Source organism: Curtobacterium sp. PhB115 (genome assembly GCF_003752025.1).
Lineage (GTDB): Bacteria > Actinomycetota > Actinomycetes > Actinomycetales > Microbacteriaceae > Curtobacterium.
The window spans coordinates 111,863-204,606 of the sequence record NZ_RJKR01000013.1; the positions used below are offsets into that span (position 1 = coordinate 111,863).

The window sequence follows — 92,744 nt, forward strand, 5'->3', positions numbered from 1 at the left end:
CCGCCCGCGTGCGACCGCAAGCGCGACGCTGGTTTGCCGCCCGAACTCGTCTGCCATCTCGACCTCCAATCCGGAGAACGGCCGAGCTTCAGGTGCGCGGGAGATCAGAAGCGCTCCAAGCGGTGCGCTCCCATCACGAAGCGGGACAGCGAGTGTGGGGCCGAGCGGCGGCGCCCACTCGTAGCTGGGCAGGTTTGCGCCCGTCGGATCGGTGATCACCGACCCTGTCGCCATCGCTCGGGCGGCCAGCGAACCGGCTGCAGGGTACTGGCGGCCTTGCACGCCGGTCGCACCGGTCCCGACTGCCACGGCGACGTGAATCATTTCGGGATCGCTTCGACGTTCGACGACGCAGACAAGGACCGCGTCGACGAACGCGATAACACGGTCGGCGATGAGGGTGAGGACGTCTTCCAGTGTTTCGTCTCCGACGAGTGCGGCTGACACTTCGGCGGCGGCTGTGGTCCACCGTTCCCGTTGTCGCACCTCGTCGAACAGTCGCGCGTTATCGATCGCGACGCCGGCGGTGGCGGCAAGGGCCTCAACGAGCTCTTCATCCTCGTTGGTGAACCGGCCACGGGACGGGTTTGTCAGGTACAGGTTCCCGTAGACGGTGTCGCGAACGCGCACGGGAACGCCGAGGAACCCCTCCATTGGAGGATGCCCTTCGGGGAAACCCGCAGATCGGGGATCGGCTGCGATCGAGTCGATTTGGATCGCGGTGTGTTCGCGGACAACCGCGCCGAGGAGACCCTGGCCTTGCGGTGGGAGGCCCATGCGCGCAACCACCGCCGGATCCATGCCGACGTGAATGAACCGTTCCAGCGTCGTTCCTTCGGGCGCAATGACGCCGAGCGCGCCGTACTGCGCGCCGACAAGTTCAACGCTTGCGCGCACGACCGCTTGCAAGGTGTCTTCGAGGTCGAGGTGTTCAACGATGCGGCGGTTCGCGGTGAGCAGATGCCGAAGCCGGCCCTGCGTGCGGAGCACCGTCTGGGCACGATCGACAAGTTCCTCAATGGTCTGCTCCAAGGCGGATCGTGGAGCATCGGGAAAGACGAGATCGTCGGGCATCGGCGAGCACCCCTCCTCTGCCAAGTTTCCGCCGAATCTACTCCTCTCGGCACATGCCGCTCCCGCCACGTTCGGGTTCGCAGCGAGAGCGGCGCTGCTCCGAGCGGATGTGAACGTATGGCGAAACAGCGGCGCACGGGAAGGGTCGAAGGTCCTACCGCCGATGATCACCGCGTCGCTCCGAAACGGGCCGCCGCGCGACGAACATGGTGCGCTGAACGGTGAGCGGTCGACGGCGGACGGAAGACGTACCGGAACAGGAGCGCTTTCAGCACCTCAGCCAGCGCCAGGTAGGAGGCGGCGATCGCCCCGATGGTGAGCAGCAGCGGCCAGGGCAGTGGTGCGAATGCGACCACCGCGCCGAGAGGGCTCAGGGGCAGCGCAATGGCGATCGCCGCGGAGCCGAGCGCCCCAATCGTGAGCCAGAGGCCGGGACGGCTCCGCCACGATGGCACCCGGTTCGTTCGAATGACGAACACGACGAGCGACTGCGTAAGGAGCGACTCGACGAACCACACCGTACGGAACTCGGCGGGGCTGGCGTGGACGACACCGATGAGGACGGCGAAGGTGATGAAGTCGAATAGGGAACTTACCGGGCCGAACGTGAGCATGAAACGACGTACCGCCCCGAGGTCCCAGCGGGACGGAGCGACAAGCCGTTCGGCGTCGACTCGGTCGGTCGGGATTGTCAGCTGTCCGAGGTCGTAGATGAGGTTGTTCAGCAAGACTTGCGCGGGCAGCATCGGCAGGAACGGTAGGAAGCTTGCGGCGACAGCGGCGCTGAGCATGTTCCCGATGTTCGACGACGTTCCCATCATCACGTATTTGAGCGTGTTGGCGAAGACACGACGGCCTGTTCGAATCGCCGTTGCGACGGCGGCGAGACTCTTATCAAGCAGGACAACGTCGGCGGCATCGCGGGCGACGTCGGTTGCGGAGAGCACCGAGATGCCGACGTCTGCTGCGTGTAGGGCGAGTGCGTCGTTGACGCCGTCGCCGAGGAATGCCACTGTGTTGCCGGCTGCCCGCAACGCTCGGACGATGTCGGCTTTGTCCGCTGGACGGACGCGTGCGACCACCCCGGCGGCGAGCACTTGCTCCGCCAGCGCCGAGGGTGAGCCGGCAGCGGCGTGGAGATCGGAGCCGAGCAGCGGTCGGTTGACGGGAATCCCGACTGACCGTGCCAGTTCACCGGCAACGATTGGGTCGTCGCCGGTGACGACAATGACCCGTACGCCGAGGCCGCGCAGCTCCGCGATGGCATCGGCCACCCCAGGCCGTGGCGGGTCTTCAAAGACGACGAATCCTAGGAGTACGAACGGAGCGTTGACACTGTCCGGATCGGCGGTGGTGACCGTGTCATCAACCGCTGCGGCTCCCACCGCCAGCACCCGGTGGCCGGCCTCGAGCAGTTCCCGGAGGTATGCGGTCGCGCCGTCGGAAACGTTGCGGCAGCGGGGAACCACCACGTCTGGCGCTCCCTTCATGATGAGCGTGTGCGACCCGTCGGGCTGTTCGACGAGCGCCGAGGAATACATTCGCTCGTGGTCGAACGGCCGGGTCGCGAGCGCGGTGCCGGTCTGAAGCTTGACTCGTTCTGCGGTGTCGAACACTGCACGGTCAAGGACGTCGGCGATAGAACTCGCTGCGCCCTCCCCGGCCAGGTCTTCCGGAACTGTCGCCACCGCGGCTGCGAGGACCCGGTCATCCGGAAGCCCGTCCTGCCCGACCGCGGAACGGAAGCGCAGGCCGCCCGAGGTGAGGGTTCCCGTCTTGTCGGTGACGAGAACATCGACGCCGCCGAGGTCTTCGACGCACACCAGCCGTTTGACGAGCACGTCGGAGCGTTTGAGGACGCGCGCTCCGGCGGCGAGTGCTGTGCTCACCACCGCGGGGAGGAGCTGTGGTGTGACGCCGACGGCGATGGCGAGGGCGAAGAGGATCGTTGTGAGGAGCGGCCTGGAGAAGGCGAGACCGCTGACGACGATGAGGATCATGAGGGCAACGGCGATCCAGACGAGCAGGACGGAGAAGCGTGCCAGGCCAGCCTGGAACGTCGTCTCGGGCTGCCGGCTTCTGATACCCGTGGCGATCCCACCGAACTCGGTATGCGTTCCGGTGGCGCGCACCTCGGCCTCCGCCGCCCCGGCGACAACGACGGCGCCTTGCAGCGCGGTCTCCCCAACATGCCGTGGGACCGACCGTGATTCGCCGGTCAGGACGCTTTCGTCGCATTCCAGTTCCTCGGCGGTGAGGAGAACACAGTCGCCGGGGACGACGGTACCGACGCCGAGCCGGACGACGTCGCCGACGACCACGTCCCGGACATCGACGGTCGCCCATTGTTCATCGCGAAGGACACGAGCGGAATGCCGGAGCCGGTCGCCCATCGCTGAGGAGACACGTGCTGACCGGTATTCGCTTACCGCGCCGAGACCGACGCTGATGACGAGGATGACGAGGATGACGACGGCATCCTGCAGCTGGCCAAGAACGCCGGAGAGAAGCGCGGTGCTCAGCAGCAGCACGAGGACGACGTTGCGGAACTGTGTCCCGACGATTCGCCACAAGCTCGGTGTTGACGACCCGACGACGTTCGGTCCGCCGGCCTTGAGCCGCGCCGTCGCATCGGCGGTGCTCAGACCGCGGATGCTGACCGGAGCTGCTGGCCGATTCGGCGCCGTCGCCGTCATCGACCGTCAGGGGAGGGCGATCGCAGCGGTGCGATGCACACCGGCGTGCGTGAGTGGCTGATGAGATCGTGTGCGGTGGATCCGAAGAACAGACCGCCGAGGGTGGAGCGGTGCCGACGGCCGAGCACGATGATCGACGCGTCAGCGGCGTGGCGTTCGAGGACGTCGGCCGGGTCGCCTTCGTCGAGCACAGGACGGTGCTGCAAGCCGGGGAAGCGGATGTGGAGCAGACGTTCGGCGTCGAGCAGGACGGACCGAGCATGCTCCTCGATCAGCTTCGGGTCCTCGAGGAGGCTGAGGCCGCCGACCCGAGCTGCGACGGGTGCCTTCCACGCCCGGACCAGGCTCAGACGTCGGTGTTCGCGAACTGCCTGAGCCCCGGCGAATCGGAGTGCCGAGTCGCCGCTCTCATCGTCGACGCCGAGCAACACATCCCCGTTCGCAGGACGCCAGTCTTCGGGAACGACGACCGTCGGCACGCTGGTGAGGGTGGGCACGCGTTCCGGCATCCACCCGTCGAGCGCGGTGCGGATGCGGTGCTGCCGTCGTGAGCCGATGACGAGCAAGTCGGCAGTCGCGGCGGTCTCCACAAGGGTCCGGTCCGGCGCGCCGAACAGTGTGGCGGTGGTCACGGTGACGTGAGGGTGCGCTGTCGTGATCTGCTCCGCGGCCCGCTGCACCCGACGGTCGAGCGCTTCTACGTCATCGCCCCAGCCGTTTGCCACTGTGATGATCTCGACGCGGCTGCCGGGGATCATCCTGCGGACCGCGAGCCAGTCGACGGCGCGCTCACTGGCTGCGTGTTCGTCGACACCGACGATGACGTGCTCGGTGGTCACGACGTTCCCGTCGGGCATCAGCGGGCCTCAGCGTGCTCGCGGTTACCGGTTTGCTCATCGCTTGCCGGAGCGCGTCGGGGTTGCGGGACGACGCACACTGGAGCGTGCCCCTGGTGCATCAGCTTCTCGCCGACGGATCCGGCCAGGAACCCCCCGAGCGCAGTCCGGTGTCGCCGACCCACGACGACCAGGGAAGCGCCGCGCGATGACTGGAGCATCACGTCCCGTGGCTGACCTTCGACAGTGTCCCCGGTGACTTTCAGTTCGGGGTGGGCTCCGCCGACCGCGCGCAGCGCTGCCCGCAGTTCAATGTCGGCCTCGTTCGACCAGAGGACTCGGTCCTCTTCGAGGTAGATGTTCGCGTACGGTGCCATCGCCGTCGGAACAGCCCAAGCACGAACCAGGTTCAGTTCCTTTCCGAGTCGTTGCGCAGTGTCGGCCGCCCATGCGAGTGCGGTCGCAGCGGAACGGCCATCGATGCCGACGACGACCGGTCCATCGGTGCGTTCCCACTCTTCGGGGACCACCACGACCGGCACTGTCGCGTGAGCGACGACCCGTTCCGTGACACGGCCGGTGAGCGCAGCGGTCAGAGTGTGCACCTGCTGCGCTCCGATGACCAGGACATCGCCGAGCTTGGCGTCGGCGACCAGCCGGTCCGCGGTCGGTCCACCCGTGACGTCGTGCGTGACTGCCAACGCGGGGTGTGCGGCGCGGAGCCGCTGTTCCGCTGCTTCAAGACGGTGCTCCGAACGGGTGAGCGCTTCACCGTAGAACTCGCTCACCGTCAGCAGTCGGACCTGGTCGGTTGCCGGGTCGACGTTGTCCGCAGCCCAGTCCACAGTCCGCCAGCCGGCGACCGTGTCGTCGATGGCAACGGTGTACGCGGTCATGATGACTCCCTTTCGCAGCAGACGCCCCGTGCGTCGCCAGCGGCTCGCACCGCATTAGATGGTGGGACGGTACGGTGCGAGCTGGCCACCCCGGCAGGGCCCAAGGTCCCGCTGCCCCGAGACGGGACCAACGCCACTGTGTCGGTGCGCCGGATCGGTGCAGGGTGCGTTCCAGAGCGCCGCGACGGTGCCCGAGAGGCGGCTCACCATGACCACGAGGATCGTTCTGGGATGGGATGGATCGACAGCGTCCCGTGCGGCGTTGCGGTGGGCGACGGGACGGGTCGCTGGCGGCGTCAACCGCCTCGTCATCGTGCACGCGGTCCCCGCCGATGATCGAGCGCCGGCGCTCAGCGCGGCCGCTGTGAGCGTCACCGCGAGCATCACAGCAGACGCGGCCGTCCCGGGCGTGGACCTCGACGTTGAAGTGCACCGCGGTGGGCCTGTCGCTGTCCTGCTTGGTGCGGTTGATGCGGACTGCATCCTCGTCGTCGGCCACGATGTGGTCCCATCCGCTCGCGGCTCCCGCCCCTCCATTGCTGCTCGTCTGGTCGACGCTGCACCGTGCACAGTCGTCGCTGTGCCAGCGGACGCGCCGTCTGGCCATGGTGTCGTGGTCGGTGTCGACGTCCGCTCCGGCTCAGCCGCCGCGCTCCACTTCGCCGGGCATGAGGCTCGGCGCGCCGGGACGGCCCTTCGCGCGGTTACCGTCTGGTCACGGCCGGGCGGACGGTTCGATGCCGGCGCCCGTCGTGAGGTACTCCAGACGCTGGAAGAGCATGTCGAGGAAGCACTCCGGGATCTGCCCGACCTCGACATCCACCGAGAACTGGTCGAAGGTCCTGTGGCGCGCCGTCTCGCCGACGCCGCCGACGGTGCCGCACTCTTGGTTGTCGGCGCGGGCACGCGCCGCCGACGGACCGGTCCCGTGGTGGAACAGGTGCTCCGTGCCTCACGGACGGCCGTCGCCGTGGTGCGCTGACCGGCGATCAGGGAGACCAGCGCCAATCCGCCACGGCCGGGATGTCCTCACCGTAGCTGCGAGTCCACGCGCGAGCGTCGAGTCGGGCGTCCTGCATCCGCTGCCGCAACCCGGCGTATCGGACGGCGAGACCGGGGACACGGTCAAGGACGTCGAGGACGAGGTGGTACCGGTCGAGGTCGTTGAGCATGAGCATGTCGAACGGCGTCGTGGTGGTGCCCTGCTCCGTGTACCCGCGGACGTGCATGTCCGCGTTCGCGGCGCGACGGTACGTCAGGCGGTGAATCAGCCACGGGTAGCCGTGGAAGGCGAACACGATCGGTCGATCCCGGGTGAACACTGCATCAAACGCCTCATCGGGCATGCCATGCGGATGCTGCTCCGGGGAAGTGAGCCGCATCAGGTCAACCACGTTGACGACGCGGACCCGCAACGCAGGCACCTCAGCACGGAGAATCGACGCAGCGGCGAGAACCTCAAGCGTCGGCACGTCCCCTGCGCAGGCGAGCACAACGTCCGGCTGCTCCCCTTCCACCTCCGTGCCGGCCCAGGGCAGGATCCCGAGCCCACGGGTGCAGTGCGATACGGCTTCATCCGCGGTGAGAAGATCGGGTGTGAGCTGCTTGCCTGCAACCACCACGTTGACGTAGTCAACCGATCGAAGACAGTGGTCGAAGGTGGACAGCAGCGTGTTCGTGTCGAACGGCAGATACACCCTGACCACTTCCGGACGCTTGTTCATCACATGGTCGATGAACCCCGGGTCCTGATGGGAAAGGCCGTTGTGGTCCTGCCGCCACACGTGTGAGGACAGCAGGTAGTTCAGCGACGATACGGGTCGCCGCCACGGGATCTTCCGGCTCTCCGCGAGCCACTTCGCGTGCTGGTTCAGCATCGAATCGACGACGTGCGCGAACGCTTCGTAGGTGCCGAACACGCCGTGCCGTCCGGTGAGAAGGTACCCCTCGAGCCATCCCTGGCATTGGTGCTCGCTGAGCATCTCCATCACACGGCCGTGCGGCGCGAGGTGCTCGTCCGTGGGTACGACCTCGGCATCCCACTGCTTATCGGTCACCTGATACAAGGCGTCCAAACGGTTCGACGCGGTCTCATCCGGACCGAACACACGAAACGTTTGCGGGTTCCCACGAACCACGTCGGCGAGCCACCGACCGAGGACGCGGGTCGGTTCGCTCGATGTGGCACCTGGCGTTTCGACTGTGACCGCATGATCTCGAAAGGCCGGCAACTGCAGGTCGGTCCGGACGAGACCGCCGTTCGCGACGGGGATCGCGCTCATCCGCAAGTCACCGCCCGGCGCGTGGGCGCGAATGTCAGCCGCCGGGGACCCGTCTCGCTCGAACAGCTCCTCCGGACGGTACGAGCGCATCCATGTGTCGAGGACCGCAAGGTGTCCGGATGAGTGCCGTGGGTCGGACAGTGGCACCTGGTGAGATCGCCAGTTGTCCTCCGCCGGCTGTCCGTCGATCACCGGCGGGCAGGTCCATCCTTTCGGTGTCCGAAGGATGATCATTGGCCACCGTGGCCGCCCGTGCAGGGTGCCCGCTCTGGCTTCCCGGCGGATCCGTTCGATTTCGTCGAGGACAACGTCGAGCGTTTCAGCCATGCGCCGGTGCACCAGGTGCGGGTCCTCACCGTCGAACCCGCCGGAAACGATGAACGGCTGGTGACCGTACCCGCGCATCAGGTCGATGAGCTCATCCTGGGGAATCCGGGCAAGCACGGTCGGGTTCGCGATCTTGTACCCGTTGAGGTGCAGAATCGGCAGGACCACGCCGTCACGGAGCGGGTCGACGAACTTGTTCGAATGCCAACTCGTCGCAAGCGGGCCGGTTTCGGCCTCACCGTCTCCGACGACCGCCGCGACCAGGAGGGACGGGTCGTCGAACGCAGCCCCATACGCATGGGACAGCGCGTAGCCAAGTTCACCGCCTTCATGCATCGACCCCGGCGTCTGCGGTGCGGCATGGCTCGGGATACCGCCGGGGAAAGAGAACTGGCGGAACAGGCGCCGCATGCCCGCCTCGTCAGCGGACACCGCCGGGTACAGCTCGCTGTACGTGCCGTCGAGCCACGCGTTCGCGACGACGGCCGGCCCACCGTGTCCCGGACCGCACACGAACAGGGTGCGCATCGTTCGCTCACGGATGACCCGGTTGAGGTGTGCGTAGAAGAAATTCAGCCCCGGGGTTGTTCCCCAATGACCAAGGAGGCGAGGTTTCACATCCCCTGGAACGAGAGCACGTCGGAGCAGCGGATCATCAAGGAGGTAGATCTGACCGACCGCGAGGTAGTTCGCTGCCCGCCACCACCGGTGGATCTGCTCGATCGTCGTGTCGTCCATGCAAACGTCTCCTCACCGTCGTCGGGCGGCGCTCCCACCCTGGCCGCTGCGACGGTCTCCCGACCAGGGTCTTCCGACTCCGGACCGGTATTGCAGGACTAAAGCCCTGCCGAGCTAGCCCATCCGTCCAGCAAGGTCATCTCGTACCGACGAGAGGACTCGACATGCCGGAGCCGACGTGCTGGACGGTCGCAATCGACGAAACCGCAGCGGCGTGGAACCTGCTTGATTGGATCGGCGGGGAAATGTCCGCGGGGGACCGGGTTGAACTCCTGACCGTGCACGAACACCTCGGCCAGACGACCGAGCGCATCACTAGCCGACTCGCGATCGCCGCACGGCGTCTTCGCCACCATCACCCCGACGTGCAGGTTGAACAGTCTGTCGTCGATGGAGCAACCGTTGCACGAGTGCTCGCCGACGCGGCCGCCTCCGACATCTTGGTCATCGGCGGACGCCGGTCGGGTCAGTTCTGGGCAGCGATCACCGGCCGCATCGCGGAACGCCTCGTCGCGCATGTCACCGTGCCCGTTGTCGTCGTCCCGGAACATTGGACGCCCGGTGAACAAGCACCAGTGGTGATGGGCGTGGACGGTCGCACAGCGACTGCGGCGCTGACCTTCGCAGCAGATCGCGCAGAACGACGCGGCGCTGACCTGGTTCTGATTCGTGCGTGGGAGCCGCCGACGAGCATCTCCCCGTTCGGCCGCGTCTACCTCGCCCGGGACAGCGGCCATTGGGAACACGAAAGCCAACTGGAACTCGACGCCGCCATTCGCGCGGTCAGCGCCGCACATCCTGACCTTCGCATGCGTGGGGAACTCCACCAGGGCACGCCCGCCGATGTGCTTCTCCGCGGCGAGGGGACCGCGTCGATGCTCGTCATCGGCAGACGGCACCGAACCGCCCTTGGGGCGTTCCTGACGGGGTCAGTGGGCGAAAAACTTCTGCACCGTGGACGATCCCCCGTATGCGTTGTCCCGCCCGTCGATCATGGTTGACCAAGGACACGGCGATCGCCGTATGGACAGGTGCTCACGCGGCGAGGACCTCGAGCGTATGGAACACGGCGTACGCCGGCCAGACAAACGCTTGGAGCAGGCCCAGGACGACCCCACCGAAGCTGCCATCAGAGGCTGAGACGAAATACACCGCGGCACCCACGTAAGCGCACAAGAATACGAACCCCCAGGGCCCATCTCGGACAACGCCGGGTCGAGATCGATCTGCAGTCATCAGCTTTCGTCCTCATCTGCTCGGTTCGGCAACCCCCGCTCTAACGGTCGTTTCCGCCGGAGCTATTCGTCGCCTGCATAACACGCAGCGCGTGGTCTGCGATCCGGTCGTTGATCTCCGCAGCTTCATCATCACTGGTTGCGACTGCGTGGTTGAGCAGTGACCGCATGAGCCACAACACGCCGGAATCAACATCAGCAGCGATGCGAGCTTCACGAGCACACGACTCCGCGTCGAGCCGTGCGGCAGTTGCGGTTCCGCGTCGCCGTCGCGCTTCGGCCCGGCTCACCGAGGCGATGCTTTCCCAATCCACGCGCCACCTACACAACGGTGATCCCAGCTTCGTTCTCTACGGAGGCGACGCAGACAGTGGTCAAACCCGGTGTTCCGATGAGAACCGTCCCCGTGGTATTTGCCTCTTCAAGAAGAGACCCGTTCCACGCCATGAACCCGAGGGTTCTGGTGGCCGCTGTCTGCGCCTACCAAGAAGCATGTGCGGTGTCGGACGTGACGAAGAGGACGAACGTCCTACGACATCACACGGGTCGGAAGACCCTGTCCGCAGCTGTAGGCGACGCCGTACGGTCGCCGCACCGGCGAACCGTCCGGTATCGGGCAACACAACGACAGGAACGAGACATCATGGTTCTCTACTTCGACCCCTTCCGGGAACTAGACCGGCTGACTGCGACGATGTTCGATGGTCGCAGTGGGCCGCGCTTCGTCCCGATGGACCTCAGTCGTGACGGCGACCACTACATCCTCAACGCGGACATGCCGGGGGTCGACCCCGGCAGCATCGACATCGACGTTGAAGGCAGCCTGCTGACCATCCGCGCCCACCGCACCCTCTCCACGTCGGAGAGCGCGAAGTGGTTGTCGCAGGAACGCCCGAGCGGTGCGTTCGTGCGGCAGCTGAACCTTGGCGAGGGCATCGACGCGGAGAAGATCTCTGCGAACTATGAAAACGGTGTCCTCAGCGTGGTGCTGCCGGTGTCCGAGCGTGCCAAGCCACGAAGGATCCCGATCACCGGGTCGGCAGCGCCGGAGCCCGTCGCGGTCACCGCGGGTGCGGCACCCGCCGAGACCAGCACCGGCACGGACGGCCCCTGACCCCGCGGATGGGCCGGTCCGGGATGTGCGACGGGTCCGCCGCGCACCGCCAGGAGCCACACCTGCCACTCGGGCGGCTGCCACTCCGGCAGCCGCCCGAGCCGGACCCTGCCGTCAGCGCACGGTATGCCGTCAGCACCGCTTCGACCGGACTCCGAAAGATCGCGTGATGACAACCTTGAGGGCAACCCCAGCTCTGACCTTTGACCGTGGAGGCACTTCAAGCTTCTCCCGCTCGACCTGCGACGATTGGGACCTGCTGCCCGTCGCGATCCGTGCGCTCGTCCTCGCGAGGGCAAGCGCCGCCGCGCTCGAATTGACACGGTTCGATGACGGGGACACACATGCGGCCGCCATCGCAGGCGTGTTCGCGATGACTTTCGCCCGGGCTCCCGATGCGATCCGGGACGCACCTGCGACGGTGCACGTCACAGCTGACACCGTAGTGATCGACGGCGCGGCACCGCTTGGACGAGTCCATCTCGATGTTGATAACGACTTCCCGCCGGTTGCCGCAGCTGCGCACCTCGCCGCCGCGATCCTTGCCGGTAACACTGTCACGTTCAACATTCCGACAGCAGCACCGCCTCCGGTACTGACGTACTTGGGGTTCCTCAGCGCGATGCTGCCCGATCATGTTCTCACCGTGACACTCGTCGTGCCCGGTCAACGCACCGTTGACGGCTATAGCACCCTCATCCATCTCGCCGTGCCGGGCGGATGCCCGCAACTGGTTCCGTGCAATGCCGCACTCGCGCTGTACCAGCAGCAGACACATACCCGCGTCCCGTTTGCCACGTCGGGAAATCAACGATGGGGCAGCTCAACGGATAACGGTCGCGGCGGTTAGCCGGCCCTCGGCGGCCCGATCGAAGCGTGCGGCCTCCGCGACGCGCTGGTAGAGCTGTGTCCGCCACATCCCGGGGGTCCGCTTCAGCGTCCGGGCCCGTGACGTAGCGTTCCCAAGACCCCGGAACGGGAACGTTATCGGGAGCGGGATGGAGTGTCCGCGCGATGACGACCCACATCGGCGTAGGCAGCCGTCAGTATTCGTAGGCCCCAACATGCATCATCTCGGCGACCCTTCCGCAGGGTCGATGACCCGGCGACTCGTCCGTTGGGTGCAAGGAGAGCACAGACGGGGAATCCTGCCTCGACGCGGAGCCACAGCTTCCCGACAGGCGGTCCGGAGCGTCGGAGACAACGCGAATCGTCCGCGGCTTCCAATCAACAGCGTCGCTGGTGCCTAACCTGCCAGCGCGGCCGCCGCGCGCTGTCTCACGGCTCGAGCTGCCGTTGCCTCGGCGGCGTCCGTGGATTTGAGAACCCCATCTGACGTCAGCTGGGCTCCCCAAGTTCGATGTCATCCTTCGAGAGCAGCCGTATGGTGATCGACGTTTGGTCACCGTGGCGTACGGTCAGAACGGTGACGTCCGCTCCTCCGTACCGGGTGTGCTGAATCGCCGTCAGCTCGTTGTTGTCCTCGTCGACGCCGGAGCCGAGCTGCGGTGAACCGAGAAGACCTGCGGTGTACGTGTTTCGGATCATTGGATGCTCCCGCCCTGAAAGTGTGCATCGGTTGAAGACTCCTCCCCAGGTTCCCAGTTGGCAAGGTGGAAGAAGCTGTCCACTGCTCCGGTGATGCGGTTCCGCCTCCGAGCCGGACCGTTCGGGTCAGTTGGGCGGGACCTTCGGCTCTACGCGGGCTGATGGTGGTGAGGCGAGACTGCGGCCTGCAGGCGGACCCGAAGCGTCTGCGTGGAGGCCGCACTCAGCCGCAACGGCGCGTCTGAGGGCGGCCTCCACTCCATCAATTCGCGTGCCTGATCCAGTTCCAAGGCAACGGTGAACGGTGCGCGGAATCTTCTGCTCCGGGCGCGAGATAGCTTCCGAGGCTGGCCCAGATCCGTGCTTCACGGTGCTGGCCAATGCGCCAGATCAGTGGCGCCAGGGGGCGAAGCGATCTCGGCAGTTGCAGCGTCCATCGCCAGGACAGTTCCGTCCCGAGCGGGTGCGATCGGAATGAGACGGTTCCGTCGATGTGCATGCCGCCGATGCGGCTTGAGGAGCTGATGCGGCGCCCGGGAACGGACTCGGAGATAAGCAGCTCGACGGTACGAGTTCCCACTGGTGCCGCCGTGGTGATCCGCCACCGCGTCCCACTGCCGATGGGCCCAGGGGTGAGCTTCTGCACGGACTGCACCTGTCTGTTGTAACGAAGTTCGTTGCGTTCGTCGGCGACGAACGCGAAGACCTCCATCACTGGCGCGGCGATGAGCACAGAACCATGCAGGGCTCTCTCAGCACGCATGGTTTCGCCGAGAGGGGCCGACGAAGTGGCAGCAGTCGTTGTAACTGGCTGCTGTGGGACGGGCGGAACAGGTCCCGTGGCGGTGCCGGGGAGCAGCCGGAGGAGCATCACTCCGGCGAGTCCGAACCACAACCAAAGCAGCGGGCCGTAGACGGTGTAGACCCACGGCGCCGCGAACCGGAGCGGTTCCGCGGCTAACCCCATTCCGCCGGCAGCGACGCCGACCGAACTGACCCAGCGGTGCGACCCGACGCGGAGCATTGCGGCGGAGATCAGCAGTGTTCCAACCGGGGTGAGGGCTCCCGCGAGGGTGACGGTGCTGTTCTCTGCGAGGAGGGCCTCGGCAGCGGAAAGGATGACGGCACGGTCACCGGCGACGCCGTGGCGAAGCGGTCACTCAGCGGTACCAGGGCGAGGGTGCCGACGCTCGTCGTTGGAACGGCCAGCAACGCAGTCCAAGCTGCGACGCCGAGCGAGCCGCCGAGGAGAGTCAAGACGGGGCTACGTGGCAGGAACGCCACGGTCAACGCCACGAAGACGAGTACCGCGAAGACGGACGGGATGAGCCACAACAGTTGCTGCGCAATGTAAGACAGGCGCTGATCCGCGATAAAGCGCAGCGTCGCCGCTGCACCTGATTCGGGTGGCGGTGCGAGGACGTACAGCACGAGCGCGGTCAATCCGGAAGCGACGAACAGCAAAGCCGCTGCGCCGGCGATGCGGAACAGCGGCCGCCATGCGTACCGGTCGAAATCGGTCACGGTGATGGTGCCGAGCCGGGCGGGCGTTGCGCTCCGGCAGTCACGTGCACCGATTCGCGTTCCGCGAGCCGAGCTGTTGGTGGGACGACCAGGACCGGGCAGAGGGCGTGTTCGGTGCAGCGTGCGCTGACCGAACCGAGTCGCATCCCGGCAAAGCTGGAGTGTGTCCGGCTGCCGACGACGAGCATGCGGGCGTTGGAACTCTGCTCGATGAGCACGTCCGCGGGGGACCCAAGCAGCAACTCGCAGTGCACCCACGACGGTACGCCGCCGCGGAACTCCGCTTCCGCGGCGCGGCGAAGGATACGTTCGGCGTCGTCCGCTGCGGTATCGGCGGGAAGTTCACCAAGGCCTGTGGCGAGGTCGTCGAACAGTGCCGGTTCCCGCCACACCATGATGATGCGCAGTTCCGCGTCGAGGTAGCGGGCAAGTGACGCCGCCTGGTGGAGTGCAGCACGGCCACCGAGGGACTCGTCGTAGCCGGCGACGATGACCCCGCCGTGTCGTCGGACGGTCATGGCTGCACGATGAGGAGGTTCTGCACGTCGGTGACGTGGGGGGAGCGCCATGCGGCGAGTTCCGCCTCACGCTTCTCCGCCGCGGACGCGACCCGGCCGGTGAGGGTGACGACGGAGTCCTGCACCGAGACCTCGAGCCGGTCGGCGTCCAGTTGTGCGTGCCGGACAAACGCCTGCTTGATGCGGTTCTCGGTGTCGTGAGCTGTGGGGCGCGGGGTCAAACCGATGTGGTTCAGCACGTACTTCACCCCGGCGACGCGTTCAGCATCACGAATCGCGGCGAGCCGTTGGAAGTGCCACGGGACGTCGCCGTGCAAGGTGACGGTGTGGTCGGCAACTTCAACCTGGACGTGGCCCTCCGGAACGGTGGCGTCCGCATCGAGAGCTTGCCGGATCGTGTGGGCGATCTCCGCATCGGTGTGCAGGGCGCGCGCTGCGGCGCTGATCATGATGTCATCGGCGAGGGCATGCACACCTTGGACGCGGAGCGCAGCACGGCTGGCTTGAATCCGCTCGGTGAAGCTGTCGACGGTGCCGCTGAGGGTTACAACGCCGTCGTCGACGGCGACACCGATGGCGGTGGCGTCGATGCCGGGCGTCCATTCGAGTTCCTGCTGCACGTCATGCTTGATGGTTGAATCGGAACGATGTTCAGTGTGGGTGATGGTTGTCATACGGCAACCCTCGACGGCATCGACGGCGCTTCGTAGGGTCCAAGGTCCGCCCTTTACTGTTGCAAGGCTCGGCCCTTCAACACCTCGAACTCGGCCGGGGTGATGGTCCCCTCGTCCAGGAGCGCCTTCGCCGTGCGGATCTCCTCCGCCGGGTGCGCATTGCCCACGAAAGGTCGAGGTGGCTCGGCCGACCCGAGGAAACGTTCCGCTTGATGTGCCGCCCGTTCCTGCATGCCTCGGCCACGAGCGACGAGGTAGACCAGGACGGTGAGGAACGGCACGAAAACCAGGAACGCGATCCACACCGCCTTCCACCAACCGTTCAGGGTGTGATCACGAAACAAATCGCTGATGACGGCGAACAGGGCGAAGAGGTAAGCGACAAACGCAACAATCCAGAAGAAGGACCAGAGCACGGCTCCGACACCGTCCCACGGCCCGCCCCACGGGCCGGTCCAAGTGAACATCATGGCCTGTCTCCAATCCGCTCACCTCAAGGCTGCGTGATGGCCGCGCACCTGCAAGTCCGGATGCAGCGTGCGCGCTGATGAGTGACATCGACAGTGCCGAAGGTCCCTAGACTGCCCCGCCGGACAGGGGACGACCTACAGACATTCCGCCTGCTGGGACGTTCGACCTCATCAAACGGCGCCGGCCGGGCCGACGCTGGGTCGATGCGACGCAAGCTTGTGCACTTCGACATCCCCCTCGTCGACGTAACCCTCGCCGTCGTCGGGTACGAGGACGTGTTCGGACTCGAGCGCCGAGACTGGGTTGCCGCACCGTACTGGGACGTGACCGACGCCGACGTCGCGGAGCTCCACGCTTCGCTCGCGGTTCCGCGCGGCATCTCCGCTGACACGTTGACGGTGCTCATCGACCCGGCAGGGCTTGCATCGGCGGTTGAACGCGTCACGCGCGCCGGCCGACACAGCCCGGTCCGGTCGACGGCGCTGCTACCAGATGCCGGACAGATCTCCTACCTGGTGGGTCCGCTAAGCACCATCACAGGAGTGTTGCAACGATGAGTGAAGCTTCCGGCGCCACGATGCGGGAAACGCCAGAGACCAAGATGGCTGGCGTTCCCGAGACGATGCGTGCCTGGGTCACGGAGGACGAGCCGGGATCACTTCGGCTCCGGACCGATGAACCAACGCCGCGCCCCCTCGGCGACGAGGTGCTCGTCCGTGTGGACGCGTGCGGGCTGTGCCGTACAGACCTCCACGTCATCGACCGCGAGCTTCCCCAGCATCTTGAGCACGTCGTCCCAGGCCACCAAATCGTCGGCACGGTTCTGCAGCGCGGCGCCGACGCGCACCGGTTCGCGGTCGGTGACCGCATCGGTGTCGCTTGGCTTCGGCGAACCTGCGGTCGTTGTGGTCCCTGCCGATCCGGCGCTGAGAACCTCTGTCAGCGAAGTCAGTACACCGGCTGGGACGCCAACGGCGGCTTCGCCGAGTACGCGGTGGTCTCCCAAGCGTTCGCGTACCGGCTCCGATCCGCCATCGACCCGGTCAGGACGGCGCCGCTGTTATGCGCCGGCATCATCGGCTATCGGGCCCTGAACAGGGCAGCGCTACCCGATGGAGGGCTTCTCGGGATCTTCGGCTACGGCTCCAGCGCCGGCATCACCGCGCAGATCGCACACGCTCGCGGTGCCCGCGTCGCCGTGTCGACGCGCGGCACTGGGAACCGGGACCGCGCGCGTGATGCCGGTGCGGTGTTCGTCGGTGATGCGACGGCAGCCATGCCCGAACCGCTGGACAGTGCGATCGTGTTCGCTCCGGCCGGAGACCTGGTTCCCCTCGCGCTGCGAGCAACACGGCCGGGCGGTACCGTCGTCCTCGCCGGCATCCACATGACTGACCTGCCGTCAATACGGTACGAGTTCCTGTTCGGTGAGCGGGACCTCCGCACCGTGACAGCCAACACACGAGCCGACGGGGAAGCACTGTTCCGTCTCGCCGCCACACTTGAGCTCCGACCGGCTGTAACCGAGATGACGTTCAACCGCATCGCGGAAGCCGCCAACGGGCTGCGTTCCGGCGCGTTGAGCGGGTCAGTCGTGTTCGCCGGCTGGGATTGAGATGCAGCTCCGCTGCTGGCACCAGCAGTGTCGGCAGGGCGCCCTGACCGAGTAGACGTTCGGATCCCGGTCAGCTCCTCCGCTTCGTCGGGCAACAACCGGTGCGTTCCGAAGCGGAGTTACCGCTGTGCTGTCCAATTCTCGCAGCATGGGGCACCTGCTCGGAAGGCGCTCGATATCGTGTCGACCGTAGAAACCAGTTGTTCTGGTCGTCGGCCTACGAATGCTCAATCGATGAAGAACCTCAAGTACGGAACGTTCGCGATCCTCATCAGCGACGCCGCGGCGAACGCCGTTCTGCACTATGCCGCTATCCTCGCCCAGGCAGGCGATAGTGACGTCGTGGACATTCCCACGTGTGACACTGCTGGGTGCCGTACCTGGGCGAACGTTGTCCTTGGCCCCGGTGTTCCTCTGATGGCAGTCGCTGCCCCCGATGACGCGATGGAGCAAGAGGACGCCGATTTCGTCGAACAGCTCACCATCCGTGTTCAGTCCATCCTGTCCGATACCGCCCGACATCGCTGACCACCCCGCCGAACCGACGCACATTGCGATGTGGAGCGAGGTGACGCAGGTGGTCGCTGCCTGGTTCGCGCCCGCCTACCGCACCCCATCGTTGTCATCCGTCGCGGAGAAGCGCGATCATGTCGATCGGCTGTGTCAGTTCAAGGTCCGGCTCCGCGCTGGTTTCCTCCGCGCCTCCGGTCGTCACTGCATGTTCCATGGAATGCCTTTCCTCAATTTTCGTAGCGGCCGGTGTTCGCCCGCGAGAACCGGACGCGTCGGGCCCGCGGAGGGTGCGGGTCTGTGGCGATCCGCCACGCTTCGGCCGTCACGGGGTCCCGAGCCAAGTACGCCACCGCATCATGCGTGCTGAGGATTCCGGGAACGGCGACCGCTAGGGTCCTACCGGCTGCAGCGGTGACGATGAGCCGCAGCCGGCGAACCGCTTCCCGCTCCCGTGCTTCGTCGGACGGATGGTGGCCGGGCAGGAACCAGACCCAGCGGTCATGACCGCGCTGCTGGAACTCGAGCACTGTAGCTAACCGTCGCGCCGACTCACTCAACGGGCACCACGCGTACGGTTCACGATGCAGGTCAGACATCGCAGCCGCCCGCCCCGGCGTCCGAGGCATCGAAGCTGCGATGTAACCGGCCGCTGATGCCGGCATCGTCATACAGGACAAGGTCGTTGTGGACCGTCCGCACACCGGCGGTGTTCCACGCGACCTCGCCGATACGGCTGCGCTCCGACCACGACCGGATATGCCCACGCAACAGGATCTCATCGCCGCTGACCATCACCAGCACGTTGCGTGCATCCGACGCGGCGTCGTCAGAGAGCGCCCGTTCGATTGTGCGCATGACCGTGTCAGAACGCTCCGCGTCGGGCTGCACGGCACCGCCGACATCCGGTGACTTGGCGTCGGGGGACCAGATTGGGGGGCGTTGCGTGCGTCGCAGCCCGGTCATCGCCGTGTCCCGCTGGAGAGAAGGCCAAGCCCCACCATGACCAGCCCGATTTCGACGAGGCCGGCGGCGAAGTACACCGCCTGCAGCATGCTCCACGGGATCATCGCTGTTTCGACGAAGATCCACACCAGGAGGGCGATTGCTGCGACGGTGACGGCGAGGATGGTCCACCGAGACCGGACGATCGCGAGGACAGCGGCGAGCAGCTGCAAGCCGCCGACGACGACGGCAAGCAGTAGTCCCGGGATCACGAATGAGGTGAAGACGGAACCGGCGAGAACGCTGGGGGTGGGGATGAGGGACTCGTTCTCGAAGCCGGACGCTATCGCGACGCCGCCGGCGACCGCGGTCAGACCGATCAGTCCCGTGAGGACGATAGTGGTCCAGCGAAACGTCGCCGAATCAGGCAGCAGGAGTGTCTGGTGACGTGGGTCGCTGCGTCCTGCCTGTCCGGTGGGTGAGATGTGTGTTGCCATGACTGACCCTTCCTGCGAGTGGGTGAAGCACCATTCCCGCTCGTGTCACGGCGAGTTCACAGAGCCGAACGTCCCGCAGCGGGACCGCCCTGCATTACAGCGCGCTGTCACCGGCGGGTTGTCCTGGGCCGGGGCGAACCGGATGAACGCCACGCGTTGCGCTGTGCTGTGCGGGGCAGCCGCTGCCGCAGCGCTGTGTCTCCATAGGTCGATGGGCCCTGTGCGCGGTGCGGTCGAGCGGTTTCAGTTGGACGAGCCGGAATGCCCGGCAACCCAGATCGGAGCACCATGAGCATGCACGCCGCGGACGGGCCTCGACGGTTCGAAGGCCGAACGCTGATTGTCACAGGGGCCGGATCCGGTATCGGACGGGCAACCACGCAGCGGCTGCTCGCCGAAGGCGCCCGAGTGGTCGCGGCGGACGTGATCCAGCAACGGCTGGACGAGCTCACCGAAGCGATGCACTCAGACCGGCTCGTCACCATTGCGGGCGACCTTACCGAGGGGACGGTCATCGATCAGGTTCTCGACGCGGCAGGCGGCACCGTGGACGGGCTGGCGAACGTGGCAGGCATCATGGACGGATTCCTGCCAACGGCGGAGATCGACGACGACACGTGGGACCGAGTGCTCGCAGTCAACCTCACGGCCGTGATGCGTCTGACGAGGGCAGTGCTACCCGGAATGATCGATGCCGGCGCAGGCAGCATCGTCAACGTTTCATCCGAAGCGGCCCTGCGCGGTTCGGCGGCAGGCACCGCGTACACAACCTCCAAGCATGCCGTCGACGGGTTGACCAAGAGCACTGCGTTCTTCTACGCCGCGACCGGTGTGCGCTGCAACGCCGTTGCCCCTGGCGCCGTCGCCACGAACATCGAAGCACCGTTCCGGTCCGAGTTCGCCGGCGCCCGCCTTGGCCCGTACCTGCAGACGAACGTGCCACCGATTGCGGCAGCTGAACAGATCGCGGCGGCGATCACCTGGCTGCTCAGCGACGACTCCGCCAACATCACCGGCGTCATCCTGCCAAGCGACGGCGGCTGGTCGGCAATCTGATGCCTCCCACCCAGACCGCCGCCGACCCACCGGACAGCGCCCCACGACAGATCGGGACGCAGGTGCCACCGCTTGACGCTGCCGTCCTGACTGAAAACGTCTGCTGGGCTCTGCTCAGCGGCCAGCATCAGGGCCGGTTCCTCTTCGCCGAAAAGGGGCACCTGACAGTAACTCCGGTGACCTACGACGTGTCAGAGCGGACCGTTCACTTCCTGGAGCCATCGGGAAGGCCGTGGCCACCGATCGACGGCGCTGAACCAATCACGTTCGAAAGCGACGGCAACGACGGCGTGATGGTGTGGAGTGTGACGGTGGAGGGTCTGCCGTTGCTGCGGCAGCACACCGCTTCCGCGTCAGCCGAAGGGTTGCATGTTCGTCACGTGCAGTTCTTCCCGACCAAGATCAGAGGCATCGCCTACGGACAACGAGCCGCAGGCTGAGCTCGTGCACTGAGCATTGCGGTTGGCATTGTTAGGAAGCACGCACGCTTCTCGTGGCGCGCTCGGCGTGGCGTCTTCTTTGCTGCGAAGCAGCTCCCTCGTTATTGGGACGTTGGGCCCTGCCTTCGGCCGCGACGAGTCCGTACCGTCCGCCACAGAGATGAGCTGCAAGCGCTCAGCCGACGAATAGCTGAGCTTGTTCGATTCATTTCGCTGAGGAGACATGATGACCGCGTACACCGTCGCTATCGATGACAGCGCCGCCGGATGGCAGACCCTCGACTGGGTCGGTGGTGAACTCGACCCGGACCATGATCGGGTGCGGCTGCTCACCGTCAACGCCTTCCGGGGCGAGGAGCCGGCCTCATCCGCGAGCCGGCTCGAAGCCGCCGCGGAGCGGCTTCGCCGCGGTCGTCCGTATCTCGCCGTCACCTACGACCTCGTTGGCGGTCCCACTGTGGAGGCTATCCTCGCGAATTCAGAACACGGTGATGTTCTTGTCATCGGTGGGCAGCAGCTGCATCGCTTTCTCGCTGCAATCGCTGGACGCATCGCCGAGCGAGTCGTCGCACGCGCAAACATTCCGGTGGTTATTGTGCCGGAGCGGTGGGCGCCGGCCGACGGGCCGATCGTGGTCGGCGTGGACAGCAGAACAGCGGCGTCGGCGCTCGGATTCGCTGCATCCATCGCGGTACGGAAGAGTCGGGAGCTTCTCCTCGTGCGGGCTTGGGAAGTGCCGAGCACGACGTCTCCGTACGGCGTGATCTACCTCGAGCAGGACCGCGACATCTGGGAACACGAAGCGGACCTCGAACTGGACGCAGCGCTGCGAGCCGTTGGCGTTGCACACCCAGACCTGTCCGTGCGGAGGATCCACCATCGGGGACAGCCGCTTCGTCAACTACTCGCCGCGTCCGACAACTCATCCCTCATCGTCATCGGCCGGCGACACCGCACGGCACTTGGCGGGCTCCTGACCGGATCCGTTGGAGAGGCGCTCATGCACTTCTCACATGTCCCGGTGTGTGTCGTTCCACCGCACGCAACCACCACCGCGGATGCGGGTATGCCATCCGATGCGTCCGCGGACGCCGGCTAAGCGGACCCAGGATCTGCCGCTCATGAGTTCAACCGTCAAGGAGGACACCGTCTCCCGCGACCTTGCTCGGCTCGCGAAGCGCATCGGCCTTGACTGGAACTACAGCGTCTCCTGGGCGCTGGTGGCCCTGCTCGGGATTCCGGCGCTGTTCTGGCTCGTCCCGGCCGGGCTATGGCCGATGTTCGTTGTGATTGCCGCGACCCCCGGTCCGCTGTGGCGGGCAATCGTGCACCTCCGGGTTCGGCGGCTGCTGCGCACCGCCGCACCGGCACGAAGGGGACGGCTGGCGCGGCAAAGCCGCAGCTGAAAGCAACAGGCCGGGACGATGCGGGCGTCGCAAATGCTCCTTGTTCTGCCCGCCTGGCGACGGGTGCGAGCGGCGATGGTGTTGGGGGGGGGGGGGGCTGAGTGGAGCTGGCAGGCGAGTGGTGGGCCGTGGGGAGGCTACGGGACGACCTGCTGGCGATCACTCCTGACACCAGTGCCTCCCCACGGCGGCTCGTGGACGCCGCTCGAAACACATCTCGGGTGGCGCGGTGCGCGCAGTTACGGGCTCGGGGTGAAAGGTTCTTGCGCGGCGCGGATGACGGCGCTCGCGCTGCTGCTGGGTGCCCATCCGTTGGTGGTGGCACGAGGCGTCTCAATGGTGATGTCGAAGTGCACGGTCGGGTCCTTCCAGACGGGTCAGAGGTGGGTGCCGAGGAGGATGCCGGCGGTCGCGGCGGCGACGGAGACGATGAGCATCCCGAGCCCGTTGACCGCGGCGGCGTTGATGCGGCCGCCGCGGGCGAGGCGGACGGTTTCGAAGCTGGCGGTGCTGAACGTGGTGTAGCCGCCCATCACCCCGGTGCCGAGGATCGCGACGGGGAGCGCACCGAGGTGGGTGGCGGCGCCGGTGACCAGCCCGAGGATGAAGGAGCCGGTGATGTTGATGGTGAGGGTGCCGACGGGGATTCGGAACTGCCGGCCGGCGTTGATGGTGCCATCGAGCAGGAACCGCAACGACGCGCCGACGCCACCGCCGGCGGCGACCAGGAGGATCGTAAGAGCGCTCATACGGTCTGCTCCGTCCGGTCCGGGCGGGGCCGGATCCAGCCGGCGACGGTCAATCCGATTGCGGTGGCGACCGCCCCGGCCAGCACTGTCAGGAGGGCGTACCCGGTGCCGGCGAGGGCGCGGCCGTCGAGGAACAGTCCCGCGGTGGAGACCGCGAGGGTGCTGTAGGTGGTGAACCCGCCGAGAACCCCGGTCCCGACCAGCAGCCGGAGGGTCCGTCGTCGGCCAGCGTCGGGGCCGCAGTGGGCGAGGGCTTCCAAGAGCACCCCGAGGAGGAGCGCGCCGGTGATGTTGACCCAGAAGATCGACCAGCTCACCCCGTGGTGTGCGGGGAACGCGGTGCTGATCAGGTCGCGGAGCGTGGTGCCGACCGCGCCGCCGAGCGCGACGAGGCCGAGGTAGCGCCACTGCAGGTGTACCGGCCGCATGGTGCGGGCCGGGTCGCCGACCTGCACGTCCGGATCTGCTGGGAGCTGGTTCTCGGACATTGTGGTGTCTGTTCGGGAAGTCATCTTCCGCCTCCTGCCGCGATCAGCGGTTGCCGATGCGCCCAATCGCGGCGCATCACCTGGACTGCCACGGCAAAGGGGCATCGAAACCGACTGGGTTCGTCGGAACGACGAGTACCGGACGGTGTTGCTGATGCGTCAAACGGGCTGCGACGGACCCGTTGAAGAACTCCGCCATACGGTGCCGACCGGTGCGCGTGCCGACGACGATGAGCTCCGCTTGACGCTCCTCCGCGATGGCTGCCAGCATGCGAGCCGGATCCCCGACCCGTGTCAGGTTTTCCACTGGGACCTGGTATCGCGCGGCAACACCTTGGATGACAGCTATGTCATCGTCAGGCAACCCGCGTGGTGTGCTCTCGCTCGAGTCGGGATCGATCGCCTCAATCATCTCCGACCCATCGGGACGGGTCCCGATGGACAGCAACGACGGGTCGATAGTCACGCAGACCAGCGCCGCGTTGAAGCGGTGCGCTATCTGAGCCGCAACCGTGGCCACTGCCTCGACGTCGCCGACCTGCAGCCCGGCGACAATTACCGGCCTAGCTTCTTCGGCCATCTCATCTCCCTACCTCAGGCGCACGTAAGCGCGACCACTTGAGATAGGGACTGTTGTCGACGGATGTCGAGGTTGGGTCCGGCAAGCCCCACTGCCGGGTCTGACGACACCATCAGTATGCACCTGCAGGGAGCCTTGCGCCCACCAGGCGTCCAATCGGATCAGGCCTGTACAGCATCCCGACTCGATGAGTGGGGAGAAACGTTCGTCGGCGCAGTGATGAGGCTGGCGAGGGTGTCAAGGGCGCCGGGGACGAGGGAGAAATACGCCCAAATGCCGCGCTTCTCGCGGTGCAGGATCCCGGCGTCGACGAGGACCTTGAGGTGGTGCGACACAGTCGGCTGAGACAGGCCGAGGGGCTCCTGCAGGTCACACACGCATGCCTCGGCACCGTCGTGCGCAGCGACCATCGAAATGAGCCGGAGGCGTGCCGGGTCCGCGATCGCCTTGAAGGACTTCGCCAGCACCTCAGCGGATGCCTGGTCCATCGCCTCGGTCGTGACGGGTGAGCAGCACACGGTGACGTCCTGGATGGGCAGCAGTTCGACGGTCGGCATCCCGTGATCCTCGCAGGCATATCGACCGGTGTCTATAGTTGCGTTCATCGATATAGACGTGCTTCGATGTGCGCATCTGCTCTCGCCCTCATCGGCTGAACACCCGAACCGAAAGCATCTTCATGAGCGACAAAGCCAGAATCCTGTTCGTCTGCGTCCACAACGCCGGTCGCTCCCAAATGGCCGCCGGGTATGCCCAAGCTCTCGGCGGGGACCACGTCGAGGTCTTCTCCGCGGGCAGCGAGCCGAAGGACCAGATCAACCCGATCGCGATTCAGGCGATGGCCGAAGATGGTATCGACATTGCCGGCAACCAGCCGCAGATCCTCACCGCCGACGCCGTCCGTCGCTCCGACGCCGTCATCACCATGGGGTGCGGCGACGCCTGCCCGATCTTCCCCGGCAAGCGGTACGAGGACTGGAAACTTACCGACCCCGCCGGCCGCGGCATCGAGGAAGTCCGTCCGATCCGCGACGACATCAAGCACCGTGTCACGGCGCTCTTAGACGAGCTGCTCCCGGCCGGAGCAACTGCCGAACCGAAGGGTGAGGGCCATGTGTCTCGGGCGGACCGTCCCATTACGGAGTGACGCGAACCGCCGAGCCGGGCTGCCCGTCGCCAGCGCCGATGTCGGTCCCGTCGGCGCCGCCGCCTCGGTATTTGCACGAGCGCGGTTTCGAGTTCGTCAGTAGGAAGCCGGCGCCCGCCGGGCGGAGCATCCCGACCGTTACAGATCCCAGTTCGATGAGGAAGTAGCTTGCCGATCCTGGCCAGCAAAGCCGAACAGTTGTTCCCGCACCGGGCGCGGTGGGTGCGCGGGCGGAGTGACCTTCGACTCTCTGCTTCAATCCTGCTCTCCGTCAGGCTGCGAGTGACAGCGAAGGAGACTGCTGATGACCGATCGCAACCGCCCGTCTCGACTGCGCAAGGTCCCTGTGTGGACTGTTGTGCTGCTCACCATCGGGGCCGTGCTCACCATCATCGGAAGTGTGCTGCTCATCAGCGGGGTCGCTGCAGCCGGCGGCGCGACCGCTCAACGAGATGGTAGGTACCTGTCGACTCCCGCAGCACTGTTCGCAACGCACACCGCAGCAATCACAACCCCAGAGGTGGATGGCTTCGCCGACACGTCAGCCTCGCGTAATGCCTCGTTCGATGTCGGCCAGATTCGCGTCACCGCGGACGGGGCTCGACCGCTGTTCATCGGCATCGCTCCGCGAGAGGATGTTGACCGGTATCTCGCGAGCGTGCGGCACGACGAAGTCGTCCACGTTCGGTACGACCCGACCAGCGTCCAGTACCGCACCGTCCCGGGGGCCGGCGCGGCAGCTGAGGACCCTGGCGCGCAGCAGTTCTGGGCTGAGTCCTCCTCCGGTGATGGCCGGCAGGCAGTGTCCTGGCGGGTGGAACCCGGCGACTGGGCTGTGGTTGTTATGAATGCCGACGGCACCCCAGGGGTCACCGCGACGATGACCGTCGGAGCCCGCACCGACCTGCTCGCGCCGCTCGCTGCCGGATTCATCGTCGGCGGTCTGGTGCTCCTCGTGATCGGAATTCCGCTGACACTGTTCGGCGCGATCGGCATCGGACGAGCTCTCCCAGATGCCACCTCACCCGGCAGCAAGCGTTGGCCGGATCGAGCCGCCGTTGCCCCTGTCCGGATCACTGGACGGGTGGAGGGCCCGCCGTCGCGTTGGCTGTGGCTGGTCAAGTGGATCCTGATTGTGCCGCACGCCGCGGTACTCGCTGTCTTGTGGGTCGGGTTCGTACTCGCAACGGTCGCCGCAGGATTCGCCATTCTCTTCACCGGGAAGTACCCGCGGCCGCTGTTCCAGTACAGCGTCAGCGTCCTCCGGTGGAGCTGGCGAGTCTCCTTCTACGCGTACTCCGCCCTCGGCACGGACCGCTACCCACCCTTCACGTTCGGTACGGCCGACTACCCGGCAGACCTGCAGATCGATCGGCCGGAACGGCTCTCTCGTGGGCTCGTCCTCGTCAAATGGTGGCTGCTTGCCTTCCCGCACTACCTACTGCTCGCTGCGTTCACCGGCGGCTTCAGCGTCGGCACCAGCATCTCGACGACCGGAGGGTGGAACACCAACTCCGCCCCCGTCTCAGTCCTCGGCGTCCTCGTCCTCGTGGCCGCAGTCGTGCTGCTCTTCACCGCGCAGTACCCGAGAGGCGTGTTCGACTTCGTGCTCGGAGCGAACCGTTGGACGTACCGTGTCGCGGCCTACGGTGCACTGATGCGCGACGAGTACCCGCCCTTCCGGCTCGACCAAGGCCCCGACGAGCCGCAACCACCCGCAGCGCACGTCGACCAGGAGCGTGGCTCCGCAACGAAGCGATGACCCGACCCCTGCGCCGGGGCTGTGGCGTGCTCCCTGCGGATCGCTCGGTTTAGCACCGATCTCGCCGGAACGAAACGCTCAGCGACTCAGCTCAGCATTGGGATCCTCGAAATCGGCTCTGTTGCCGCCGTTCCAGACTTCGGAAAATACGCGTGCGCCCGCACGCAGCACGCGCACTGCCGTTCGACCGCAGCTTTGTCCTTCGGCAGGTTTGCGCGCAGCCCTTCCTCAGAGCCACTGTCGTCTCCGTCCATGTCTGGAGAAGGATCGCCGTGAGACAGTGCGCAACGCATACCGGATCGCTTCGTCATGACCCTTTTGTCTCGTAGGGGGATGGGTACGCCTCTACGGCGAGCGAGAGCTTTCCGGCGACGACGGCGGGGAACTCCGTCTTGCACCGAACGGGGGCTGCTCATCGAAGCTGTCGCCATACGGCTCGCGCGACAAGTTCTGTGAGCAGGCGACGGTTTCCGTGAACAGTCACACGTACGCCCGTCAAGCACTGTCCTGACGCACGTCGAGGTGGTTGACGCGGTTGTCGTCGATGAGTGACAATGGGTTGACGCGGTTGACAGGAGGCCCACCATGGCGACCACCGAACGAGCTCGGACCGAGCACCGCAGCGCTCCGGATCGCACCGATCTCAGTCCCACCGAACAAGCGCTGATCGCGGCACTGCGGGGCCGGATCCTCGGGGGTCGTGCCGACGGCGCGCTCGAGCCCGGCGTCGACGTCGAACTGCTCGCCGACCGGATGCTGCACGCGCTGCCCACGGTGAAGCACGAGGCCGACGAACTGCTCGGCCCGTTCTACGACACCCCGACGCTCGCGGCCTGGCGCGGCGTGACCCGTCAGGCGCTCAGCAAGGCGACGGCGAAGCGCGACCTCGTGGGCTTGAAGATCGGCGACGGAAGCCTGGTGTTCCCGTCGTTCCAGTTCGGCGCGTCCGGTACGCCGCTCCCGCACCTCCGGCAGGTCCTGGCGCTCGTCGACCCGGACCGCATCGACCCGTGGGGCAGCGCCATGTGGCTGAACACCCCCGCCGACGAGTTCGGCGGCACCACCGCGGCCGAGGCCCTGCGCGACGGCCGCACCGAGCAGGTCCTCGCCGCCGCACGTCGCGCCGCGCACGCCTGGGCAGCCGACGCGTGACCCCGAGCCGGAACGAGGTCGCCCAGCGCCCACCGCACGACGACCTCGACCTGTCGGACTTCCCTGCCGAGGAGAGCCGGGGCACGACGTTCTACCGCGCGAAGCGGCACGACCGCGGCGCGTGGTGGTTCGCGAGCACCGAGGCGGATGCCGACGGCGTCGACGGCGGGCGCTTCGACCTCGCCGTCCCACGGGGTACCTGCTACTGGGCCGACGCGGTCGAGGTCGCGGTGCGCGAGCGGTTGGCGCACCACGTCCTGACGACGAACACGGTGTTCGCCTCCCGTGCGCGCGAGATGGTCGTCGTCGCCGCCCGGGCATCGCGGGGGCGGCGGTTCGCCGACGTCACGCACCCGTCGGCCGTACGGTCCGGGGTCGGCGCCGAGCTCCAGACGATGGGGGACTACCGCGTGCCGCAGTCATGGGCGCGGGCGTTCGACGCCGCCGGGTTCGCCGGTGTCCGGTACAGCACGCGGTTCACGAGCGACGCCGCCGCCAACGCGTGGGCGGTGTTCGGAGCGGCCGGCGTGCCGAAGCGTCCGCGTCCGGAGCGCGTCCACCGCGACGGGGTGACGGCGTGCCGCGAGTCCGGCATCCGGGTGCTCGACGACGGGTCGGACGCCGGGCCCGAGCGCTTCACGTTCACGACGCCGCCTGTCGACTGAACCAGGGCGGCACCGTGCGCTGCGCGGCAGTGCGCTCCGCCGCCGTGCGCTCCGCCGCCGTGCGGCCCCGCCACCGTGCGGCCCCGCCGCGCTGTCGGTGGTCCTCCGTAGCGTGTCGGTGTGGCCGAACCCGTCGACGCGTGGTGGCGCCGCCGGCAGTGGTCGCGCGGCGTGGCGGTGCCGTACGCCGTCGGACAGTTCCGCGCGGACTGGGCGTCGTACCCGGTGCTCATCCGGCAGTACCACCCGGACTGGAACCACGGCGTCGTCCTGACCCAGGTGCCCCCGGCGGCCGAGGTCCTGCTCACCTGGGAGTGCGACGTCGGCCACGTCTTCGTCGCCACCCCGGCCGAGCAGCGTTCCCGCCCCGGCCACGAGCGGCGTCGATCGGTCTGGTGCCCGGAGTGCGCCGTGCAGGCACAACCCCAGCGCTGGCCGGTGGTGCCGTCGGACTGGCCCGCCACGGTCCCCGTCCCACAGCGTGTCGTCCGGGTCGCCGGCCGGCAGACACTCCCGGCGGCGCCCTCGCGTGGGCTGCCCACCGGTGCGGTGGCCTCGTCGCGTGCTCGTGCACGACGCCCGGAGCCGGGCGCACCACGGCGTCCGAAGCAGCCGGTCGAACGGACCATCTGCCCGAAGACCCCGCGGTTGCCGTCGGGGGAGTCCTTCACGAGCGTGTGTGCCCCGGCCACCGCCTCAGCGGTCGAGGCCGAGCTGCGGGCCGCACTGTCCGAGCGGTTCGACTTCACGTTCGACCACTCCGCGATCCGACTCGACCGGCCGTTCTTCGACCACGTCGAGGTCTGGCCGGACATCATCCTGCCGGAGCTCCGCGTGGCGATCGAGTACGACTCCACCGGACGCCACGGGCTCGAGCACGTCGGTCCGCGGCAGGAGACCGACCGCCGGAAGGACCGTGCCGTGCGTGCCGTCGGCTGGGAGGTCGTGCGCATCCGGACCGGACGGCTGCAGGCCCTCGGACCGTGGGACCTCGAGGTGTCCGGGGTCTCCGGACGGACCGTCTCACGGTTGGCGGACACCCTCCGCGAGATCCGGGGCGCGCTCTTCGTCGACGCCTACGCCCGCTGACCGACGGGGTACACGGACCTGGGACCGCTGGTCCGCGGAGCGTAGTCATGGTGGGTGCCCACCGCCTTCTGTCTCCACGCCCTCGGCGCGAGCTCCGAGGAGTTCGCACTCCTGCGGATCGAGCTCGTCGACGACCTCGACGTCGTCGCCATCGACCTGCCCGGGTTCGGCCGCACCCCGGCATCGGCCGGCACCACGGTCGAGGAGATGGCCGTCCACGTCGAGCGTGCGATCGGGTCGAGCGGCGTCACCGACTGGCTGCTCGTCGGGCACTCGATGGGCGGCAAGATCGCCACCGTCGTCGCCGACCGGACGATGTCCGGGGCGAACGGACTGTTCGGCCTCCGCGGCGTCGTCCTGCTCGCCGCCTCGCCGCTCGCGCCGGAACCGATGGACGAGGACCGCCGTCAGGTGATGCTCGGCTGGGCGGCGGACGGGCCGATCGCCGCCGAGGACGCCGCCGCGTTCGTGGCCGCGAACACCGCGTCGCCGCTGCCCGCCGAACTGCACGCCGTCGCCGTGCGGGACGTCGAGCGTGCCGACCCCGCCGCCTGGACCGCGTGGCTCACCCGCGGCAGCCGCGAGGACTGGTCCGCCGTCCCCGTGAACCCGGTTCCGGCACTGGTGCTCGCCGGTGCCGAGGACGGTGACCTCGACGCCGACGCGCAACGACGCCTGACGCTGCCGCACTGGTCGGACGCCGAGCTCCACGTGGTGGACGGCGCCGCGCACCTGCTGCCGTGGGAGCACCCCGCCCCGGTCGCCGAGCGCATCCGCGCCTTCGTCCGGGGTCGGCTGACGAACGGTCCGGTCGTCCCCGCGGAACACGCACGCCTGATCGCCTCGCCTCGGGTGAGTGCCCGGACCCGGGGGATCCTCGCCGTACGCGCGCTGCCCGACGACCCCACCGCCGCACCCGAGGCGCTGACCCCCGAGCAGCTCGACACGCTCCGGCAGGTAGCACGCATCGTGGTGCCGCAACCCGGCGACCACCGGGTGGACCTCGCGCTGCGGGTGGACGCACAGCTCGCGGCCGGACTCGGTGACGGCTGGCGGCCGGACGGGCTGCCCGTCGACGTCGACGCCTACCGCGCGGCGCTCGACCTGCTCGCCGTGCCGGCACGGGACGGCGACCTCGACCGTGCGCTCGACGACGTCGCCGCCGGCCGGTTCCGCACGGACGTGACGAGCGACGCCGCTGCACGCGACGCCGCTGCACGCGACGCGACCTCACGCGACGCTTCCGCGCCGGAGGTGCTCACCCCGGCGCAGCTCCGCTCGTGGTTCGAGGACGCGAGCGTCGACCTCGTGAAGCAGTGGCTCGCGCACCCGGCGACGATGGCCGCGATCGACTTCGACGGCTACGCGAACGGCGGCGACGGCGTCCGCCTGCAGGGCTTCCAGCTGCTCGGCGCCGGCACGCGCGAGGCGTGGGAACCGACCACGACGACCGAGGGCCGCACCACGACGACCGAGGGCCGCACCACGCGGACGACAGGAGCAGCACGATGAGACTCGACGGACAGCGCACGCACGGCACCGACGAGGTCGTCGACGTGGTCGTCGTCGGCACCGGCGCCGGTGGGGCTCCACTCCTGGCCTCACTCGCGCGGCGCGGCCTCACGGTCGTCGCCCTCGAGGCCGGCCGGAACACCGAGCCGTCCGACCACGTCCCCGACGAGGTCGCGGCCCCCGCCGACATCAACTGGATGGACGAGCGGCTGAGCGGTGGTGGCGCGCCGACGGCCTTCGGGCCGAACAACAGCGGCACCGGCGTCGGCGGGTCGACCCTGCACTGGGGCGCGTTCACGCCGCGGCCGAGCGCGCACGACCTGACACTGCGGACCGCGACCGGCGTCGGCGAGGACTGGCCGATCGGGCACGCCGAACTGACGGGCTGGATCGAGCAGGTCGAGCACGACGTCGGGGTCGCCGGTCCCGAGCACTACCCGTGGGACCCGTCCCGGCGGTACCGGATGCGGCCCCCGGCGCGGAACGCCTCCTCCGACATGATGATGCGCGGTGCTGCCGCCGCGGGGATCACCGCCACCGACGCCCCGGTCGGGCTGACCACCGAGGACCGCCACCAGGAGCACCACGGCCTGCGACAGGCGTGCGTGTCCTGCGGGTCGTGCCACCAGGGCTGCCGCAACGGGTCGAAGGTCTCGATGGACACGACGTACCTGCCGGCTGCCGTCGCGTTCGGTGCGGAGATCCGGCCGGACTCCTTCGTGCACGGCATCGAGCTCGACGCCGCCGGCCGGGTGTCCGCGGTCGTCTACACCCGCGACGGTCGTGAGCACCGGCAGCGCTGCCGCTCCCTGGTGCTCGCCGCCGGGGGCATCGAGACGCCGCGGCTGCTGCTGCACACCGGCATCGCGAACGGCAGCGGGCAGGTCGGCCGGAACTTCACCGCGCACGGGGCCACCCAGGTCTGGGCACGGTTCGACGAGTCGATGCGCTCCTACCGCGGGTACCCGTCGTCGATCATCACCGAGGACTTCGTCCGTCCCGCCGACGCCGACTTCGCCGGCGGGTACCTGATCCAGAGCCTCGGCGTCCAACCGCAGACGTTCGCCACCTCGCTCGTGCGCGGCGGCGGGCTCCGCGGTGCCGAGCTGGTGCGGGCGCTGCAGGACTACCCGTTCTCGGCGGGCGTCGGGATCAACGCCGAGTGCCTGCCCGACGAGGACAACCGCCTGGAGCTGTCCGACGAGGTCGACGCGCACGGTGTGCCGCGGGCCCGGGTGTCGTTCACGCCGGGCTCGAACGAGGAGGCGATCCGGCGGCACGCCGTCCGCACCATGACGACGATCGTCGAGGCTGCCGGTGGCCGTGACGTCCGCGTGCTCGAACGCACGGCGCACACCATCGGCACGGCGCGGATGGGTGCCGACCGGGAGACGTCCGTCGTCGATCCGGACGGCCGCTCGTGGGACGTGCCGAACCTCTGGATCGCGGACAACTCGGTGTTCCCGAGCGCCGTCATCGCGAACCCGGCGCTGACGATCATGGCGCTCTCGCTCCGGACCGCGGATCGGATGCTCCAGGCCGCCTGACCCGGAGCGGTCACTCGCGTGCCGGTCACCCGTGTGCCGGTCAACCCCGCAGCGAAAGTGCCTCGCTCGTCCACCGTGCGTGCAGGTCCCACGGGTCGCTCACCCCGGCGGCCACCACGTCCACGTGCGCGAGCAGCTCGGGCGTGACCCGGAACCACTCGGTGCCGGGGTAGCGCGTCGCGGCGAACCGGGCGTGCCGGCGCCGCTCGAGCGTCCGGTCGCCGCGCTCGAACGCCAGGAGGTCCTGGTGCGGGATCGCCGCGAGCCGCTGCCGCGGGTTCGTCGTCGTGCCGATCTTGATCCGGTCGCCGAAGTCGTCGCGCATCCGCAGGTAGTAGACGACGTCGACACGCGGGGGAGCGAGGTCGCCGTCGGGCACGTCACCCCACCGCCACTCGCACGTCGCGCACACCATGCCCGACGGCCAGCGCACGCCGGTGCGGGAGCCGCAGACGGAGCACGGGCCGGGCAGGGCGTCCTCGACGCCGACGTGCTCGGCGGCGAAGTCGGCGACCAGCGCGACGTGCGTCGCGCACAGGGGCACGCCCGCGAGCGCGTCCGCAGGGCGGCCTGCGCAACCCGGCACGCAGCACGACGAGGTGACCATGTCGGGAACGCTAGCGGGACCCACCGACGCGAGCCGCGCCTTCAGGCCGACCGCCGACGCGGCGAACCGCCGATGCGCCGAACCGACGTCAGTCGGTGAAGATGACGCCCACCGGCTCGCGCTTCTCCTCCTGGAACCGGTCCTCGGCGCGGCCGAGCGCCCAGTACGCGGACAGCGACATCTCGGACTTCTCGAGCCCCCAGTCGTCCTGCAGCAGCCGACGGATCGCCTTCATCGCGGTCCGCTCGCCGTGCGCGAAGACCTGGACCGGCCGGGAGGCGCGGGGCAGTCCGCGCGCAGCCTCCAGCAGGAGCGTGCCCGGCTGGGCGCCGGTGGCGTCGCGGTGCAGCCAGCGCAGGTCGACCCCGGCCGGGTGTGCGATGTCCTGCTCGTCGGCAGGGCCGGCCACCTCGACCAGCGCGACGCCGGTGGCGGTGTCGGCCATCGACTCGAGTGCGGCCCCGATCGCCGGCAGCGCGCTGTCGTCGCCGAGCAGCACGTGCGTGACGTCGGGGTCTGCGGTGGGTGCGTAGCCGCCGCCGGGGCCGGACAGCGCGAGCTCGTCGCCGGGCTGCGCGGCCGCGGCCCAGGGACCGGCGAGGCCGTCGTCGCCGTGCACGACGAAGTCGACGGCGATCGTCCGTGTCTCGTGGTCGACCGCGCGGACCGTGTACGTGCGGCGGGCCGGTCGGTCCTGCTTCGGCAGGGTCTCGCGCAGTGCTTCGAGGTCGTACGGCGGCCGCAGCCCGAGCGAGGGCTTGGCGAGCAGGAGCTTGACGTACTTGTCGGTCGCGGCGAGGCGGTCTGGATCGGCGGACCCGACGAACTCGTCGAAGGCCGGACCGCCGAGGTGGACGCGGACCATGTGCGGCGAGAGCCGCTCCGTCCGGTCGACGACGAACACGTGCTGGGGGCGCTTGGGTTTGGAGCTCATCGGTGCGAGCTTCCTCTCTGATGCTTGACGTTTCTGTCAGTAAGGTTAGCCTTACCTCATGGACACGACCGTCATCCCGTTCTCCGAGCTGCTGCGCAAGCGCACCCGGCGTTCGCACGGATCCTCGGCCGGGAACGGCTTCATGCACGACCTGCTCGGCGGCGGGTGCGACGTCGCCGACTACGCGGCCCTGCTCGGACAGTACTCGTTCGTCTACGACGCCCTGGAGCGCGCGGCGGAACAGATGGCCGACCACCCCGTCGCCGCGCCGTTCGTCACCTCGCAGCTCACCCGCATGCCGGCGATCCGCGCGGACCTCGAGTACCTGATCGGACCGGACTGGTCGGAACTCGTCTGCCCGCTGCCGGCGACGACCGCGTACGTCCGCCGCCTCAACGAGGTCGCCGCCGAGTGGCCCGGTGGGTTCGTCGCACACCACTACACGCGGTACCTCGGTGACCTGTCCGGCGGGCAGATGATCGGCAGGATGCTCGCCGACCAGTTCGGCTTCGAGACGAACGGCATCCTCTTCTACATCTTCGACCAGGTCGCCGACCCGAGCGCCTTCAAGGACACCTACCGTGCGCAGCTCGACGCGGCGCCGTGGTCCGCCGAGGAGCAGGAACGCGTCATCGCCGAGGTCGAGCTGGCCTACACGCTGAACAACGGCCTGCTCGAGGGACTCGACGCCCGCCGACGCCCGGTCACCGACGGTGCGGGCCCCGGCGACGTGGCGGTGATCGCATGAGCGACGCGTTCGACGACGATGCACGCCGCGCGATCCTCCGCCACATGAACGGGGACCACGCGACCGACAACCTCGTGATCGTGCGCGCGAACGGTGCCGCGACCGCGGTGGCGGCGACGATGACCGAGATCGACGCGATCGCCGGGGTGTGGCTCGCCCAGCTCGACGACGGCGACGAGGAGCACGTCATCGTGCCCTGGACCACGCCGCTGACCGATCGCCGGTCCGCCCGCGTGCAGATCGTGGAGGTCCACTCCGCCGCCCAGGCGCAGCTCGCCGAGCCGAGCTGACCGGGGCCCACCGACCCGCCGGGGTCGCGGAGCGCGTCGCAACTGCAGGGGTGCTCCCGCGACGCGCCGCGACCCCGGCGTTCCTGTTCCTGCGGCGCCGCCGCGCCGTGCACGTGCACGCGCACTCGCGCTTGCACGCGCGCTTGCACTTGGTGAGCAGAAGATGTCGGGTCGCCCGATCCCAGGCGACCTTTTCTGCTCACCGTGTGGGGGCGTCCGCGCCGCGGCCAGCGCGCGCTTCGCGATCCGGGAGGCGCGTGGCGGCGTGGCCCCGCGCCTCCCGGCCAGCGGGATGACGTCCACCCCACTCGGTGAGCAGAAGATGTCGGGTCGCCTGAGCGCAGGCGACCTCTTCTGCTCACCGAGTGCGGGGCGTCAGCGGCGCATCCGCCGCGCGAGCTTCGCGATGGGGCCGGTGCGGGGCGCGCGCTCGGCCGGGTCGACGACCTCTTCCTGGTAGAACTCGGCGAGGTCCACCACCAGCGCGCGGCGTTCCGCCCGCAGGTACGCGCGGCGCTCCCGGGTGAAGGCGATCACCGTCGACCAGCACATCAGGATCATCACGACGCTGAACGGCAGCGCGGTCGTGATGGCGGCCGTCTTCAGCGCGTTCAGCCCGCCTGCGAGGAGCAGCGCGACCGCGACGAGCGCCGTGACGCAGGCGAAGAACACCCGGATCCAGTTCTTCGGCTCGATCTGCCCGCCGGTCGCGATCATGCCCATCACGAGCGCCCCCGAGTCCGCCGAGGTCACGAAGAAGACGCCGATCAGCACGATCGCGCCGACGACCAGGACCGAGCCGGCGGGCATGCTCCCGAGCAGTTGGAACAGCACCTGCTCGACGTGCACGCCGCCGTCCGCCGCGACCAGGTCGCCGGTGCCGTGCAGCTGGGCGTACAGGGCCGTGCCGCCCATGATCGCGAACCAGAGGAAGGTCAGGAGCGCCGGCACGAACAGGACACCGAGCACGAACTGCCGCACGGTCCGGCCGCGGGAGATCCGGGCGATGAAGATGCCGACGAAGGGCGCCCACGACATCCACCAGCCCCAGTAGAACGTGGTCCAGGCGCCCTGCCACTCCTGTCCGGCCTTCCCGGCGAACGCACTCGTGTCGAACGCGAGCCCGACGAACCCCTGGACGTACTGCCCGAGCGACTGCACGAACTCGCCCAGCAGGAACTGCGTCGGACCGAACGCCAGCACGAACAGCAGCAGGGCCGCGGCGAGGAGCAGGTTGATGTTCGACAGGATCTTCATGCCGCGGCCGACACCGCTCAGCAACGACCCGATCGCGATCACGCTGACGACGACGATCAGTCCGATCTGCAGGCCCCTGGTGTCGTCCGCGATGCCGGTGTACTCGAGCCCCGAGCCGATCTGCAGGACGCCGAGGCCGAGCGACGTCGCGACGCCGAACAGCGTTCCGATCAGGGCGAGCACGTCGATGAGGTTGCCCCAGCCGCCGGTCACCCGCTTGCCGAGGAGCGGTTCGAGCGCCCACCGGATCGACACCGGTCGCGAGCGTCGGTGGATCGCGTACGCGAGCGCCAGGCCCACGACGACGTAGATCGCCCAGGCGTGCAGGCCCCAGTGCAGGAAGGTCTGCGTCATCGCCTGCTGCGCGAGCGCGTCGTCGTCGCCGGTGACCCCGGGCCGCGGGGAGGCGAAGTGGCTGAGCGGTTCGGCCACCCCGTAGAACACCAGCCCGATGCCCATGCCGGCCGCGAACAGCAGCGACAACCACGACATCGTGGAGAACTCGGGCTTCTCGTCGTCCTTGCCGAGGACGATGTCGCCGTACCGGCTGAACCCGATCCAGATCGCGAACACCACGAAGCCCGCGGTCACGAGGACGTAGTACCAGCCGAAGTCGCGGACGATCGCGCCCTGCACCGTGACGAAGGCCCGTTCGGTCGCGTCCGGCGCCGCGAGTGCGACCCCGACGAACGCGAGCACGAGGATCGCCGCCGGCCAGAACACCCAGCGTTGCACCGGCGGCGGCGTCGCCCTGCCCGGTCCGGTCGTCTCACCCATGGGTCACTCCGCCCCGGGTCGCGTGCGCGTCCCTGCCGTGGAGTGTACGAACGCGGACCGTTCTCCGTCCGGTTGTGATGCGTACCGTTCCGTCCGGTTGTGATGCGTACCGTTCCGTCCGGCCGTGATGCGGACCGGACCCGATCCCTGGTGGTCCGTCCGGACGGTCGTCGTCACCCGTCCCCGCGGGCCGATACGCTGCTCGGAGCCGGGACGAGCCTCCCGGACGACCCGGAAAGGACTCCATGACGGCGATCGACGGATCTGCGCGCCACGAGCGCGCACGGGACGACGTCAGCGGTGCGGTCGACAGTGACCTGCGCGCCGACGTGCGGTACCTCGGCAACCTGCTCGGGCGGGTGCTGCGCGAGAACGGCGGCGACGACCTGCTGCGTGACGTCGAGTCGCTGCGCGCGGCCGTCATCGACGCGTTCGAGGGTGACGACGCCGAAGGAGCTGCCCGGGCGGAGACGATCGTGTCCGGCATGTCGGCGGAGCGTGCCGAAGCCGTCGCCCAGGCGTTCACGACCTACTTCCACCTCACCAACCTGGCCGAGGAGCACCACCGTGTGCGTGTCCTGCGGCAGCGCGGCGACGACGGCGGGCTCGCGGGGGACTCCTTCCCGGCGACCTACGCCGAACTCGTCGCCGAGGTGGGCGAGGCGCAGGCAGCCGAGCGGCTCCGGTCGCTCCGCTTCCACCCGGTGCTCACGGCGCACCCGACCGAGGCCCGCCGCCGGGCGGTGACCACGGGCGTCCGCCGCATCACCGACCTCATCGACGAGCGCGACCGCTCGAAGAACGCGATGGCCCGCGCCGAGAACGAGCGCCGCCTGCTCGAGGAGATCACGACGCTCCTCCGCACGTCGCCGCTCCGCACCACGCGCCCGACCCCGCTCGACGAGGTCCGCACGGCGATGAGCGTGTTCGACCAGACGCTGTTCGAGATCGTCCCGCAGGTGTACCGCCTGCTCGACGACCGGCTGCAGGGCGACGACGCCGGTCGTGCCCCGGTCACCGCACCGGCCTTCGTGCGCTTCGGCACCTGGATCGGTGGCGACCGCGACGGCAACCCGCACGTGACCGCGGACGTCACCCGTCAGGCCGCGGAGGTCGCGGCCGAGCACATCCTGCTCGGTCTCGCCCGTGCCACCACCCGCATCGGCAGCGCGCTGACGCTCGACGCGAGCGAGACCCCGGCCGACGCCGGGCTCACCGCCCTGGTGGCGTCGCAGGAGTCGCTGGACGCCGGGATCGCCGAGCGCATCGGCGTCCGCGCACCGAACGAGACGCACCGGCGTGCGCTGCTGTTCGTCGCGGCGCGGATCGACGCCACCCGCCATGGCGACACCCGCCTCGGGTACGCCGACCCCGAGGCGCTGCTCGTCGACCTGCGGACCGTCCAGACCTCGCTCGTCGCGGCCGGGGCACTCCGTCCGGCGAACGGCGAGCTGCAGAACCTCATCTGGCAGGTCGAGACCTTCGGGTTCCACCTCGCCGAGCTCGAGGTCCGCCAGCACTCGCAGGTGCACCGCACCGCCCTCGCCGAGATCCGTGCAGGCGGTGCTCTGAGCGAGACGACCGAAGAGGTCCTGTCGGTCTTCCGCACGATCGCCGAGCTGCAGTCGCGGTACGGCGTCCGTGCCGCGAGCCGGTACATCGTCTCGTTCACGCAGTCCGCCGCGGACCTCGCGAACGTGCACGAGCTCGCCGTGGCCGCCCTCGGGTCGCCGGAGGCCGCGCCGGTCCTCGACGTCATCCCGCTGTTCGAGACCTTCGCCGACCTGCACGCCAGCGTCGAGATCCTCGACGAGGCCGTCCGCACCGAGACGTTCCAGCGTCGCCTCGCCGCGACCGGTCGCCGCCTCGAGGTCATGCTCGGCTACTCGGACTCCTCGAAGGACGTCGGCCCCGTCTCGGCCAACCTCGCGCTGTACGACGCACAGGCCCGCATCGCTGACTGGGCGCGGGACAACGACGTCGAGCTCACGCTGTTCCACGGTCGTGGTGGCTCGCTCGGCCGCGGCGGGGGACCGGCCAACGAGGCCGTCCTCGCGCAGCCGCCGGGGTCCATCGACGGCCGGCTGAAGCTCACCGAGCAGGGCGAGGTCATCTTCGCCCAGTACGGCGACCAGGACATCGCGGCACGGCACCTCGAGCAGATGGCCTCGGCGACGCTGTTCGCCTCGTCGCCGTCGAACGAGGCCCGCACGGCAGCAGCCGCCGCCCGGTTCGCCGAGCTCGCGCAGCAGCTCGACGACGTCTCCCGCGACGCGTTCTACGACCTCGTCAAGGCCGACGGCTTCGCGCCGTGGTTCGCGCGCGTCACCCCGATGGAGGAGATCGGTCTCCTGCCGCTCGGTTCTCGTCCGGCCCGCCGTGGCCTGTCCGTCGAGTCGCTGGAGGACCTCCGGGCGATCCCGTGGGTGTTCTCGTGGACGCAGGCGCGCATCAACCTGGCCGGTTGGTACGGCCTGGGCTCCGCGCTCGAGGCCGTCGGCGACCTCGACGTCCTCCGTGCCGCGTACGCCGACTGGCCGCTGTTCAGCGCGATGATCAAGAACGTCGAGATGTCGCTCGCGAAGACCGACGAGCACATCGCCCGCCGGTACCTCGAGCTGGCCGACCGTGACGACCTCGCTGCGAAGGTGCTCGACGAGATGGTGCGCACCCGCGACTGGGTGCTCCGCGTCTCCGGGGGCACCGACGTGCTCGAGGACCGTCCGGTGCTCGCCCGCGCCGTGCGCCTCCGCAGCCCCTACGTCGATGCGCTGTCGCACCTGCAGCTCCGCGCGCTCCGGGCGATCCGGAACTCCGGCAGCACCGACCCGACGGACGGCGACCACCGTCTGCTGCTCCTGACCGTGAACGGGATCGCCGCCGGCCTGCAGAACACGGGCTGACGCCCCCACCCCACGGACAGGAGGCCCGGTGCCAGCTGGCACCGGGCCTCCTGTCCGTCTCCGCGCACGTCCCGAGCCGCGCCCCCGTGCGGCCACGAAGCGTCGGCTGCGCGGTCGCCGCGCGACGGTTCCTGACCACTCGGCGGACGTGAGCGGGGTGTCGTGACCGCCTCGGTTCCTCTGTCGAATCGATTCGGGGGCGCGTAGCGTGTCCGGGGTGACGACGGAGCGCATGCGGGACACGACGACGACCACCCTTCCGCCGATCGTGCCGCTCGCGCTCATCGTCGGGGTGTCACCCTTCGCGACCGACATGTACATCCCCGCCCTGCCGGCCATCGCGCGCGACCTCGGCACCACGCCCGGAGCAGTGCAGCTGTCACTCACGGCGTTCCTCGTGGCGTTCGCCGTCGGGCAGCTCCTGGTCGGGCCGGTCAGCGACGGGATCGGGCGGCGTCCGATGCTCGTCGTCGGTACCGCGCTGTTCGCCGTCGCCTCGGTCGGCTGTGCGCTCGCGCCGGACGTCGTGACGCTCGTCGTCGCCCGGGTGGTGCAGGGCCTCGCCGGTGCCGCGGGGGCGGTGGCCGGTCGGGCCATGGTCTCCGACGTGTCGAGCGGGACGCGGATGGCGAAGGTGTTCGGCACGTTGGCCGCGATCAACGCCATCGGCCCCGTCGTGGCACCGCTCGCCGGGGGAGCGGTCCTGACGTTCGGGACGTGGCGGATCATGTTCGTGGTGCTCGCCGTGCTGGGAGCGGTGTTCTTCGCGCTCGTGCTCCTGCGGTTCCGCGAGACCCTGCCACCCGAGCGTCGCGGCGGGGTCGGCTTCGCCGCGAACCGGCAGCGGATCCGCGAGCTGCTCGCGATCCCACGGTTTCGCGCGTACGTCCTCAGCGGTGTGCTGTCCACGGTCGGGTTCTTCGCCTACATCGCCACGAGTTCGTTCGTGTTCCAGACGCAGTTCGGGTTCTCGGAGGGGCTGTACACACTCGTCTTCGCCACGAACGCGTCGATGATGATCGTGACGACGCTCGTCTTCGGGCGGCTCGTCGGCCGGTTCTCCGAGGACGCCCTGCTCACCTTCGGACTGCTGGTCGGGACGACCGGGGCCACCGCGGTGCTCGTGTCGGCGCTGCTCGGGCTCGGAGCGGTGCCGGTGTGGTGCTCGCTCGCGGTGGTGACGGGCGCGTGGGGCTTCGTGCTGCCCGCGGCGATGACGCGGACGCAGCACGTCGGCGCGGCACACCCGGGGACGGCCGCGGCGCTCCAGGGTGGCCTGACGTTCGGGATCGGGGGACTCGGCACGCCGCTCGCGGGGGCCCTCGGTGGGACGGCCCTGGCGATGGGCGGGGTGATGGCCGCCCTCATGGCCGCCGCGGTCGTCGTGCAGGTGGTCGCGACCCGGCGCAGCCGCTGACGGCCAGCACGCGAGCCGACGGCGCTGCTGACGTGCCCGCGTGCGAGCCGACGGCGCTGCTGTCGGGACCTGTCGGCGTGGAGCCGGTAGGTTGCTGGTTGCACGTCGCACCGACCTGAGGAGGCCACCCGGCATGGACATCGTCGTACACGAGGCGCAGACCGACACCGCCGTCCTGGAGTGCAGTGGACGCCTGAACATGGTGTCGGCCCCGACCTTCCGAGAGACGGTCGCCCAGATCGTCGACAAGGGACGTTCCCGCGTCGTCGTCGAGCTCTCCGGGGTCGAGTTCATGGACTCCTCCGGTCTCGGCGCCCTGGTCGGCAGCCTCAAGACCGCGCGGCAGGCCGGCGGGGACCTCCGGATCGCCGCCCCCTCTGAGCAGGTGCAGATGGTGCTCAAGCTCTCCAACATCGACAAGATCCTCCGCACGTACCCTGACGGGGACGCTGCGGTGACCGACTGGTCATGACGGTCTCCTCGGGCGAGCACCTGCTCGCGCTGGCGTGCCCGCCGGACGACGTGTCCGCGGTGCACGAGTTCCTGGCCGGGGTGTGGCAGGACGAGCCGTCGGTGTCCGTCGAGGACCGGATGGCGCTGGAACTGGCGCTGGTCGAGTTGACCTCCAACGTGATCGAACACGGAGGTGGCGCCGGCGGGGTCTCCTGCGAGCTCCGGCTCGAGGTCGGCGCGGACCGGTTCTCGGCCCTGCTGTCCGACGACGGAACGGCCGCGGCGGTCGACACCGATGCCGCTCGTCTGCCGGAGGACCTCGCCGAGAGCGGTCGCGGGCTCGCCCTGGTCAAGATGGTGGTCGACGACCTGCACTACGAGCGCGTCGCCGACCGCAACCGGTGGACGGTGCGGCGCACCCGCCACTGAGCCCCGCACGGCCGTCCATCATCCTCCTCGCGCAGTCCACGGGCCGTTATCCGCAAGGTGCCGAGCGGGATTGCGGGACTTGCTGAGCACCGTGTCACGATTCGCGCGATGACAATCGAGACCGATCCCCGGATCAGCTTCGAGACGTCGGGGGCCGATCTCGAGGCTGCCGTGCAGATGTACGAGGACGCATACGAGGGCAGCGGCTTCTCGGCGTCCCGCACGGAGCGTTCCTTCGCCTACCGTTTCCGGGTGGTGGGCGACGACACCATGTCGTTCCGCTCCACACGGTTCGACGCGCGCATGCAGGGCGAGCTCGACGTGCGCGACGAGTACGTCGTGATGTGGAGCACCGAGGGCGGCGGCCGCGTCGACATCGGACGCCAGGAGGTCGACTTCGTGCCCGGGCGGCCGATGATGTTCCCCACCGGGCGCCCGTTCCGCTTCGACCTGCAGGACATCCGTCAGAGCCTGGTGCAGTTCGAGCGCACCTACCTCGAGGGTGTGGCAGCCGAGGTGCACGGCGCCCAGGCCGGTCCGCTCGTCTTCGACCACACGAGCGCCCCGCGCCCCGAGGACCTGCGTCGCTGGAACCAGCAGGTGCAGGACGCGGCGGCGACGGTGCTCGGCGCCACGCAGGTCAGCGCCCTGGCCCTGGCCGAGACGTCCAGGCGGACGGCGCGATCGCTCCTCCGCACCTTCCCGCACAAGCTCGTCGCACCGGACGTGCCACTGCCGCAGGGCGCCACCGGCCGGGTGCGCGCAGCGGTCGAGTACATGCACGCCTTCGCCCACACGCCGGTGACCACGACCGACGTCGCCGAGCAGGTCGGGCTCAGCGTCCGCGGCCTGCAGCAGGCGTTCCAGCGGCAGGTCGGGACCGCGCCGAACGCGATGCTCCGTGGGATCCGGCTCGACCGTGTCCGCGACGAACTCCGGCGTGCCGCACCCGGGGACCTCACGGTGGCGAGCGTCGCGATGCGGTGGGGTTTCGCGCACCTGGGGCGGTTCTCGGCGGCGTACGCGGCACGGTTCGGCGAGTACCCGCGCGACACCCTGCAGGCCTGAGCCGCCCGACCCGCCCGGTACGCTTCCCGGGTGAGCAGACCTCGACCGTGGGTGATCGTGCCCGGGATCTGGAACTCCGATCAGGAGCACTGGCAGTCCGTCTGGGAGCGGGAGCGCGGTGACGCGGCCGTCCGCATCGAACCTGCGTCGTGGGCGGAGCCGGACCCGGCCGACTGGCGGGATGCGATCACCCGTGCCGTCGCCGCGTGCCCCGCACCACCCGTCCTGGTCGCCCACAGCCTGGGCGTCCTCGCCGTGGCCGACTGGCTGGCGGCCGGAGCGGCCCACGCGACCCGAGCGGCCCACGCGGCCGGAGCGGCCCACGCGACCGGAGCGGCCGGCACCGACGGAACGAACCGGACCACGAGACCTGCCGTCGCCGGCGCCTTCCTCGTCGCCCCGCCGGACCCCGACGCGCCGGGCTTCCCCCGCGCAGCCTCCGGGTTCGCCGCACCGCGTCCGCTCCCCGCCGGAGGCCGCGTCCCGACCCGCCTCGTCGTGAGCGACGACGACCCGTACTGCACCCCGGAACGCGCGATCGCGTTCGCCGAGGCGATCGGGGCGACGACCCTCCGGGTGGGTGCGCTCGGGCACGTCAACGTCGCCAGCGGCATCGGTTCGTGGCCGACGGGCCGATCACTCCTCGACGACTTCGAGGCCACGTTGTAGACGGGCGACACGCCGTTCACGTTCGACGCGATATGGCAGGCAACGCAGCGACACACCGCCGATGTCCCCGGATTTCCGCTCCGCGATATTTATCCTTCGACACATGGAAACCCAGTCCGGTGCACGCACTCCGCTCGTCGACCCGTTCGGCGCAGCGCTCGAGGAGTGGCTCCGCGACGCCCCGGCGACGCGCACGCCGTACGAGTCGGACCTCGTGGTCCCGCCCGTCACCGGCCCCGTGCAGCGCCCCGGCGCCACGACGGACGCCACTGCCGACGACACGACGACCACCGTCGCGCCCGTCACCACCGACCTGACGACCACCGATCTCACGACGACGGACGACGAGCCCGCTCCCGCAGTGGCAGCCGCGCCGGCAGCGCTGCCCGAGCCGGCAGCCCCCGCGTTCCGCCGCGACCGTGCCCGCCACGCAGCCGTCTGTGCCCCGTCGTTCCCGGAGCCCCCGGAGCGCCTGGCCCTCCGCGTCGAGGACCTCGCCATCGAGCTCTCGGCGTCGACGGGCCGCAGCACCATCGACCGCATCGTCCGGCTCGAGGACGAGGTCCGCCTCCGTGACGAGGACCTCGCGCGCCTCGCCGCGTGGGAGGCCACCGTCGCCGGCGCCGACGACCCCGAGGTCGTCGCCGCCCGCGCCTTCGCCCGCACCGTGTTCGCCGACCTGCTCGCCGACGCCGCTGCCGAGGCCGACCGCCGCGACCGCGTGTCGTCCCGCCGTGACGCCTACCTGCGCGCAGCGACCGCGCCGATCGCGACCGTCGCCGCAGCACGCACAGCAGCGCCCGCAGCACCCGCCGCCGCGCGCACAGCAGCACCCGCCGCATCCGGACCCGCCGCCACCGTCGTCGTGACCCCGGCCGAGGCCGTGGCGCTGGTCGTCCCGGAACGTGACGAACCCGTGCGACCGGTGCTGGGCCTCCCAGCCGTGTCCCCGGTGTCCGCGAACACGCGACCGACCCCGCTCATCCAGCCCGCCACCGGGCCCACGGTCATCGACCGTGCCGCGTTCGCCGCCGCGCTCACCGCGCACCAGGGCACGACCGCGAGCACCCCCGTGGTCCTGCCGGAGCAGGTGTCCCTGCCGGTCGCCGAGACGACCGTCGTCGACGCGCCGGCCGCACCGCAGACGCACGCACACGCACACGCGCACCTCGCCGAGCCGGCTGCGCCCGGCTGGTGGTCGCGTCTCGTCGCCGGCCTGCTGCGTGCGCTCGGTCGCCGCTGACCGCCTGGAGGCCCGGATCACCACCCACGGACCGGCTGCCCGTTCCGGGGCGGTCGCCTCGGTAGACTGACGGGATGCCGACGCTCCGCGAACTCCAGGCCGTGATCGAAGACCTGTGGCCCGCCGCCGGTGCCGAGTCGTGGGACTCCGTCGGGCTGGTCTCCGGGGACCCCGACGCGGTCGTGGAACACGTGCACCTGGCCGTCGACGCCGTGCCGGACACGGCCCGCGAAGCCGTCGAGGCCGGGGCCGACCTGCTCCTGACGCACCACCCGCTGTTGCTCCGGGGCGTCACGACGATCGCCGAGTCCACCTACAAGGGCAGCGTGCTCGCGACCCTGGTCCGCGGTGGCTGCGCGCTCGTCGCCGCGCACACCAACGCCGACGTCGTGACGACCGGCACCTCGGCCGTGCTCGCCGACCGCATCGGCCTGACCGAGCAGCGCCCCCTCGACCCCGGAGCCGACCCCGCGACGGGCATCGGCCGCGTCGGGGTGCTCGCCGAGCGCACGACACTCGGTGCACTCGCGCGGAAGCTCGTCGACCTGCTGCCGCCGACGGCCACCGGGGTCCGGGTCTCCGGCGACTTCGACCAGCCCGTCCGCACCGTGGCGCTCTGCGCGGGAGCGGGTGACTCGCTCCTCGGGCACCCCGCCGTGCTCGCCGCCGACGTCTACGTCACGAGCGACCTGCGCCACCACCCGGCGTCCGAGTTCCGCGAACAGGCGCTGCTCGGCGGTGGCCCCGCCCTCATCGACACCTCGCACTGGGCCACCGAGTGGCTCTGGCTCGACGTCGCCGCCGCGCAACTGCGTCAGGCTGCCGGTGTCACCGTCACCGTCAGCGATCTCCGCACCGACCCGTGGGACTTCGCCGTCCTGCCGGCCGCCGAACCCACCACCCCCACTGAAGGAGTCTGACCATGAAGGCAGCACCCGAAGACCAGGTCATCCTCCTCGACGTCCAGCGTCTCGACAACGACGTCACCCGGATCGCGCACCGCATCACGTCGCTGCAGAAGGGTGACCAGCTGACCGAGCTCGGCACGAAGGCCGCAGCGCTCCGCAGCGAACTCGTCGCCGCGACGGGGCTCGTCGAGGACGCCGAGCGCGAGCTCGCCCGCCTCGAGTCCGACACCGCGACCGCCCACGCGCGGGTCGAGCGCGACACCACGATGCTCCAGCACGTCTCGAACTCGAAGGACGCCGCCGGGCTGCAGAGCGAGCTCGACTCGCTCCAGCGTCGCATCGGGGGACTCGAGACCGCCGAGCTCGAGATCATGGAGAACCTGGACGGGCTCCGCGCCCGGGTCGGCGACATCGAGGCGCAGCTCGCCGACGTCGAGGCCTCCCGCTCCCGCCTGGTCGCCGACCGTGACGCCGAGATCGCCCGTCTGTCGTCCGACCGAGCATCCGCCGAGCAGGCCCGTGCCGACGTCGCCGCGAAGGTGCCGGCCGAGCTGCTCGCGCTGTACGACCGGCAGCGCGCCCGGTACGGCTTCGGTGCGTCGCTGCTGCAGGGCGGGGTGTCGACGGCGTCGGGCGTGGCGCTGAACAACTCCGACCTGCAGGACGTGCGTCGCGCGGCGCCTGACGACGTCGTGCTCTGCCCGGACAGCGACGCGATCCTGGTGCGGACGGCCGAGTCGGGGCTGTAGGCGCTCGCGCGCTGTCGACGGAGGCGCGGTGCCGGGCTGGCACCGCGCCTCCTGTCCGTCGTGGGCTGGTCGCAACGCGTCGGGTGCGTCGCGCCGAGTGGTCACGAACTGTCGGCTGCGGCCGTGCCGGCCGACAGTTGGTGACCACTCGGCGAAGCTGAGCGGGGAGTCGTGACCGCGCGCCGACCGGGCGCGCCGACCGGGCGCGCCGCCCGGGCGCGCCGACCGCGCGGGACAACGCGGCGCGGAGAAGGGGCGAATGGGCCGGCCGTACGCCGGGTTCTGTCCCACCGCTTGCGCGGCGGTGACGGCCATCTCTCTCGGACCGACGTTGCCGTCGGCCTCCAGCGGTCTACCCGAGGACTCGGCGAGCAGCCTCAGCGTCCTCTGTCTGACCTTGCTCCGGGCGAGGTTTACCGAGCGGATCCGGTCACCCGGACCCCTGGTGGTCTCTTACACCACCGTTTCACCCTTACCGACGTCGCCGCCGGCGGTCTGTTCTCTGTGGCACTGTCTCGCGGATTGCTCCGGGTGGGTGTTACCCACCGCCCTGCTCTGTGGAGCCCGGACGTTCCTCGGCACTCCCGGGGGAGTGACGCGACCGTCTCACCGACCCATTCGCTCCGGTCAGTTTAGTCGACTATTCCGTCCGCGACCGCGCGGCGAGGGTCGCGGCACCGATGATGCCGGCGTTGTTGCGGAGGGTCGCGGGGATGATCTCCGCCTGCAGGTCGAGCAGGGGCAGGAACTCCTCGTACTGCTTCGACACGCCACCGCCGACGACGAAGAGCTCGGGGGAGAGCAACGCCTCGAGGGTCGAGTAGTACGTCTGCAGCCGCTTCGCCCAGTGCTTCCACGACAGGTCGTCACGCTCCTTGGCGGCGAACGAGGCCCGCGACTCGGCGTCGTGCCCGTCGATCTCCAGGTGCCCGAGCTCGGAGTTGACGATGAGCACGCCGTCGTTGATGAGCGCGCTGCCGATCCCGGTGCCGAGCGTCGTCACGATGACGAGGCCGTCCTTGCCCTTCGCCGCCCCGAACTGCTGCTCGGCGAACCCGGCGGCGTCGGCGTCGTTGACGAAGTGGATGGAGCGGCCGAGCTCCTTCTCGAACAGCGCCTCGGCCTCGAAGCCGATCCACTTCTTCGACACGTTCGCGGCGGACATCGTCTTGCCGTCCCGCACGATCGCCGGGAAGCACACGCCGACGGGGACGTCGTCGGCCGGCGCGAGCTCGGCGACGATCTCCTTGGCGACGGCGGTGATGTCGTGGGGCTTCCCGCCTTCCGGGGTGGCCTTCTTGATCCGGTCGGTGGTGAGTTCACCGGTCGCGACGTCGACGATCGCGCCCTTGATGCCCGTACCGCCGATGTCGACGCCGACTGCGAGGGAGGTCATGAGTGTGCCTTTCGGGGAACGGGTCAGGAGACGGGTCAGGAGACGGTGAGGAGCTCGGCGCCACGCTCGGTGACGACGAGGGTGTGCTCGAACTGGGCGGTCCAGGTCTTGTCGCGCGTCGAGACCGTCCAGTCGTCTGACCAGATGTCGGCCTCGATGCCGCCGAGGGTGAGCATGGGCTCGATGGTGAACACCATGCCCTCCTCGATGACGGTGTCGTACTGCGGCGCGTCGTAGTGGGGGATGATCAGGCCGGAGTGGAACGCCCGACCGACGCCGTGTCCGGTGTAGTCGCGGACGACGCCGTAGCCGAAGCGCTTGGCGTAGGCCTCGATCGCGCGGCCGATGACGTTCACCTGGCGGCCGGGGGCGACGGCGCGGATGCCGCGGCGCAGCGCTTCCTCGGTGCGGGACACCAGGTCCTCGACCTCGGGAGCCCCCTGGCCGACGATGAAGGTGCGGTTCGTGTCGCCGTGCATCCCGTCCTTGTAGGCGGTGATGTCGATGTTGACGAGGTCGCCCTCCTGCAGGACGGTGTCGTCGGGGATCCCGTGGCAGATGACCTCGTTCAGGCTGGAGCAGAGCGACTTCGGGTAGCCGCGGTAGCCGAGCGTCGACGGGTACGCACCGTGCGCGACGACGAACTCGTGTCCGATCCGGTCGAGCTCGTCCGTGGTCACGCCCGGGCGGATCGCTGCCCCGACGGCGTCGATGGCCTGCGAGGCGATGCGTCCGGCGGTCCGGATCCGCTCGACTTCGTCCGGCGTGTAGGTGTCACCGAGGCCGTGCTCGTGGGGCTCGACCTTCCCGACGTACTCCGGGCGCTCGATGTCCTCCGGGACGGGCCGCTGCGGTGAGATCCGGCCGGCGGTCAGGTGTCCGTGTTCGTCCCGGGGCATGTCCACCACTCTAGCCGCGACACACGGGTACGTTGAGCGGCATGAGTGACGAGCGCATCGAGTCCCAGTGGTGGTTCAACGACAAGACCGGCCAGGTCGAGCAGGGGCCGCAGTCCCAGCAGCGTGACCGCATCGGCCCGTTCGAGACCCGCGAGGAAGCGCAGCACGCGCTCGACCGCATCGCGGCGAACAACGAGAAGTGGGACGCCGAGTCCGACTGACGAGACGACGCCGACGACGACGACGACGACGACGCCGACGCCGACGCCGACGTAGCGCACAACTCGGGCAGCGGCCGCGTCAACGGTCAACGGTCAACGGTCAACGGTCGGCGGTCAGTGGCCGCTGGGCTGTGGTCGTGACGGTGGTCCGGCCGGAGCGGGGGCGATCGAACAGCCAGCCGAGTCGGGTCAGCGGGGCGACCCGGGCCAGGACGACGGGCCCGGCGACCCCGACCACCGATGCGACCACCAGGACGATGCCGGGCGGCACGTCGATCACCTGCAGCACGATCCGGGCACCGGCCGCGAACACGATGTGCGCGAGGAACACCGGCAGTGTCAGCCTCCCGATGCGTTCGAGCGACGCGCCGAGCACCGGAAGCGAAGCCACCAGGACCGCGATGCCGATCGTCACGACGATCCCGCAGAGCACCGCGGCCATCCCTGCGGTGCGCCCCAGCAGGTCGAGCGTCGACGGGTCGAGTGGACCGCGCGCACCGCTGGACCACGCGGAGGCGAACAGGCCGCCGGCGGCGAACGTGACGGCGACCCACCACGCCGGGTGCCCGTGGGCCGCGGTCGACATGCGCGGGAGTCCGACGGCCGCGCCGAGTGCGACGAAGACCACGAGCCCGAGCGAATCGATGCCGACGATGGGTGGTCGCCACCCCCACGCGGCGAGGGAGATCGCCGTGGCGACGCCGAGGCCAGCGAGCTTCGCGACGCCCTGCCGACGTCCGAGGAGCAGGACAGTGACGGCAGTCGACAGCCACAGCGCTGGCAGGAAGTAGAGCTGCGCAGCGGGCGTCCACACCATCAGGAGCGACAGGTCGACGGGCCGCGGGGTGTTCCGGATCGGGTTGGTCGCGACCTCGACCACGGTCTGCACCGCGGTCCAGACGAGGTACAACCACCCCAGCAGGAGCGCGCGGTCAGCCAGGTAGCGCGGTCCGCCGTGGCGGGCGAGCGCTCGGGGGATGAAGAGCCCAGCGACGAAGGCGATCGCGGGCACCCGGAAGACGTGGGTCACGTCGTAGGCGACACCGAGGGCGCCGTCACGGGGGAGCGCTCCTGAGTCGAAGAGCCCCATCGCGACGTGCCCGATGACGACGCACACCACGGACAGGCCGCGGGCGATGTCGATCGCGGCGACTCGGGACGATTGATTCGGCATCCGTGTATTCTAATCCACAATATTACACGACGCCAGGCTTCTTCCGGCCAAGGTTCGTTCCCATCAAGGCGCGTCGCACGGCCCCGCGCACGCCGCGGGACCACTAGCCTGGGACGAGGCCCGCCCGCGGCCACCCGATACACGGAAAGGTCGTGCATGGACAAGCAGACGGACTTCGTGCTCCGCACCATCGAGGAGCGCGGCATCAAGTTCATCCGACTCTGGTTCACGGACGTCATCGGGACGCTGAAGTCGGTGGCGATCGCCCCGGCCGAGGTCGAGGGTGCATTCGCCGAGGGCATCGGGTTCGACGGCTCCGCGATCGAGGGGCTGTCCCGCTCGTACGAGGCCGACGTGCTCGCGCACCCGGACCCCTCCACGTTCCAGATCCTGCCGTGGCGCGGCGAGATCGACCCGACCGCGCGGATGTTCTGCGACATCACGACGCCGGACGGGCAGCCCGCCGTCGCCGATCCCCGCAACGTGCTGAAGCGCACGCTGGCCCGGGCGAGCGAGCGCGGGTTCACGTTCTACACGCACCCCGAGATCGAGTTCTACCTGCTGAAGAGCCGGGAGTGGAAGGACGGTGGGCCCCAGCCCGTCGACCAGGCCGGCTACTTCGACAACGTCCCCGGTGGCAGTGCCCACGACTTCCGTCGCCGTTCGGTCCGGATGCTGGAGGACCTCGGCATCTCGGTCGAGTTCAGCCACCACGAGGCGGGCCCCGGCCAGAACGAGATCGACCTCCGCTACGCCGACGCGCTGACGATGGCGGACAACATCATGACCTTCCGCACCGTCGTGAAGGAAGTGGCGATCGAGCAGGGCGTCTACGCGACGTTCATGCCGAAGCCGATCTCCGGTCAGCCGGGTTCGGGCATGCACACGCACGTCTCGCTCTTCGAGGGCGACCAGAACGCGTTCTACGAGGCCGGCGGCGAGTACCAGCTCTCGCAGACCGCCAAGCACTTCATCGCCGGTGTGCTGAAGCACGCGCCGGAGATCACCGCGGTGACGAACCAGTTCGTCAACTCCTACAAGCGCCTCTGGGGCGGTGACGAGGCCCCGTCGTTCGTCACGTGGGGGCACAACAACCGCTCGGCGCTCGTCCGGGTCCCGCTGTACAAGCCGAACAAGGGCCAGTCGTCGCGCATCGAGTACCGCGGCATCGACTCGGCAGCGAACCCGTACCTCGCGTACTCGCTGCTCCTCGCCGCCGGCCTCAAGGGCATCGAGGAAGAGTACGAGCTCCCGGCCGAGGCCGAGCACGACGTGTGGAGCCTGACGGACTCGGAGCGCAAGGCACTCGGCTACAGCCAGCTGCCGTCGAGCCTCGACCACGCGCTGAGCCTGATGGAGAACTCGGAGCTCGTGGCCGAGACCCTCGGCGAGCACGTGTTCAACTTCGTGCTCCTCAACAAGCGCCAGGAGTGGAAGCGGTACCGCGACCAGGTCACGCCGTTCGAGCTCGACACCAACCTCGGCGCCCTCTGAACGCGGCAGCCTGACCCCTCGGGAGCACGCACCACATGACCGGTCGGACGACGACGTCACGTTCCGAGTTGGCCCGCCTGGGCTTCGCCGAGCTGTCGGAGAGCCTGGAACGGGTCGCCGACCTGGAGGCGCGGTTCGGCTCCGACCTGCCGCTGCCGGTCACCGAGACGCCTGCGCTCTGGGGCGCCACCGCCGATCCCGACGGTGCGCTGCGGCTGCTGGAACGGCTGCTCGAGCGCGCTCCGGACGAGCTCCGGCCCGTCCTGGCGGACGAAGCCGCCACCGAACGCCTCGTGCGGTTGCTCGGAGCCTCGGTCGGCCTGGGGGAGTTCCTGCACCGTCGTCCGGCGGAACTCGCGCTGCTGCTCGAGGCGGTCCACGAACCCTGGTCGCAGCAGGAGTACACGGCGTCGCTGACCGAGGCGATCGACGGCGCGACGGGTGAGGAAGCCCGGATGCGGCTGCGCATCCGGTACCGGCGGCACCTCGCGCAGATCGCACTGTTCGACGTGCTGCACCGGTCGCCGACCGAGGCGTTCCCCGCGGTCGCGGCGGGCCTCGCCGACCTGGCGGGTGCTGCGCTCGACGCGGCGGTGGACGTCGCCCGGCGTGAGGTCCCGTTCCCGGCTGCCGACGTCGCTGCCACGCCCCTCGCGGTGATCGCGATGGGCAAGGCCGGCGCCCGCGAACTCAACTACGTCAGCGATGTCGACGTCATCTTCGTCACCGAGTCCACCGACGAGGTCTCCACCGACCGCGCGGTGCTCATCTCGACCCGGATCGCGATCGCCGCGACGCACGCCATCACCGACCTCGCGGCGGAACCGGCGCTGTGGGAGGTCGACGCCAACCTGCGCCCGGAGGGCAAGGACGGCGCCCTCGTCCGCACGCTCGACTCGCACGTCGCGTACTACGAGCGCTGGGCGAAGTCGTGGGAGTTCCAGGCGCTCCTGAAGGCCCGTCCGATCGCAGGGTCGGTCGACCTCGGTGCCCGCTACGCCGACGCCGTGGCCCCGTTCGTCTGGAGCTCGTCAGCTCGTCCGGGGTTCGTCGAGTCCGTGCAGCGGATGCGGGAGCGGGTCACCGAGCACATCCCGGACGCCGAGGTCGACCGGCAGCTCAAGCTCGGCCCCGGCGGGCTGCGCGACGTCGAGTTCACCGTGCAGCTCCTGCAGCTCGTGCACGGCCGCGACGACGAGAGTGTCCGCGTCCGGTCCACCCTCGAGGCGATGGACGCGCTCACCGACGCCGGGTACGTCGGCCGCGCCGAGGCCGCACGGTTCGGCCCCGACTACGCCCTGCTGCGGGTCCTGGAGCACCGCATCCAGCTCCGTCGGCTGCACCGCACGCACCTGATGCCCACCGACGAGGACGAACTGCGCGTCCTCGCCCGGTCCAGTGGTGTCGCGACGAGTGCGTCCGCCCTCGAGACCCGCTGGCGCGCCGTGAAGCTCGAGGTCCGCGGGCTGCACGAGCGGCTGTTCTACCGACCGCTGCTCTCCGCGGTGGCCGCGGCGGACGGCGAGATCGTCCTGACGAACGACCAGGTCGTCGACCGTCTCGGCGCGATCGGTTTCGCCGACCCGGCAGGCGCCCTCAGCCACATCCGCGCGTTGACGCAGGGCACGAGCCGCCGCGCTGCGATCCAGCGGAACCTCCTGCCGGTGCTCCTCCGCTGGATGGCCGAGGGACCGGCACCCGACCGGGCGCTGCTCGCGTTCCGTCGGCTCAGCGACACGTTGGGGGAGTCGAGCTGGTTCCTCCGGATGCTCCGGGACTCGTCGGGCGCAGCACACTCGCTCACGACCGTGCTGTCCGAGTCGGCGTTCCTCGCCGGGCTGCTCGAACGGTTCCCCGAGGCCGTCGCCTGGCTCGACGAACCCGACACCCTGCTGCGTCCCCGGCCGATCGAGTCGCTCCTCGCCGAGATGACCGCGACGACGGCACGGCACGGCAACGACGCCGCGGGTGCCGCCGCACTCCTCCGCTCGGCCCGGCGTCGCGAGACCCTGCGGCTCGGCATGGCCGCCGTCCTCGGCCAGCTCGACGTCGACGCGCTCGGCCCCGCGCTCAGCGACGTGACGGAGGCCACCCTCGCCGGCGCGCTGTCGCTCGCCCGCCGGGACACCCCGCCGGAGTTCGCGTTCGGGATCATCGCGATGGGCCGCTACGGCGGTCGCGAGCTCGGCTTCGGGTCGGACGCCGACGTCCTCTACGTCTACCGGGCGCCGGAGATGGAACCGGAGGTCGCGTCGCGGACGGCGCAGACGATCGTCCGCGAACTGAACCGGATCACCGAGGATGCGATCCACCCCTTCGACCTCGACATCGACCTGCGCCCCGAGGGCAAGAACGGCCCGGTCGCCCGCACACTCGAGTCCTACGGCGCCTACTACGCCCGCTGGTCCCTGACGTGGGAGGCCCAGGCGCTCCTCCGAGCCCGCGGCGCCGTCGGTGACGAGCAGCTGCTCCGCGACTTCGAGCACCTCGCCGACCGCACCCGGTACCCGGAGCGCATCGACGAGAACGCCGTGCGCGAGGTCCGACGCATCAAGGCGCGCGTCGAGTCCGAACGGCTGCCGCGCGGCGCGGACCCGGCACGGCACCTCAAGCTCGGTCGGGGCTCCCTGAGCGACGTCGAGTGGTTCGTCCAGCTGCTCCAGCTCCAGCACGCGCTCGAGGTGCCGGGGCTCCGGACCACCTCCACGCTCGAGGCCCTCGACGCCGCGGTCGCCGCGGGGCTCGTCGGCGCCGACGACGGCGAGCGGCTCGGGGCGGCGTGGCGGTTCGCGTCGCGGACCCGGAGCGCCCTGGTGCTCTGGTCCGGCAAGACCACCGACGTGCTGCCCGTCGACCGCATCCAGCTCGAGGGCATCGCCCGGCTGATGGAGTACCCGCCGGGCTCCGCGAGCGCGCTGGAGGACGACTACCTCGGCGTCACGCGCCGTGCTCGGCAGGTCTTCGAACGCGAGTTCTACGGCGACTGACACGCCACGACACGCCCGGGTGGCGTCCGCGACGGCGAAGGTGACATGTCGTCGGAGGTTAATTCTCGGTGTCGCGCGGCGTCCCCCGATGCGGACCGACGCGTACCCCGAAGTTGCGCGGGGCAACCATCGTTACCGAGCTGTGATCGCCGGGCTGTGGAGGCCGGACCGGCGTGCCGGGCCGGAGTGGTGACCGAGATCGCAACCACCCCCTGATCGGGGCTTTCGGCGTGAGCCGGGCCGCGCCTCCAGGCCGCACTCGTCGCGTACGGCCGGCGGCACGGTGCCCGACGTGGTCCGCAGGAGTGCTGTCAGCACGAGGGGGGACCAGTGCGTCCGGTCGAGAGGGGGACCGTGGTGTACCCCGTAACGTGCCCGAAATGCCCCCGGACGGGGGCCGCGTTGCGGTGGGGTTCAGGTTTCTGCATCAATGGACCCACCCGAACCGGCCCTGATTCCCCAACGACGCGGAATCTCCACCTCGAACGTTGAAGCAGGGATCAGTGTTCACCTTCATTCTGCAGATCAGGCAGATGGTCGAAGGGCACCCCGAGTTCTACCTGTTCGCCGTGTACTCCGCGGTGATCTGGTTGCTCTGGTTGCTCAAGGTCGTCATCTCCGCCCGTTACCGCCCGTTCACCGGCACCTTCGTCGGTACCACCAGCGTCGTCGTCCCCGTCGTGGACGAACCGCTCGACCTGTTCCGCGACGTCATCGGTCGCATGGTCGAGCAGCGACCCGGCGAGATCATCGTCGTCATCAACGGCGCCCGCAACGAAGCGCTCGAAGCGGTCTGCGACGAGTTCGCCCCACTCGTCCGCTGGACCCACACGCCCATCCCGGGCAAGCGCAACGCCGTCAAGGTCGGCACCGAGATGTCCAACGGAGACATCACGGTGCTCGTCGACTCGGACACCGTCTGGACCCCGGGCGCGCTCGAGGAACTCCTCAAGCCGTTCGCCGACGAGTCCGTCGGCGGCGTCACGACCCGTCAGCGCATCCTCGAGCCGGAGCGCAGCTGGATCACCCGCTGGGCCGACTGGCTCGAGAACTCGCGAGCGCTGTACTCGATGCCCGCGCAGAGTGTCCTCGGGCAGATCGGCTGCCTGCCCGGGCGCACCATCGCCTTCCGGCGGAACATCCTCATGCGGGTCATGGACAAGTTCATGCACGAGAAGTTCATGGGTGTGTTCCTCGAGGTCTCCGACGACCGGACGCTCACGAACCTCACGCTGAAGGAGGGGTACCGGACCGTCTACCAGTACACCTCGCTGGTCTACACGGACGCTCCGCTGCAGGTGAAGAAGCTGTTCAAGCAGCAGCTCCGCTGGGCCCGCGGCTCGCAGTACAACACGCTGCGCATGCTGCCGTGGATGCTCGGCCACGCCCCGATCCTGGCGGCGTTCTTCATCACCGACATCATCCTGCCGTTCATGCTCTTCGGCGTGATCGCCGGCTGGATCTACCGCGCGCTCACCGGCCAGGGCGAGAACCTCTACCAGGGCATCCTGTCCCAGTACGGCTTCTCCACCGGCTTCGTCTACGTGGCTGCGCTGATGGTCGTCTCGTCCGTGCTGAGCATGGCGATCCGGCAGATGCGGCACCTGGCCGAGAAGCCGAGCGACTTCTTCCGCCTGCCGATGTTCATCATCGTGTCGACGTTCTTCCTCATGCCGATCCGGCTCATCGGCTTCTTCCGCCTGGCGCACGCGTCCGGCTGGGGGACCCGCGCCGGTGCCTACGCCGGTGGTCCGATGCAGGAGGACCCGTCGGACGCCGCGCAGCCGCTGACCTTCGGGGCGCAGACCCCGGTCAGCCCGATCGACGCGGCGGACCGCGCCCGCGCCGTCGACGGCGGCGTCCCGCTCAGCGGCGGCGTCCCGCTCGGCGCCGGCGGCCAGGGCGCCGCGGACCGTGCGTTCGACGAGCTCTTCGGGGCCGACGCGACGACCAACTCCACCGCGACGGTGCTCGCGACCCGACGTGAGGCCGCAGCAGCGGCCGCCGCGCCGCGCGCAGCAGCAGCCCGCACGGCGACGGCGCCCGCCCGCGTCCGCCGGTACAACCCGTACGCCGCGATCCCGTACTGCATCGGCATCGCGATCTTCGTCCTGGAGGCTTTCCTCATTGTCTGACCTCATCCGCTCCTCGAGTGCCTGGTGGGCGCAGTCGAGCAAGCACGCTCGCTTGACGGCCATCGGCACCACCGCGATCGTCGTGGTCCTCGGACTCATCACCTGGTCCGTCTGGGTCTCGCCCGCCGGCCCCGTCTCGACCGCCGTCCACCAGGCGCTCGGCGTCACCGCCCCCAAGGCCAAGAAGGTCTCCGCCGCCGAGTTGCAGAAGCAGCTCGACGCCGCCCAGGACCGCATCTGGGCACTCGAGGGCAAGCTCGACTCGCGCACCGCCCAGGCCGGGTCGCGTGGCGACCAGATCACGCAGCTCAAGGCGCAGATCGCGTCGCTCCAGTCCCAGCTCGGTTCGGCGACGGGCTCGGGAGGCTCGTCCTCCGTGAACGCGTCGGGCTCCGGTTCCGGCGGGGCCGGTTCCTCGGGCTCCGGTTCGGGATCGGGATCGGCTTCCGGTGACGGGTCGGGTTCCGGCTCGGGCGGCTCCGGGGCCTCGGGCTCCGGCGGCTCCGGTTCGGGCGGCTCGGGTTCCGGCTCCGGCGGCAACGGCTCGGGCAACGGCGGTGGCGTCACCAACCCGAACCCCGGCCCGTCGACCGACCCGGGCACGACGCCCGTGGCGGTCCCGACCAAGGCGGACATCCTCGGCCAGCAGTCCCGCTGGTACGGCCTGTACACGGCGCAGTCCCCGTTCAACTGGTCCGAGTACGACCAGGTCTCGCAAGAGGTCGGCAAGGCCACGAACATGGTCGGCTTCTTCCAGGGCTTCGACCAGGACTTCAACCAGAACGCGGTCCAGCGCTCCTGGGCGAACGGCCGCCTGCCGATGATGACGTGGGAGTCGGTGCCCGCCAAGACGGGCAACGACGAGCCGTACGTCGAGGGCTACACGAACGCGGACGTCATCTCCGGCAAGTTCGACGCCTACCTCACGCAGTACGCCAAGGCCCTCGCGGCCAACGGGCAACCGCTCGTCATCCGCTTCGACCACGAGATGAACGGCCAGTGGTACAACTGGTCCGAATCGGCGAAGCAGCAGAACGCCGCCGGCTCGTACAAGGAGATGTGGCAGCACGTCTGGAACGTCTTCCAGGCCAACGGCGCCAACCAGTACGCCATCTGGGACTGGTCGCCGTCGCGCATCGACAAGCTCGGCAACACGAAGTACCAGACGCTCGACTACATGCAGAACTACTACCCGGGCGCCGAGTACGTCGACTGGGTGGGCATGAGCGGCTACTACCGTGACGCCACCGAGCAGCCGACCTTCGACAACACCTTCGGTGCGACGCTCGCGCAGATCCGGCAGATCGCACCAGGCAAGGGCATCGTGCTCAACGAGATCGGCGCGACCGAGACCGGGGGCAGTGTCTCGAACCCGCAGAAGACGCAGTGGATCAACTCGCTCTTCGACGCACTGGCGGACCCCGCCAACGCGGACATCATCGGCTTCGCGTACTTCAGCGAGACCGCGACCACGATCGTCGACGGCACCCGCACGACGAACGACTGGCGACTCAACTCACGTGCGGACTCCCTGGCGGCCTTCGCCGAGGGCATCAAGCGCAACGACATCGACTACGACCTGCAGGAGGTCAAGCAATGACCGAGTCCAAGAAGTCGACCGCATCGGCCGACACGCGTCCCGCTCCCGTCATCAGCGTCATCGGCACCGGCTACCTCGGTGCCACCCACGCGGCTGCCATGGCCGAGATGGGCTTCGAGACCATCGGCGTCGACATCGACCCGTCGAAGCTCGCCGCCCTGTCCGCCGGCGAGGTCCCGTTCTTCGAGCCCGGCCTGCCCGAGCTCATCACGAAGCACGTCGCCAGCGGCAAGCTCCGGTTCACCTCGGACATCGCCTCGGCCGTCGCCGCCGCGGACGTCCACTTCGTCTGCGTCGGCACCCCGCAGAAGGCCGGGTCGCACGCCGCGAACCTCGCCTACGTCGAGAGCGCCACCCGTGGTGTCGCCGAGAACCTCACCCACCCGGGCCTCATCGTCGGCAAGTCGACGGTCCCGGTCGGCACCGCGGCACGGCTCCGCGGCATCGTCCGCGAGTTCACGCCGTCGGGGATCGACGCCGAGCTCATCTGGAACCCCGAGTTCCTCCGCGAGGGCAAGGCCGTCGAGGACACCCTGCACCCGGACCGCCTGGTCTGGGGCGGGGCCTCCGATGCCGCCGACGCCGTGATCCGCGAGGTCTACGCCGCCCCCATCAGCGAGGGCACCCCGGTCATCACCACCGACCTCGCCACCGCCGAGCTCGTCAAGGTCAGTGCGAACGCGTTCCTCGCCACGAAGATCTCGTTCATCAACGCGATCTCCGAGATGTGCGCGATCACCGGCGCCGACGTGTCGACCCTCGCCGACGCCCTCGGCCACGACGCCCGCATCGGCCGCAAGTTCCTGAACGCCGGCCTCGGCTTCGGCGGCGGCTGCCTGCCGAAGGACATCCGCGCGCTCATGTACCGCGCGAACGAGATCGGCGCGGGCCAGGTCGTCGGCCTCATGCAGCAGGTCGACGAGATCAACATGGGCCAGCGCCAGCGGGTCATCGACATGGCGATCGACTCGGCCGGGGGATCGGTGCTCAACCGTCGCGTGGCCGTCATCGGCGCCGCGTTCAAGCCCCTCACCGACGACGTCCGGGACTCCCCGGCGCTCAACGTCGCCGCCGCGCTGCACCTCCGCGGTGCCCAGGTCACGCTCTGGGACCCCGAGGCGATGGAGCCGGCGAAGCGCTCGTTCCCGACGCTGAGCTACGCCGCGTCGATGACGGACGCGATCGAGGGCGCCGACGTCGTCCTCGTGCTCACCGAGTGGGACGACATCATCACAGCCGACCCGGTCGCCCTCGGTGACCTCGTCGGACGCCGCGTCGTGATCGACGCGCGCAACTGCCTCCCGGTCCACGACTGGGTGAAAGCGGGGTGGACCGTCCGTTCCCTGGGTCGGCCCACGCCGGTCACGGGTGCACCCGTGAGCGTCGCTGCGGGGACGAACGACGCGTTGGCCACGAGCCGCTAGTCGCCGTACGCGAGTCGGGGTCCGTGCCGGGCGGCACGGGCCCCGTTCGCGTGCCCGGGGGTGCCCGGCGGTACCGCCCCCCCGTCGGCGTGCGCCCGGTGGTCGAGCGCGACCGGTCTCGTCGGCGTGCGCCCGGTGGTCGAGCGCGACCGGCCCTGTCGGCGTGCGCCGGGTGGTGGAGCGCGACCGGCGCTGTCGGCGTTCGCCCGGTGGTGGAGCGCGACCGGCCCTGTCGGCGTGCGCCCGGTGGTGGAGCGCGACCGCCTGGAGGCCCGGTGCAGGCCCGCCGGACCGGCACCGGGCCTCCAGGCCGTCGCCTCCGCGCCCCGCCCTCCCGGTGGCCGCGTCTTCTCGCGCTGAGCGACACCTCACGGGTGGCGCAGCCCGTGAAGTGTCGTCCACCCCGAAACGTGGCCGGCACGGCGAAGGGCCCCGCACCTGACGGTGCGGGGCCCTTCGTGGTTCAGGCGAACTCAGACGCCGAAGTACAGCTCGTACTCGAACGGGTGCGGGCGCTGGGCCAGCGGGAGGATCTCGTTCTCGCGCTTGTAGTCGATCCAGGTCTGGATCAGGTCCTCGGTGAAGACGTTGCCCTTGACCAGGAACTCGTGGTCGGCCTCGAGTGCGTCGAGCGCCTCGTCGAGGGAGCCGGGGACCTGCGGGATGCCCCTGGCTTCCTCGGGCGGGAGCTCGTAGAGGTCCTTGTCGACCGGCTCGTGCGGCTCGATGCGGTTCTGGATGCCGTCGAGGCCCGCCATCAGCTGCGCGGCGAAGGCGAGGTACGGGTTGCCCGAGGCGTCCGGCGCGCGGAACTCGATGCGCTTGGCCTTCGGGTTCGTGCCCGTGATCGGGATGCGGATCGCAGCCGAACGGTTACCGGCCGAGTAGACCAGGTTGACCGGCGCCTCGAAGCCCTTGACCAGGCGGTGGTACGAGTTGATCGACGGGTTGGTGAAGGCGAGCAGCGCCGGAGCGTGCTTCAGCAGGCCGCCGATGTACCAACGGGCGAGGTCCGACAGACCGCCGTAGCCGTTCTCGTCGTAGAACAGCGGCTTGCCGTCCGACCAGAGCGACTGGTGGGTGTGCATGCCCGAACCGTTGTCGCCGAAGAGCGGCTTCGGCATGAACGTGGCGACCTTGCCCCACTGGTCGGCCGTGTTCTTGACGATGTACTTGAACTTCAGGATGTCGTCCGCGGCGTGGACCATCGTGTCGAACTTGTAGTTGATCTCCTGCTGGCCGCCGGTGCCCACCTCGTGGTGCGAGCGCTCGAGCTCGAAGCCCGCGTCGATCAGCTTGAGGGTGATGTCGTCACGCAGGTCGGCGGTCTTGTCGACCGGCGACACGGGGAAGTAGCCGCCCTTGTACGGGGTCTTGTTGGCGAGGTTGCCGCCCTCTTCGTCACGACCGGTGTTCCAGGCGCCCTCTTCCGAGTCGACCGCGTAGAACGACTCGTTCTGGGTCACGGAGTAGCGGACGTCGTCGAAGATGTAGAACTCGGCCTCGGGGGCGAAGAACGCGGTGTCCGCGATGCCCGTCGACGCGAGGTACTTCTCGGCCTTCTTCGCCACCTGACGCGGGTCGCGGCCGTAGATCTCACCGTTCCGCGGGTTGTAGATGTCGAAGATCATGATGAGCGTGCGCTCGGCGCGGAACTGGTCGACGTACGCCGTGGTCACATCGGGGATCAGCTGCATGTCGGACTCGTGGATCGACGCGAAGCCACGGATCGACGAGCCGTCGAAGAGCTGGCCGACCGAGAAGAAGTCCTCGTCGACGGTCGATGCGGGGATGTTGAAGTGCTGCTGCACACCCGGCAGGTCCGTGAATCGGATGTCGAGGAACTTGACGTCGGTGTCCTTGATGAAGGCCAGGACCTCGGAGGAATCGCTGAACATGTGGGCCGATCTCCAATGGGTTGGGTGATGTCGGAGGCACCGATCAAGGCACCTCCGACGAGGCTATTGACACGGGGTTTCCCGGACGTGACTGGGTTGTTTCCGGCGTGTTACACGCGGCCCGTCGCCTACGCTGGAGGCATGGCCCGCAGCACCTCCAGCCCGTCCGCGCCCTCCGAGCACCCGGACGGGTGGCCGGGCAAGGACCTCGGGCTGCCCGAGACCGGACCGCGCAGTGTCGGTCGGATCGGTCGCCGGGTCGTCGCACTCCTGATCGACGGGGCGCTGGCCGACCTCGTCGCGTACGTCACCGGTGTCTGGTCGCCGGTGAACGGGTCGGGGGACATCGCGCACTCGTGGGTGCAGCTCGCGATCTTCGCCGCGCTCCAGATCCTCTTCATCTGCCTGCTGTCCGGCTCGTTCGGGCACATCTGCGTCGGGCTGCGGGTCGTGCCGATGCGTGGGGGCTACGTGGGGGTGTGGCGGCCGGTCGTCCGGACCGTCCTGCTCTGCCTCGTGGTGCCGGCGCTCATCATCGACCGGGACAGCCGGGGTGCGCACGACCGGATCGCGGGGACGGTGCTCGTTCGGCGCTGACGCGGGGCGGGCGCGGTGCGGGGAGCCGTACGGCGCTCGGGTCTGCACGGCGCTCGGGTCTGTGCTGTTCGGGTCGCACGGTGCTCGGGTCGCACGGTGCGAGGGCGCGCGGCGCTGGGGTCGCACGGTGCGAGGGCGCGCCTCGCTGGGGCCGCACGGTGCGAGGTTTGGCACATGGTGCGAGGCTCGTGGGGTGGCACGGTGCACGGAACCTCGCACGGTGCGGTGAGCTGGGTGCGGGCTCGCACGTGCCGGCTCCAGGGTCGCACGGTGCGCGGGCGCGCCTCGCTGGGGTCGCACGGTGCGAGGGGCCGCACATGGTGCGAGGCTCGCGGGGTCGCACGGTGCACGGAACCTCGCACGGTGCGGTGAGCTGGGTGCGGGCTCGCGCGTGCCGGCTCCAGGGTCGCACGGTGCGCGGGCGCGCCTCGCTGGGGTCGCACGGTGCGAGGGGCCGCACATGGTGCGAGGCCCGCGGGGTCGCACGGTGCGCGGAACCTCGCACACTGGCCGCACAGCGCACGCCCACGACCGCACAGCGCACGCCCGCCCACGCGCCCGCGCACGCACCCGCGCCGCACACGCGGAACGCCCCCGACCTGGCACGGTCGGGGGCGTTCGGCGTTCAGTACTCGGGGATCAGCGCGGACGGCCGGCACGCGCCCGCATCGGGTCCATGCCCTTCGGGATCGCCGCGGCGGGGCTCTGCGTGAGGGAGTCGAGACGGTTCGCGACCGCGAGGACCTCGTTGCGGTTGAGCGTCTTCTTGAACTTGTTCATCGCGCGGGGGAGCTTGTGCAGCGTCAGCGTGTCGTCGCCGTCACCAACGCTGACCACGTGGACCGCGACGTTCGGGACGATGCGCTGGACCTTGCGGCGCTCCTCGTCGATCTGCCGCTTGAGGTTGCCGCGCTGCCCCTCAGTGATGAGCACGACGCCGGGACGACCGACGGCACGGTAGACGGCAGCCTGCGAGCGACCGTGCACCGCGACGGGCATCTCGCTCGAGCGCCACTGCCGACGCAGGGAGTTCGAGAGCACGGCACCGACGGCGCCGGGCTGGCCCTCGATCTGCGAGTACGCGGCACGCTCGGCGAGCCGGCCCAGCACGATGAGGAACAGGAGCACGCCGACCAGCACGCCCACGACGATCCACAGGATCATCCCGAGCCAGTTCTGCCCGGGGAGCAGCAGTGCGAGCAGCACGCCGAGGACGACGGGCACGACGAACGCGAGAGCGAACCACCACACCGACGACGGGTCTGCCCGTCGGGTCATCTGGAAGACCTGGAACATCTGCTTGAGACGCCCCGGCTCCTTCGCCTTCGTGTCCGTGGAAGTGCTGCGTGCCATGGCAACAGGATACGGCCTGCGCCGACCTGTGGAGACCGCCAGGTGTCCGGCTGTGCGCGAACACCGGTTGTCCACAGGGCCGTGCAGACAACCGGGAGGCCCGGATCACCTCCGCCACGCTGGTCACCATGCAGACACCGGTCACCGACACCGTCCGCTGGCTCGCCACCGGGGACGAGGCCGACCTGCTCGCGTGGTTGGCTGACCGCAGCACGACCGGACACCGGCACCTCGTGCCCGTCGGCGCGGTCGGACGGACGAGGACCGGGGCGCTGGTGGTCGAGGTGACGCCCCCGAGCGGGACCGTCCTGACCGCAGCACTCGACCGGCTCGGTGCCCCGACCACGGGCGTCGCGGTCACCCTGACGCTGCCGCTCCTCGAACTCCTCGTGGCGCTCCACGCCGGCGCGGTCCGCATCGGTGCAGCGGCCGTCGACGACGTGGTGGTCGACGACGCCGGCGCCGTCGTGCTCTGCGACCACCCGCCCGGAGCGGAGCGACGCACGGCGCCTGCAGCGGAGCGAGGCAGCACCACGGCGCGGGGCACTGCCGAGCGTGGCAGGCGGCCCGATGCCCGCTCTCGGACGGGTCAGCCCGGGCGGGACCCCTCGCGGGCGATCGTGTTCGCGGCGCGGACGGTGTGGGACCGCGTCGACCCCCGCGACCCCGCCCGGGTGGGTGTCACCGCAGCACTCGAGCAGGCCCTCGACGGCGACGGACGTGCCGCTCGTGCAGCACTCGAGGCCGTCCGTACCGCGGCGGCACCTCGACCGTTCCGCTGGGAACCAGCACCCGCGGACCTCCTCTTCGCCGAACCGGAACGACCCCGCGGCGCGAACGGCCTGAACCGCGCGAACGTCCTCGACAGGGCGAAGGAGTGGCTCCGTGACGCCGTCGAGCACGGCATCCCCCTCGGCTCCGGCCGGCGGCTCCCGGTCCGTCGTGCGGTCGTCGGCGTCGTCGTGGCGGTCGGTGCGACGGCTGCGGCCCTGTTCGCGGTGGGTGACCGCTGACACACGGGAACGGCCCCGGCTCCCACCAGGGGAACCGGGGCCGTCGGCCGTTCGTCACACGCCGGGTGTCAGTACCCGAGGTTGGGGGCGAAGTTGCCCTCTTCCAGACGGTTCTTCACCGCGACGAGGTAGCGCGAGGCGTCCGCACCGTCGATGATCCGGTGGTCGTACGACAGCGCGAGGTACACGAACGAACGGATCGCGATCGCTTCCTGGCCGTCGACCTTCACGACCGCCGGACGCTTCGTCACGATGCCCGTGCCGAGGATCGCCGACTGGGGCAGGAACACGACGGGGGTGTCGAACAGCGCGCCACGCGAACCGGTGTTGGTCAGCGTGAAGGTGCCGCCGGCGAGCTCGTCGGGCTTGAGCTGGTTGTTCCGGGTGCGCTCCGCCAGGTCCGCGATGGACTTGGAGAACTGCGCGAGGTCCAGCGACGCCGCGTCCTTGATCACCGGGGTGAGGAGGCCACGCTCGGTGTCGACCGCGATCGAGACGTTCTCGGTCTCCGGGTAGACGATCTCGTCACCGTCGACCGTCGAGTTGATCTTCGGGTGGGCCTTGAGCGCCTCGGACGCCGCGAGGGCGAAGAACGGCATGAAGGACAGCTTCGAGCCGGTCTTCTCGAGGAACTCCGCCTTGTTCGCGTCGCGGAACTGCGCCACCTTCGTGACGTCCACCTCGACGACGCTGGTGAGCTGTGCGGTCGAGGTCATCGACTGCACGGCACGCTCGGCGACGACCTTGCGCAGGCGCGTCATCTTCTCGCGGGTGCCACGGAGCGGCGAGACCTCGGCCACGAACGGACCGGACGCGGCTGCGGGGGCTGCCGAACCACCGGCGGCCGGGGCCTTCGCGGCGGCCGCGAGGACGTCTTCCTTGCGGATGCGTCCGCCGACACCGGAGCCGGTGACGGTGGACAGGTCGACGCCCTGTTCGTTCGCGAGCTTGCGGACGAGCGGGGTGACGTAGCCGGAGGCTGCGCCGTCCTGCGTCGGGTTCGGCACGGCTGCGGCGGTCGTCGCGCTGGGCGCGGCGGCCGGTGCAGGTGCTGCGGCGGCCGGTGCCGGGACGGCTGCCGGGGGAGCGGCGGCGGGCGGCGGGACCGGAGCGGCCTGCGGCACCGGTGCGGCGGCGGGCGGCGCGGCCGGGGCCTGCGGGGCGGCCGGCTGCGTCTGACCGGCCGGGGCGGGCTCGGGCTCGGTGGGCTCCGGAGCGGGGGTCTCGGACTCCTGCTCGGTGCTCGGCTCTGCTTCAGGCTCTTCGGCTTCGGCAGCGGCCTCGTTCGAGGAGTCGTCCGATCCGGCGTCGGACGAGCCGGAGCCCGCGCCGTCGCCGATCTTCACGAGCGCGGTCCCGACCTCGACGGTCTCGTCCTCCTGGACGAGGATCTCCTCGATCACGCCGGCGATCGGCGACGGGATCTCGGTGTCGACCTTGTCGGTCGAGACCTCGAGCAGCGGCTCGTCGACCTCGACCCGGTCACCGACGTTCTTCAGCCATCGGGTCACCGTGCCCTCGGTGACGCTCTCGCCGAGCGCCGGGAGGTTGACGGATTCGCTCATCGGGTGGACTCCTCTTCGCGGGGGATTGCAGTGGTGGTTGGTGTCATTGTCACAGTGCGCGGGACCGTCCGGTTCACAGCGCGTGCAGCGGCTTGCCCGCGAGGTGCAGGAACGCCTCGCCGAGGGCCTCGTTCTGCGTCGGGTGCGCGTGGACGAGCGGTGCGACGTCCTCCGGGTAGGCCTCCCAGTTGACGGCGAGCTGTGCTTCGCCGATCAGTTCGCCGACACGGGCGCCGATCATGCTGACGCCGACGACGGGGCCGTCGACGACGCGCACGACCTTGACCGAGCCGGACGTGCCGATGATGTGGCTCTTGCCGTTGCCGGCGAGGTTGTACTCGTACGAGTCGACCTTGTCGGCGCCGTACTGCTCTTCGGCCTTGGCCTGCGAGAGACCGACGGACGCGACCTCGGGGTCGGAGTACGTGATCTTCGGGATGTTCTTGTCCTCGATGATCACCGGGTTGAGGCCGGCGATCTCCTCGGCGACGAAGATGCCCTGCTGGAAGCCGCGGTGCGCGAGCTGCAGGCCGGGGACGATGTCGCCGACGGCGTACACGTTCGGGATGTTCGTGGCGAGGCGCTCGTTCGTGGTCACGAAGCCGCGGTCCATGGCGACGCCGACCTCGTCGTAGCCGACGTTCTGCGTGACGGGGCCACGGCCGACCGCGACGAGGAGCACGTCGCCGTCGAAGGTCTTGCCGTCCTCGAGCGTCACGACGACGCCGTTCTCGTGCTGCTCGACGCCCTGGAACCGGACACCGAGGGAGAACTCGATGCCGCGCTTGCGGAAGGCACGCTCGAGCTGCTTCGACATCGACTCGTCCTCGGCCGGCACGAGGTGCGGCAGCGCTTCGACGATGGTGACCTCGGCGCCGAAGGACTTCCAGACGCTGGCGAACTCGACGCCGATGACGCCGCCACCGAGGATGACGACCTTGTTCGGGACGTAGTCCATGCGGAGCGCGGTCTCCGAGGTGATGACGCGGCCACCGATCTCGAGCCCCGGCAGGGACTTCGAGTACGAGCCGGTCGCCAGCACGATGTTCTTGCCGGTCACGGTCTGGTCGCCGACCTGCACGGTGTTCTGCGACGTGAGCCGGCCCCAGCCCTCGACGACGGTGATGCCGCGGGCCTTGATGAGCCCCTGCAGGCCCTTGTACTTGGAGTTGATGACGCCCTGCTGGTACTCGATGACCTTCGGGACCTCGACACCGGCGAACTCCGCGATGACACCGTACTTCTCGGCGTCACGCGTCGCGTCGGCGACCTCGGCCGCGTGCAGCAGTGCCTTGGTGGGGATGCAGCCACGGTGCAGGCACGTCCCTCCGAGCTTGTCGCCCTCGATGAGCGCGACGCTCATGCCGAGTTCGGCGGCCCGGAGCGCAGCGGCGTAGCCACCGCTCCCGCCACCGAGGACCACGACGTCGTAAGTCTGTTCCGTCACCTGGTGCAACTCCCTCGTGCGTGTCGGGCCGATCGGGCCCTACGTGGACACCGCGGGGGCGGCGTCCGACGGTCGGACCGCATGGTTCCGGTCCCGTCCCGTGCAGTACCGGTGGGAGGCGCGTCGGTGCGCCGATCCCACCGGTACCAAACCTACTACTCGGACTGGAGGTCTTCTGCGAGTGCGATGAGCGTCCGGACCATCACGCCGGTCGCACCCTTGCCGAGCCACCCGTAGCCGCCGCCCTTGTGCTCCGACGGACCGGCGATGTCGAGGTGCGCCCAGGGGATGCCCTCGCCGACGAAGCGCTCCAGGAACTTGCCCGCGAGGAGCATGCCACCGGCCGGGTTGCCGACGGTCGCGTTCACCATGTCGGCGATGTCGCTGGCGAGTCGGGCGTCGAGCTCCTCGGGCAGGGGCATCGGCCAGATCGGCTCGGCGACGCCCTCGGCGACGGCGCGGACGCGGGCGACGAGGTCGTCGCTGCCCATCAGGCCGGTGGTGCGGTCGCCGAGCGCGACGACCTGTGCGCCGGTGAGCGTGGCGACGTCGACGATCGCGTCGGGCTGCTCGAGCGACGCGGCGGCCATGCCGTCACCGAGCACCAGGCGGCCCTCGGCGTCGGTGTTCGTGACCTCGACGGTCTTGCCGTTCTTCAGCGTGAGGACGTCGCCCGGGCGGGTCGCACTGCCGGAGGGCATGTTCTCGGCGAGTGCGAGCCAGGCGGTGACGCGGACGTCCAGGCCGAGGCGTGCGGCGGCGACGGTCGCGGCGAGGACCGTGGCCGCACCCGTCATGTCGGTCTTCATGCCGAGCATCGACCCGGCGGGCTTCAGCGAGAGGCCGCCCGAGTCGAAGGTGATGCCCTTGCCGACGAGCGCGAGGTGCTTGGTCGCGGACTCCGGCGCGTAGCGGACCACGACGAGGCGCGGGGGCCGGACCGATCCGCGGCCGACGCCGAGGATCCCGCCGAACCCCTGCTCCTCGAGCGCCTGCTCGTCGAGCACCTCGACGGTGAGCGGCAGGTCGGACGCCAACCCGGTGGCGACGTCGGCGACCTCCGACGGGCCGAGGTCGCCCGCCGCGGTGTTCACGAGGTCGCGGACGAGCGCGGCGGCGTCGGCGACGATCGCCGGTCGGACCGCGGCGTCGGCTGCGACGTCGGCGGGGGCGACGACCTCGATGCGCTGGTCGCCCCGGGTCGGCGCGGTCGAGCCGGTGCCCTTGTGGCGGGTGAAGGCGTAGGCGCCGAGGGCCGCTCCTTCGAGGGCGGCGTCGACGAGCTCAGCCGAGTCGGTCGGCAGGGCGAGGGTGATCGAGGCAGCCTGCGGCAGCTGGCGGACGGCGCTGCCGGCGGCCGAGCGGAGTGCGGCGGGGCCGGTGGCCGAGCCGAGGCCGATGAGGGCGATCGAGGACGCGGCGACACCGGTGCCGGGCAGGCGGACGAGCTGGTCCTTCGCGCCGGTCACCCCGATCGCGGCGAGGTCGAGCCCGGCCAGCGCCTCGACCACACCGGCCGCGCTGGGCGCGAGCGATGCACCGGCCGCCGACGACGTCTCGTCCGACGAACCGGCAGTCGACGAGGCATCGCCGGACGCGCCCGGTCGGACCCCGACCACGAGCACGTCGGCGGTGCTGGTCTCGGGGGAGGAACTGGTGGTGGAGAGCGTCGGTCGGACCATGGACCAACCCTACCGAGGCACTGTTCGCTGTCGGCGTCGCCGCTGCGCACCGGGGACGTCGGACGCCCCGCCTAGCATGGGGACGGTGAACCACCCAGAGGAGCTCTACACGTTCGACGAGGCCGCGCCGACGGTGCCGGCAGGGCTGCACCTGGTCGCCGGACTCACGGGCTTCGCGGACGCCGGCTCGGCCGTGGCCCAGGTCACGAACGCCGTGCTCGAGGACCTCGACACGCAGCTCGTCGCGGAGTTCGACCCCGACGTCCTGCTCGACTGGCGCGCACGCCGCCCGGTGATCACCTTCGAGCACGACCACATCACCGCGATCGACCCGCCCCGCCTCGCGCTGCACCTGGTGCGCGACGAGATCGGGCAGCCGTTCCTGTTCCTGTCCGGCTACGAGCCGGACTTCCAGTGGAACCGCTTCGTCCGCGCCGTCACCGACCTCGCCGCGGACCTGCAGGTCGCCGACACCACGTGGGTCCAGGCGATCCCGATGCCGGTGCCGCACACCCGGCCGATCAGCCTCACCGTGTCCGGCACCCGCGCCGACCTCGTCGAGCAGATGAGCGTCTGGAAGCCGGAGACCCAGGCGCCGGCGAACGTGCTGCACCTCGTCGAGCACCGCCTCGCCGAGACCGGCCAGCAGGTCACCGGCCTGGTGCTCCTCGTCCCGCACTACCTGTCGGACACCGAGTTCCCGGACACGGCCGTCGCGGCCCTCTCCGGGATCGCGGCAGCGACCGGGCTGATCTTCCCGACCGACGCGCTGCGCCAGTCGGGCCGCGAGTTCCTGTCCCGGGTGGACGAGCAGGTCGCGGGCAACGGCGAGCTCCAGCGGCTCGTCTCCGTGCTCGAGGAACGGCACGACACCTACATGGAGGGCAACCCGGTCGCGTCGCCCCTCACCGACGTCGACGGCGAGGTCCCGACCGCTGACGCGATCGCGGCGGAGCTCGAGCGGTTCCTGGCCGACCGCCGATCCGAGGGCGACGCAGGCGACTAGCCGGACCGGCGTGACGTCGGCGCAGCGCCGGACCGGCGTGACGTCGGCGCAGCGCCGGACCGGCGTGACGTCGGCGCAGCGCCAGACCGGCGTGACGCCGGAGCGGAGCCGCCACGTGCGGTGGACGCACCAGGACGACGGCCTGGAGGCGCGGTGCGGGCCCGCCCCGCGCCTCCAGGCCGTGAACCGGTCGCGACCGACCCCGCACCGACGTCGACGACATGCGTCGCGTATCGCACCGCGATGGATCGGTAGCCTGTCGGGGTGAACTCCCGTCGTGCCTTCCTCATCTGGGGCGTCGCGGTGCTCGCGTACGTCCTGGCGGTCGTGCAGCGGTCCTCGCTCGGGGTGTCCGGCGTCGACGCGCAGGACCGGTTCGCGGTGTCCGCCGCCGTGCTCTCGACGCTCGCGGTCGTGCAGATCGCCGTCTACGCCGGGCTGCAGATCCCGGTGGGCGTCGCGCTCGACCGCGTGGGTCCGCGACGGCTCCTCGTGCTCGGTGCCGCGCTCCTGGTGGTCGGGCAGGCCGTCGTGGCGGTCTCGCCGACCATCGGTCCGGCGATCGCCGGGCGGGTGCTCGTCGGGGCCGGGGACGCGATGACCTTCATCTCGGTGATCCGGCTCGTGCCGATGTGGTTCAGCGGGCGGATCCTGCCGCAGATCTCGCAGTGGACGGGCAACCTCGGTCAGGTCGGGCAGATCCTGTCCGCCTTCCCGTTCGCCGTCCTGCTGCACACCGCCGGCTGGACGCCCGCGTTCGGGGTCGCGGCCGCCGCGAGTGCCGTCGGACTCGTGCTGGTGGTCGTCTTCGTCCGGAACGGCCCCGTCGTGGTCCGCACGGGCACGATCCCGCTGCCGACGACGTGGGGTGCTGCCTTCCGGACGTTCGGGCACGCGCTCCGTCGCCCCGGCACGCAGCTCGGGTTCTGGTCGCACTACGTCACGCAGTCGTCCGGCACGGTCTTCTCGCTGCTGTGGGGCGTGCCGATGCTCCGGGGGCTCGGGTACTCGCCGTCCGAGGCAGCCGGGTTCCTGACGATCATCGTCGCGGTCGGGTTCGTCGCCGGACCGGTGCTCGGGATCCTCTGCGCCCGCTACCCGCTGCGCCGCTCGAACCTGGTGCTCGGCGTCGTGGTCCTGCTCGCGGTGGTCTGGACGGCGATCCTGCTCTGGCCGGGACACCCGCCGACGTGGCTGCTCGTGCTGCTCGTCGTCGCGATGGGCATCGGCGGGCCGGGGTCCCTGATCGGCTTCGACTTCGCCAGGACCTTCAACCCGGTCGGCTCGCTCGGCTCCGCGAACGGCGTCGTCAACGTCGGCGGCTTCCTCGCGGCCTTCGTGATGATGTACCTGATCGGACTGCTGCTGGACCTGATGTCCCGTGTCACCGGCGAGACCGTCTTCGCCTGGGACAACTTCCGCGTGGCCCTGACCGTGCAGTACCTGGTGGTCGGCTTCGGTGTGGGGATGCTGCTGCACGCACGGCACCGGACGCGCCGGGTGCTGAGCGCCGAGGAAGGAATACGGGTGGGTCCGCTCTGGGTTGCACTCGTTGCGCGCCTGCGGAAGCGGACCGTGCAATAATGATCACGGACCCGTTCGGGACCCCTGTCCGTCGGAGCTCTCCAGAGCGCCGGTGAACTCGGGGGACTTGACATGGGTCCTAGTGCTGCCCGGAACGGTAGGACTCGTACGACGCGGGGGACTGCGGCGCCGGGGCCTGGGGTGGCAAGGGAGGCCACGACCCCACGAACGTGGCACGACGAGAGAGGTGATCGCATGGCTGCCCGGAGCACGACGATCGATCCCACGAAGGACACGCAGCCCGAGGGTGCCGTGGCAGAGGACGCCACGGAGACCGAGGGCACGGCCGCGCCGAAGAAGCGCGCCACCAAGACCCCCGCCAAGAAGGCACCGGCCAAGAAGGCCGCGCCCAAGGCGAAGAAGGCCGCCGTCGACGAGGTCGAGGAGACCGAGGAGCCCGTCGAGGACCCCACGGACGACGCCGAGGAGACCGACGACAAGTCGGTCAAGCCCGACGCTGCCGCCGCGGTCGCCGCCGGCGCACTCGTCATCTCGCAGACGGACGACGACGAGGCCCCGGTCTACTCGACGACCATCACGGGTGCCACCGCCGACCCGGTGAAGGACTACCTGAAGCAGATCGGCAAGGTCGCCCTGCTGAACGCCGAGCAGGAGGTCGAGCTCGCGATGCGCATCGAGGCCGGCCTGTTCGCCGAGGACAAGCTGCAGCACTCGACCGGCCTGACGAAGCCCGCCGAGCGCGAGCTGCGCTGGGTCGCCCGTGACGGTCAGCGTGCGAAGTCGCACCTGCTCGGCGCGAACCTCCGCCTCGTGGTGTCGCTCGCCAAGCGCTACACCGGCCGTGGCATGCAGTTCCTGGACCTCATCCAGGAGGGCAACCTGGGCCTCATCCGTGCCGTCGAGAAGTTCGACTACACCAAGGGCTTCAAGTTCTCGACCTACGCGACGTGGTGGATCCGCCAGGCGATCACCCGCGCCATGGCCGACCAGGCCCGCACCATCCGCATCCCGGTGCACATGGTCGAGGTCATCAACAAGCTCGCCCGCGTCCAGCGCCAGATGCTGCAGGACCTCGGTCGCGAACCCACTCCGGAAGAGCTCGCCCGCGAGCTCGACATGACCCCGGAGAAGGTCGTCGAGGTCCAGAAGTACGGCCGCGAGCCGATCTCGCTGCACACCCCCCTGGGTGAGGACGGCGACTCGGAGTTCGGTGACCTCATCGAGGACACCGAGGCGGTCGTGCCTGCTGACGCCGTGGGCTTCACGATGCTGCAGAAGCAGCTCGAGAGCCTGCTCGACTCCCTGTCCGAGCGCGAGGCGGGCGTCATCCGCATGCGCTTCGGCCTCGGTGACGGTCAGCCGAAGACCCTCGACCAGATCGGTGACACGTTCGGCGTGACGCGTGAGCGCATCCGTCAGATCGAGTCCAAGACGATGGCGAAGCTCCGCCACCCGTCGCGGTCGCAGTCGCTGCGCGACTACCTCGAGTAGGCCGATGCGGTTCTTCATCCCGATCCTGATCGGGCGGGTCCTCCGTGCCCTCGCGCGAGCGCGGGGCGGCGGGTCCGCCTACCCCGGGTTCATCGTCCTGAAGCTCGTGCCGGACTTCCTGCAGCACGTGACGAAGCAGTTCCCGAACGGCGTCGTCTTCGTGCTCGGCTCGAACGGCAAGTCGACGACGACGCACATGATCTCGGACATCGTCCGGGCGCACGGGCTCCGCGTCTTCACGAACCCGTCCGGCGCGAACCTGCCGCAGGGCATCGCCTCGGCGCTGCTCTCCGAGGTCTCGCTGACCGGTCGCCTCAAGGCGGACATCGGGATCCTCGAGGTCGACGAGGCCTTCGCGGTCGAGCTCGCCGGCATCCTGTCGCCCTCCACGGTGACGATGCTCAACGTGCAGGTCGACCAGCTGTACCGGTTCTTCGAGACCGAGCGCGTCGCCGACATGATGCTCGACACCGCGGCACTGTCCACGGCGAACGTCATCACGAACCGCGACGACCAGTTCCTCGACGCGTACACCGCTGTCGACGGCCAGCGTGTGCTCCGCTTCGGTGCGAGCGCCGAGGTCGTCGCCGCCGCGCCGAACGGCCTGCAGAACGCCGACGACTTCGACCGGCAGGACGCCCAGCCGAACACCGCCGACGCCGAGGTCGTCGTGAACACCGGCGACGGTGCCACGATCCGGTTCGACGGCGTCGAGATCCCGGTCCGGTTGCCGGCACGTGGGCTGCACTACGCGGTCGACGCCGCCGCCGCCACCGCGACCGCCAGCGCCGCGCTCGGCACGCAGTTCCGAGCCGAAGCCGTCACGAAGGCCTTCGGCACCATGAAGCCGGCGTACGGCCGCGGCGAGCGACTCCCGATCGCCGGCGAGGCCGCCGAGTTCACGATGTTCAAGAACGCCGCGAGCCTGCAGCTCAACCTCGACGCCCTGCCGGACCGGCCCGAGCAGGTCCTCATGGCGATCGACGAGGGCACGCCGGACATCTCCTGGATCTACGACATCGACTTCTCGGGTCTCGACCACGTGGACGTCGTCTCCGGTGACAAGGCCTGGCAGATCGCGATCGCCCTCGAGCACGCCGGTGTCCGCATCGGTCGCGTCGAGCCGGACGTCGAAGCGGCGATCAAGCACATGGAGCAGCTCGGCTCGACGACCAGCGGGACGAAGAACTTCATCGTCAACTACGAGATCATGATGATCGCGCGCAAGGCCCTCGGCCACCCGGACATGGAGAAGACCGCATGACGGCCGACCGGCTGACCATCCTGCACGTCTACCCGCGCCAGATGGGCGTCTCGGGCGATCGCGGCAACGTCGCAGCCCTCGTCCGTCGTGCCGCGGCAGCAGACATCGAGACCGAGGTCGTCGAGTACGCCCCCGGCGACCAGCTGCCCGTCAGCGCCGACATCGTCGTGATCGGCAACGGCCCGCTCAGCGCGATCCGGTCGCTCGGCGACGACATCGCCCGCATCGGTGCGCCGATCCGCGAGTTCGCGGCGTCCGGCGGTCCGGTCGTCGCGGTCGGCGGCGGGTTCGACCTCGCCACGAACCAGGTGGTCCCGACCGAGGGCGCGCCGATCGACGGCTTCGGGGTGTTCGACGCCCGTGCCGTCCGCGGTGCCGAGCGTCGGGTGAACTACTTCGTGCTCGAGACGCGCTACCCGCTGCTCCCCGGTGCCTCCACCCGGCTGGCGGGCTTCGAGGACCACGCGACCCGCATCGAGCTCGGCGCCGGGGTCGTCCCCTTCGCGGACGTCGTGTCCGGTGGCGGCAACCAGGCCGGATCGCCGGTCGAAGGCGCCATCGTCGGCACGTCGTTCGGCACGCACACGCAGGGCCCGATCCTGCCGCTCAACCCGCAGCTGACCGACGGCGTCCTCGCCGCCGCGACCGCGCGGCTCGGCCGCGAGTACGCGCCGGACGCCGAGCGCACGGCGACGATCGACCGGTACGCGCGCGAAGCGCGTGCCACCGTCGACCGCTACGTCGACAAGGCGTTCAAGCGGATCGCCTGACCAACGCTCGCTGCGGACGTCGAACAGGACGACGCAAAGACGGGAGGCGCGGTGCCAGCTGGCACCGCGCCTCCCGTCGTTGCGGTTGTTGCGCTACTTCGACTCGTAGAGTCGGCTGCTCTCGTCGTGCCACTCGATGGCGGTCGCCGCGAGCTTGTCCTTGAACTCGGCGCCGTGGTGGGCGCAGAAGAACAGCTCGCCACTGGCCATGGTGGCTCGGATGTAGGCCTGCGCGCCGCAGCTGTCGCAACGGTCGGCGGCGGTCAGCTGGTGGTTGCTGACTTCGTCGATGGAGGGGTCCTGCACGGTCTGGGTCATTGCTGTGCTCCTCACGGATCGCAGGTGGTGCCGGGTGGTTGCACCATTTCAACACGTGATGCCTGGGAACGATGCATTGTGGGGCCCTGTTTCGCTCACCGCGGACCGCTTGGCCCCAGTGGGGGTGTCCGGACCGGTGGTGTCGGTGCGCCTCGGTAGCCTGGTGGGGTGAGCTCCGACTACTCCGCACGTCATCTCTCCGTCCTCGAAGGACTCGAGGCGGTGCGGAAGCGTCCCGGCATGTACATCGGGTCGACGGACTCCCGCGGCCTCATGCACTGCCTGTGGGAGATCATCGACAACTCGGTCGACGAAGCCCTCGCCGGACACGGTGACGAGATCGGCGTCGTGCTCCACGCCGACGGCTCGGTCGAGGTCCGTGACACCGCTCGCGGCATCCCCGTCGACGTCGAGCCGAAGACCGGTCTGACCGGGGTCGAGGTCGTGTTCACCAAGCTGCACGCCGGTGGCAAGTTCGGCTCGGGGTCCTACGCGGCCTCGGGTGGGCTGCACGGCGTCGGTGCCTCGGTCGTGAACGCGCTGTCGGAGCGCCTCGACGTCGAGGTCGACCGGGGCGGCAAGACCTACGCGATGTCCTTCCACCGCGGCGAGCCCGGCGTGTTCGACGACGCGGCGGGCATCGGCCCCGACGCCCCGTTCAGCCCGTTCACGTCGGGCAGCGAGCTCCGGGTCGTCGGCAAGGTGAAGAAGGGCGTCACCGGCTCGCGCATCCGGTACTGGGCGGACCGGCAGATCTTCACCGCCGACGCGAAGTTCAGCACGAGCGACCTGGTGAGCCGTGCACGGCAGACGGCGTTCCTGGTGCCGGGGCTCGGGCTCACGATCACCGACTCGCGGCCGGAGTCGATCCAGGCGGCGGCCGATCGGGCCGAAGCGACGGGCACCGCGGTCGAGGCCGGCCCGGTCGTCGAGCGCTTCCGGTACGAGGGCGGGATCGCCGAGTTCGTCGAGCACCTCGCCGTGGACGGCCCCGTCACCGACGTCTGGCGCGTCCAGGGCACCGGCACGTTCACCGAGACCGTCCCGATGCTCGACGACAAGGGCCACATGGTCTCCACCTCCGTCGAGCGCACGTGCGAGGTCGACCTCGCCCTGCGGTGGGGCACCGGCTACGAGACCGTGTTCCGCAGCTTCGTGAACATCATCGCGACGCCGAAGGGCGGCACGCACCAGGCCGGCTTCGAGTCCGGCGTGGTCAAGGCCGTCCGGGCGCAGGTCGAGGCGAACGCCCGCAAGCTCAAGGTCGGGCAGGACAAGCTCGACAAGGACGACGTGCTCGCCGGCATGACCGCCGTGCTCACCGTCCGGTTGCCCGAGCCGCAGTTCGAGGGACAGACGAAAGAGGTCCTCGGCACCCCCGCGGTCCGGAAGATCGTCGACCAGGTGGTGTCGAAGCGCATCACCGAGATCCTCACCTCGACGCAGCGCACCGAGAAGGCGCAGTCCGCGGCGCTCCTCGACAAGGTCGTGCAGGAGATGAAGACCCGCATCTCCGCCCGCGCGCACAAGGAGACCCAGCGCCGGAAGAACGCGCTCGAGAACTCCTCGCTGCCGACGAAGCTCGCCGACTGCCGGTCCCAGGCGACCGAGGGCACCGAGCTCTTCATCGTCGAGGGCGACTCGGCACTCGGCACCGCCAAGCTCGCGCGCAACAGCGAGTACCAGGCGCTGTTGCCCATCCGCGGCAAGATCCTCAACGTGCAGAAGGCGTCCGTGTCGGACATGCTCTCGAACGTCGAGTGCGCGTCGATCATCCAGGTCATCGGCGCCGGCTCCGGTCGGACGTTCGAGCTCGACCAGGCGCGCTACGGCAAGGTCATCATCATGTCCGACGCCGACGTCGACGGCGCCCACATCCGCACGCTGCTGCTGACCCTGTTCTTCCGGTACATGCGCCCGATGATCGAGCAGGGTCGGGTCTTCGCCGCCGTGCCGCCGTTGCACCGGGTCGTCGTGGTGAACCGCGGCAAGCCGAACGACACGCTGTACACGTACTCCGAGCAGGAGCTGCAGACGGTGCTGAAGAAGCTCGAGAAGACGGGCAAGAAGTACCAGGAGCCGATCCAGCGCTACAAGGGCCTCGGTGAGATGGATGCGGACCAGCTGGCCGAGACCACGATGGACCGTGCACACCGCACGTTGCGCCGGGTGAACGTCAGCGATGCCGAGAGCGCCGCGAAGGTCTTCGAGCTGCTCATGGGCAACGACGTCGCGCCCCGCAAGGAGTTCATCCTGGCCGGCGAGGGTCTGGACCGCGACCGCATCGACGCGTAGCGGCCGCGCCTGCGCCCGCTGCTCGGTGCGTTCTCACGCGCTGAGCGACAGTTCACGTGGCCGATGGCGCGTGAACTGTCGCTCAGCGCGAAAGTCCGCGCGCGTGCCCGACGGCGGCGCGTGGCCGGTGCCGCGCTCGCCCGCCCTCGCCTGCAGGGCGGGCGAGTCCCGGCCGGCGGCGGACGGGAGGCCCGTGGCGGGGCCGCCACGCGCCTCCAGGCCGGTGGGGCGTGCGTTCTCACGCGGTCAGCGACAGTTCACGCGGCCGGCGGCCCGTGAGGTGTCGCTGAGCGCGAAAGTCCGCCGCAGCGCGCGCCGCAGCGCGCAGCGCGCGCAGCGCTACGCGTCGCCGGCGGTGCCGTCGAGCGCAGCGGCGCTGCCGCCGATCGAGCCGATGACGGCCTCGAGCGGAGCACCCGACCCGTCACGCTTCGACAGCCAGTCGGGCAGGGTGCGGGCAGCGCCGTCCGTCCCGACCGCGTGCGGGGGAGCGATGCCCGCCCAACCGACGGTCAGGCCGTCCTCACCCTTCAGGAACGCGTGCGCCCGGACACCCTGGGTCGCACGACCCTTCGCGGGGAACTCCGACAGCGCCGAGACCTTGGCGCGACCGGAGTCGGTGCCGGGCAGCGCCGTCGAGGTGGTGGACACCGTGGCGACCACGGCATCGTCGGACCGGGCGACCGAGCCGAACCAGATCACCGAAGCACCGGACGCGAGCGCCATGCCCGCGACACCGCCGGCGGGCAGCCCTTGCGCACGGACCCCGGACGCCGGGAACCGCAGCAGCTGGGCGTTGGAGCTGATGAACACCAGGTCGTCGGACTCCGGGGCCTGAGCGGCACCGACGACAGCGTCGCCGGGCTTCAAGCCGATGGCGACGAACTCGGGCTTGTCCGGCCATGCCCCGGGCACGACGCGCTTCACGACGCCCTGTGCGGTGCCGATGGCGAGTGAGTCCGAGGACGCGCCGGACAGGTCGACGAGTGCGACGACGGTCTCGCCCTTGGTCAGGGCGAGGAAGTCCGTGACCCGGACGCCGGCGTCGAGCCGGACCGCGGCGGGTGGCACGGCGGGGACGTCGACGGGGGAGAGCCGCAGCACCCGCCCGGTCGAGGTCAGCGCACCGATCTGGCCACGCACGGTGCTCACCACGGCGGAGCGGACGGCGTCGTGCTTCGAGCGCTTCGGCACACGGACGATGCCGAGCTCCGAGGTCGGGATGTCGACGCGGATGAGCCGGCCGGTGGTGGACAGCAGGACGCGGCACGGCGAGTCGGCGATCTGCAGGGACTCCGGGTCGACCGCGGCCTTGCGGCCACCCTTGACCGGGGCGTCGGCCTCGGTCAGCAGGGTGCGGCGCGGGGTCGCGAACTTGTCGGAGACCTCGGTGAGCTCGAGCGCGACCTGGGCACGGAGCCGTTCGTCGGACGCCAGCAGTTCTTCGAGGGCGGCGATGTCGGCGAGCAACTGGTCGCGCTCGGCCTCGAGCTCCATCCGCGAGAACTTCGTCAGGCGGCGCAGGCGCAGTTCGAGGATGTACTCGGCCTGCACCTCGGACAGGTCGAACACGTCGCGCAGTCGGTTCCGTGCCGCTTCGGAGTCGTCCGAGGTGCGGATGACCTGGATGACCTCGTCGATGTCGAGGATCGCGATGAGCAGCCCCTCGACCAGGTGCAGCCGTTCCTTCCGACGCGCCAGGCGGTACTGGGACCGGCGGGTGACGACGTCGAGGCGGTGCTGCACGTAGACGTCGAGCAGTTCGCGCAGTCCGAGGGTCCGGGGCGACCCGCCGACGAGGGCGACGTTGTTGATGCCGAAGCCGTCCTCGAGCGGGGTGTGCTTGTACAGCTGCTCGAGCACGGCGGTCGGGTTGAACCCGCTCTTGATGCCGATGACGAGCCGGAGCCCGTGGTTGCGGTCGGTCAGGTCGTTGACGTCCGAGATGCCCACGAGCTTCTTGGACTGGACGCCGTCCTTGATCTTCTCGATGACCCGTTCCGGGCCGACGAGGTACGGCAGTTCGGTGACGACGAGTCCGGCCTTGCGCGGGGTGAGGTTCTCGACGCTCACCTTTGCCCGGGTGCGGAACGACCCGCGCCCGGTGGCGTAGGCGTCGCGGACCCCGGAGAGCCCGACGATGGTGCCGCCGGAGGGCAGGTCGGGCCCCGGCACGAACTCCATGAGCTCTTCGAGGGTGGCCTGCGGGTGCATGAGGAGGTGCTTCGCGGCCTCGACGACCTCGCCGAGGTTGTGCGGTGCCATGTTCGTCGCCATGCCCACGGCGATGCCGGACGCCCCGTTGACGAGCAGGTTCGGGAACGCTGCCGGCAGCACGCTCGGCTGCATGATCTGGTTGTCGTAGTTCGGGACGAAGTCGACGACGTCCTCGCCGAGGCCCTCGGTCATCGCCATCGACGGTTCGGCGAGCCGCGCCTCGGTGTACCGGGCCGCGGCGGGCCCGTCGTCGAGCGAGCCGAAGTTGCCGTGTCCGTCCACCAGCGGCACGCGCATCGTGAACGGCTGCGCCAGGCGGACGAGGGCGTCGTAGATCGCGCCGTCGCCGTGCGGGTGCAGCTTGCCCATCACCTCACCGGTGACGCGGGCGCTCTTGACGTGCCCGCGGTCGGGCCGCAGGCCCATCTCGGCCATCTGGTACAGGATGCGCCGCTGGACGGGCTTCAGTCCGTCGCGGGCATCGGGCAGCGCCCGCGAGTAGATGACGGAGTACGCGTACTCGAGGAAGGAGCCCTGCATCTCCTCGGAGACGTCGACGTCCTCGATGCGCTCACCGTCGGGCAGGCCGACTGCGTCCGTGCGTGCCATGGCACCTTTCTGGGAGACCGGAGTCGTTCTGGGAGACTCTGCCGTCTGGGAGACTCTGCCGTCTGGGAGACTCGTGGGATGGGAACAAGCGTACCGACGGCCCCCGACGCCGCCGCGAACCTCGCCGACGTCTTCCCGAGTTGCCTCGTCGCGCTCGGCGCTGCGGACGACGCGTGGTTGCGCGAGAACGGCCTGGAGGCCCGGATCACCCTCCGCCCCGCACGGTCCGCGATCGTCGTCCTGGTCGACGGCCTCGGGAGCGTCGCGCTGTCGGCGCGCGCCGGGCACGCCCGCTGGCTCGCCTCCGGCAAGAAGAAGCTGTGGAGCGGGTTCCCGACCACGACCGCGGCGGCGCTGAGCACCCTGACGACGGGTCGCTCGCCCGGCACGCACGGCGTCGTCGGGTACAGCGGCTGGAACCCGGACACCGGCACGGTGATGAACCTGCTGGGCGGCTGGGACACCGAGGTCCCCGCCGACTGGTTCCTGACCGAGACCCTGTTCACCCGCGCGGCCGCGCTCGGCGTCGACCCGGTGGTCGTCGGCCCGGAGCGGTACCGGGCGTCCGGGATGACCGCGAACGTCCTCGGTGGTGCGCGCTACGTGCCGGCCGACACGATCCCGGCCCGGGTGGACGCCGCGCTGGCCGAGACCGCGACGGGTCGCTCGCTGGTGTACCTCTACGTGCCGGAGCTCGACTCCATCGGGCACAAGCACGGCTGGCAGTCGGACCGGTGGACGGCGGCGCTGGAGCTGCTCGACGGCGAGCTCGCGCGGCTCGGTGCCCGGGTCGCTCCGGACGTCGGTGTGCTCGTGACTGCGGACCACGGTGTGCTCGACGTGCCCGACCACGCGAACATCGCCATCGACCCGCTCCTGTTGACCGACGTCGTCGGGGTGGCGGGCGATCCGCGGTGCCGCCAGCTCACGGTGGCGCCGGGCACCGACGTGCGCGGGCTGGTCGGGGCGTTCCGGGCGCGCTACGGCAAGAAGGCGTCCGTCGCGAGCCGCGACGAGGCGATCGCTGCCGGGTGGTTCGGTGCGGTCTCGCCGGACGTGGTGGAACGCATCGGCGACGTGGTCGTCGTGGCACGCGGGTCGTGGGCGTTCAACGACGACCGGGCGCTGCGGGACGGCGAGGTCCCGAAGCGGATGATCGGGCAGCACGGCGGGCTGACGGACGAGGAGACCCTCGTCCCGCTGCGGCTCGCCGGCGCGTTCGCGCAGTAGCGAGCGCACGAGCGAGCGCACGAGCGAGCGGCCGACCGGCGACGAGCCGCCGCAGCCCGCTCAGGCGGGGTCGTCGTCCGGGCGGGTGCCGAAGACGATCTCGTCCCAGCTCGGCATCGACCGGCGGTTGCGCTTCTTGCGCTCGGGACGGCCCTCGGCATCGGGAGCGGAGGCCGGGCGGTCCTCGGCGCGCTGCGGGGAGGTGTCGCCGTCGGTGTCGTCCTCGAAGCCCTGCAGGGGGATGTCCACGACGCTGATCGAGGTCCCGCGGGCGGGCTCGTCACGCTGCTCGCCGAACGACGCGGCCTCGCGCTCGCCACGGCGGCGGCGGAGTGCCTCGAGCAGGTCGGCTGTCTCGTTGCCGGGAGCGCGCTCCTCGACGGCGGCCTGCCCGATGCGGGGGAGCGGCGCACGGAGCGGAGCGCGGTCCTCGACGTCCGGGTTCGTCAGTTCGTCGTCCGGCTCGTCGACGCGGAAGGCGCCGGAGTCGAAACGGGTGCCGTCGTCGGTCTGCTGCTCGAACTCGACGGCGCGGAGGCGCGGCGCGATGCCCTCGTCCTCGGTGTGGGACAGACGGTGGGCGTCGCCGTTGTCCGGCGCGAGGACCGAGGTCTTCGGGTCGAAGCGCCACTGGGCGTCGTGCTCGACCTCGGCGGCCGTGTAGCGCACGCGCACCTGCCAGCCGCTCTCCGGGTGCTTCCACGAGCCCCAGGTGACCGAGGTGGCCTCGCCGGCCTCGAGCTTCGCGGTGATCGCCGCGCCGAAGGTGTCGGGGGACTCGTCGTCGACCGGGGTCACCGGGACGCGGTGTGCGGCGTCGAGGATGAACGCGCGCTCCGCCAGGACGGGGCCCTCGAAACGCCGGACGTACTCGACGTCGACGTCGAGCGCCGCTGCGACGTCGGCCGCGTCGGCGCCGCCACGGATGCGGGCCTGGACGTCCCTCGGGGACACGCGCTTCTGCGGCCCAGAGTCGGGGTTGGCCTGCCGGACCTGGCCGGACAGCGACGACGTCACGGGCAACCGGAACTCGGTGCCGCCGTCGGTCGCCAGGAGGAGTGCGCCGGACTCGACTCCGATGACTCTCACGTCTTGCATGGTTCCGCCTTCCCAGCGTCGCGTACGGTCGTGCGTCGTACCCCGTGAGTATGCAGCGGCGACGAACCGTTTCCGTGGAGGCGCACGGGCGCGCCGCGGACTCCCGTGGACGGTTTCCGGCCCTCGGGAATGTCCGCGACGAGTCATGGGTTGCACAGCCAGCACGACCCGCCGCAGCCCTCGGTTTGCGCATCGGCGGGGCGTGGTGCAAACTGTCGCCGCCGATCACCCGGCGACGACCTCTCATACGAGAAATGGATGGGCATGGCCACCGATTACGACGCCCCCCGGAAGACCGACGACAACTCCGACTCGGAGTCGATCGAGGCCCTCAAGGAGCGCGTCCCCGACAAGATGTCGGGGGTCGTCGACGATGATTCCGACAACCCCGGCAGCTTCGAACTCGCTGGACAGGACCTCAGCGACGTCGACCTCGACGTCGTCGTGCTCCCGCCCCAGGTCGACGAGTTCACCTGTGTCGAGTGCTTCCTCGTGAAGCACCGCTCCCAGCTCGACCACGAGTCGAAGCTCGGGCCGGTCTGCGCCGAATGTGCGGCGCTGTAGACGTACCGATCACCGAAGGCCCCGCATCCTCCAGGATGCGGGGCCTTCGTCGTGCGGTGCGGGGCGGAGCCGCCACGGGCCTCCAGGCCGGCTCCGACGGTCCGTCAGGACCGCAGCGCCTCGACGACGCGGGCCGGCTGCCGGACGCTGACCAGCCAGTACGGCGTGGGGTCCGCGTCGTCGTGCACCTCGACCTTGACGACCCCGCGGACGTAGCCGCGGAAGAGCGTCCAGGCGCGCGCGTCGAGCTTCGGACCGCGCTGCGTGGTGGCCTCGCCGCCCTCGAACCCCTCGACGTCGCCGACGAGTGCCCGCGGCAGGTGCGCCTTGCCCGCACGGAACTCGGTGTCCGTGACCTCGATGGTGGGTGCGAGTGCCCACAGGAGGACGAGCACGCCGAGCTCCATGCCGATCGCCACGAGCACCCCGGCCAGGACGCTGATGGGCAGGAAGACGAGCAGGGTGGCGGGGATGACGAGCGCCGTCGCCAGGTAGAGGGCGGGCGGGGCCCAGAGTCGTTCGCGGTACAGGGTCACGGGTCCATTCGACCACGACTCGGGGCAGGTCACGGTCCGGTCACGTCTCTGCACTACCCTCGACACGTGACCGAACCAGTCGACGTCCTCTGGACCGGGGAGAACGCTCCCGGCTACGCCCACCCCGGCGACGCGGGTGCCGACCTCGTCTCGACCGAGGCCTTCGTGCTGCAGCCTGGCGAGCGGCACCTGACCGGCACCGGGCTGCGGATCGCGTTGCCCGAGGGGTACGCCGCGTTCGTGGTCCCGCGCAGCGGTCTCGCGGCCAAGCACGGCATCACGATCGTGAACGCGCCGGGGACCGTCGACGCCGGCTACCGCGGCGAGGTCAAGGTCGCACTGCTCAACACCGACCGGTCCGAGCCCTACGAGGTGCACGTCGGGGACCGCATCGCGCAGATGATCGTGATGCCCGTCCCGCGGGTCACCTTCTCGCGGGTCGACGAGCTCCCCGACAGCCTCCGTGGCCAGGGCGGCTTCGGCTCCTCGGGCTACGGTGACCGGAGCGACGCCGTGACCGGTGCCGTCGAAGACGTTCAGGAAGGAACCCGCGCATGAAGTTCGGCCGACGCAAGCGTGACGAGGTCGAGGTGGCGAACGCCGTCGCCGACGACATCGAGGTCGCGGACACGACCCCCGAGGTCGACATCGCGACGGACGCCGACGCGGACCTCGACGAGGTCGACGCGGTCGCCCCGACGGACAAGTCCGCACCGGAGGACCGGGCCGAGAACGGCCCGCACGACGAGACCGAGGCGAACCTGGTCCGCCCGTACGTCGACCTGGGCGGCGTGAAGGTCCTGCCGCGCGAGGGTCTGCACCTGCGACTCGAGGTCGAGGAGGGCTCGCAGCGCGTCGTCGCGGTCGGGCTCGACTACGACGACTCCACCCTGCAGGTCCAGCCGTTCGCCGCACCCCGCTCCACCGGGCTCTGGCACGAGATCCGCGCGCAGATCGCCGAGCAGATCGAGCGCCAGGGCGGTGTCGTCACCGAGGTCGACGGCCCGTTCGGCCCCGAACTCCGCGCCTCGGTGCCCGTCGCCGTGGACGGTGACGGCGGTGCTGCCGGCGCACGCCCCGCACGCTTCGTCGGCGTCGACGGCCCCCGCTGGTTCCTGCGCGGCGTGATCGCCGGCAAGGCCGCCGAGCAGCCCGACGACGCCAGCGAGATCGAGGAGCTGTTCCGCAGCGTCGTCGTCGTGCGCGGCACGACGCCGATGCCGCCGCGCGACCTCATCCCGCTGCACATGCCGAAGTCGACGCAGACCGCGATCTGACGGACCGACGACCAACCCCGCCTGGAGGCACGGTGCCGGAACACGACGACACCCCACGACCCGAGACGGCTGGGTCCGACCCCGCGGCGGCGTCGCCTGCGAACGCACCGGCTCCGGCGTCGGCAGGGGCGCCTGCTGCGGATCCGGCGTCGGCTGCGCCGTCGTTCTCGGCGCAGTTCCGTGAGGCGGTGCAGAACGCGGGCATCGCCCGCGTCGCCCCCGGCGAGGCGCCGTCCGGCCGCGCGCTGCTCGGTGCCGTCGGCGGTGTCCGTGGCCTGGCCGAGTCGGTGCTGCCAGGGTTCGCCTTCCTGGTGGTCTACGCGATCACGAAGGAGCTCGTCCCGAGCGTCGTGATCCCGGTCGTCGTCGGCCTGGTCTTCGTCGCGCTCCGCCTGCTGCAGCGGCAGTCGCTGACGATGTCCTTCGCGGGGATCCTCGGCGTCGCGGTCTCGGCCGGCCTCGCGCTCATCACCGGCCGGGCCGAGAGCAACTTCATCCCGGGCATCGTCATCAACTCGGTGTGGCTCGTCGGGCTCCTGATCACGCTCGCGATCCGCTGGCCGCTCATCGGGCTCGTCGTCGGGTTCCTGCTGCCGGCGAACGAGGACGGCTCGCACGTCGACTGGCGCGCCGACCCCGCGAAGCGCCGAGTGCTGACCGTCGCCACCTGGATCTGGGTCGGGCTCTTCGCGCTCCGGCTCGCGGTCGAGGTCCCGCTCTACCTGACCGCGCAGGTCGAACTGCTCGCCGGTCTCAAGCTCATCCTCGGCGTCCCGCTCTACGCGGCGGTGCTCTGGGTCACCTGGCTGCTGGTCCGCACGGTGTTCGTGCGGAGGGACGACACCGCCACGGTGTAGAGTTGTCTCGACATCGAGACAGTTTCTCGTGCGGCGCTCCGGCGCCGGCGGGATTAGGTTTGCCTTGCTGGTGGGACGGTCCACGGCCCGCGATGATGAGGGCAAACCGATCAGTAGGGAGGCGGCACGGTGGCTGCAGTCAATAGCTTCGGCTCGAAGGACACACTGTCGGTTGGGGGTGTCGACTACGCGATCCACCGGATCGACTCGGTGCCCGGGCACGAGAAGCTGCCGTACAGCCTGAAGGTCCTCCTCGAGAACCTCCTCCGCACCGAGGACGGCAAGAACGTCACCGAGGGGCAGATCCGTGCGCTCGGCTCCTGGAAGCCCGACGCCGAGCCCGACACCGAGATCCAGTTCTCACCGGCGCGCGTCGTCATGCAGGACTTCACGGGCGTCCCGTGCATCGTCGACCTCGCCACCATGCGTGAGGCGATGGCGGACATCGGCGGCGACCCGAACAAGATCAACCCGCTGTCCCCGGCCGAGATGGTCATCGACCACTCGGTCATCGCCGACCTCTTCGGTCGCGAGGACGCCCTCCAGCGCAACACCGACCTCGAGTACGAGCGGAACGGGGAGCGCTACCAGTTCCTCCGGTGGGGCCAGACGGCGTTCGAGGACTTCAAGGTCGTCCCGCCGGGAACCGGCATCGTGCACCAGGTCAACATCGAGTACCTGGCGAAGGTCACGTACACGCGTGACTTCGACGGCGAGACCTACGCCTACCCGGACACCCTCGTCGGCACCGACTCGCACACCACGATGGTGAACGGCCTCGGCGTGCTCGGCTGGGGCGTCGGCGGCATCGAGGCCGAGGCCGCGATGCTCGGTCAGCCCGTCTCGATGCTCATCCCGAAGGTCGTCGGCTTCAAGCTCTCCGGTGAGATCCCGGCCGGCGTGACCGCGACCGACGTGGTGCTCACCATCACGCAGGAGCTCCGCAAGCACGGCGTCGTCGGCAAGTTCGTCGAGTTCTACGGCGAGGGCGTCAGCGCCGTGCCGCTCGCGAACCGCGCCACCATCGGCAACATGTCGCCCGAGTTCGGCTCCACCGCCGCGATCTTCCCGGTCGACGACGTCACGCTCGACTACCTGCGCCTGACCGGTCGCGACGAGGCGCAGATCGCCCTGGTCGAGGCATACTCGAAGGCTCAGGGCCTGTGGCACGACGCCTCCGTCGAGCCGAACTACTCCGAGTACATGGAGCTCGACCTCTCCACGGTCGTGCCGTCCATCTCCGGCCCGAAGCGTCCGCAGGACCGCATCGAGCTCACGAACGCGAAGAGCCAGTTCGAGCTCGACCTGAACAACTACACGACGCCGTCCGAGCAGACCGACCTCGACGACGCGGTGGAGGAGACGTTCCCGGCCTCCGACCCGATCGCCGCCGGCTCGACCAACGAGGACACCGCGCTGCACGAGCACGTGTACGTCTCGAGCGCTCCGTCGACCGCCTCGGCGCCGACGAAGGTCGCGATGGACGGGGCCGACCCGTTCACCATCGACCACGGCGCCGTCGCGATCGCCGCGATCACGTCGTGCACGAACACGTCGAACCCGTCGGTCATGATGGCCGCCGGCATCCTCGCCCGGAACGCCGCGAAGAAGGGCCTCACCGCGAAGCCCTGGGTGAAGACCACCCTCGCACCCGGGTCGAAGGTCGTCACCGACTACTACGAGAAGGCCGGTCTCACCACCTACCTCGAGCAGCTCGGCTTCTACACGGTCGGTTACGGCTGCACCACCTGCATCGGCAACTCCGGTCCGCTGCCGGAGGAGATCTCGCAGGCCGTGCAGGACAACGACCTCGCCGTCACCGCGGTGCTCTCGGGCAACCGCAACTTCGAGGGGCGCATCAACCCGGACGTGAAGATGAACTACCTGGCCTCGCCGCCGCTGGTCATCGCGTACGCCCTCGCCGGCTCGATGCACTTCGACTTCGACAAGGACTCGCTCGGCAAGGACCAGGACGGCAACGACGTCTACCTGCAGGACATCTGGCCCGACGCGGCCGAGGTCCAGCAGGTCATCGACACCTCCATCGACACGGAGATGTTCACCCACGAGTACGGCTCCGTGTTCGAGGGCGACGACCGTTGGAAGAACCTGCCGACCCCGACCGGTGACACCTTCGAGTGGGACCAGGAGTCGACCTACGTCCGGAAGCCCCCGTACTTCGAGGGCATGACCATGCAGCCCGACGCGGTCTCGGACATCTCCGGCGCCCGTGTGCTCGCGAAGCTCGGCGACTCGGTCACCACCGACCACATCTCGCCGGCCGGTTCGATCAAGGCCGACAGCCCGGCGGGCCAGTACCTCGCCGAGCACGGCGTCGACCGCAAGGACTTCAACTCCTACGGCTCGCGTCGCGGCAACCACGAGGTCATGATCCGCGGCACGTTCGCGAACATCCGTCTCCGCAACCAGCTCCTCGACGGGGTGGAGGGCGGCTACACCCGTGACTTCACGACCCCCGACGGTGCGCAGTCGTTCATCTACGACGCCTCGCAGCACTACCAGGAGCAGGGCACCCCGCTCGTCATCTTCGGCGGCAAGGAGTACGGCTCCGGCTCGTCGCGCGACTGGGCCGCCAAGGGCACGAACCTGCTCGGCGTCCGTGCGGTCATCACCGAGAGCTTCGAGCGCATCCACCGCTCGAACCTGATCGGCATGGGCGTCGTCCCGCTGCAGTTCCCGGCGGGCGAGACGGTCGACTCCCTCGGGCTCGACGGCACCGAGGTCGTCTCGATCTCCGGGCTGACGGAACTCAACGAGGGCCGCACCCCGAAGACCGTGCACGTCACGGCGACCCCGAGCGAGCACTCGCCCGCGGGCAAGGAGCCGATCGAGTTCGACGCGGTCGTCCGCATCGACACCCCCGGTGAAGCGGACTACTACCGCAACGGCGGCATCCTGCAGTACGTGCTCCGCTCGCTCGTCTGACGCGACCCGGATACGGACTGGAGGCGCGGTGCCAGCTGGCACCGCGCCTCCAGTCCCTTCTGTCCCCACGCGCATAGAGTGGGCCGACAGCCCCACGAAAGGAGCGCCCGTGAGCCTGCTCGCCAGCATCACGTCGCCGCGCGACCTGAAGCGTCTCTCCGACGCGCAGATGACCGAACTCGCCGCCGAGATCCGACGGTTCCTCGTCGCGGAGGTCGCGAAGACCGGCGGGCACCTCGGGCCGAACCTCGGCGTCGTGGAGCTGACCCTCGCGATGCACCGCGTGTTCGACTCGCCGAACGACCCGTTCGTGTTCGACACGGGGCACCAGTCGTACGTGCACAAGCTCGTCACCGGGCGGCAGGACTTCTCGGCGCTGCGCGAGCGCGGCGGGATCGCGGGCTACCCGCAGCGGAGCGAGTCCGAGCACGACATCGTCGAGTCCTCGCACGCGTCGTCCTCGCTGTCCTGGGCGGACGGCATCTCCCGCGCCTTCGGGCAGACCGGGCAGACCGACCGCACCGTCGTCGCGGTCGTCGGCGACGGCGCCCTCACCGGCGGGATGACGTGGGAGGCGCTCAACAACATCTCCGACGACAACGACCGTCGCCTGGTCATCGTGGTGAACGACAACGGGCGGTCCTACGCGCCGACCATCGGCGGCATGGCGCGGTTCCTGAGCTCGATGCGCACGCGGCGTGAGTACCGGGCGCTGTACGAGACCTCCCGGGCCGTGGCTGACCGGTTCGGCGCCCCCGGCCGAGCCGTGTACCGCGGGATGCGCGGCGGTCTGCACGGTTTCCTGTCCCGGTTCACGAACAACGAAGCGCTGTACTCGAACCTCGACATCAAGTACATCGGGCCGGTCAACGGGCACGACCAGCGTGCGATGGAAGCGGCGCTCCGGCAGGCGAAGGCCTACGGCGCCCCGACGATCGTGCACGCGATCACCGAGAAGGGGCACGGGTTCGAGCCCGCCCTGCGCGACCAGGCCGACCAGTTCCACGCCGTCGGGCACATCGACCCGGAGACGGGGGAGTCGCTCGACGCGGCGTCGGGTCCGTCGTGGACGTCGGTTTTCGCGTCTTCCCTGGCCGATGCCGGCGCCTCGGATCCGCGGATCGTCGCCATCACGGCGGCGATGCTCCGACCGACCGGGCTGCACCTGTTCCAGGAGCAGCACCCTGACCGCGTGTACGACGTCGGGATCGCCGAGCAGCACGCCGTGACCACCGCCGCGGGCCTGGCGTACGGCGGCCTGCACCCCGTGGTGGCGCTCTACGCGACCTTCATCAACCGGGCGTTCGACCAGGTGCTGATGGACGTCGCCCTGCACAAGGCCGGCGTCACGTTCGTCCTCGACCGTGCCGGGATCACCGGACCGGACGGGCCGTCGCACCACGGCATGTGGGACCTCGCGTTGCTGCAGGTCGTGCCGGGGATCCGGATCGCGGCACCCCGTGACGCCACGACCCTGCGGGAGGAGTTCCGCGAGGCGATCGCCGTCGACGACGCGCCCACCGTGCTGCGGTGGTCGAAGGGGCAGGTCGGGCCGGACATCCCCGCGCTGCGTCGGCTGCCCGACGGCGTGGACGTGCTGCATGCGCCCGGCGCCGCCGCCGAAGAGGACGTCTTGTTCGTGGCGGTCGGGTCGATGGTCCCGGTCGCGCTCGAGGCCGCGTCGTTGCTCGAGGCGCAGGGCATCGGTGTCACCGTCGTCGACCCGCGGTGGGTCGTGCCGATCCCGGTGTCGCTCATCGACCTGTCCCGTTCGCACCGGCTGGTCATCACGATCGAGGACGGCGTGCGCGTCGGCGGCGTCGGGACCCGGCTGCGGCAGGACCTGCGCGCCGCCGGCGTCGACACCGGGGTGAACGAGCTCGGGCTGCCGGACGAGTTCATCGACCACGCGAGCCGGTCGCAGATCCTCGCCGACGTGGGGTTGACGGCGCAGGCGATCGCGCGGGACGTCATCGACCAGGTCGTCGGGACGAAGTTGCCGCAGGCGAAGCCCGCTCGTTCCCGCGAGTCCGCGGCGTCCGACCGCTAGCCGCTGCCCGCGCGGCTGCTGCCGGTCGTCGTGCTCCGAAGCCGCAGTCCCGCGTCGCGCCCCCGCGCGGGCGTCGCCGGTCGTCGTGCTCCGACGCTGCAGTCCCGCGTCGCGCCCCCGCGCGGGCGTGGGGCCCCCCCCGGGGGGGGGGGGCCCCCCCCCCCCGGGGGCGCCCCCCCCCCGGGGGGGGGGGGGGCGGGGGCGGCCCCGCGCGGGGGGGGGGGGGGCGGGCCCCAGAAAC

At 69.8% G+C, this 92,744-nt stretch carries 82 protein-coding genes and 1 other RNA gene (1 of these 83 cut by a window edge); 50 read left to right on the top strand and 33 right to left on the bottom strand.

Annotated features, from left to right (window positions below; all coding sequences use genetic code 11):
• From EDF19_RS18335 to EDF19_RS18350, 4 genes are all read right to left on the bottom strand, one after another.
• Positions 1-1,074: the 5' portion of a GAF domain-containing protein gene (locus EDF19_RS18335; RefSeq protein ID WP_123682291.1), read on the bottom strand. The gene continues 636 nt to the left of window position 1, outside the view; the window shows 1,074 of its 1,710 coding nt (coding positions 1-1,074); it begins with the start codon at positions 1,072-1,074; its stop codon lies beyond the left edge, outside the window.
• 167 nt (positions 1,075-1,241) lie between these two features.
• Positions 1,242-3,770: an HAD-IC family P-type ATPase gene (locus EDF19_RS18340; protein ID WP_123682292.1), complete on the bottom strand. Its 2,529-nt coding sequence runs from the start codon at positions 3,768-3,770 to the stop codon at positions 1,242-1,244.
• Positions 3,767-4,627, bottom strand: a complete 861-nt coding sequence (locus EDF19_RS18345; protein WP_123682293.1) for a universal stress protein — start codon at positions 4,625-4,627, stop codon at positions 3,767-3,769. The genes EDF19_RS18340 and EDF19_RS18345 overlap by 4 nt, the downstream gene beginning before the upstream one ends.
• On the bottom strand, positions 4,627-5,502 hold the full coding sequence (locus EDF19_RS18350) for a universal stress protein (RefSeq protein ID WP_123682294.1): 876 nt from the start codon (positions 5,500-5,502) through the stop codon (positions 4,627-4,629). The genes EDF19_RS18345 and EDF19_RS18350 overlap by 1 nt, the downstream gene beginning before the upstream one ends.
• A gap of 208 nt (positions 5,503-5,710) precedes the next feature.
• Between EDF19_RS18350 and EDF19_RS18355 the strand changes: the two genes are divergently transcribed.
• The gene (locus EDF19_RS18355) at positions 5,711-6,484 is read left to right on the top strand and encodes a universal stress protein (protein WP_185022943.1); all 774 of its coding nucleotides are present in this window, start codon (positions 5,711-5,713) and stop codon (positions 6,482-6,484) included.
• Positions 6,485-6,491: 7 nt separating this feature from the next.
• Here EDF19_RS18355 and EDF19_RS18360 read toward each other — a convergent pair whose 3' ends face one another.
• On the bottom strand, positions 6,492-8,849 hold the full coding sequence (locus EDF19_RS18360; RefSeq protein ID WP_123682296.1) for a phosphoketolase: 2,358 nt from the start codon (positions 8,847-8,849) through the stop codon (positions 6,492-6,494).
• 164 nt (positions 8,850-9,013) lie between these two features.
• Here EDF19_RS18360 and EDF19_RS18365 point away from each other — a divergent pair, with 164 nt between their 5' ends.
• The 3 genes from EDF19_RS18365 to EDF19_RS18885 all read left to right on the top strand — a co-directional run bounded on the left by EDF19_RS18365 (position 9,014) and on the right by EDF19_RS18885 (position 12,048).
• Complete coding sequence (locus EDF19_RS18365) at positions 9,014-9,850, top strand: universal stress protein (RefSeq protein ID WP_123682297.1); 837 nt, start codon at positions 9,014-9,016, stop codon at positions 9,848-9,850.
• Between the two features lie 877 nt (positions 9,851-10,727).
• The gene (locus EDF19_RS18375; protein WP_123682299.1) at positions 10,728-11,198 is read left to right on the top strand and encodes an Hsp20/alpha crystallin family protein; all 471 of its coding nucleotides are present in this window, start codon (positions 10,728-10,730) and stop codon (positions 11,196-11,198) included.
• 169 nt (positions 11,199-11,367) lie between these two features.
• Entirely contained in the window at positions 11,368-12,048 is a 681-nt protein-coding gene (locus tag EDF19_RS18885; RefSeq protein WP_148071150.1) for a hypothetical protein, read from the top strand.
• A gap of 488 nt (positions 12,049-12,536) precedes the next feature.
• Here the strand turns inward: EDF19_RS18885 and EDF19_RS18380 are convergent, their stop codons facing one another.
• The 6 genes from EDF19_RS18380 to EDF19_RS18405 all read right to left on the bottom strand — a co-directional run bounded on the left by EDF19_RS18380 (position 12,537) and on the right by EDF19_RS18405 (position 15,932).
• Entirely contained in the window at positions 12,537-12,746 is a 210-nt protein-coding gene (locus EDF19_RS18380) for a hypothetical protein (protein ID WP_123682300.1), read from the bottom strand.
• Positions 12,747-13,008: 262 nt separating this feature from the next.
• Positions 13,009-13,479 (bottom strand): SRPBCC family protein, encoded by a 471-nt coding sequence (locus tag EDF19_RS19265; RefSeq protein ID WP_185022944.1) that lies wholly within the window; start codon positions 13,477-13,479, stop codon positions 13,009-13,011.
• Between the two features lie 302 nt (positions 13,480-13,781).
• Positions 13,782-14,270: a hypothetical protein gene (locus EDF19_RS18390; protein ID WP_123682302.1), complete on the bottom strand. Its 489-nt coding sequence runs from the start codon at positions 14,268-14,270 to the stop codon at positions 13,782-13,784.
• Positions 14,267-14,788 carry a universal stress protein gene (locus tag EDF19_RS18395; protein WP_123682303.1) on the bottom strand — a complete coding sequence of 174 codons (522 nt, stop codon included), beginning with the start codon at positions 14,786-14,788 and terminating at the stop codon, positions 14,267-14,269. Before EDF19_RS18395 ends, EDF19_RS18390 begins: the two co-directional genes overlap by 4 nt.
• Positions 14,785-15,462, bottom strand: a complete 678-nt coding sequence (locus EDF19_RS18400) for a BON domain-containing protein (RefSeq protein WP_123682304.1) — start codon at positions 15,460-15,462, stop codon at positions 14,785-14,787. The genes EDF19_RS18395 and EDF19_RS18400 overlap by 4 nt, the downstream gene beginning before the upstream one ends.
• 53 nt (positions 15,463-15,515) lie before the next feature.
• Positions 15,516-15,932: a PLDc N-terminal domain-containing protein gene (locus EDF19_RS18405; RefSeq protein WP_185022945.1), complete on the bottom strand. Its 417-nt coding sequence runs from the start codon at positions 15,930-15,932 to the stop codon at positions 15,516-15,518.
• A gap of 219 nt (positions 15,933-16,151) precedes the next feature.
• Here EDF19_RS18405 and EDF19_RS18410 point away from each other — a divergent pair, with 219 nt between their 5' ends.
• The 3 genes from EDF19_RS18410 (at position 16,152) to EDF19_RS18420 (ending at position 18,076) form a co-directional block, all read left to right on the top strand.
• Positions 16,152-16,490, top strand: coding sequence for a hypothetical protein (locus tag EDF19_RS18410; RefSeq protein ID WP_123682305.1), 339 nt, complete (start codon positions 16,152-16,154; stop codon positions 16,488-16,490).
• Complete coding sequence (locus tag EDF19_RS18415) at positions 16,487-17,548, top strand: zinc-binding alcohol dehydrogenase family protein (RefSeq protein WP_260217333.1); 1,062 nt, start codon at positions 16,487-16,489, stop codon at positions 17,546-17,548. The genes EDF19_RS18410 and EDF19_RS18415 overlap by 4 nt, the downstream gene beginning before the upstream one ends.
• Before the next feature lie 234 nt (positions 17,549-17,782).
• Complete coding sequence (locus tag EDF19_RS18420; RefSeq protein WP_123682306.1) at positions 17,783-18,076, top strand: hypothetical protein; 294 nt, start codon at positions 17,783-17,785, stop codon at positions 18,074-18,076.
• A gap of 573 nt (positions 18,077-18,649) precedes the next feature.
• Here the strand turns inward: EDF19_RS18420 and EDF19_RS18425 are convergent.
• On the bottom strand, positions 18,650-19,024 hold the full coding sequence (locus EDF19_RS18425; protein ID WP_123682307.1) for a BON domain-containing protein: 375 nt from the start codon (positions 19,022-19,024) through the stop codon (positions 18,650-18,652).
• On the bottom strand, positions 19,021-19,500 hold the full coding sequence (locus tag EDF19_RS18430) for a hypothetical protein (protein WP_260217335.1): 480 nt from the start codon (positions 19,498-19,500) through the stop codon (positions 19,021-19,023). The genes EDF19_RS18425 and EDF19_RS18430 overlap by 4 nt, the downstream gene beginning before the upstream one ends.
• A 294-nt stretch (positions 19,501-19,794) precedes the next feature.
• Between EDF19_RS18430 and EDF19_RS18435 the strand changes: the two genes are divergently transcribed.
• The 4 genes from EDF19_RS18435 (at position 19,795) to EDF19_RS18450 (ending at position 22,402) form a co-directional block, all read left to right on the top strand.
• On the top strand, positions 19,795-20,556 hold the full coding sequence (locus EDF19_RS18435) for an SDR family NAD(P)-dependent oxidoreductase (RefSeq protein ID WP_221180699.1): 762 nt from the start codon (positions 19,795-19,797) through the stop codon (positions 20,554-20,556).
• A 176-nt stretch (positions 20,557-20,732) separates the two neighbouring features.
• On the top strand, positions 20,733-20,996 hold the full coding sequence (locus tag EDF19_RS18890) for a hypothetical protein (protein ID WP_148071151.1): 264 nt from the start codon (positions 20,733-20,735) through the stop codon (positions 20,994-20,996).
• Between the two features lie 226 nt (positions 20,997-21,222).
• Positions 21,223-22,095, top strand: a complete 873-nt coding sequence (locus EDF19_RS18445) for a universal stress protein (RefSeq protein ID WP_185022946.1) — start codon at positions 21,223-21,225, stop codon at positions 22,093-22,095.
• A 22-nt stretch (positions 22,096-22,117) separates the two neighbouring features.
• Positions 22,118-22,402, top strand: a complete 285-nt coding sequence (locus EDF19_RS18450; RefSeq protein ID WP_123682311.1) for a hypothetical protein — start codon at positions 22,118-22,120, stop codon at positions 22,400-22,402.
• A gap of 377 nt (positions 22,403-22,779) precedes the next feature.
• Here EDF19_RS18450 and crcB read toward each other — a convergent pair whose 3' ends face one another.
• From crcB to EDF19_RS18470, 4 genes are all read right to left on the bottom strand, one after another.
• Positions 22,780-23,151, bottom strand: coding sequence for a fluoride efflux transporter CrcB (crcB, locus tag EDF19_RS18455; RefSeq protein WP_123682312.1), 372 nt, complete (start codon positions 23,149-23,151; stop codon positions 22,780-22,782).
• Positions 23,148-23,663 (bottom strand): CrcB family protein, encoded by a 516-nt coding sequence (locus tag EDF19_RS18460; RefSeq protein WP_123682313.1) that lies wholly within the window; start codon positions 23,661-23,663, stop codon positions 23,148-23,150. Before EDF19_RS18460 ends, crcB begins: the two co-directional genes overlap by 4 nt.
• A 52-nt stretch (positions 23,664-23,715) precedes the next feature.
• Positions 23,716-24,219 carry a universal stress protein gene (locus EDF19_RS18465; RefSeq protein ID WP_123682314.1) on the bottom strand — a complete coding sequence of 168 codons (504 nt, stop codon included), beginning with the start codon at positions 24,217-24,219 and terminating at the stop codon, positions 23,716-23,718.
• Positions 24,220-24,380: 161 nt separating this feature from the next.
• Entirely contained in the window at positions 24,381-24,776 is a 396-nt protein-coding gene (locus tag EDF19_RS18470; protein WP_123682315.1) for a metalloregulator ArsR/SmtB family transcription factor, read from the bottom strand.
• 122 nt (positions 24,777-24,898) lie between these two features.
• On the opposite strand from EDF19_RS18470, the gene EDF19_RS18475 reads away from it, so the two are divergent.
• From EDF19_RS18475 to EDF19_RS18505, 7 genes are all read left to right on the top strand, one after another.
• Entirely contained in the window at positions 24,899-25,366 is a 468-nt protein-coding gene (locus EDF19_RS18475) for an arsenate reductase ArsC (RefSeq protein ID WP_123682316.1), read from the top strand.
• A 304-nt stretch (positions 25,367-25,670) separates the two neighbouring features.
• Positions 25,671-27,128, top strand: a complete 1,458-nt coding sequence (locus EDF19_RS18480; RefSeq protein ID WP_123682317.1) for a DUF4389 domain-containing protein — start codon at positions 25,671-25,673, stop codon at positions 27,126-27,128.
• 585 nt (positions 27,129-27,713) lie between these two features.
• Entirely contained in the window at positions 27,714-28,280 is a 567-nt protein-coding gene (locus EDF19_RS18485) for a hypothetical protein (RefSeq protein ID WP_123682318.1), read from the top strand.
• Complete coding sequence (locus EDF19_RS18490) at positions 28,277-28,945, top strand: RES family NAD+ phosphorylase (RefSeq protein WP_123682319.1); 669 nt, start codon at positions 28,277-28,279, stop codon at positions 28,943-28,945. Before EDF19_RS18485 ends, EDF19_RS18490 begins: the two co-directional genes overlap by 4 nt.
• A 120-nt stretch (positions 28,946-29,065) precedes the next feature.
• Positions 29,066-30,034, top strand: coding sequence for a hypothetical protein (locus tag EDF19_RS18495; protein WP_123682320.1), 969 nt, complete (start codon positions 29,066-29,068; stop codon positions 30,032-30,034).
• A 54-nt stretch (positions 30,035-30,088) separates the two neighbouring features.
• On the top strand, positions 30,089-31,546 hold the full coding sequence (locus EDF19_RS18500; protein WP_123682321.1) for an alpha/beta fold hydrolase: 1,458 nt from the start codon (positions 30,089-30,091) through the stop codon (positions 31,544-31,546).
• A complete protein-coding gene (locus EDF19_RS18505; protein WP_123682322.1) occupies positions 31,543-33,093 on the top strand; it encodes a GMC family oxidoreductase in 1,551 nt (516 codons plus the stop codon). Before EDF19_RS18500 ends, EDF19_RS18505 begins: the two co-directional genes overlap by 4 nt.
• Before the next feature lie 40 nt (positions 33,094-33,133).
• Here EDF19_RS18505 and EDF19_RS18510 read toward each other — a convergent pair whose 3' ends face one another.
• Both EDF19_RS18510 and EDF19_RS18515 read right to left on the bottom strand, forming a co-directional pair.
• A complete protein-coding gene (locus EDF19_RS18510; RefSeq protein ID WP_123682323.1) occupies positions 33,134-33,700 on the bottom strand; it encodes a GIY-YIG nuclease family protein in 567 nt (188 codons plus the stop codon).
• Positions 33,701-33,788: 88 nt separating this feature from the next.
• Entirely contained in the window at positions 33,789-34,634 is an 846-nt protein-coding gene (locus tag EDF19_RS18515; RefSeq protein WP_123682324.1) for a siderophore-interacting protein, read from the bottom strand.
• A gap of 58 nt (positions 34,635-34,692) precedes the next feature.
• On the opposite strand from EDF19_RS18515, the gene EDF19_RS18520 reads away from it, so the two are divergent.
• Both EDF19_RS18520 and EDF19_RS18525 read left to right on the top strand, forming a co-directional pair.
• On the top strand, positions 34,693-35,382 hold the full coding sequence (locus EDF19_RS18520; protein WP_123682325.1) for a heme oxygenase (biliverdin-producing): 690 nt from the start codon (positions 34,693-34,695) through the stop codon (positions 35,380-35,382).
• Positions 35,379-35,672, top strand: a complete 294-nt coding sequence (locus EDF19_RS18525; RefSeq protein ID WP_123682326.1) for a DUF2470 domain-containing protein — start codon at positions 35,379-35,381, stop codon at positions 35,670-35,672. Before EDF19_RS18520 ends, EDF19_RS18525 begins: the two co-directional genes overlap by 4 nt.
• Positions 35,673-36,047: 375 nt before the next feature.
• On the opposite strand, the gene EDF19_RS18530 is transcribed toward EDF19_RS18525, so the two are convergent.
• Complete coding sequence (locus EDF19_RS18530; RefSeq protein WP_123682327.1) at positions 36,048-37,706, bottom strand: BCCT family transporter; 1,659 nt, start codon at positions 37,704-37,706, stop codon at positions 36,048-36,050.
• Positions 37,707-37,951: 245 nt separating this feature from the next.
• Here EDF19_RS18530 and EDF19_RS18535 point away from each other — a divergent pair, with 245 nt between their 5' ends.
• From EDF19_RS18535 to EDF19_RS18575, 9 genes are all read left to right on the top strand, one after another.
• Positions 37,952-40,609, top strand: coding sequence for a phosphoenolpyruvate carboxylase (locus EDF19_RS18535; RefSeq protein WP_123682328.1), 2,658 nt, complete (start codon positions 37,952-37,954; stop codon positions 40,607-40,609).
• 217 nt (positions 40,610-40,826) lie between these two features.
• Positions 40,827-42,026: a multidrug effflux MFS transporter gene (locus EDF19_RS18540; protein WP_260217349.1), complete on the top strand. Its 1,200-nt coding sequence runs from the start codon at positions 40,827-40,829 to the stop codon at positions 42,024-42,026.
• A 133-nt stretch (positions 42,027-42,159) separates the two neighbouring features.
• Positions 42,160-42,498: an STAS domain-containing protein gene (locus tag EDF19_RS18545; RefSeq protein ID WP_123682330.1), complete on the top strand. Its 339-nt coding sequence runs from the start codon at positions 42,160-42,162 to the stop codon at positions 42,496-42,498.
• A complete protein-coding gene (locus tag EDF19_RS18550; RefSeq protein ID WP_123682331.1) occupies positions 42,495-42,908 on the top strand; it encodes an ATP-binding protein in 414 nt (137 codons plus the stop codon). Before EDF19_RS18545 ends, EDF19_RS18550 begins: the two co-directional genes overlap by 4 nt.
• 108 nt (positions 42,909-43,016) lie before the next feature.
• Positions 43,017-43,976: an AraC family transcriptional regulator gene (locus EDF19_RS18555; RefSeq protein WP_123682332.1), complete on the top strand. Its 960-nt coding sequence runs from the start codon at positions 43,017-43,019 to the stop codon at positions 43,974-43,976.
• A gap of 30 nt (positions 43,977-44,006) precedes the next feature.
• The gene (locus EDF19_RS18560) at positions 44,007-44,645 is read left to right on the top strand and encodes an alpha/beta hydrolase (protein WP_123682333.1); all 639 of its coding nucleotides are present in this window, start codon (positions 44,007-44,009) and stop codon (positions 44,643-44,645) included.
• 103 nt (positions 44,646-44,748) lie between these two features.
• On the top strand, positions 44,749-45,888 hold the full coding sequence (locus tag EDF19_RS18565; protein ID WP_123682334.1) for a hypothetical protein: 1,140 nt from the start codon (positions 44,749-44,751) through the stop codon (positions 45,886-45,888).
• A gap of 74 nt (positions 45,889-45,962) precedes the next feature.
• Positions 45,963-46,808, top strand: coding sequence for a Nif3-like dinuclear metal center hexameric protein (locus tag EDF19_RS18570; protein ID WP_123682335.1), 846 nt, complete (start codon positions 45,963-45,965; stop codon positions 46,806-46,808).
• 2 nt (positions 46,809-46,810) lie between these two features.
• Positions 46,811-47,545: a zinc ribbon domain-containing protein gene (locus EDF19_RS18575; protein ID WP_123682336.1), complete on the top strand. Its 735-nt coding sequence runs from the start codon at positions 46,811-46,813 to the stop codon at positions 47,543-47,545.
• A gap of 255 nt (positions 47,546-47,800) precedes the next feature.
• On the opposite strand, the gene rnpB is transcribed toward EDF19_RS18575, so the two are convergent.
• From rnpB to map, 3 genes are all read right to left on the bottom strand, one after another.
• Positions 47,801-48,163, bottom strand: an RNA gene (gene rnpB, locus EDF19_RS18580) — RNase P RNA component class A.
• 22 nt (positions 48,164-48,185) lie between these two features.
• Complete coding sequence (ppgK, locus tag EDF19_RS18585) at positions 48,186-48,941, bottom strand: polyphosphate--glucose phosphotransferase (protein WP_123682337.1); 756 nt, start codon at positions 48,939-48,941, stop codon at positions 48,186-48,188.
• A gap of 35 nt (positions 48,942-48,976) precedes the next feature.
• Positions 48,977-49,840 (bottom strand): type I methionyl aminopeptidase, encoded by an 864-nt coding sequence (gene map, locus EDF19_RS18590; RefSeq protein ID WP_123682383.1) that lies wholly within the window; start codon positions 49,838-49,840, stop codon positions 48,977-48,979.
• A 41-nt stretch (positions 49,841-49,881) separates the two neighbouring features.
• Here map and EDF19_RS18595 point away from each other — a divergent pair, with 41 nt between their 5' ends.
• Positions 49,882-50,061 (top strand): SPOR domain-containing protein, encoded by a 180-nt coding sequence (locus EDF19_RS18595; protein WP_123682338.1) that lies wholly within the window; start codon positions 49,882-49,884, stop codon positions 50,059-50,061.
• A gap of 100 nt (positions 50,062-50,161) precedes the next feature.
• Here the strand turns inward: EDF19_RS18595 and EDF19_RS18600 are convergent, their stop codons facing one another.
• Positions 50,162-51,235 (bottom strand): acyltransferase, encoded by a 1,074-nt coding sequence (locus EDF19_RS18600; protein ID WP_123682339.1) that lies wholly within the window; start codon positions 51,233-51,235, stop codon positions 50,162-50,164.
• Between the two features lie 156 nt (positions 51,236-51,391).
• Here EDF19_RS18600 and glnA (EDF19_RS18605) point away from each other — a divergent pair, with 156 nt between their 5' ends.
• The 5 genes from glnA (EDF19_RS18605) to EDF19_RS18625 all read left to right on the top strand — a co-directional run bounded on the left by glnA (EDF19_RS18605) (position 51,392) and on the right by EDF19_RS18625 (position 60,875).
• A complete protein-coding gene (gene glnA, locus EDF19_RS18605; RefSeq protein ID WP_123682340.1) occupies positions 51,392-52,729 on the top strand; it encodes a type I glutamate--ammonia ligase in 1,338 nt (445 codons plus the stop codon).
• Positions 52,730-52,764: 35 nt separating this feature from the next.
• On the top strand, positions 52,765-55,716 hold the full coding sequence (locus tag EDF19_RS18610) for a bifunctional [glutamine synthetase] adenylyltransferase/[glutamine synthetase]-adenylyl-L-tyrosine phosphorylase (protein ID WP_123682341.1): 2,952 nt from the start codon (positions 52,765-52,767) through the stop codon (positions 55,714-55,716).
• Positions 55,717-56,219: 503 nt separating this feature from the next.
• On the top strand, positions 56,220-57,851 hold the full coding sequence (locus EDF19_RS18615) for a glycosyltransferase family 2 protein (RefSeq protein ID WP_123682342.1): 1,632 nt from the start codon (positions 56,220-56,222) through the stop codon (positions 57,849-57,851).
• Positions 57,844-59,451, top strand: coding sequence for a glycoside hydrolase family 26 protein (locus tag EDF19_RS18620; RefSeq protein ID WP_123682343.1), 1,608 nt, complete (start codon positions 57,844-57,846; stop codon positions 59,449-59,451). The genes EDF19_RS18615 and EDF19_RS18620 overlap by 8 nt, the downstream gene beginning before the upstream one ends.
• Entirely contained in the window at positions 59,448-60,875 is a 1,428-nt protein-coding gene (locus EDF19_RS18625; protein ID WP_123682344.1) for a UDP-glucose/GDP-mannose dehydrogenase family protein, read from the top strand. The genes EDF19_RS18620 and EDF19_RS18625 overlap by 4 nt, the downstream gene beginning before the upstream one ends.
• Positions 60,876-61,348: 473 nt before the next feature.
• Here EDF19_RS18625 and glnA (EDF19_RS18630) read toward each other — a convergent pair whose 3' ends face one another.
• Entirely contained in the window at positions 61,349-62,773 is a 1,425-nt protein-coding gene (gene glnA, locus EDF19_RS18630) for a type I glutamate--ammonia ligase (RefSeq protein WP_123682345.1), read from the bottom strand.
• 141 nt (positions 62,774-62,914) lie between these two features.
• Between glnA (EDF19_RS18630) and EDF19_RS18635 the strand changes: the two genes are divergently transcribed.
• Entirely contained in the window at positions 62,915-63,370 is a 456-nt protein-coding gene (locus EDF19_RS18635; protein WP_123682346.1) for an RDD family protein, read from the top strand.
• Between the two features lie 639 nt (positions 63,371-64,009).
• Here the strand turns inward: EDF19_RS18635 and EDF19_RS18640 are convergent.
• Complete coding sequence (locus EDF19_RS18640; protein WP_123682347.1) at positions 64,010-64,723, bottom strand: DUF4191 domain-containing protein; 714 nt, start codon at positions 64,721-64,723, stop codon at positions 64,010-64,012.
• A gap of 128 nt (positions 64,724-64,851) precedes the next feature.
• Between EDF19_RS18640 and EDF19_RS18645 the strand changes: the two genes are divergently transcribed.
• Complete coding sequence (locus tag EDF19_RS18645; protein WP_123682348.1) at positions 64,852-65,736, top strand: hypothetical protein; 885 nt, start codon at positions 64,852-64,854, stop codon at positions 65,734-65,736.
• Positions 65,737-65,804: 68 nt separating this feature from the next.
• Here EDF19_RS18645 and sucB read toward each other — a convergent pair whose 3' ends face one another.
• The 3 genes from sucB to EDF19_RS18660 form a co-directional block, all read right to left on the bottom strand.
• On the bottom strand, positions 65,805-67,301 hold the full coding sequence (gene sucB / locus EDF19_RS18650) for a 2-oxoglutarate dehydrogenase, E2 component, dihydrolipoamide succinyltransferase (protein WP_123682349.1): 1,497 nt from the start codon (positions 67,299-67,301) through the stop codon (positions 65,805-65,807).
• Between the two features lie 73 nt (positions 67,302-67,374).
• The gene (gene lpdA, locus EDF19_RS18655; RefSeq protein ID WP_123682350.1) at positions 67,375-68,748 is read right to left on the bottom strand and encodes a dihydrolipoyl dehydrogenase; all 1,374 of its coding nucleotides are present in this window, start codon (positions 68,746-68,748) and stop codon (positions 67,375-67,377) included.
• 155 nt (positions 68,749-68,903) lie between these two features.
• On the bottom strand, positions 68,904-70,430 hold the full coding sequence (locus EDF19_RS18660; protein ID WP_123682351.1) for a leucyl aminopeptidase: 1,527 nt from the start codon (positions 70,428-70,430) through the stop codon (positions 68,904-68,906).
• A gap of 76 nt (positions 70,431-70,506) precedes the next feature.
• On the opposite strand from EDF19_RS18660, the gene EDF19_RS18665 reads away from it, so the two are divergent.
• The 5 genes from EDF19_RS18665 to EDF19_RS18685 all read left to right on the top strand — a co-directional run bounded on the left by EDF19_RS18665 (position 70,507) and on the right by EDF19_RS18685 (position 76,506).
• Positions 70,507-71,436: a proteasome assembly chaperone family protein gene (locus EDF19_RS18665; protein ID WP_123682352.1), complete on the top strand. Its 930-nt coding sequence runs from the start codon at positions 70,507-70,509 to the stop codon at positions 71,434-71,436.
• Between the two features lie 264 nt (positions 71,437-71,700).
• On the top strand, positions 71,701-73,020 hold the full coding sequence (locus tag EDF19_RS18670) for a nitrate/nitrite transporter (protein ID WP_123682353.1): 1,320 nt from the start codon (positions 71,701-71,703) through the stop codon (positions 73,018-73,020).
• Positions 73,021-73,092: 72 nt separating this feature from the next.
• Positions 73,093-74,472, top strand: a complete 1,380-nt coding sequence (locus EDF19_RS18675) for an RNA polymerase sigma factor (protein ID WP_260217364.1) — start codon at positions 73,093-73,095, stop codon at positions 74,470-74,472.
• A gap of 4 nt (positions 74,473-74,476) precedes the next feature.
• Positions 74,477-75,736: a MurT ligase domain-containing protein gene (locus tag EDF19_RS18680; protein WP_123682355.1), complete on the top strand. Its 1,260-nt coding sequence runs from the start codon at positions 74,477-74,479 to the stop codon at positions 75,734-75,736.
• Complete coding sequence (locus EDF19_RS18685; RefSeq protein WP_123682356.1) at positions 75,733-76,506, top strand: type 1 glutamine amidotransferase; 774 nt, start codon at positions 75,733-75,735, stop codon at positions 76,504-76,506. Before EDF19_RS18680 ends, EDF19_RS18685 begins: the two co-directional genes overlap by 4 nt.
• A gap of 93 nt (positions 76,507-76,599) precedes the next feature.
• Here EDF19_RS18685 and EDF19_RS18690 read toward each other — a convergent pair whose 3' ends face one another.
• Complete coding sequence (locus EDF19_RS18690; RefSeq protein ID WP_071291892.1) at positions 76,600-76,824, bottom strand: hypothetical protein; 225 nt, start codon at positions 76,822-76,824, stop codon at positions 76,600-76,602.
• Positions 76,825-76,992: 168 nt separating this feature from the next.
• Here EDF19_RS18690 and EDF19_RS18695 point away from each other — a divergent pair, with 168 nt between their 5' ends.
• A complete protein-coding gene (locus EDF19_RS18695) occupies positions 76,993-79,119 on the top strand; it encodes a type IIA DNA topoisomerase subunit B (protein WP_123682357.1) in 2,127 nt (708 codons plus the stop codon).
• Positions 79,120-79,458: 339 nt separating this feature from the next.
• Here the strand turns inward: EDF19_RS18695 and EDF19_RS18700 are convergent, their stop codons facing one another.
• Complete coding sequence (locus tag EDF19_RS18700) at positions 79,459-81,945, bottom strand: DNA topoisomerase (ATP-hydrolyzing) subunit A (RefSeq protein ID WP_123682358.1); 2,487 nt, start codon at positions 81,943-81,945, stop codon at positions 79,459-79,461.
• 78 nt (positions 81,946-82,023) lie between these two features.
• Here EDF19_RS18700 and EDF19_RS18705 point away from each other — a divergent pair, with 78 nt between their 5' ends.
• The gene (locus EDF19_RS18705; RefSeq protein ID WP_123682359.1) at positions 82,024-83,175 is read left to right on the top strand and encodes an alkaline phosphatase family protein; all 1,152 of its coding nucleotides are present in this window, start codon (positions 82,024-82,026) and stop codon (positions 83,173-83,175) included.
• A 60-nt stretch (positions 83,176-83,235) separates the two neighbouring features.
• Here the strand turns inward: EDF19_RS18705 and sepH are convergent, their stop codons facing one another.
• Positions 83,236-84,264: a septation protein SepH gene (gene sepH, locus EDF19_RS18710; RefSeq protein WP_185022947.1), complete on the bottom strand. Its 1,029-nt coding sequence runs from the start codon at positions 84,262-84,264 to the stop codon at positions 83,236-83,238.
• A gap of 273 nt (positions 84,265-84,537) precedes the next feature.
• On the opposite strand from sepH, the gene EDF19_RS18715 reads away from it, so the two are divergent.
• The gene (locus EDF19_RS18715; protein WP_031263038.1) at positions 84,538-84,837 is read left to right on the top strand and encodes a DUF4193 domain-containing protein; all 300 of its coding nucleotides are present in this window, start codon (positions 84,538-84,540) and stop codon (positions 84,835-84,837) included.
• Between the two features lie 104 nt (positions 84,838-84,941).
• Here EDF19_RS18715 and EDF19_RS18720 read toward each other — a convergent pair whose 3' ends face one another.
• Positions 84,942-85,373 carry a DUF3093 domain-containing protein gene (locus EDF19_RS18720; protein ID WP_123682361.1) on the bottom strand — a complete coding sequence of 144 codons (432 nt, stop codon included), beginning with the start codon at positions 85,371-85,373 and terminating at the stop codon, positions 84,942-84,944.
• A 66-nt stretch (positions 85,374-85,439) separates the two neighbouring features.
• Between EDF19_RS18720 and dut the strand changes: the two genes are divergently transcribed.
• The 5 genes from dut (at position 85,440) to dxs (ending at position 92,503) form a co-directional block, all read left to right on the top strand.
• Entirely contained in the window at positions 85,440-85,931 is a 492-nt protein-coding gene (dut, locus tag EDF19_RS18725) for a dUTP diphosphatase (protein ID WP_123682362.1), read from the top strand.
• Positions 85,928-86,650: a DUF3710 domain-containing protein gene (locus EDF19_RS18730; RefSeq protein ID WP_260217369.1), complete on the top strand. Its 723-nt coding sequence runs from the start codon at positions 85,928-85,930 to the stop codon at positions 86,648-86,650. Before dut ends, EDF19_RS18730 begins: the two co-directional genes overlap by 4 nt.
• 188 nt (positions 86,651-86,838) lie before the next feature.
• Entirely contained in the window at positions 86,839-87,507 is a 669-nt protein-coding gene (locus tag EDF19_RS18735; protein WP_260217371.1) for a DUF3159 domain-containing protein, read from the top strand.
• Positions 87,508-87,636: 129 nt separating this feature from the next.
• On the top strand, positions 87,637-90,453 hold the full coding sequence (acnA, locus tag EDF19_RS18740) for an aconitate hydratase AcnA (RefSeq protein ID WP_123682364.1): 2,817 nt from the start codon (positions 87,637-87,639) through the stop codon (positions 90,451-90,453).
• 109 nt (positions 90,454-90,562) lie between these two features.
• On the top strand, positions 90,563-92,503 hold the full coding sequence (gene dxs / locus EDF19_RS18745; protein ID WP_123682365.1) for a 1-deoxy-D-xylulose-5-phosphate synthase: 1,941 nt from the start codon (positions 90,563-90,565) through the stop codon (positions 92,501-92,503).
• The last annotated feature ends 241 nt before the right edge of the window (positions 92,504-92,744 follow it).

Bases quoted from the DNA above. Each gene is read 5' to 3' on its own strand.
- EDF19_RS18340 (WP_123682292.1), bottom strand. From the start codon at position 3,770: ATGACGGCGACGGCGCCGAATCGGCCAGCAGCTCCGGTCAGCATCCGC.
- EDF19_RS18345 (WP_123682293.1), bottom strand. From the start codon at position 4,627: ATGCCCGACGGGAACGTCGTGACCACCGAGCACGTCATCGTCGGTGTC.
- EDF19_RS18350 (WP_123682294.1), bottom strand. From the start codon at position 5,502: ATGACCGCGTACACCGTTGCCATCGACGACACGGTCGCCGGCTGGCGG.
- EDF19_RS18355 (WP_185022943.1), top strand. From the start codon at position 5,711: ATGACCACGAGGATCGTTCTGGGATGGGATGGATCGACAGCGTCCCGT.
- EDF19_RS18360 (WP_123682296.1), bottom strand. From the start codon at position 8,849: ATGGACGACACGACGATCGAGCAGATCCACCGGTGGTGGCGGGCAGCG.
- EDF19_RS18365 (WP_123682297.1), top strand. From the start codon at position 9,014: ATGCCGGAGCCGACGTGCTGGACGGTCGCAATCGACGAAACCGCAGCG.
- EDF19_RS18375 (WP_123682299.1), top strand. From the start codon at position 10,728: ATGGTTCTCTACTTCGACCCCTTCCGGGAACTAGACCGGCTGACTGCG.
- EDF19_RS18885 (WP_148071150.1), top strand. From the start codon at position 11,368: ATGACAACCTTGAGGGCAACCCCAGCTCTGACCTTTGACCGTGGAGGC.
- EDF19_RS18380 (WP_123682300.1), bottom strand. From the start codon at position 12,746: ATGATCCGAAACACGTACACCGCAGGTCTTCTCGGTTCACCGCAGCTC.
- EDF19_RS18395 (WP_123682303.1), bottom strand. From the start codon at position 14,788: ATGACCGTCCGACGACACGGCGGGGTCATCGTCGCCGGCTACGACGAG.
- EDF19_RS18400 (WP_123682304.1), bottom strand. From the start codon at position 15,462: ATGACAACCATCACCCACACTGAACATCGTTCCGATTCAACCATCAAG.
- EDF19_RS18405 (WP_185022945.1), bottom strand. From the start codon at position 15,932: ATGATGTTCACTTGGACCGGCCCGTGGGGCGGGCCGTGGGACGGTGTC.
- EDF19_RS18415 (WP_260217333.1), top strand. From the start codon at position 16,487: ATGAGTGAAGCTTCCGGCGCCACGATGCGGGAAACGCCAGAGACCAAG.
- EDF19_RS18420 (WP_123682306.1), top strand. From the start codon at position 17,783: ATGAAGAACCTCAAGTACGGAACGTTCGCGATCCTCATCAGCGACGCC.
- EDF19_RS18425 (WP_123682307.1), bottom strand. From the start codon at position 19,024: ATGACCGGGCTGCGACGCACGCAACGCCCCCCAATCTGGTCCCCCGAC.
- EDF19_RS18430 (WP_260217335.1), bottom strand. From the start codon at position 19,500: ATGGCAACACACATCTCACCCACCGGACAGGCAGGACGCAGCGACCCA.
- EDF19_RS18435 (WP_221180699.1), top strand. From the start codon at position 19,795: ATGCACGCCGCGGACGGGCCTCGACGGTTCGAAGGCCGAACGCTGATT.
- EDF19_RS18445 (WP_185022946.1), top strand. From the start codon at position 21,223: ATGACCGCGTACACCGTCGCTATCGATGACAGCGCCGCCGGATGGCAG.
- EDF19_RS18450 (WP_123682311.1), top strand. From the start codon at position 22,118: ATGAGTTCAACCGTCAAGGAGGACACCGTCTCCCGCGACCTTGCTCGG.
- crcB (WP_123682312.1), bottom strand. From the start codon at position 23,151: ATGAGCGCTCTTACGATCCTCCTGGTCGCCGCCGGCGGTGGCGTCGGC.
- EDF19_RS18460 (WP_123682313.1), bottom strand. From the start codon at position 23,663: ATGACTTCCCGAACAGACACCACAATGTCCGAGAACCAGCTCCCAGCA.
- EDF19_RS18465 (WP_123682314.1), bottom strand. From the start codon at position 24,219: ATGGCCGAAGAAGCTAGGCCGGTAATTGTCGCCGGGCTGCAGGTCGGC.
- EDF19_RS18470 (WP_123682315.1), bottom strand. From the start codon at position 24,776: ATGCCGACCGTCGAACTGCTGCCCATCCAGGACGTCACCGTGTGCTGC.
- EDF19_RS18475 (WP_123682316.1), top strand. From the start codon at position 24,899: ATGAGCGACAAAGCCAGAATCCTGTTCGTCTGCGTCCACAACGCCGGT.
- EDF19_RS18480 (WP_123682317.1), top strand. From the start codon at position 25,671: ATGACCGATCGCAACCGCCCGTCTCGACTGCGCAAGGTCCCTGTGTGG.
- EDF19_RS18485 (WP_123682318.1), top strand. From the start codon at position 27,714: ATGGCGACCACCGAACGAGCTCGGACCGAGCACCGCAGCGCTCCGGAT.
- EDF19_RS18505 (WP_123682322.1), top strand. From the start codon at position 31,543: ATGAGACTCGACGGACAGCGCACGCACGGCACCGACGAGGTCGTCGAC.
- EDF19_RS18510 (WP_123682323.1), bottom strand. From the start codon at position 33,700: ATGGTCACCTCGTCGTGCTGCGTGCCGGGTTGCGCAGGCCGCCCTGCG.
- EDF19_RS18515 (WP_123682324.1), bottom strand. From the start codon at position 34,634: ATGAGCTCCAAACCCAAGCGCCCCCAGCACGTGTTCGTCGTCGACCGG.
- EDF19_RS18520 (WP_123682325.1), top strand. From the start codon at position 34,693: ATGGACACGACCGTCATCCCGTTCTCCGAGCTGCTGCGCAAGCGCACC.
- EDF19_RS18525 (WP_123682326.1), top strand. From the start codon at position 35,379: ATGAGCGACGCGTTCGACGACGATGCACGCCGCGCGATCCTCCGCCAC.
- EDF19_RS18530 (WP_123682327.1), bottom strand. From the start codon at position 37,706: ATGGGTGAGACGACCGGACCGGGCAGGGCGACGCCGCCGCCGGTGCAA.
- EDF19_RS18535 (WP_123682328.1), top strand. From the start codon at position 37,952: ATGACGGCGATCGACGGATCTGCGCGCCACGAGCGCGCACGGGACGAC.
- EDF19_RS18545 (WP_123682330.1), top strand. From the start codon at position 42,160: ATGGACATCGTCGTACACGAGGCGCAGACCGACACCGCCGTCCTGGAG.
- EDF19_RS18550 (WP_123682331.1), top strand. From the start codon at position 42,495: ATGACGGTCTCCTCGGGCGAGCACCTGCTCGCGCTGGCGTGCCCGCCG.
- EDF19_RS18555 (WP_123682332.1), top strand. From the start codon at position 43,017: ATGACAATCGAGACCGATCCCCGGATCAGCTTCGAGACGTCGGGGGCC.
- EDF19_RS18565 (WP_123682334.1), top strand. From the start codon at position 44,749: ATGGAAACCCAGTCCGGTGCACGCACTCCGCTCGTCGACCCGTTCGGC.
- EDF19_RS18570 (WP_123682335.1), top strand. From the start codon at position 45,963: ATGCCGACGCTCCGCGAACTCCAGGCCGTGATCGAAGACCTGTGGCCC.
- EDF19_RS18575 (WP_123682336.1), top strand. From the start codon at position 46,811: ATGAAGGCAGCACCCGAAGACCAGGTCATCCTCCTCGACGTCCAGCGT.
- ppgK (WP_123682337.1), bottom strand. From the start codon at position 48,941: ATGACCTCCCTCGCAGTCGGCGTCGACATCGGCGGTACGGGCATCAAG.
- map (WP_123682383.1), bottom strand. From the start codon at position 49,840: ATGCCCCGGGACGAACACGGACACCTGACCGCCGGCCGGATCTCACCG.
- EDF19_RS18595 (WP_123682338.1), top strand. From the start codon at position 49,882: ATGAGTGACGAGCGCATCGAGTCCCAGTGGTGGTTCAACGACAAGACC.
- EDF19_RS18600 (WP_123682339.1), bottom strand. From the start codon at position 51,235: ATGCCGAATCAATCGTCCCGAGTCGCCGCGATCGACATCGCCCGCGGC.
- glnA (WP_123682340.1), top strand. From the start codon at position 51,392: ATGGACAAGCAGACGGACTTCGTGCTCCGCACCATCGAGGAGCGCGGC.
- EDF19_RS18610 (WP_123682341.1), top strand. From the start codon at position 52,765: ATGACCGGTCGGACGACGACGTCACGTTCCGAGTTGGCCCGCCTGGGC.
- EDF19_RS18625 (WP_123682344.1), top strand. From the start codon at position 59,448: ATGACCGAGTCCAAGAAGTCGACCGCATCGGCCGACACGCGTCCCGCT.
- glnA (WP_123682345.1), bottom strand. From the start codon at position 62,773: ATGTTCAGCGATTCCTCCGAGGTCCTGGCCTTCATCAAGGACACCGAC.
- EDF19_RS18635 (WP_123682346.1), top strand. From the start codon at position 62,915: ATGGCCCGCAGCACCTCCAGCCCGTCCGCGCCCTCCGAGCACCCGGAC.
- EDF19_RS18640 (WP_123682347.1), bottom strand. From the start codon at position 64,723: ATGGCACGCAGCACTTCCACGGACACGAAGGCGAAGGAGCCGGGGCGT.
- EDF19_RS18645 (WP_123682348.1), top strand. From the start codon at position 64,852: ATGCAGACACCGGTCACCGACACCGTCCGCTGGCTCGCCACCGGGGAC.
- sucB (WP_123682349.1), bottom strand. From the start codon at position 67,301: ATGAGCGAATCCGTCAACCTCCCGGCGCTCGGCGAGAGCGTCACCGAG.
- EDF19_RS18660 (WP_123682351.1), bottom strand. From the start codon at position 70,430: ATGGTCCGACCGACGCTCTCCACCACCAGTTCCTCCCCCGAGACCAGC.
- EDF19_RS18665 (WP_123682352.1), top strand. From the start codon at position 70,507: ATGGGGACGGTGAACCACCCAGAGGAGCTCTACACGTTCGACGAGGCC.
- EDF19_RS18675 (WP_260217364.1), top strand. From the start codon at position 73,093: ATGGGTCCTAGTGCTGCCCGGAACGGTAGGACTCGTACGACGCGGGGG.
- EDF19_RS18680 (WP_123682355.1), top strand. From the start codon at position 74,477: ATGCGGTTCTTCATCCCGATCCTGATCGGGCGGGTCCTCCGTGCCCTC.
- EDF19_RS18685 (WP_123682356.1), top strand. From the start codon at position 75,733: ATGACGGCCGACCGGCTGACCATCCTGCACGTCTACCCGCGCCAGATG.
- EDF19_RS18690 (WP_071291892.1), bottom strand. From the start codon at position 76,824: ATGACCCAGACCGTGCAGGACCCCTCCATCGACGAAGTCAGCAACCAC.
- EDF19_RS18700 (WP_123682358.1), bottom strand. From the start codon at position 81,945: ATGGCACGCACGGACGCAGTCGGCCTGCCCGACGGTGAGCGCATCGAG.
- EDF19_RS18705 (WP_123682359.1), top strand. From the start codon at position 82,024: ATGGGAACAAGCGTACCGACGGCCCCCGACGCCGCCGCGAACCTCGCC.
- EDF19_RS18715 (WP_031263038.1), top strand. From the start codon at position 84,538: ATGGCCACCGATTACGACGCCCCCCGGAAGACCGACGACAACTCCGAC.
- EDF19_RS18730 (WP_260217369.1), top strand. From the start codon at position 85,928: ATGAAGTTCGGCCGACGCAAGCGTGACGAGGTCGAGGTGGCGAACGCC.